The sequence below is a fragment of the Pseudomonas sp. FG13 genome, assembly GCF_057809755.1.
In genome coordinates this window covers 169,666-284,053 of sequence record NZ_JBMDKO010000002.1, presented here as the reverse complement: position 1 = coordinate 284,053, position 114,388 = coordinate 169,666, and the positions used below count along the sequence as shown (strand labels likewise).

Here is a 114,388-nt window from a genome sequence, read left to right as displayed (position 1 = left end):
TCCCACAGGAATCAACCGCGCTCGCCCAGCAACCACTGCAACTGAACTTCATGCTGGCCACGGTCGTCGGTCACGAACATCGTCCCCTCGCTGATCATCACATCCCACTTGATCACGCGAGGCATGTCCTGGGCCAGGGTTTCCAGCACGTCCTGGGGCACCGCGGCGATGTTGACGTTCTTCAGGCCTTTCACCGCCGGGATCACCTTGCCCTCCCAGACCCGCAGGCTGCCATAAGCCAATAGGCTGGTGCGTTCGGTACGACGCGAACACCAGGTCAGGCGATCGACGTCAGGCTGACCGACTTCAATCCAATGCAGCACGCGGTCATCCAAGCTTTTTTCCCACAGTGCCGGTTCATCGACGTCTGACAGACCGCGACCAAACGACAGCAGCTCGTTGTACCAGAGTGCGTAGGCCAACAGCCGCACGGTCATGCGCTCCTCGGTTTCCGAAGGATGGCGGGCAATGGTCTGCTTCACATTCTCGTAGACATTGCGGTCGAGGTCGGTGAGGTTCAGTTCAAACTTGTAGGTCGTGGACGGCTGGGCCATGAACGGGCTTCTTGATACGTGGAAAGGCGGCAAGTCTAACCGATGAAACGGCAAATCCACGAATTGCCGACCATCAACCTGCGGCGACTGGCGCTGGCCTATGATAAAACCCTCCATTCGTTCCGTTTTGTCCTACAGGATCTTTCATGTCGCTCACAGCCAAACCCCTTGCCGGGGTCAAAGTCATCGAACTCGGCACGTTGATCGCCGGGCCTTTTGCCTCGCGGATCTGTGCAGAATTCGGTGCCGAAGTGGTCAAGGTCGAGTCGCCTGACGGCGGCGATCCGCTGCGCAAGTGGCGCAAGTTGTATGAAGGCACTTCCCTGTGGTGGTTCGTCCAGGCGCGTAACAAGAAATCCCTGACCTTGAACCTGAAACACCCCGACGGTCTGGCGATTCTGAAGCAGCTGATTGGCGAGGCCGACATCCTGATCGAGAACTTTCGTCCCGGCGTACTGGAAAAACTCGGCCTGGGCTGGGATGTGCTGCACGCGCTGAACCCGAAACTGGTGATGGTGCGTCTCTCCGGTTTCGGTCAGACCGGACCGATGAAAGATCAGCCCGGGTTTGGCGCAGTGGGCGAATCCATGGGCGGCCTGCGCTACATCACCGGGTTCGAAGACCGCCCACCGGTGCGCACCGGGATTTCCATCGGTGACTCCATTGCCGCCCTCTGGGGCGTGATCGGCGCGCTGATGGCCCTGCGTCACCGCGAGGTCAACGGCGGCAGCGGACAAGTGGTGGACGTGGCGTTGTACGAGGCGATATTCGCCATGATGGAAAGCATGGTGCCGGAGTTCGACGTGTTCGGTTTCATCCGCGAGCGCACCGGCAATATCATGCCTGGCATCACCCCCTCGTCGATCCACACCAGCGCCGATGGCAAGCATGTGCAGATTGGTGCCAATGGCGACGCGATCTTCAAGCGTTTCATGCAGATCATCGGCCGTGACGACCTGGCCAATGACCCGCAACTGGCCAGCAATGACGGCCGTGACAGCCGCCGTGACGAGTTGTACGGCGTCATCGATCGCTGGGTCAATTCACTGCCGCTCGATACCGTTATCGAACAGTTGAACCAGGCCGAAGTACCGGCCAGCCGGATCTTCAGCGCCGAAGACATGTTCAGCGACCCACAATTCCTGGCCCGTGAAATGTTCCTGCAAGCCAAACTGCCGGACGGCAAGGCGTTCAAGATGCCAGGCATCGTGCCAAAACTGTCCGACACGCCGGGCAGCGCCGAATGGGTCGGGCCAACGCTTGGAGAACACAATGCCCAGGTGCTTGGCGAGCTTGGCTACGATGCGCAGCAAATCGCTCGCCTGCGCAAGGAGGGGGCGATTTAAAAGGTTCGAACGTGAAACCGTCCGTCGAGGTATTTCCACGCTGGGCAGGTAAACGGCAGGCAAAAAGAAACCCCGAGAAGTGGGGAGACGACTCGGGGTTAAACGTGACCATTCGAGGTCCGTGCAACAAGCGACAAGCACCGGAGCACAATGCTTGATCTTGTTGGTAAAAGGTCTGACTCACCAGGTGGTAGGAAGGTTCCCACAACCTGCCATTCAATTCGCGGCGGTCATGACCTTGTCACGCGCCACATTACGCAGTGCCGCGATCACACAGGGCTCCAGGCGCCCCTCGGCGATCAATACATCCCGATGCAGACCATCGACCACATCCGTCAGTTGACGCTTATCGGTCAACTGCGCCTGATTGAACACCCGCTCAACCATGATGGCTCCAGAAGCATTCTTCAGCGTCACAAGGCATTCGCCAGTGGCGCCGGAGGGGGTCAGCGTGACCTGATACGGGCTCAAAGCCTCACCCAGCAATAGGCTGATACTTTCCATTCGATCACCCTTCAATAGTCCGAAAACAACTGCATGTGCACATTAAGTGACCGTGGGCCGCAGCAGAAAGTTCGTCAGCGTACCGAACCGGCGTCCCCCGAACCTGTTCAACCGAGCATGCGCGTTCAATATGACAGAGAAACAACAGCCTTCGCGGGCAGCCGCGTTTGTCATGCGCCTGCATCAGGCCAGGAGCCTTTGCGAGCGCCGCCAACGCCGCCCCGCGTCGCTCCAGCCCCCCAAGAGACCTCGCAACTGTCCATCGGCACCGTAGAACGGCACCGACCAATGGTAGATATCCCGTAATCCACTGTTGAACATCACCTGGCGGTCGCTGAAGCGGGACTGCCCTGTTCGCAACTGCTCCATCATCTCCCCATGCAGCAACTCGGCCGTGGTCGCCGGAAACGTGGGAGAGTCGGTCAAGCGTGTGCCGCGCAGCTTTTCGAAGCGGGTCGCGAACTGTTCTTCATAGCTCTTGTTGCACATGAGCAGACGCCCTTCCAGATCTCGGATGAAAATCGGATCGGGAATGGCGTCCATCAAGGCTTTCTGGAGCATCAACTGGTCGTTGAGGACCGCTTCGGCCTTGTGGCGTTGATCGATCTGTATCTGCAGGCGTCGGCTCCACAGCAGCGACAGAAGGCCGGATACCCCGAGCACGACGACACACCAGTAACCCCATTGGGACACTCGCAGCCAAAGCGAGGGCGCCTTGCTGGGAACGACACCCGCCATCCACTTGGAACGCAGGGCACGCATTTCCTCGGCCGGAAACGCTTCCAGTGCCTTGTTCAGGATACTCAGCAGCGGCAGTAGATCCTGACGTACAGCCAGATAGTCCGGTTCCCACTTGCCATCAAGATTTTTTCCTACCTTCAACTGTCCCGCCGGATAGAGATGCACTCCGGTTTCGTTTTCGATGGTGGCATGGGCTTCCCCACTTTCCACCAGCGCCCTCGCCTCCGCGTAGGTCTTGACCGTGCGCAGCTCGACGGTGGGGTGATCACGGCGTATCTCCGTCTCCAACGCATGCCGTGCCGGCAGCGCCAGGACCTTCCCCTTCAGCTGTTCCAGCGAATGGAGCGCCGGCTCCCCGTCGCGACCGACGAATACCCAGCCGGAACCGCCAAATGCGTGACTGAAGTTGAGGAAATCCCGGCGTTCGTCGTTCATCGCCATGGTGGTCGTCATGTCGGCCTCGCCCCGCTCCAGCATCGCCAGCAATTGGTCGGGAGAGAACGACTCCCGGTGCACGAACTCGAGGCCCGTCATGCGTGCAATGCGCAGGAGAATATCGTTGTTCAGCCCGTTCCACTGCCCACGTTCATTCTTGAACAGGTACAACGGAAATTGCATCGAGGCCACGACGACCCTGGGGTGCTCCTGGATCCACTGCAACTCCTGAGCGTCCAGTACCAGCCGCTCGCCGGATTGGAACGGTGGCGCTTCAAAGGCTGCCAGTTGTGCCGCCCCGCCCCATTGCATCCAGCACATCAAGGCCAGCCCTGTCATCCAGCTCAGCGCTGGTTTGCATTTGATAAAAAACAACATCTGCATTTCCTTCGAGATGACTCGCCCGTCCCTCCAAGGGGCGAAAACCCGATCATTTTGGCATGCAGAAACAAGAAAGCCCGTCAGGAGACGGGCTTCAAAATGTGACAGGTTTCAGCGATCAGAGGGGCTTGCCGCGGTTGCCATGCTGACTGACAAAGGCCTGTACGGCTTTCAGGTCATTAGGCAGCACTGTGCAGCGCTCTTCTCTCTCAAACAAATCCGAAAGATGTGCAGGTAGTTCAAGCGCTTTTCCTACACCAGCTTTCTCCACCGCTTCCGGGAACTTGACCGGGTGAGCGGTCCCCAGAATCACCATGGGGATGTCCAGGCTGCGGCGGCACTCACGGGCAGCCCTCACGCCGATGGCGGTGTGCGGGTCGAGCAACTCGCCGCTCTGTCCGAACACCTCGGCAATGGTTTCGCAGGTTTGCGCGTCGTCCACCGCCAGGGAGTCGAACAGCTTGCGGGCTTCGGTCCAGCGCTCGGCCTCGACGCTGAAACCACCACCCTGGCGGAAACTGTCCATCAGGCCGGCAATCGCCGCGCCGTTGCGACCATGCAGGTCGAACAACAGGCGCTCGAAGTTCGACGACACCATGATGTCCATGGAAGGCGACAGTGTGGCGTGGAGGGTTTCCTTGACGTACTGGTTGCCGCTCATGAAGCGGTGCAGGATGTCGTTGCGGTTGGTGGCGACGATCAGTTGATTGATCGGCAGGCCCATGTTGCGCGCCAGGTAGCCGGCAAAGATGTCACCGAAGTTGCCGGTGGGCACCGAGAACGACACCGAACGGGCCGGACCGCCCAATTGCAGGGCTGCGTGGAAGTAATAGACGATCTGGGCCATGATCCGCGCCCAGTTGATCGAGTTCACTGCCACCAGCCGCGTGCCCTTGAGGAAGCCCTGGTCGGCGAAACTGGCCTTGACCATTTCCTGGCAGTCATCGAAGTTGCCTTCGATGGCGATGTTGTGGATGTTATCACCGAAGATCGTCGTCATTTGCCGGCGCTGCACTTCCGAGACACGGTTGTGCGGATGCAGGATGAAGATGTCGACATTCTCACAGTGCTTGCAGCCTTCGATGGCGGCCGAACCGGTGTCGCCGGAGGTTGCACCGACAATGACCACGCGCTCGCCACGCTTTTGCAGCACGTAGTCCAGCAGACGACCGAGCAATTGCAGGGCGAAGTCCTTGAATGCCAGGGTCGGGCCGTGGAACAGCTCCATCACCCATTCGTTACCGTTGAGCTGACGCAGCGGGGCAATGGCGTTGTGGGAAAAGACGCCATAGGTCTCTTCCAGGATCTTCTTGAAGTCGGCGTCCGGGATGCTGCCGGTGACGAACGGACGCATGACCCGGAAGGCCAGCTCGTGATACGGCAGGCCGGCCCAGGAGGCAATTTCTTCCTGGGTGAAACGCGGCAGGTTTTCCGGCACATAGAGGCCGCCGTCCGTGGCCAGGCCGGCCAGCAGGACATCTTCGAAATTCAGGGCCGGTGCCTGGCCGCGGGTGCTGATATAGCGCATAAGGGCAAACCTTCGGTTTGAGCTTCGAGCTTCAAGCTACAAGCTACGAGTGAAAGCCGATCCGCTTTCAACCCGTAGCTTGTGGCTTGCCGCTTGCAGCTGAATTAATTCAGATGTTCGACGCGGATACGGACCACAGGGCCTACCACGTCCTGGAGCGCTTCCAGCGCTGCAATCGCGTCGTTGATACGCTGCTCGACCACGCGGTGGGTCAGCAGAATCATCGGCACCAGGCCGTCGTGTTCCTCGACTTCCTTCTGCATGATCGACTCGATGTTGATGCCGCGCTCCGACAGGATGCTTGCCACCTGGGCCAGTACACCTGGGTGGTCCTTGGCCTGGATGCGCAAGTAGTAGGCACTTTCGCACGCTTCGATCGGAAGAATCGGATGAGCCGACAGCGAGTCCGGCTGGAACGCCAGGTGCGGCACACGGTTTTCCGGGTCGGAAGTCATGGCACGCACCACGTCCACCAGGTCGGCCACGACCGACGAGGCGGTCGGTTCCATGCCGGCGCCAGCGCCGTAGAACAGGGTCGAGCCAGAGGCGTCACCGTTGACCATCACGGCGTTCATCACACCGTTGACGTTGGCGATCAGGCGATCGGCCGGGATCAGGGTCGGATGCACACGCAGCTCGATACCACTGGCGGTGCTGCGGGCAACCCCCAGGTGCTTGATGCGGTAGCCCAGGGCTTCGGCGTAGTTCACGTCAGCGGTGGTCAGTTGGGTGATGCCTTCGGTGTAGGCCTTGTCGAACTGCAGCGGGATACCAAAGGCGATGGACGCCAGGATCGTCAGCTTGTGCGCCGCATCGATGCCTTCCACGTCGAACGTCGGGTCGGCCTCGGCGTAACCCAGGGCCTGGGCTTCGGTGAGCACGTCCTCGAAGGTCCGGCCCTTCTCGCGCATTTCGGTGAGGATGAAGTTACCGGTGCCGTTGATGATACCGGCGACCCAGTTGATGCGGTTGGCCGACAGGCCTTCACGGATGGCCTTGATCACCGGGATGCCACCGGCCACGGCGGCTTCGAACGCCACGATCACACCCTTTTCACGGGCCTTGGCGAAAATTTCGTTACCGTGCACGGCGATCAGTGCCTTGTTGGCGGTGACCACGTGCTTGCCGTTCTCGATGGCCTTGAGCACCAGCTCACGGGCCACGGTGTAGCCGCCCATCAGCTCGATGACGATATCGACCTCAGGGTTGGCTGCCACGGCGAATACATCGTTGGTAATCGAAATACCGGTCGTCTGGAACTGAGGCTTTGGCGTACGCATGGCAATTTGTGCCACTTCGATTCCACGCCCGGCACGGCGGGCAATCTCCTCGGCGTTACGCTGAAGTACGTTGAAGGTGCCGCCACCGACGGTACCTAACCCACAGATGCCTACTTTGACCGGATTCACTCTTGACTCCCCATGAAACGGCCGACACAAGGTCGGCCGTGAAATACAGCCGCGCAGCAACGCGGCTCTGCGTTTAACGGCCCGACGAAGGTTTTCGTCGAGCCATGCTCTTCATCAGCACATGGCCCATGATTATTTCGCGCCGAGGGCCAGTTTGGCGACTTGCGGCGCCGGCTGGTAGCCCGGAATTACCTGACCATCCGCCAAAACAATTGCCGGCGTACCGTTCACGCCTATTGACTGACCCAGGGCAAACTGCTTGGAAACCGGGTTATCGCACTTGGCGGCCTTGATTTCCTTGCCATCGACCATCTTGTCCATGGCCGCTTTCTTGTCCTTGGAGCACCACACGGCCTGCAATTGCTCATCGCCCGGCGAGCCCAGGCCCTGGCGCGGGAACGCGACGTAGCGCACTTCGATGCCGCGCTTGTTCAGCTCCGGCACTTCGGCGTGCAGCTTGTGGCAGTACGGACACGTGGTGTCGGTGAACACCGTGATGTGGGACTTGGTCTCGCCCACCGCCGGGTAGACCACGGTCTCGGCAACGGGAATACCATTGATCAGCTTGGAAACGCCCTGGCGCTCGGTCAGCTCGGTGAGGTTGACCGGCTTGCCGTCCTTGAGCTCGAACAGGTTGCCCTGGACGATGTACTGACCGTCGGCGCTGGCATAGAGCACGCGGCTGCCCTTGAGCTTGACTTCATACAGGCCGGCCATCGGGCTGGCGGAGATGGCTTCGATCGGTACTTCGAGCTGAAGGTTTTCCAGGCTCTTGCGAATAGCCTTGTCCGCCGCGTCGTCGGCGATGGCAAAGGTGCTGGCCAACGCAATGGCAGCGGCGGTGAACATCTGGATCAAACGCATGGGAACTCCTGAGGCGAACAAATGGGACGGAGAACGCCAACCCGCAGATCCGGTTCCGGCCGCCCACTGTGCAAACCGGCCAAGCCTACCACATAAGGCCGGCGGGGCCGAATGCCGTTGATGCAAGGCATTGGCAGTGCATTTTTGTGGGAGCGGGCTTGTGGGAGCAAGGCTTGCCCGCGATGAACGATAACGCTGTTCATCCGATGCACTGCGGTGTGGCCATCGCGGGCAAGCCTTGCTCCCACAGCGGATCTCGGCGGACCATCGAGGCGGTGAAAACCCCATAACGCTGTGGGGCGGTGCATCTCCCCCTCAACCCCGCGGATGATGCCTGGCGTGCAGTTCCTGCAACCGCGCCCGGGCGACATGGGTGTAGATCTGGGTGGTGGACAGGTCGCTGTGACCCAGCAGCATCTGCACCACCCGCAGGTCGGCGCCGTGGTTGAGCAGGTGCGTGGCAAAGGCGTGGCGCAAGGTGTGGGGCGATAGGGATTTGCCGATCCCGGCGACCTTGGCCTGGTGCTTGATGCGGTGCCAGAACGTCTGGCGAGTCATCTGATCGCCGTTACGGCTCGGGAACAATACGTCGCTGGGGCGCCCACCCAGCAGTTCATGGCGACCGTCACGCAGGTAGCGCTCGACCCAGACGATTGCCTCCTCGCCCATCGGCACCAGACGTTCCTTGCTGCCCTTGCCCATCACCCGCAAGACCCCCTGGCGCAGGTTGACCTGCTCCAGCGTCAGGCTGATCAACTCGGTGACGCGCAAGCCGCAGGCGTACAGGACCTCCAGCATGGCCCGGTCACGCTGGCCGATGGCTTCGCTGAGGTCCGGCGCCGCCAACAGCGCCTCCACATCGGCTTCGGACAGGGATTTGGGCAGCGGGCGCCCCAACTGGGGCATCTCCACCCGCAAGGTCGGATCCACCGCGATCAGTTTTTCCCGCAGTAAATAACGATAGAACCCACGCACCCCGGAGAGAAATCGTGCGGTTGAGCGCGGTTTGTAGTTCTGCTCCAGGCGCCACGCCAGGTGATCGAGGATCAGCTCCCGTCCGGCATTGGCCAGTTCCAGGTTCTTCTCCTGCAACCAACCGTTGAACAGCGCCAGGTCGCTGCGATAAGCGTCACGGGTATTGTCGGAAAGCCCCTTCTCCAGCCACAGGGCGTCGAGAAACTGGTCTATCAGCGGATGATCGATGGCTGGCATAAACACTCTTGGCGGATGCGCATGCACGCTGCATCCATACGATAAAGAAAGTACGCAGGGTGCTCAAAGAGCAAATCGCAGGCAACAAAAAAGCAGCCCTCAGGCTGCTTTTTTTTGCATCGGAAGCTGGACTCAGGCCAGTTTTTCCTTGATGCGAGCTGCTTTACCGGACAGGTCACGCAGGTAGTACAGCTTGGCTTTACGCACGTCACCGCGACGCTTCACAGCCATGCTGTCGATTTGCGGGCTGTAGGTCTGGAAAGTACGCTCTACGCCAACACCGTTGGAGATTTTACGAACGGTGAAAGCACTGTTCACGCCACGGTTACGCTTGGCGATAACGACGCCTTCGAACGCTTGCAGACGGGAACGGTCACCTTCCTTCACTTTCACCTGAACGACAATGGTGTCGCCCGGGGCAAAGGTAGGGATTTCTTTGGTCATCTGCTCTGCTTCGAGTGCAAGGATGATTTTGTTAGTCATGCTGTGCTCCTAAGGCAAGTCTCGGACTTACCATCGATACGTTGTTAACTATCGTCCCGCTCGCGGATGTATTCCTCGAGCAGCTTCTTCTCTTCTCCAGAAAGCGAGCGGCTTTCCAGAAGATCGGCGCGTCGTTCCCAGGTCCGACCAAGGGACTGCTGTAAACGCCAACGCCGGATGTGCGCGTGGTTGCCACTTAGCAACACGTCGGGAACACGCTGATCCGCATACACCTCCGGTCGGGTGTAGTGCGGGCAATCCAGCAGACCATCCGTAAAGGAATCTTCCTCAGCGGAATCCGCATGCCCTAAAGCTCCAGGCAGCAGTCGTGTAACCGCGTCGATCAGGACCATCGCCGGCAGCTCGCCGCCAGACAGTACATAGTCGCCAACCGACCACTCTTCATCGACATGAGCTTCAATGAAACGCTCGTCAATGCCTTCATAACGACCGGCAATCAGGATCAATGCATCCGAATTCGCCAGTTCGCGTACCGCCGACTGAGTCAGCTGGCGGCCTTGGGGCGACAGGTAGATCACCTTCGCACCCTCCCCGGCTGCCGCCCTGGCCTGAACCAGCGCATCTTCCAGGGGTTTGATCTTCATCACCATGCCCGGACCACCGCCAAACGGGCGATCGTCCACAGTGTGATGCCGATCCGTGGTGTAGTCCCGCGGATTCCAACAGGTCAGTTGCAACAACCCCTGTTTCACCGCGCGGCTGGTTATGCCGTACTCGCTGATGGCGGAAAACATCTCGGGAAACAATGTGATGACTTCAACGCGCAAATTGGCCACGTTCAGAAATCCGCATCCCATTCCACCTTCATCTCGCCTGCCTCCAGGTCAACGGCCAACACACACTGCTCCGTATAGGGCAACAAGCGTTCGCGATCATCCAGGCTGCCGACGCAAGGCTTTACCACCATGACATCGTTCGAACCGGTCTCGAGCAGGTGATCGATTTTCCCGAGCAATTGCCCAAGGTGGTCGATGACCTTCAGACCCACCAGCTGGTACCAGTAGTACTCGCCGTCGGTCAGTTCAGGGAACAGGTTGCGCGGCACGCAGATCTCATAACCGGCCAGAAGACGCGCTTCTTCACGATCATCGAGACCCTTGAGCTTTGCGACCAGGAACTTGTCGTTCCCGCGTCCGCTGACCAGCTCAACCTGTTTCACGCTGCCTTCGCGCTTGAGCGTCCAGGCTTTGTAGTCCAACAGGTTCTTGATCGGATCAGTAAAGGAATACACCTTCACTTCGCCGCGAACGCCATGTACAGAATAGATTTTGCCGACAACGATCAGATCATCAGCATCTTTTGGCGTCGCGTTCATATTGCTCAGGCCGCAGCCTTAGCCGATTCCTTCAACAACTGAGCAACGCGCTCAGAAGGTTGTGCACCAACGCTCAGCCAGTAGGCAACGCGCTCTTGGTTCACGGACAGACGAACTTCCTGACCACGGGCGATAGGGTTGAAGAAACCAACCTGCTCTTTGTGGGAACCGTCACGCGGGTTGCGGCTGTCGGTTACGGTCAGGTGGTAAAACGGGCGCTTTTTGGAGCCGCCAAGGGCAAGACGGATTGTTAGCATGTGAACATCGTTCCTGTAGTCGGTGCTGCAAATCTAAATGCACAGCGGGCATGGGTGCCCGAAAGGCCGCATATTCTAAGGAATATCCAGACTTTTGCAAATGACTTTTTCCGGCGAGTGCCGGGCTGCCATTCAGATCTGCGACGATCAGCGCCCGCGAATGACGGGTTGGCTGGGGATCCCACGTCCCCGTGGGTTGCACCGGCATGACTGCCGGTGCCTGGATTCTTACATCTTGGGCATGCCGCCGCCGGGCAACATACCGCCCATGCCGCGCATCATCTTGGCCATCCCACCCTTGGTGGAGAACTTCTTCATCATCTTCTGCATCTGCTTGTGCTGCTTGATCAAGCGACCGATGTCCTGCACCTGGGTGCCGGAACCCATGGCGATACGGCGCTTGCGCGAACCGCTGATCAGGTCAGGGTCGCGGCGCTCGGCCGGGGTCATGGAGTTGATGATGGCTTCCATCTGCTTGAACTGCTTTTCAGCCGCGCCCTGGGCGTTGCCCATCTGCGCCAGGTTCACGCCGCCGATGTTCGGCAGCTTGTCCATGAGCCCGCCGAGGCCGCCCATGTTCTTCATTTGTTGCAGCTGATCGCGGAAGTCTTCGAGGTCGAAGCCCTTGCCCTTCTTTAATTTCTTCGCAAGCTTGTCGGCTTTTTCCTTGTCGAGGGTCTGCTCGGCCTGCTCGATCAGACTGAGCACGTCGCCCATGCCCAGGATGCGCGATGCGATGCGCTCAGGGTGGAACGGCTCGAGCGCTTCGCTCTTCTCGCCCATACCGATGAACTTGATCGGCTTGCCGGTGATGGCCCGTACCGACAGCGCGGCACCGCCACGGGCGTCACCGTCGACCTTGGTCAGGATCACGCCGGTCAGTGGCAGCGCATCGCCAAAGGCCTTGGCGGTGTTGGCCGCGTCCTGGCCGGTCATGGCATCGACCACGAACAGGGTTTCCACCGGGTTGACCGCGGCATGCAGCGCCTTGATCTCGCCCATCATCTCTTCATCGATGTGCAGGCGACCGGCGGTGTCGACGATGACCACGTCGATGAACTTGAGCTTCGCTTCCTTGATGGCCGCCTGGGCGATGTCCACCGGCTTCTGGCTCAGGTCGGACGGGAAGAACGTCACGCCGATGTCGTTGGCCAGGGTTTCCAGCTGCTTGATCGCCGCCGGACGGTAGACGTCCGCGGACACCACCATCACCGACTTCTTCTTGCGCTCCTTGAGCAGGCGCGCCAGCTTGCCGGCGGTGGTGGTCTTGCCCGCGCCCTGCAGACCGGCCATCAGCACCACCGCGGGCGGCACGGCGCTCAGGTTCAGGTCTTCGTTGGCGGCGCCCATCAGGCTTTCGAGTTCGGCCTGGACGATCTTCACGAACGCCTGGCCCGGCGTCAGGCTGCGCGACACTTCGGTGCCGACGGCGCGTTCCTTGACCGAATTGACGAAGTCCTTGACCACCGGCAGGGCGACGTCGGCTTCGAGCAACGCCATGCGCACTTCGCGCAGGGTGTCTTTGATGTTGTCCTCGGTCAGCTTCGCCTTGCCGGTGACATGGCGCAGCGTCTGCGAGAGACGGTCGGTTAGGTTTTCAAACATGCGCGATCCTTTCAGGCCCGTATGAGGCCGGGATAATGGCGGCCCAGACCGTGAAAAATGTGCTCGGCGAGCCTGCGGCGTGGGCAGGTCGCGGATTATAGCGAAGAAGCGTGCCGCGTACACCTCGCGGCGGTCTTTCGTGCAGGATGGGTTCTATGCCAAACTCAGCGCCTTTCGGGCTTGCCTAACAGGATTTATGCTCCCCTTGTCACCCAGCTTGCTTGCCTCCCTCGCCGCCGCTTGCCTTTATGCCGCTGCGACCCTCTATCAAGGCACCCGCCTGGCCACCGGTGCCAAGGCGAACAAACGCCTGCTGGTCACGCTCGGCGTGCTGGCGGTGCTTGGCCACGCGGCCAGCCTTTATACCCACCTGATGACACCGATTGGCCTGGGCCTGGATTTTTTCAACGCCGCCAGCCTGATCGCCGTCGCGGTGATCGCCCTGACACTGCTGGCCTGCTCGCGCATCCCGGTGGAAAACCTGCTGGTGCTGCTCTTCCCGCTGGGGCTGGCAACGGTGCTCCTGGCGCAGTTCGCGCCGTCGGGCACGGTGCAGGTTATCGACGAAGAGCCGGGTATCCTCGCCCACATCCTGTTGTCGGTCCTCGCCTATGGCCTGTTCACCATCGCAGTATTCCAGGCCTTGCTGCTGCTGGTGCAGGACCATCAGCTCAAGAACAAGCACCCGTCCGGACTGATCCGCAACTTCCCGCCGCTGCAGACCATGGAGAGCCTGCTGTTCGGTTTCCTCTGGGCCGGCTGGGCCCTGCTGTCGATGTCGCTGATCTCCGGCTGGCTGTTCGTCGAGAACCTGTTCGCCCAGCACCTGGTGCACAAGACCCTGCTGGCCTGCCTGGCATGGGTGGTGTTCAGCGTGCTGCTGTGGGGCCGCAACCGTCTCGGCTGGCGCGGCCATAAAGCCATTCGCTGGACCCTGGCCGGTTTCTGCCTGCTGATGCTGGCCTACTTCGGCAGCAAACTGGTCCGTGAATACATCCTGCATATCTGACGGACGGCGCTGATGGATAGGTTGCCCGCGGGGCCGCTGCTCGCTGTACTGGTCGTGCTGATCCTCTGGGCGGCCTTGTTTACCGCCATCGAAGCCGCCCGGCACCACCTGCTGGCCCAGCGCAAGGCTTCGCGCGCCGGCGACAAGCCGCTGGCGAAGCTGGACTTCCCCCTGACCAGCCTGATTCTGTGCAATACGCTGTGTCGCGCCCTGGCACTGGTGATCGGCACCTTGCTGGCGATCTTCACCTGGCTGGAAAACGGCCCCTGGATCGCCTGGCTCGCCATCAGCGCGGCGCTCCTGGTGTTCGCCGACTACCTGCCACGCACCCTGGCCACCCGTTACCCGGACGCGATACTGGCGCTGGGCAACACTCTGCTTGGCGTACCATTGAAGCTGATTTACCCCTTGGCCTGGCTGTTGAACAACCTGAGTGAGTTGCTGCTGCGACCCTTTGCACGCAAGACCAGTGCAGTTCAGCAAAGCGACGACGAAATGCCCGCACCGGCACGCGTCGAGCATGAACATGAGCAGAACACCGGGCGTGCGCATCCGATCTCCGGCATCCATGCCCTCGACAACATCACCGTCAACGACATCCTGGTCCCCCGCAGCGAAGTCGACGGCATCAACCTCGACGACCCCATCGGCGAGATCATCGAGCAGTTGCTCCTGAATCGCCGGACCCGCCTGCCAGTGTTCCACAGCGACATCAACCAGGTCGAAGCGGTGCTCAATACCCGCCAGATCCGCCATCTGCTGGCGGACGCAAGCCTGACCCAGGAAGCGCTGCTGGCCGCCTGCCACGAACCTTACTTCGTGCCTGAAAGCACGCCGCTACAACTGCAACTGCTGAATTTCCACAAGCAGCAGCGGCGCCTGGGCATGGTGGTGGACGAATACGGCGAAGTGCTGGGTATCGTTACCCTGGAAGACATCCTCGAAGAAATCGTCGGCGAGTTCGAAAGCGAGCACAGCCTCGACAACCCTCACGTGCATCCACAGCCGGACGGGCGCCTGATGATCGATGGCGCGGCGTCGATTCGCGAACTGAACAAGACCTTGGGCTGGCACCTGCCCTGCGACGGACCCAAGACCCTTAACGGGCTGGTGACCGAAGCGCTGGAAACCATTCCCGAAAGCCCGGTCTGCCTGAAAATCGGCCGTTATCGCCTGGAAATCATCGAAACCGTGGACAACCGCGTCAGCCAGGTGCTGGTGTGGCATAACAGTTCGGTGCCGACAGCTACCTAGCGTACGCAACACTTGTGGGAGCAAGGCTTGCCCGCGAAGGCCCCACCGCAGTGCAACAGTTAGAACCGCGTTATCGTTCATCGCGGGCAAGCCTTGCTCCCACAGTTCGATCCCATAGTGCCCTTGCACCAGCACGGAGCAGCAAAATAGTCGTCTTCAACCATAATAATTCGCTCCAACGGAGCACATGACTGTCAGGGATAACTGCATGACCACCATGACCTGCAACGACGCCGTGCCTGCCCAGCCGACGAACTCCACCACCCGCGTGGCGACCGCGAGTTTCATCGGCACCGCCATCGAGTTCTATGACTTTTACGTCTACGCCACGGCTGCGGCCCTGGTAATCGGACCGGTGTTCTTCCCACAGACGTCAGGCACGGCACAGATGCTGTCGTCGTTCCTGACGTTCGGCATCGCCTTTCTCGCCCGTCCGCTGGGTTCAGCGCTGTTCGGCCACTTTGGCGACCGGATCGGCCGCAAGTCCACGCTGGTGGCGTCGCTGCTGCTGATGGGCGTGTGCACCACCCTCATCGGCGTGCTGCCAGGCTATGCCAGCATTGGCGCCTGGGCACCGTTCCTGTTGTGCCTGCTGCGCTTCGGCCAGGGATTGGGACTGGGAGGTGAGTGGGGTGGCGCCGCGCTGCTCGCCACCGAGAACGCCCCCAAGGGCAAGCGCGCCTGGTTCGGCATGTTTCCCCAACTAGGCCCATCCATTGGCTTCCTGGCGGCCAACGGGCTGTTCCTGAGCCTGGCGATGACCCTGGATGACGAGCAGTTCCGCTCGTGGGGCTGGCGAATTCCGTTCCTGCTCAGCGCCGTGCTGGTGATCGTCGGCCTCTATGTGCGGCTCAAGCTCCATGAAACCCCGGTCTTCGCCAACGCCGTGGCCCGTCAGGAACGGGTGAAAGTGCCGCTGGTCGAGCTGTTCAGCCAGTATTGGGCGCCGACATTGCTGGGCGCAGTGGCGATGGTGGTGTGTTATGCGCTGTTCTACATCTCCACGGTGTTCTCCCTGAGCTACGGCGTCGCCACCCTCGGCTACAGCCGCGAAACCTTCCTTGCCCTGCTGTGTTTTGCCGTGCTGTTCATGGCCGCCGCCACACCGTTGTCCGCCTGGGCCAGCGACCGCTTCGGGCGCAAGCCGGTGCTGGTCACCGGTGGTCTGCTGGCGATTGCCTCGGGCTTTCTCATGGAGCCGTTGCTGACCCAGGGGTCGACTGCGGGCGTGGCACTGTTCCTGTGCATCGAGCTGTTCCTGATGGGCGTGACCTTCGCCCCCATGGGTGCCTTGCTGCCGGAGTTGTTTCCGACCCACGTGCGTTACACCGGCGCCTCGGCGGCCTATAACCTGGGCGGTATCGTCGGCGCCTCGGCCGCCCCGTTCTTTGCCCAGAAACTGGTGGCCATGGGCGGCTTGAGCTATGTCGGCGGCTACGTATCGGCTGCCGCTGTACTCAGCGTGATTGCGGTGCTGTGCTTGAAGGAAACCCGCCATAACGATTTGAATCGGGTTGCCTGAAGCCAACGGACATACGTTCCACTGTGGCGGGGGAGCTTGCGCCCTCGCCACAGCACCTGTCACGACGCTGAACAACACGCCATGAAATAGCCGCTAACAATCGCCTACCATTGAAACCGCCCCCCACCTGCCCCATCTAAGCTCCATACTCCATTGCGCAGGTGCCCCATGAGCGACCAGCACTCTACAGAAGCCACGAACGAATACGCTGACCCCGAACATATCGAGCACACCGCCTCCGGCACCGGCCTGGCCCTGCCCGGCCAGAACCTGCCGGACAAGGTCTATATCATCCCCATCCACAATCGCCCGTTCTTCCCGGCCCAGGTGCTGCCGGTTATCGTCAATGAAGAACCCTGGGCCGAAACCCTGGAACTGGTGGCCAAGTCCGAACATCATTCCCTGGCGCTGTTCTTCATGGATACGCCCCAGGAAGACCCGCGCCATTTCGATACGTCGGCGCTGCCGCTGTACGGCACGCTGGTCAAGGTGCACCACGCCAGTCGCGAAGCGGGCAAGTTGCAGTTCGTCGCCCAGGGGCTGACCCGCGTGCGTATCCGCACCTGGCTCAAGCACCACCGCCCACCGTACCTGGTGGAAGTCGAATACCCGCACCAGCCCAGCGAGCCGACCGACGAGGTCAAGGCCTATGGCATGGCGCTGATCAATGCGATCAAGGAACTGCTGCCGCTCAACCCGCTGTACAGCGAAGAACTGAAGAACTACCTCAACCGCTTCAGCCCCAACGATCCGTCGCCGCTGACGGACTTTGCCGCCGCACTCACCTCCGCCACCGGCAATGAACTGCAGGAAGTGCTCGATTGCGTGCCCATGCTCAAGCGCATGGAAAAAGTGCTGCCGATGCTGCGCAAGGAAGTGGAAGTCGCGCGGCTGCAAAAAGAGATCTCGGCGGAGGTCAACAGCAAGATCGGCGAACATCAGCGCCAGTTCTTCCTCAAGGAACAGCTCAAGGTCATCCAGCAGGAACTGGGTTTGACCAAGGATGATCGCAGCGCCGACCTCGAGCAGTTCGAGCAGCGGCTGGAAGGCAAGGTGCTGCCGGCCCAGGCCCAGAAGCGCATCGAAGAGGAAATGAACAAGCTCTCGATCCTGGAAACCGGTTCGCCGGAATACGCCGTCACCCGCAATTACCTCGATTGGGCGACCTCGGTGCCGTGGGGCGTATACGGCCAGGACAAGCTCGACCTCAAGCACGCGCGCAAGGTGCTCGACCAGCACCACGCCGGCCTGGACGACATCAAGGACCGTATCCTCGAATTCCTCGCCGTGGGTGCCTACAAAGGCGAGATCAGCGGCTCCATCGTGCTGCTCGTGGGCCCACCGGGCGTGGGCAAGACCAGCGTGGGCAAGTCCATTGCCGAATCCCTCGGCCGGCCGTTCTACCGTTTCAGCGTGGGCGGCATGCGCGACGAAGCCGAGATCAAGGGGCATCGGCGCACCTACATCGGCGCCCAGCCGGGCAAACTGGTGCAGGCGCTCAAAGACGTCGAAGTGATGAACCCGGTGATCATGCTCGACGAGATCGACAAGATGGGCCAGAGCTACCAGGGCGACCCGGCCTCGGCCTTGCTGGAAACCCTCGACCCGGAGCAGAACGTCGAGTTTCTCGATCACTACCTGGACATGCGCCTGGACCTGTCCAAAGTGCTCTTCGTGTGCACCGCCAACACCCTGGATTCGATCCCCGGCCCGCTGCTGGACCGGATGGAAGTGATTCGCCTGTCGGGCTACATCACCGAAGAAAAGGTCGCCATCGCCAAGCGCCACCTGTGGCCCAAGCAACTGGCCAAGGCCGGGGTGTCCAAAGGCAGCCTGAGCATCAGCGACAGTGCCTTGAAGGCCCTGATCGACGGCTACGCCCGCGAAGCCGGGGTACGGCAGTTGGAGAAGCAACTGGGCAAACTGGTGCGCAAGGCGGTGATGAAGCTGATCGACGAGCCAAACGCCGTGATCAAGCTCGGGCCGAAAGACCTTGAGGCGTCCCTGGGCAAACCGGTGTTCCGCAACGAGCAGGTACTGTCCGGCATCGGCGTGATTACCGGCCTGGCCTGGACCAGCATGGGCGGCGCCACCCTGCCGATCGAAGCGACGCGCATCCACACCCACAATCGCGGCTTCAAGCTCACCGGGCAACTGGGCGACGTGATGAAGGAGTCGGCGGAAATCGCCCACAGCTATGTCAGTTCGCATCTGCAGCAATTCGGCGGCGATCCGAAGTTTTTCGACGAAGCCTTCGTCCACCTGCACGTGCCGGAAGGCGCCACGCCCAAGGACGGCCCGAGCGCCGGGGTGACCATGGCCAGCGCCCTGCTGTCCCTGGCCCGCAACCAGCCACCGAAGAAAGGTGTCGCCATGACTGGCGAGCTGACCCTCACCGGGCATGTACTGCCGATTGGCGGGGTGCGTGAAAAGGTCATCGCAGCGCGCCGGCAGAAAATCCTCGAGTTGATCCTGCCGGAAGCCAACCGGGGCAACTTCGAAGAACTGCCGGACTATCTGAAGGAAGGCGTCACGGTGCACTTTGCCAAGCGCTTTGCGGATGTGGCGAAGGTGTTGTTCTGAGGGTTATGTCTGCCCTGGCCCCATCGCGGGCAAGCCTTGCTCCCACAGGGGATGGGTGTTGTTCACAGAAATTGTGATCCACACCCTGCTCTGTGGGAGCAAGGCTTGCCCGCGATGATGTCACCAGCAACAACCTATGCCCACCTGACACACCCCGTAGCATCTCGGTTATGCTCCCCATTCGTCGTGAATGCCGGAGCCCCCATGTCCCTCACCCGCCTGCTTATCCCCGTCAGCCTCGCCCTGCTGAGCGCTTGCGCCACGCAACCGAAAAACAACGTGACCGTGGAGAAACTCAGCGAATGCCCGGTGCGGCTCAACAACGGGCAGAACATGATCCTCAGCTTGCCCAGCAACCCCACCACCGGGTACCGCTGGGCCATCCAGGATTCAGCGGGCGGCGTGTTGAAAACGCTGGGGCCCGAGGTCTACCGCAATCCGGAAGATGCCGGCATCGTCGGCGCCGCTGGTGTGTCGACCTGGCGCTTCCAGGCATTCGCCACCGGTACCGGGCGGTTGCGCCTGACTTATCAACAGCCCTGGGCCCCCGAAGTACCGCCCGTGGAAACCTTCGACTGTGCCATTGCGGTGAAGTGAGAACGGCCCGGCCGCCCTCGTGCTGATGGGCGCGCCTGGCTTCACGATGCAGCGCCGCGTCTTGTTCAAAAAACGTATTTCAGCCCGATGGTGGTCATGACGCTGGAGCTTTCGATGCCTGCGGAGTCAGTGTAGCTATCGCGGTAGTTATCGGAACGATTCTTGACGGTAAGGCTGCCTTTTTTATTCCGTGTGCGACTCCACGCGCTCTCCACGAAAACATTCGTGTTGGCGGTCATGTCATAGCCCAACTTTCCTCCCAACGAATAATACTGTTGATGCTTTGTTTTGCCGACAAACGTCTTATCAGCCAGGTAGTGCTCATCAATGTCAGTGGCAGAAGCCCAGCGACTGTACTTGAACACCCCCTCCATATCGAAACGCTTGTATCGATAGCTGCCGACCAATCCAACATACGGAGTTTTAAAGTGCTGTTTGTAGCCAATGATCGTTACGTCCGCTGGGAACTCGCCAGTGTATGCACCGCTGTTGTAACTAAAGGATCCCCCCTTGGAGGTAAAGCTGAAGCGGCGTTCCTGGTACCCAGCCATCAGGCCCAGGCGATAGGCAGGTTCGTTCAATAGCCACCCCTTGAGATTGAGATCGAATTCGTTGGCATACCTCAGGGTCGTGTCGGGGTGAACGCTACGGTCTGTCCATTGGCTCTGGGAGGCATCGACCCAGTCATCGTCATTCATATAACCGTCCGTGCTGGTGATGGTCGTCCAGCCCGACGCCCCTAGTGACATCCAAGGCAGCACGTTCCAATCGAGAGAGCCTTTGATGACCGCAGCATTGTTGTACTTCCAGTCGAGCTGGCTGATCCTCCTCCCGCCCTCCTCGGGCGCGTAGACCCGCTCGTGGGTCTGACCACTCAGAACGCCTGCATTGATGCCAAGCGTAACTTTCTCATTTACGTACAAATCCCTCGTGCTATCAGCAGCGACTGGAAGCGCAACCGTCGCGACTGTTGCAAATATAAAAAAATGAATTCGCCCAGCTGCTTTCGCCCCTTGTAAAAACATCTACAACTTCCCTGATGAGTTAATTTAGTTCCGCCGCCTCTTGCAATTGCATGCACATCGACAGTCGCTTTTGAAGTTGCGCTTTTTATATCAACGCAACTTTATTCAGCAAGAAACGAATCGAAAACACCGCTAAACAAAATGTGCCTGGAAGTTGCACGCTATTCATCTCGACCGGACTGTCGCAGGCCCCCGTGGAGCCAATGAGCATGAGGGCGGGTCCGGGCGTCGATCAAAGATCACGCTTTAGCGCATTAATTGGCTAAAATGCCCGCCTTTTCACCCTGCCGCTGGAACCGCCGTGAGCAACGACCCTGATCGCCTATTCGCCCAACCCCTGGCCCAAGTGCCTGACTTCGCCTTCAACGAGGACGTGGTGCGGGTGTTCCCGGACATGATCAAGCGTTCGGTGCCAGGCTACCCGACCATTGTCGAAAACCTCGGCGTGCTTGCCGCGCAATTTGCCCAGCCGGGCAGCGTGCTCTATGACCTGGGTTCCTCCCTGGGCGCTGTGACCCAGGCCCTGCGCCGCCATGTGCGCACCGACGGTTGCCGGGTGATCGCTGTGGATAACTCGGCGGCCATGGTCGAGCGCTGCCGCGAATACCTCAACGGCCAGGACTCGATGTTCCAGGAGCTGCTGCCGGTGGAGGTGATCGAGGGCGACATCCTGGCCCTGGAGTTCCAGCCGGCCTCGGTGGTGGCGCTGAACTTCACCCTGCAGTTCATCGCACCGGATCAGCGCACGGCCTTGTTGAGCCGCATTCGCCAATCCCTGCTGCCCGGTGGCGCGCTGATCCTGTCGGAAAAGCTGCGCTTCAACGATGCGCAGGAGCACGCATTGCTCACCGACCTGCACGTGGCGTTCAAACGCGCCAACGGCTACAGCGAGCTGGAGATTGCCCAGAAACGCAGCGCCATCGAAAACGTCATGAAGCCCGACAGCCTCGAAGAACACCGCGAACGCCTGTTGGCGGCCGGGTTCTCGAAAGTCGTGCCGTGGTTCCAATGTCTTAACTTCGCCTCGTTGATAGCCTTGCCATGATTGATCTGTCCCCCCTCGCCCGCCGCTTGGCCGGCACGCCCCTGGCCGATTGGGCCGCGACGCTGCAGATGCAACTCGACACCAAAATGGAAAAGGGCCATGGCGACCTGGAACGCTGGCAAAGCGCCCTCGACGCCTTGCCGGTGTTGCAGCCGAGCGAAATCGACCTGTTGAACGGGCTGACCCTCGATACCGATTGCAGCGATGAAACCCGCGCGCAGATGCGCACCGCACTGATGGGCCTGTCGCCATGGCGCAAGGGGCCGTTCGACCTGTTTGGCGTGCACGTGGACACCGAATGGCGCTCGGACTGGAAGTGGTCGCGTGTGGCGCCGCACCTGGATCTCAAGGGCAAGCGCATTCTCGATGTGGGTTGCGGCAACGGTTACTACATGTGGCGGATGCTTGGTACCGGGGCCGACACGGTAATCGGCGTCGACCCCAACTGGCTGTTCTTCTGCCAGTTCCAGGCGGTGCAACGCTACCTTTCCCAACCCAATGCCTGGCACCTGCCATTCCCGTTCGAAGACCTGCCGCCGGACCTGGAAGGCTTCGATACGGTTTTTTCCATGGGCGTGTTCTATCACCGCCGCTCCCCCATCGAACACCTGCTGGCCCTCAAGGACTGCCTGGTCAAGGGTGGTGAGCTGGTGCTGGAAACGTTGGTGATCGAGGGCGACGAGCACCAGGTGCTGGTGCCCGAGGACCGCTACGCGCAGATGCGCAACGTCTGGTTCCTGCCTTCGGTGCCGGCCCTGGAACGCTGGCTGCGCCGCGCTGGTTTCAGCGATGTGCGCTGCGTGGACGTGAGCCTGACCACCGTGGAAGAACAACGCAGCACGGAGTGGATGAAGTATCAGTCGCTGAGCGATTTTCTCGACCCCGACGACCACAGCAAGACCATCGAGGGCTTGCCGGCGCCGATGCGGGCGGTGATTGTGGCGCGTAAATAAATAGATCAAACAACCCCCATCCCTGTGGGAGCGAGCCTGCTCGCGATAGCGGTGAATCAGTCAAAGGTGTGTTAACTGACGCTCCGCTATCGCGAGCAGGCTCGCTCCCACAAAGGCGGGGGGTGTTCAATCCTGGGATTTGGCCCTGCGCGCCTTGAAGAACTCGCTCAACACCGTGCTGCATTCCTCCGCCAATACCCCGCCCTCGAACATTACCCGATGGTTCAGGAACGCCTGGCTGAAAAACTGCCCCTGGCTCTGCACGATGCCGGCCTTGGGCTCCAGGGCGCCGTAGACGACCCGGGCGACGCGGGAGTGGACGATCAGGCCGGCGCACATGCTGCACGGTTCGAGCGTCACATAGAGGGTGCTGCCAGGCAGGCGATAATTGCTCACGGCCTGGGCGGCGGCGCGGATGGCGACCATTTCCGCGTGGGCACTGGGGTCGTGGCCGCTGATCGGGCAGTTGAAGCCGCGCCCGATGATCTCGCCGTCCTGCACCAGCACCGCGCCCACCGGCACCTCGCCCAGGGCCGCCCCTTGCGCGGCCAGCGCCAGGGCTTCGCGCATGAAGTCCTGGTCACGACTGCGGTCGATGATCCGGGCAGGACGAATCTGGCGCATCACGCCACCTCAATGGCGGCCATCAGGCCGGTTTCCATGTGGTCGATCACATGGCAGTGGAACATCCACACACCCGGGTTATCCGCCACCAGCGCCACCTGTGCCCGCTCGTTCTTGCCCAGCAGGTAGGTGTCGGTGAAATACGGAATGACCTTGTGCCGGTTGGACGCGATCACCTTGAAGCTCATGCCGTGCAAGTGGATCGGATGTTGGTATTGGGTCATGTTCTTCAATTCGAAAATGTAGCTCTTGCCCTTTTTCAGCGTGGCAATCGGCCGGTCAGCACAGGTCTTGTCGGTGATATCCCAGGCCTTGCCGTTGATCTGCCACAAGCTAGGCGGTTTGCCGTTGTCGACATTGACCGACACCGAACCGACCCACTCGAAATTGAAGTTGAGTTTCTCGGCATTGGCCAGGTCCGGCTCGGACACCGGGTTGGCCGGCAATGCTGGTGGCCATGGGGTCGGCGCGTCATCGTTGGGCACCGAGCGCAGGGTGCCCAGGCGCACCGGGCCGTTGCGCAGCGACAACTCTTCCCCGGCCGGCGGGGCCTTGATCGCCAGGCAGATGCGCATGCCCGGGCCAAGCCAGTACTCCTTGCCCAGCGGGCGCGGTTCGATGGGATTACCGTCCAGGGCATAGATCTGCGCTTCGACACCGGGAATGTTGATCCGGTAAGTCAGCGTGTTGTCGAGGTTGAGCAGGCGCACCCGGGTGATCTGCCCGGCCGGCAGGTCGATCACCGCCTCCGGCACGCCGTTGATGGTCGCCAGTCGCCCGGCCGTCCCGCCACGGGCCGCCTCGCGAGGGATGCTGAACGCTACAAACTCACCCTGCTCATCCACGTGCCAGCTCTTCAGGCTCAGGGTCTTTTCGTATTTGAAACCGGTGGGCTCGCGCTCTTCAATGATCAGCGGCCCTACCAATCCACGCCCCAGCTCTTCGCTGCTGTTGACGTGGGGGTGGTACCAATAGCTGCCGGCGTCCGGCACGCGAAATTTGTAATCGAAGTATTCACCCGGCAGCACCGGCAGTTGCGAGACGTATGGCACGCCATCCATCTCCAGCGGCAGGCGGATCCCATGCCAGTGAATGGTGGTGGCAACCGGCAGGTGGTTGATGAAACGCACCCGCAACCACTCGCCCTGTCGCACCCGCAACTCGGTACCCGGCGCTGATGGCCCAAAGGCCCAGGCCTGGGTCTTGTGCCCGGCCACCAGCTCGACGTCCAGAGGCGCCGCAATCAATTCATAGTCATGGCCAGCCTCGGCATCCGCCCGCTTGCCCAACCAATACCGCGATGCGCCTCCCGCGCCAACGCCCACAACAACAAGACCGGCCAGGCCACCGAGTATTTGGCGACGGGTAAACGACATGAATGCAACCACCTATTGAATCCGCGGCGAACCGACAGGTCCGCAAAAGGCGAATACGATACACCTGCAATTGAGAAAGATTAAGTGAAGGATTGTCGCGTCGGCCCCGCCAGATGGGATGAAGACGCCTCACGGCGCCCTCATCCCAGGTTGTCAGCCAACCAAAGCTTCCAAGTCCTTGAACACCAATCCTGGTAAGCGTCGGCCTTCTTTCGCAACGTTGACCTGCAAGGCTGCTTGGGCCACGTCCAACACATTCCGGGTAAGCGAATAGTTGCCCTTGCTCTGCAGCCAGGTCAGAACGTCCGCCAAGTGCCAGATAGACGCGCTGCCCTCGTGCACGGGCGTCGGGAAGCTGCTCGGGTGGGCTAACATCAACTTGCGCATGTTCTGCCGAGACACGCCGACGATCTCGGCTACGTCGGTTAGCCCAACCAGATCAGGAGCAACCTCAATCAGCCTGGCCGATGGCACCGCACGGCGCACGTCGCTCAAAGCGCTGAGCACAGCCTTAATCGCATCAGGAGCATCGCGTGTGAATTCGAGAGCCAACCGTCCCGGCTGTCCTATGCCTACCAGGGCATCGTCGCAGCCCGCTACCCCCAGCCGCTCCACCAGTTCATCCGAGGTACGGTCATCGTCAGCAAGCTGATATTTCAGGGTAAAGGTATATTCCATTGTCTTACTCCTCAGCATCGTCATCAGCCTCGCAACGATTGCGATGGGTAGTGCAATTGTCCACGACGCGTCGTAATGCTCGCGCATGATTGCCAGGGTTTCTCGGCGTGCTTCATATCGATGTGATACAGAACTCACCGCAACGACACTCCTCGTCGTTATACGGACAATAAGCCCGCCCCCAGGCGTGACCACCACCGACCTCTATGCGCCCCCCAACGCTTCGGCATGCTTCAGCGTTTCTTCGACTTCCTTTTTCGGATGCGAGGGACGAATCATCAGTGCTCTCCAGTATTCGCATGACCTGCCTGGTTGTCAAATGACAACCAGATCATTCCCTTGGATGATAGGCATTCCCGGCGCACCGATGAGGGCCGAATCGTAGCGAAAGGTGACGGTACCGGACGGCTTCGCTGTCAGGTGCAGAAGAGCGCTGAGAAAAAACAGTACGGCCACTAAAAAGCCCTGGAGAGGTTATCCACAGGGCTTTTCAGGTACACCGCAACACAAGGATCACCCCGCCAGTAAACGCGCCTTCTCGCCACGGGGTGTGAAGAACGCCAGCGCCGCCGCGACCACGAACAGCGCAGGCACATCGCCGAGCAAGTGGCCGTAATGGCTCATGCCGTCCATCCCGACACCAAAGGACTGCACGGCCATGATCGCGCCATGCACGACGCTCGACCAGACCGTGAACCAGATCAGGCTCAGGTGCTTCAGCGGATCCCGTGAAGCTCTCAGCAGGAACACGCCGAGGGTCGCGTAGAGGCCGACGATCATCAGCGGATAGTCGGAATGACCGCTGTGCCATGTCCAACCGGACGGCCATAGCAACATCAGCGGCCCGATCGCAAACACGGAGATCAGGCCTACCACGATCAAAACCATGCGCAGGGCGGCGAGTCTTTGGGTGTCGTTCATGACGGGCTCCTTATGGCGGCGGGACCGTCGCCAAAACTGGACGTGCGTCAGTATAGATCTCGCCTCGGCTACGTGCCCGAGCCTACCGCCAGCCGTCTTGGCGGCTCAGGATGGCAAACCGGTGATCAGGTGTACCACGCCGTTGTCCAGCGACAACACCCCAGCCACCCCGGCGGCCTTCAACCCCGACCGGTCTATCCGGGCAACATCCCGCAACTCCACTCGCAGTCGCGTCAATGCCACGGCCTGATGGCGCTTGAGATTATCCGCGCCGCCCAATGCGGCGACGATAGCCGGTGCGACGCCATCAACCGATGCCGCCGGCTTGGGCTCATCCGGCACCAGGTCCGGGGTCAGGGCTTTCCAGAATGTTCGCTGCAGTTTGTCAAACATGTTCAATGCTCCATGACCAGTGTGGCCGGGTCGGCCGTGGATGAATGCATACGCAGGATACCGCGTACCTGTTCGGCGCTTTCCCGACCCAGGGCCTGTTGGGCAAGCCTGCGGCATTCGCCCAGGTCCCATTCACGCACGCACGCCTTTATTGTTGGGATCAACGGCACACTGACCGAGAGCTCATCCACACCAAGCCCCAGCAAAACCGGTACCGCCAGGGGTTCCGATGCCAGCGCGCCACACACCCCGACCCATTTGCCCTGGGCATGCGCGGCATCGACGGTACGAGCGATCAGCCGCAGCACCGAGGGATGCAGGCTGTCGGCCTGGCTGGCCAGGCGTGGATGGTCTCGGTCCATGGCCATGGTGTACTGGGTCAGGTCGTTGGTGCCGATGGAAAAGAAATCCACTTCGGGGGCAAACAGATCAGCCATCAGGGCCGCCGCCGGGACCTCGATCATGATCCCCAGCTTCGGCTGCTCTTTCAGGCCCAGGCTGCCAACCTCTTCCTCCAGTATCCGCCGCGCCAGACGCAACTCCGACAATTGGGTGACCATGGGCAGCATGATGTGCAGGCGCGCCATTCCGGAGCAGGCGAGTATCGCCCGGAACTGCTCGCGCAACAGTTGTGGCCGGTCCAAGCACAAGCGAATCCCGCGCATGCCCAGAAACGGATTGGCCTCGCGCTCCATCGGTACATAGGCCAACGGCTTGTCCCCACCCACGTCCAGGGTGCGCACTACCAGGTTGCGCTCCGGGCCCAGCGCTCGGGCGACGGCGATGTACAGCGTTGCTTGTTCGTCATGCCCCGGTGGTTGCGAGCGATCCAGGTAAAGCAGTTCGGAGCGAAGCAGCCCCACCCCTTCACCTCCCAGGGTCATGGCCTGCTCCACGTCCCGTAGCGAACCGACATTGGCGCTGATCTCGACGCGGTGACCGTCGAGGGTTCGGGCCGGCAGGGCCGATTGTTCGAGGTCTCGCTGGCGGCGCTGACGCTGCTCGTCACGCTGGGCGCGGAATTGTTCGATCCGGGCCTGATCAGGATTCAAATGCAATTCGCCGCCGTCGGCATCCAGCAACACCTGGGTGCCATTGGCGATGTCCAGCACCTGTCCATGCAGGCCACACAACGACGGCAAGCCCAGCGCTCGGGCAAGGATTGCCACATGGCTGGTCGCACCGCCATCGACCGTGACAAAACCGGCTATTCGCGAGGTATCCAGGCTGGCGGTCTGGGAGGGTGTCAGTTGCTCAGCCACCAGGATCGCACGCTCGGGCAATGTCCAGTCGCGTTCTTGCACCCCCAGGATCAACTTGAGCACCCGTTGCCCGACATCGGCGAGGTCCATTGCCCGTTCGACCAGCAACGCGCTACCCAATTGCTGGAACAGTGCAGCGGTGGCTTCTGTAGCCGCGTTCCAGGCGAATGCCGCACTCTTGCCTTCGAGGACAAGGGCCTGGGCGTGCTCCAGCAGGGTGGGGTCCTCCAGCAACGCTTCATGAGCTCGAAAAATCTGCGCCTGGACACTGCCCGCCGCTTCGCTTTGCAAAGTCCTCAACGCTTCAGCCGCCTGGCCCAGCGCCTGGTCCAGAGCCGCTTGTTCAGCCTGAATCCCGAGGCCCGCCTCGTCGATGTCCAGCACCTGCGAGGCAACTTGAACCACCTCGCCAAACGCCAGGCCGGGCGAAGCGCAGACACCTCGCAGCCGGCCCGACATCGACGGTTCGGAGACGTGGGACGACACCAGCGCCAATGGCACGCCAACCGTTTCGCCGCACCCCGAAAGCAACAGGTGTTCCAAGGCTTCGATGGCTTGCCTGGCCTGGGGGCCGGCGGCACTGATCTGCACGCTGTCGCCCTTGGCCGTCTGCAGCGCCATGATCGCCACCACGGACTTGGCATTGGCGCCGGCCTGCTGCCGATGCAGGCAGATGTCTGCGTCGAATCCCTTGGCCGCCTCGGCGAACACCGCGGCAGGGCGAGCATGCAAGCCACATTCGTTGGGCACGATCAATGGCCTGGAAAACAGCGCCGAGCCCTGTTGTGCATCCTCGGCAGGCCTTGATTCGTCCAGGCTGACTTGCAGCAGCGGGTCGCCACTCTCGACGCAGGCAGCCTGGTCTGCCAACACGCTGAAAGACTCGCCGCTGACCACCAGCACCAACGTCAACAGGCTCCGTGCATGCAGGGCGATGTAGTCGGCATCAAAATCGATCAGGGGCTGCCCCGCCTCGACGCGTTGACCCGCCTCCACCCGGGGAGTAAAGCCCTTGCCCGCCAGGTTCACCGTGTCCAGGCCAATGTGCATCAGCACCTCAACGCCGTGGTCCCCAGTGATACTCAGCGCATGGCCGCTGCCCTGGAGCGTGCCGACGACACCAGCCAACGGTGCGCAGAGGGTCTGGGAAGTCGGGTCGATGCAGATCCCATCTCCCACTATACGGCTGGAGAAGACCGGATCCGGCACATTGTCCAAAGGCATCAGGACCCCGGATAACGGCGCGAGCAATTGCAAGGGTTGCGTTGTGTTCATGACTTCACCTGCTGCTGTCTATTCTTGTTGGCATCGCGGCTATGAAGGGCCCGCCGACACGCACTACACGGGTCACTTCCACCAGTATTCGATCTGCACGCCCACGTTGGAGCCATGTCGCGCGCTGTCAAATGCGCCGGTGTCGGACAATGCCGACCCCGCCGCCAGTTGGTTGGCTGCACGCTGGGCCGCTTCGTTCCAGCTGGCGTAGGTGTAATAAAGCCGTATCTCCGGTCGGGCCCAGAATTCCGGCCCCTTGGGCGACCAGGTGGGTGCAAAGGTAAACTTGCTCAGCTTGCGCGTGCCGTCACTCGCCTGCACTTGGTCGTGGCCCAGTTCAGCCACCAGCTTGAACTGGTCGGTGATGGCGTAGGCCGGGCGAACCCCCAGCGACACCCAGTCCTGGTCGCCGCCATCGCGGCGGATATCCTTCTGATAAACCGCCTGCACCTGCCCGCCGAAACGCGGCGTGACCTGCCAATCGAAGAATTCAACCAGACGATAACTCTTGTTGCTGTCGTCCAGGCCCGTATCGCCGGTATACCCCAGCCCGGTGCCGGGCCCCTCGCCATATTGCAAAGCCAGTTTATTCTTGCCACCCACAAAGGCCTGCTGCACATGCTGGGCGGTCAGGGCCCAGCCACGATGGGCATCACGACGGTCCGCCTGATCGATGAAGCTCAAGCCCAGTTCCAACTCACCACCGGGGTTGGTCCTGAAACCGGCCACGTTGAAATCATGTCGACTGACCGGGTCTTTCTGATACAGGTTGTCCTTGCGCGAGAAGGCGTAGCTGTATTTCAGGCCGCCAATGAGTACGTCCTCGATCCCGCCCCCGGTGGCACTCTGGTTCCAGTAGTAGAAATCGGAAATATGAATGTCGTTACGCTTGTAGTAACGCCGACCGGCCCATAGCGACCCGCCGTTCAGGCTGGGCATGTTCGACCACTGGGCATACATCTGCGGCATCCGCGCGGCGCCGTTGTCACCCTGGAAAGTCGGCGTGCGATCGTAACGGTTGTACAGCGACGCCATGCCATCCACGCTCAACACCGAACCATCATCGAGGGTGAAAAGGTCCTGGCGCAGCTCCAACTCGCCATATTGTTCGCATTCGTTGCCTAATCGGTACTTGCTCTGCGCTCCTGGCAACTGGAAACAGGATTGCGATCGACCATTGGTTGCACTGCCGACGCCGCTGCGCAAGTAACCGGAAAACTCCAGCGCCTGGGTTGGAAATGGCAATGCCAGGCAGATGCAGGACACCGCGAGGCCTCGATTTATTGTTGTTCTCATATGCCGCTCCTTGTTTTTTATTGTTTTTTGCTGCGCTTTCCCCTTTCCCTGCCAACGAATGGGCGATAAAGAGCCGCACGGTGCGTCGAACGCAACGTGGTCGCTGTCAGGCGATGCCTGGGTCGGAAAGGGTTTTGATTCAATCGCTCAGGTGCAGTACGAACGACTCGTAGGGTCGCAGGCGCAACCGTCGATCACGGTGCTCTCGGTCGTAATTACCGATCACCCATCGTTGCTTCATGTCGGAGGTGATGATCCCATCGGGCAACTCAACCTCGCAGTCACCGCCGTGGAAATGACTGATGATCAGCAGACGTTCCCCCTGCCCCTCGCGCAGGTAGGCCCACACGAAGGGGTGGTCGGGCAACAACAGGCGGTAGACGCCCTCCTGGATCAAGGCTTCGCTACGGCGCAGGGTGATCAGCTGTCGATAAAAATGCAGTATTGATGTCGGGTCTTGCAGTTGGTGTTCAACGTTGATGAAGGCAGCATTGGCCGGCACGCCGATCCAGGGCTCGGCCTGGCTGAAACCCGCGTTCGGTCCGGCCGTCCATTGCATTGGTGTACGCCCGTTGTCCCGCGACTTCTGCATGATCGCCGCCATGGCCTCGGCTTCGGGCACCCCGGCGTTACGCTGGAGACGAAAGATATTCAAGGTCTCGACGTCGCGGTACTGGTCGATGTGATCAAAGCCCGGATTGGTCATCCCCAGCTCTTCGCCCTGATACACGAAGGGCGTGCCTTGGAGGAAGTGCAACGCGGTGGCCAGCATTTTCGCCGAAGCCACCCGGTGCTCGCCGTCATTTCCGAAGCGAGAGACCACCCGCGGCTGGTCGTGATTACACCAGAACAACGCGTTCCAACCGCCACCGGCCTGCATGCCGGTCTGCCAGTCGGACAAGATGCGTTTGAGCTGGAAGAAATCGAAGTCGGCTCGCACCCATTTCTGCAGGTTCGGATAATCCACCTTCAGATGGTGGAAATTGAAGGTCATCGACAACTCGCGCGAATCCGGACACGAATAACGAATGCAGTGTTCGAGAGTGGTGGACGACATCTCGCCCACGTTGATCAGGTCGAAACCTTCAAAGACCTCCCGGTGCATTTGCTGCAGATAACGATGTACGTTCGGGCCGTCGGTATAGAAACGCCGGCCATCGGTGTGGTCATCAGGAAAATCCGCCGGCTTGGAGATCAGGTTGATGACGTCGAGGCGAAAGCCCCCCACGCCCTTGTCCCGCCAGAAGCGCATCATCTTGAACACTTCGGCACGCACCTGAGGGTTATCCCAGTTCAGGTCGGCCTGGGTGTGATCGAACAGGTGCAGGTAATACTGGCCGGTCTGCGCCTCGTATTCCCAGGCCGAGCCGCCGAACTTGGATTCCCAGCTGTTCGGTTGGTCGCGCCAGATGTAGAAATCGCGGTACGGGTTGTCGAGGCTGCTGCGGGCGGCCTGGAACCAGGGATGCTCGATGGACGTGTGATTGACCACGATATCAAGCATCAACTTGATACCGCGTCTGCCGGCCTCGGCGATCAACAGCTCACAGTCAGCCATCGTGCCGTAGCTGGGGTCGATGGCGTAGTAGTCGCTGATGTCATAACCGTTATCGCGCTGTGGCGAACGCAGGAACGGCGTCAGCCACAGGTAATCCACCCCGAGCCAGTGCAGATAATCGAGCTTGTCCACGATCCCCAGTAAATCACCGGTCGCCTGACCGCCGTGGCTGTAGAAACTCTTCGGATAAATCTGGTAGATCACGGAGCGTTGCCAGTCTTGCATGACGCGATTCCTTCAGTGAGGGCCCATGGCCCATCGTGGACAGTCCGGGTGTCAGGCGACGCGATAGCCGGGGCGGACGATCTTCATGCTCAACCCGCAGGTCAGCGCAAAGGGCACGGTCATGGCGATGACCATGCCGATCACGAACATCGGTATGTAGTCGGGAACGATCGAAATGAAACCCGGCAAGCCACCCACACCAATGGCCGAAGCCTTGATCTTGTTCAGCGACAGGAAGATGCAGCCCAGGGCCGAGCCGACCAGGGCACAGTAGAAAGGAAACTTGTAGCGAAGGTTGACGCCGAACATCGCCGGTTCAGTGATACCGAAGTAGGCGGAAATGGCCGAAGTGGAAGCCATGCTCTTGTCCCGGGCATTGCGGGTCATGTAGAACACTGCCAGCGCCGCGCTACCCTGGGCCAGGTTGGACATGACGATCATCGGCCAGATGAAGGTGCCGCCCTGTGTCGAGATCAATTGCAGATCCACCGCCAGGAACATGTGGTGCATGCCGGTCACCACCAGCGGTGCATATAACAGGCCGAAGATCGCCCCACCGATCACCGGCGCGAGATCGAACAATGCCACCATGCCTTCTGTAATCAGGATGCCCAGGTGCCGGGTGACCGGTCCAATGATCGCCAGCGCCAGTACACCTGTGACGACGATGGTGGTAATCGGCACGACCAGCAGTTGGATAGCGTTGGGCACCCTGGCACGCAACCAACGCTCAATCACGCTCATGACAAAGGCGGCCAACAGGATCGGCAGGATCTGTCCCTGGTAACCGACTTTTTCGATCCGGAACCAACCGAAGATATCGAAGTACGGCAAGCTCTGGCCATCCAGCCCCGCCACGGCCTTGCCGTAGTTCCAGGCATTGAGCAGGTCCGGGTGAACGAGCATCAGCCCGAGCACGATGCCCAGGATCTCACTGCCGCCAAAACGCTTGGCCGCCGACCAGCCCACCAGTGCCGGAAGAAAGACAAAGGAAGTGTTGGCCATCAGGTTGATCAGGCTCCAGACACCGTCCAGGTTCGGATACGCGTCGAGCAGTGTCTGGTCGGCAATGAACATGCCCTTGGCGCCCAGCAGGTTGTTGACGCCCATCAGCAGGCCGGCGATCACCAGCGCGGGCAGGATCGGCATGAACACGTCGGAAAGCACCCGCACCAGGCGCTGCATGCCGTTGCCTTTCTGTGCGCCCTGGCGCTTGACGTCGGCGATGGTCGCGGCGGCCAGGCCTGTCAGCTCGCGCAAGGCGGCGTAGACCTTTTCCACCTCGCCCGGCCCGATGACCACCTGGAACAAGCCGCCGGTGAAAAACGAACCCTTGACCAGGTCGACCTGGTTCAATGTTGCGCTGTCCACCTGTGATGCATCCTTGAGGGATAGCCGCAGGCGCGTCACGCAATGGGCTGCCTGCTCGATATTGCCGACGCCGCCGAGGCTTTGCAGCAGCTCGCTGGCGATTCTGGGGTAATCGTGGCTCATGCTTTTTTCTTCCGCGTCGTTGTTGTTATTGAGAGTCGACAGCACATGGAAGGAAAAAATACTCGTCTGTACGAGTTAAATCAACAACTCGTACAGACGAGTTGTGTTTTTTTATTTAAGCACTCCACTATCATCGCGAAACGCCCTACGCTCCTTGCTGCAAAAAACCACAGTGAATTGGACAAGCCCCCCACTTCACCCTTAAGGTTCCGCCCCCGGTGTACCGCGCGTTACAGAGCCATTTCCATGAGTAAATACAACCGGATCTACAGCGACCTGCTCGCCAGCATCACCACCGAACGCTTGGAGCGTGGCGCCCGCCTGCCTTCCGAAACCGAATTGATGGACAGCTACCAAGCCAGTCGGGGCACCGTGCGCAAGGCGATCGAACAGCTTCAGGAGCGCGGTTTCGCCCAGAAGATCCATGGCAAGGGCACCTTTGTACTGTCCACCTCCCCTATCGAATTCCAGCTCGGCGGCATTGTCAGCTTCCAGGAGACGTACCCGCGCCTGGGCGATGACGTCCGCACTGAAGTGGTCGAGTTCAGCCAACTGCCGCTTGAAGGTGCGTTGCTCGAACACATCAAGGCCCCCGCTGGCAGCCAGGTGACGCGCATCAAGCGCGTGCGAAGAATCGACGGCAAACGGGTGATCCTGGACATCAACCATTTCGTCAGCGACGTGATCCCCGACCTGACCCGCGAGATCGCCGAGCGATCGATCTATGCCCACATCGAACAGACCCTGCAACTGCAGATCGCCTATGCCCAGCGCACCATCGAAGCCGTCCGGTGCAGCAACGACGACCAGCAACACCTCGACCTCGACGGCCAAAGCCATGTCATCGTGGTCAGCAACCAGACCTTTCTTCAGGACGGCCGGCAGTTCGAATACACCGAATCACGGCATACCCTCGACAAGTTCTATTTCTCGGATGTCGCGCGGCGCTGAGGAAACCAGGCGGCTCCCTCCCTGCTTGATGGCGCACTTGCGAAGCGCTCTGACGACAGAGTTGGATGAGTCACACGAGGTCACGCGGCGCTCGTGTACGCCAAGAGGCACTCCACGAGCGCATCGAACGTCACCTTGCAACGCGGGCTTTCGCGCAACCCCTCGTGCATGGTGACCCACGTAGGCAATCGCAGCGCGAAGTGCCGCGAAAGTACGCGCACTAGCATCGCGTCCCGCTGGCCCAAGGCGACTTGGCATATCCCAATACCGCCGCCGGCGCGGATCAGCGCCAGTTGAGCCAGATCGCTATCGGTGCGCATCGAGAAGGCCTCCCGTCTCCATGCGGGGAACTGCTTAGTTGCGGCGCGGAGAAAAGGCGTTTCCTGATCAAACCCAATCAACGCATGCTTGATCAGATCCGCGGGTGCGGAAGGTGTACCGTGCTGTGCCAGGTAGTCGCTGCGCGCATACATTCCTAATTCGACATGGCCAACGCTCCGAGCAATGAGCAGATCCTGCTTGGGCAACGACATGCGGACCGCAATGTCCGCCTCCCGTTGCAGCAGATCTTGTACGCGATTGGTGGGCACGACCTCGATCTTCAAACCAGGATGCGCTTGGCGAAGCCGCGCGATCGCAGGCGGCAGCACCTCCACCCCGATCACCTCGCTGGCTGACACCCGCACCGTGCCCGTCGCTCTTTCGCCCTGCTGGCTGGTGGCCGCGCGTTGAAGGGCCGCCGCGTTGCTCTGCATCGCTTCGGCATAGCCGCGCAAAGCCAACGCGGCCTCGGTGGGCAACAACCCGGTCTGCGAACGGGTGAACAGGGCCTGATGGAATGTCGCCTCCAAAGCAGAGATATGACGCCCCGCCGTAGGCTGCGTGATGCCGAGCGCGCGTGCGGCCCCTGAGAGCGACCCCTCCGTCAACACAGCAAGAAACGTTCGATACAGTTCCCAGCCAAGGTCATTAGCCATACAAAAATGCATATCCGATAGCTTACGTTAGGTAATTTATTTCTACTTAAACCACGCCCAGAATTCAACCCACTCACCCACCTGACGGAGAATGGACATGGCAAATATCGACAATCCTCTAAGCAAAAAAATCTTGGTGCTAGGCGCAACAGGCGGGATCGGCGGTGAAGTGGCACGACAACTGCGCGACGCTGGCTGGCAGGTCCAGGCTCTCCATCGCGGGTTGGCCTCACCCCAAGAGCAGCGTGATGGCATCACCTGGCTTCGTGGAGACGCGATGCAGCGCGATGATGTGATGCATGCCGCGCGCGAGTGCAGCGTTATCGTCCACGCGGTCAACCCTCCCGGCTACCGCAACTGGGGCGAGTTGGTGCTACCTATGATCGAAAACACCATCGCGGCGGCGAAGGCGGAAGGCGCCACAGTGGTGCTGCCAGGCACTGTTTATAACTACGGTCCCGATGCATTCCCGGTACTGAGCGAGGATGCCCCGCAACGCCCACTCACACGCAAGGGCGCCATCCGGGTCGAATTGGAACAGCGGCTACAAGCCGCCAGCGAGCGAGGTGTACGGGTAATTGTGGTGCGAGCTGGGGATTTCTTCGGCCCAAGCGCAGGCAACAGCTGGTTCTCGCAAGGCGTCGTCAAACCAGGACAATGCGTGAAGATCATCCAACTTCCGGGCGATCCGGGCGTGGGCCACCAGTGGTCGTATCTGCCCGACGTGGCCCGCACGATGGTCGAACTGCTCGGACGCCGCGACTCGCTGCCGCCCTTCGCCAGTTTCCATATGGCCGGGCATTGGGATGCAGATGGCACACAGATGGCTGCTGCTATCTGCCGCGTTGCGAAACGGCACGGTGGTCCACCAAAGCTGCGAGCCTTCCCATGGTGGCTCACACGATTGGCTTCGCCCTTTGTGCCTACCCTGCGTGAACTGCTGGAAATGCGCTACCTGTGGCGTCAACCCGTGCGCATGGACAACGCTCGCTTGAAGGCTGTCCTAGGCAGTGAGCCGCATACGCCGCTGGATGAAGCCGTCGAAGCAACTTTGGCAGGGCTGGGCTGCATCGTGCGGCAGCGTCCCACGCCAGCCATTGATGCGGCAATCGTAGCGGAAGGTGACGGTACCGACAGGGCGACACCGTCACTTCTACCGCCAACCTGTCCCGCCGGCCAGCGATAATCACCGATAACTGCCGTGACGTATTTTTTCTAAATCAACACGTTACGGCAGTTCTTCGATAGCTGGCGATACCCCTCGAAAGACCTGATATCACTCCCACTCAATCGTCGCCGGCGGCTTGCTCGACACGTCATACGTCACGCGGGAGATGCCGTCGATTTCGTTGATGATGCGGCCGGAAACGGTTTCCAGCAGCTCGTACGGCAGGTGCGCCCAGCGAGCGGTCATGAAGTCGATGGTTTCCACCGCACGCAGGGCCACGACCCAGGCGTAGCGACGGCCATCGCCGACCACGCCGACGGATTTCACCGGTTGGAACACCACGAACGCCTGGCTGACCTTGTGGTACCAGTCGGCCTTGCGCAGTTCTTCGATGAAGATGTGGTCGGCGCGACGCAACAGGTCGGCGTATTCCTTCTTCACTTCACCGAGGATTCGCACGCCCAGGCCCGGACCCGGGAATGGGTGGCGGTAGACCATGTCGTAAGGCAGGCCCAGCTCCAGGCCGAGGCGACGGACCTCGTCCTTGAACAGCTCGCGCAGCGGCTCGACCAGCTTGAGGTTCATTTCTTCCGGCAGGCCACCGACGTTGTGGTGGGACTTGATCACGTGGGCCTTGCCGCTCTTGGCGCCGGCCGACTCGATCACGTCGGGATAGATGGTGCCCTGGGCCAGGTACTTGATGTTGTCGAGCTTGCAGGATTCGGCATCGAACACGTCGATGAAGGTACGACCGATGATCTTGCGCTTCTTCTCCGGGTCGGACTCACCGGCCAGGTTGGTCAGGAATTGCTCTTCGGCGTTGGCGCGGATCACCTTGACGCCCATGTTCTCGGCGAACATGGCCATCACTTGCTCGCCTTCGTGCAGGCGCAGCAGGCCGTTGTCGACGAAGACGCAGGTCAGTTGATCACCGATGGCCTTGTGCAGCAGCGCGGCGACTACCGAGGAGTCGACGCCGCCGGACAAGCCCAGCAGCACGTTGTCGGTACCGACCTGGGCGCGCACCTGGGCGATGGCGTCTTCAGCGATTTTCGACGGTGTCCACAGGGCTTCGCACTCGCAGATGTCGAGGATGAAGCGCGACAGGATGCGGCCGCCCTGCTTGGTGTGGGTCACTTCCGGGTGGAACTGCACGCCGTAGTAACGACGCTCGTCGCTGAACATGCCGGCAATCGGGCAACTCGGCGTGCTGGCGAGGATGTGGAAGTCTTCCGGCATCTTGGTGACCTTGTCACCGTGGCTCATCCACACGTCCAGACCGAACAGGCCATCGGCGTCGACATGGTCTTCGATGCCATCCAGCAGGCGGCTCTTGCCGACCACGTCAACACGGGCATAACCGAACTCACGCAGGTCGGAGCCTTCCACCTTGCCGCCGAGCTGCTCGGCCATGGTCTGCATGCCGTAGCAGATGCCGAAGACCGGCACGCCCAGGTCGAACACCGCTTGCGGGCAGCGCGGGCTGTTGGCTTCGTGCACGGACTCGGGACCGCCGGCGAGGATGACGCCTTTGGGAGCGAACTCGCGAATCGCTTCGTCATCCATGTCGAACGGGTGCAACTCGCAGTACACGCCGATTTCACGCACGCGGCGGGCAATCAGTTGGGTGTACTGGGAACCGAAGTCGAGGATCAGGATGCGGTGAGCGTGAATGTCGAGGGCCATGACTCATTCTCATGTAGTGAATCAGAAACAACTCGGGGCTGAATGAACAGCCCCGGTGATTAACGTTTTGCTGGAAGCCTTAACCTACGCGGTAGTTCGGCGCTTCCTTGGTGATCTGTACGTCGTGGACATGGGACTCGGCCATGCCGGCGCCGGTGATGCGCACGAACTCCGGCTTGGTGCGCATCTCTTCGATGTTGGCACTGCCGGTGTAGCCCATCGAAGAACGCAGGCCACCCATCAGTTGATGGATGATCGCGGTCAGGGTGCCTTTGTACGGCACACGACCTTCGATGCCTTCCGGTACCAGCTTCTCGGCACCCGCGGAGGAGTCCTGGAAGTAGCGGTCGGAAGAGCCCTGGGCCTGGGACATGGCGCCCAGCGAACCCATGCCGCGATAAGCCTTGTAGCTACGGCCCTGGAACAGTTCGATCTCGCCCGGCGCTTCTTCGGTACCGGCGAACATCGAGCCCATCATCACGGCAGAGGCACCGGCCACGATGGCCTTGGACAGGTCACCGGAGAAACGGATGCCGCCGTCGGCGATCAACGGTACGCCAGTGCCTTCAAGGGCGGCTGCGACGTTGGCGATGGCACTGATCTGCGGCACGCCGACACCGGCGACGATCCGGGTGGTGCAGATCGAGCCAGGGCCGATACCGACCTTGACCGCGTCGGCGCCAGCTTCGGCCAGGGCCTTGGCGGCAGCGCCGGTGGCGATGTTGCCGCCAATCACCTGCACTTCAGGGAAGTTCTGCTTGACCCAACGAACGCGGTCGATCACACCCTTGGAATGGCCGTGGGCGGTGTCGACCACCACCACGTCGACGCCGGCATTGACCAGCGCGGCGACGCGATCACCGGTGTCCTTGCCGGTACCGACCGCGGCACCGACGCGCAGACGACCCTGGTCGTCCTTGCTGGCCAGCGGGTAGGCCTTGGCTTTTTCGATGTCGTTGACGGTCATCATGCCCTTGAGGGCGAATTTGTCGTCGACGATCAGCACGCGCTCGATGCGGTGCTTGTGCAGCAACTCGCGAACTTCGTCCTTGCTGGTGCCTTCCTTGACCGTGACCAGGCGCTCTTTAGGCGTCATCACTTGGCGGACGGTGGCATCCAGGCGGTTCTCGAAACGCACGTCGCGGGAGGTGACGATGCCGACCAGGTCGCCATCGTGCAGCACCGGAACGCCGGAGATGTTGTGCATGCGGGTCAGATCGAACAGATCGCGCACCGTGGCATCGGCCTCGATGGTGATCGGGTCCTTGACCACGCCAGCCTCGAACCGCTTGACCTTGCGCACTTCGGCGGCCTGCTGTTCGATGGTCATGTTCTTGTGGATGATACCGATACCGCCTTCCTGGGCCATGGCAATGGCCAGACGGGCTTCGGTCACGGTGTCCATGGCAGCGGAAACCAACGGGATATTCAGTTCGATGCCACGGGTAAGACGGGTTTTGAGGCTGACTTCGTTAGGCAGCACCTCGGAATAACCAGGCACTAGGAGAATGTCGTCGAAGGTCAGAGCTTCTTGGCTGATACGCAGCATCGCGGGGGCTCCCGAGCGGGAAAATGGAAGCGCGCCATTATACTCATGCACACCGTCTGGCTCAATGTAAAACTCTGTCTATTATTGGCGGGGTGATTGACGGGGCTGATCGCCCCACTGCGGCGGTACACCGCCCCCCTGTGGCGAGGGGATTTATCCCCGCTGGACTGCGCAGCAGTCCCAAGGTGGTCGACTCATATGCCTGATGTACCGCACAGCCTGGGTTTAGGGCCGCTTCGCGCCCCAGCGGGGATAAATCCCCTCGCCACAAAAGCAGTCTCCAGTGTGCCTACCTACAACTCCACCTGCACCCAACTCACCGGCTGATCCAGCCAATCGGCGAATTCGTCGAGGAAGTCCTGCTTGAACCCCGCCTCCAGCCAGTTGTTGAAGATGAACCCCAGGTTGGAGAAGCCGCAGGGCTGCAGGAACAGAAAGCCGTTGATGTCATCTTCATGCCCGCACTCGGGGCAGGTGAAGTTGTCGGTGCGTTCGGGCATCCAGTCCTCCAGGCTTTCGAACAGCGCCTCGCCGATTTCCCGCCGGCACTCGGCGCAGCCCGCTTCCTCGAGAAAGCCCTTGGCCGGGGTGTAGATGCAGCGCTTGGTGATGATCTCCAGGCCGTTGATCGGCTCGTCGAACGGCAAGGCATCGGGGCGCAGGACCACGGTGCGGGCGCCTGGAGCGATGGCATGGGCCATGCGATTGCCGGTGCGCCCACAGGTGGTCAGTTGTTCTTCGACAATGTTCTTGCGCACCAGCCAGCGCACGATCGCCCGAGCCCTGGGCTCATGGACCGGCAAGGTGGAGATTTTCGGGACGATGATGCTTTGGGAGTTCATGACAAGGCCTGGGGGTTCTCTGTAGGCGCAAAGCTTGCTCGCGATGCGGACACTTCAGTCCATCAGATGATGGGGGCGATTCCATCGCGAGCAAGCTTTGCTCCTACGAGTGTTATCAAAGGCCGGCAGCTTAATCCCTGGCCACACCAGGTCAAGCGCTCAGGTAGCGCCCGATCAGCGCGAGGCCGCTGGCAAGCACCAGCCAGGTCACCAGGCGCACGAACGTCTCGCGCGACATCCTCATCGTCAGGCGACGACCTGTCCACAGCCCCAGCGCCATGGCCGGCAACAAACACAGCGCCAGTACCAACAAGGGTAGTTCGGCATACACGCCCGCGACAGCGAACAGGCTCAAGCGCACCACGGTGCTGCAACTGATCAGGGCGCTTTGGGTGGCCCGGGCCGGTTCCTTGGGCAAGCGGCTATTCAAATAGATCGCATATAAAAAGCCGCCACTGCCGAACAAGGCCCCGAACATCCCGCCTACCGTGCCCATCGGGATCGCCCATAGCGCCGACAGCTGCGTGGGTCGGGTCTTTATCCACAGGCTGTAGATCGCGTAGGCGCTGATGAACAGCCCCATCAACAGCAACAGCAGGTCCGACTTGAGGTTGAGCAGGAAAATCACGCCCAGGGTGCAACCAACCGCCATGCACGGCAACAACCGCAGCAACTCCGGCCGGGCAACATCCTTGCGCGACGGCAGCAGGTTGCCGAACGCCGCGACAAAATCCAGCAACACCAGCAGCGGCACGATTTTCGACAATGGCATGAACAGCAGCAGGATAGGTGCGGCCACCAGCGCCGTTCCGAACCCGGCAATGCCGAACACGATATAAGCCAAGGCGATGGCAAGGCCGATCACCAGCCATTCCGTGGGTGCGAATGCCCATTGGCCCAACCACGAGAAAAGGTTCATCCGGTACTTCCTTGCTTACGGAGCGGCGACTTTAGCCAGAGGTCGCAGGCTTATCCAGCACTGCTATCCGCGAGCAGGTTCGCTCCCACATTTGGATTCATATGCTGTGTACGACGCAGAACCTTTGTGGGAGCGAGCCTGCTCGCGATGAAGGCAACCCGGTCTAATTGTTTCCACGCATGGAGATTAAGCGGCAAATGCCCTTATCATGCCGCCCATGATTAAAGATCCCTTTGCCCGCCTGGGCCTGGACCGCGAGGTCCTGACTGTCAGTCAGCTCAACGGCCGCGCGCGGGTGTTGCTGGAGGACGTGTTCAGCAACATCTGGGTCGAGGGCGAAATCTCCAACCTCGCCCGCCCCGCCTCCGGCCACGTGTATTTCACCCTCAAGGACAGCGGCGCCCAGGTACGCTGCGCGCTGTTCCGGCAGAACGCCGCGCGGGTGCGCCAGGCCTTGAAGGATGGGTTGGCGGTCAAGGTGCGTGGCAAGGTTTCGCTGTTCGAAGGCCGTGGCGATTACCAGCTGATTCTCGACACCGTGGAGCCGGCTGGCGACGGTGCCCTGCGCCTGGCCTTCGATGCCCTGAAGGAAAAGCTCAGCGCCGAAGGCCTGTTCAGCGCCGAGCGCAAGGTGCCCCTGCCCGCTCATCCACAACGCATCGGCATCATCAGTTCGCCCACCGGCGCGGTGATCCGCGACATCATCAGCGTGTTCCGTCGCCGTGCGCCGCAGATCGCCCTGACGCTGATCCCCACCGCCGTGCAGGGCCGCGAAGCCACCGCGCAGATCGTCCGCGCCCTGAAACTGGCGGACGCCCGGGGCTTCGATGCGCTGATCCTGGCCCGGGGCGGCGGTTCGCTGGAAGACTTGTGGTGCTTCAACGAAGAAGCCGTGGCCCGGGCCGTGGACGCCTGCCTGACGCCGATCGTCAGCGCCGTCGGCCATGAAACCGACGTGTCCATCAGCGATTTCGTCGCCGACGTGCGCGCCCCGACGCCGTCCGCCGCTGCCGAACTGCTGGCGCCGGACGCCGGCGATCTGGTGCGCCGGGTCGAGAGCCTGCATCGGCGGCTGGTGATGCGCATGCGCGACCGCTTGATGCGCGATCAACTGCGTCTCGAAGGCCTGACCCGGCGCCTGCGCCACCCCGGCGAACGCCTGCGCCAGCAAGCCCAGCGCCTCGACGACCTGGACATGCGCCTGCGCCGGGCCTTCGAACGCAGCCTCAATACCCGCCGCGAACGCCTGATCCGCCTGGAAACCCGCCTGGCCGGCCAGCATCCTGGCCGTCACCTGGCGCTGCTGCGCCAGCGCCTGGACAGCCTGGCCGAACGCCTGCCCCGGGCCATGCGCGAAGGCTTGAAGGCGCGACGCGTGCAATTGCACAACCAGATGCAGACGCTGCACATCGTCAGTCCCCTGGCGACCCTCGGTCGGGGCTACAGCATCTTGCTGGACGAACGCGGCCATGCGATCCGCAGTGCCGGACAGACCCAGACCGGCCAGCGCCTGACGGCCCGGCTCGGCGAAGGCGAATTGCTGGTGCGGGTCGAAGACAATCACCTGACGCCGGTCACCCTCTCTTTACTGGATTGATCCATGCCGCGATTTCTAACGCCCCTGCTTTTGCTGTGCCTGACCTTCAACGCCCACGCCGACAGTTACATCACCCGCCTGCTGAACAAACCGGTGCCTGGGGGCGTGGCCGTGGTCGACCTGGGCAACGCGGCCCAGGCGCCGAAAGCCAGCTATCAAGGCAAGCCGGTGCTGGTGGTCAAGGAACAGAACAACTGGCTGGCGATTGTCGGTATCCCGCTGACCGTCCAGCCGGGCACCCAGCAGATCAACAGCGGCGGCGGCACCCAGCCGTTCGTGGTCGGCTATAAAAAGTACCCCGAGCAGCACATCACCCTGAAGAACAAGCGCCAGGTCAACCCGAACCCGGCAGACCTCAAGCGCATCGACGCCGAGCTGGCCGTGCAGTTGAAGGCCTACCGTAGCTTCAGCCCGAACATCCCCAGCAACCTGCTGTTGGACAAGCCGGTCAACGGCCCGCTGTCGAGCCGGTTTGGCGTGCGTCGCTTCTTCAACGGCGAAGAGCGCAACCCCCATGCCGGCCTGGACTTCGCCGTGCCCGCCGGCACGCCGATCAAGACGCCGGCGGCCGGCAAGGTGATCCTTACCGGCAACTACTTCTTCAATGGCAACACCGTGTTCGTCGACCACGGCCAGGGCTTCATCAGCATGTTCTGCCATATGTCGAAGATCGATGTGAAGGTCGGCCAGCAATTGGCCCGAGGCGCGGTGGTGGGAAAGGTTGGCTCTACAGGTCGAGCGACCGGACCGCACATGCACTGGAACATCAGCCTGAACGATGCGCGGGTGGATCCGGCGATTTTTATCGGAGCGTTCGAGCCCTGAGTTTTTTTGTGGTGAGCCTACTGGCCTCATCGCGAGCAAGCTCGGCTCCCACAGCTACTGCGCCATTTCGAAAGCGCCGAATATCCTGTGGGAGCCGAGCTTGCTCGCGATGAGGCCGGCACATGCACCGCTGCTGCAGAGATTGCCAAGCCACAAACATCAACGCAATAAACCGACAATCTCCCCAAAATACCGCAATAAAATCTCGAAAACCTTCAACAAAGCAGAACTTCTCTCAATTTTCTCCGACTGCTTGCGATCCTCCCCCCACCCGGTTAGGGTTGAAGGCATGAAAACCTCTCACACCCTCATCCAGCTTCGCCAGCACCGCAGCCTGTGCCTCGTCAGCGCACGACTGCCAGGCTGAATCGCGGCACCCCGTCCAGGCTGTAGAGCCACCCCGTTCGAACCACCGGCAGGCCGCCTTTTTCCGGCCACGACACTAAGGATTCCGCCCATGAGCATGCTCAAAGACCCGTCTTCCAAATACCGCGCCTTCCCGACCATCAACCTGCCGGATCGCACCTGGCCGTCGAAGACCATCACCGCCGCGCCGATCTGGTGCAGCTCCGACCTGCGCGATGGCAACCAGTCGCTGATCGAGCCGATGGACGCGGTCAAGAAACTGCGCTTCTGGAAAACCCTGGTCGCCGTGGGCGTCAAGGAAATCGAAGCGTCGTTCCCGGCGGCCTCGCAAACTGACTTCGACTTTGTGCGCACCCTCATCGAAGAAGGCCACATCCCGGAAGACACCACCATCCAGGTGCTGACCCAGGCCCGTGAAGACCTGATCGCCCGGACCTTCGAATCCCTGCGCGGCGCGAAGAAAGCCATCGTCCACCTGTACAACGCCACCTGCCCGTCGTTCCGCCGCATCGTGTTCAACCAGGACAAGGAAGGCGTGAAGGAAATCGCGGTGAACGCGGCCAAGCTGTTCGTCAAGTACGCCGCCCAACAGCCGGAAACCCAGTGGCAGTTCGAATACTCGCCAGAAACCTTCAGTGCCACCGAGCTGGAATTCGCCAAGGAAGTCTGCGACGCCGTCATCGAAGTCTGGAACCCGACACCAGAGCGCAAGGTGATCCTCAACCTGCCCGCCACTGTGGAAGTCGCGACCCCGAACGTCTACGCCGACCAGATCGAGTGGTTCCACCGCAACATCACCCGTCGTGACAGCGTGCTCATCAGCCTGCACACCCACAACGACCGTGGCACCGGCGTGGCCGCCACCGAACTGGGCCTGATGGCCGGCGCCGACCGTGTCGAAGGCTGCCTGTTCGGCAACGGCGAGCGCACCGGCAACGTCGACCTGGTGACCGTGGCGCTGAACCTCTACACCCAGGGCATCAACCCTGAACTGGATTTCTCCGACATCGACGGCGTGCGCAAAGTGGTCGAAGAGTGCAACCAGATTGCGGTGCACCCACGTCACCCCTACGTCGGCGACCTGGTTCACACTGCGTTCTCCGGCTCGCACCAGGACGCCATCCGCAAGGGCTTCGCCCAGCAGAAATCCGACACGCTGTGGGAAGTGCCGTACCTGCCGATCGACCCGGCCGACATCGGCCGCAGCTACGAGGCGGTGATTCGTGTCAACAGCCAGTCGGGCAAGGGCGGTATCGCCTATCTGCTGGAACAGGAATACGGCATCAGCCTGCCGCGCCGCATGCAGATCGAGTTCAGCCAGGTGGTTCAGCGCGAGACCGACCGCCTCGGCCTCGAAATGACCGCCCAGCAGATCCACAGCTTGCTGCAACGCGAATACCTGCAAGCCAACACCCCGTACGCGCTGGTCAGCCATCGTCTGCAGGAAGAGAACGGCAATAGTGCTGTGGAAGTGGAAGTCGCCAGCAAGGGCCAGGGCGAAACCAACCTGCACTGGCGCGGCAAGGGCAACGGCGCGCTGGAGGCCCTGGTGGCCGGCCTGCCGATTCCCGTGGAGATCATGGACTACAACGAACACGCCATCGGCGCTGGCACCAATGCCAAGGCGGCGGCGTACATCGAGCTGCGGGTCAATGGTGAACGTGCGGTGCACGGCGTGGGCATCGATGAAAACATCACCACCGCCAGCTTCAAGGCCCTGTTCAGCGCACTGAACCGCTCGCTGAGCCAACCTGAGGCCAAGGCAGCCTGATTCGCGGCTGAAATGCAAAAAGGCCCCGGGGTGTGAACCCTGGGGCCTCGTTCCCACGCGGAGCGTGGGCACGCATCAACGGACGCTCTGCGTTCGGCTCTTGAGACGCGGAGCGTCCCCGGCTGCATTCCCACGCGGAGCGTGGGAACGATCAAACAACCAAAAACTCAGGCATGGGTATCGACAGAACCGGCCATCGCCTGCAGCAACGCTGCCCGCAAGGTCTGCAAGGCGGCCTGGGTGCCCATGATCTGGGTCTGGATGGCCATGGCCTGCTGGGTCTTCTGCTCTTCGTTGGCCTGACTCTTCTCCACGCGGGCCAGTTCGGCCTGCTGCTGGGCCAACAGCTTTTCGGCCTGCTCGATCTGCTTTTTCAACTGCTCGACGACATCGACGCCGCTGCTGGCAGGCGCACCGGCGATATTGGCGCCGCTGGTATCGATTTTCAGTGACTTTTCCTTCTCGTCGCCGGCATCAGTCGATGCCGACGAAGTGGCCGTCGTTTCCTCGGCCGCCCCACCGATCCGGGCCTTTGGGGCCGAGAGTGGGTAAGGATTTACGGTAGTTGCGCTGATCGTGGTCATGGGGACTCCTCCTTGGCTGACCCGTTATCGGCACGCAACAGCGCTTCTTAAGGGCTGAATCGTTTCAATCAGATGAATTCGAAACGGTCGGCATCCAGGTTCGCCGGAAACCGCGTGCGATACGCCACCAGGTCCGCCGCATTCAAACTCACCATGAACACACCATCGGCCTCCCCTGCGCTGAGCAAGGTTTCGCCCTGGAAGTCCAGCACCTGACTGTCGCCGGTATAGGCGAAGCCCTTGCCGTCGGTGCCGATGCGGTTCACCGCCGCCACGTAGCACAGGTTCTCGATGGCCCGGGCCGGCAGCAGGCGGTTCCAGTGCTGGCGCCGGGCCCCCGGCCAGTTGGCGGTGTACAGCAACAGGTCGGTGTCGTCGGCGTCGCGGCTCCAGGCCGGGAAACGCAAGTCGTAGCAAATCAGCGGACGGACCCGCCAGCCCTTGAGCTCGAACAGCACCTGGCGCTCGCCCGGCGTGTAGTGATTGTGTTCGCCGGCCATGCGGAACAGATGGCGCTTGTCGTAGTGCAGCACCTCGCCGTCTGGTCGCACCCAGAGCAGGCGATTGCGATGGCTGCCGTCAGCGGCCTGGACAATCACGCTGCCGGTGATCACCGCGTCCAGTCTTGCCGCCTGGGTCCGCATCCAGACGCTGGTAGGCCCGTATTCCGGCTCCGCCAGGGTTTGCGATTCCATGGAAAACCCGGTGGTGAACATTTCCGGCAGGATGACCAGGTCTGCCCCCCGCGCCTGCTCCAGCAGGCTTTCGAAATGTTCCAGGTTGGCCTGGCGGTCATGCCAGGTCAGGGTGGTCTGGACCAGGGCGATGTTGAGGTTCGGCAACGCACTCAGATCACGCATAGTTTTTCCGCCGCTTCACGCAGCGTCTCCTCGCGTTTGGCAAAGCACAGGCGCACCAGGCGCTGGCCTTCGGGTGGGTCCTGATAGAACACCGACACCGGAATCGTCGCCACGCCGTGCTCACGGGTCATCCAGACTGCCATGTCGACATCGTTCAGGTCCGGACGGATGTGCGAGTAATCCACCAACTGGAAATAGGTGCCGGTCACGCGCTTGAAGCTGAACCGCGACGGGGCCAGCAGATCGCAGAACAGGTCGCGCTTGGCCTGGTAGAAATCCGGCAGTTCTTCCACGTGCTCGGGATGCGCGGCCATGTAGTCGGCCAAGGCGTATTGCAGCGGTGTCACGCCACAGAAGCTGACGTACTGATGCACCTTGCGCAGCTCCGCCGTCAGGGCCGGTGGCGCCACGACGTAGCCGGTTTTCCAGCCGGTCACGTGGTAGGTCTTGCCGAATGAGCTGACCACGAAGGCGCGGCGGTACAGTTCCTCGTGGGCGAGGACGCTGGCATGGGGCACACCGTCGAACACCAGGTGTTCATAGACTTCATCGCTGATCAGGTAGATGTCGCGATCACGGATCAACGCCGCCAGTTGATCCAGCTCGGCACGACTGATCAGGGCGCCGCTGGGATTGTGGGGGGTATTCAGAATGATCATCCGCGTACGCGGGCTCAGGGCTTCGCCGAGCTTCTGGAAATCGATGGCAAAGTCATCCAGGCCCAGCTGGACGTGCACGCAACGACCACCGGCCAATTGGACCGAGGGTTCGTAGCTGTCATAGCAGGGGTCGAATACGATTACTTCATCGCCGCTTTGGACCACCGCCGCGATGGCGCAGAAAATTGCCTGGGTCGCACCGGGGGTCACGGTGACTTCCTGGTCGGCATCGACGCTGGCGCCATAACTACGGGCGATCTTCGCCGCGATCTGCTGACGCAAGGCCGGTAGCCCGGTCATGGGTGAATACTGGTTATGACCTTGGGCGATATGCCGGCCAACCGCATCGCGCAGGGCCTGCGGACCATCGAAATCGGGAAACCCCTGGGACAGGTTGAGCGCGCCGGTCTGCGCGGCGAGCTGGGACATCTGGGTGAAAATGGTGATGCCGACATTCGGCAGCTTGCTGGTGATCATCAGGGGTTCTCTGCGTCTGCGCCCGGCTCTGGCACGGCGCGGGAGAGGTCGAGGATAGCCCAATCGCCGGGCATGAAAAAGGGTGCCGCGGTGGGCACCCTTTTTCATGCTGACGACTTCCCCCTGTGGGAGCGAGCCTGCTCGCGATAGCGGTGGATCAGCTTGCATCAAGGTTGCTGTCCCGACGCTTCGCGAGCAGGCTCGCTCCCACAGGTGATCGGCGCTGACTTTCGCTCAGCGCTTGTCGCGACGCTTCTTGTCGGCCTTCTTGTGGTGCGACATCAAGCGGCGCTTCTTGTTGACCTGACGGTCGGTGAGCGTGTTCTTGTTGCCTTCGTACGGGTTCTCACCGCCCTTGAACTCGATGCGGATCGGCGTACCGACCAGCTTCAGGACACGGCGATAGGTGTTTTCCAGGTAACGGACGTACGACTTGGGCACCTTCTCGATCTGGTTGCCGTGGATCACGATGATCGGCGGGTTGGCGCCGCCCAAGTGAGCGTAACGCAGCTTGATCCGGCGGTTGTTGACCATCGGTGGCGCGTGTTCGCCAACCGCGTCTTCCAGGATCTGGGTCAGGCGGTTGGTCGGCCAGCGGGTCACTGCCGACTTGAACGAGTTCTGCACCGACGCGTAGAGGTTACCTACGCCCGTACCGTGCAGGGCCGAGATGAAGTGGATGTCGGCGAAGTCGACGAAGAACAGGCGACGCTGCAATTCGACCTTCACGAAATCGCGCTCGCTCGGCGTCATGCCGTCCCACTTGTTGATCGCGATGACCAGCGCGCGACCGGCTTCCAGGGCGAAGCCCAACAGGTTCAGGTCGTGATCGACCACGCCTTCGCGTGCATCCATCACGAAGATGACCACGTTGGCGTCCTTGATGGCCTGCAACGTCTTGACCACGGAGAACTTCTCGACTTCTTCGTGGATCTTGCCGCGCTTGCGCACACCGGCGGTGTCGATCAGCGTGTACTTCTCTTCGTTGCGCTCGAACGGGATGTAGATACTGTCGCGAGTGGTGCCAGGCTGGTCGTACACGATGACCCGGTCCTCGCCAAGCATACGGTTGACCAGCGTCGACTTGCCCACGTTCGGACGGCCGATGATCGCGATCTTGATCCCGTCTTTTTCGCTCGGGCCCGGAATGCGCTTGGCTTCCTCGCCTTCGGCGACGATCTCTTCTTCGCCCTCTTCGGGCTCATCGTCATCTTTCGGGAAGTCAGCCAGGGCGACTTCCAGCAACTGGCTGATACCGCGACCGTGGGCACCGGCAATCGGAATCGCCTGGCCCATGCCCAACGGCGCGAACTCGGCGCGAGCCATGTCCGGGTCGATGTTGTCGACCTTGTTGGCGACCACATGGGAGCGCTTGTTACGCTTGCGCAAATGCTCGGCGATCATCTGGTCGGCGGCGGTAAAACCGGCCTTGGCGTCTACCAGGAACAGCACCACATCCGCTTCTTCGATGGCGAGCAGCGACTGCTCGGCCATTTTTTCGTCCATGCCGTGTTCGTCGCCGGAGATGCCGCCGGTGTCGATCAGAATGTAGGTACGCCCTTGCCACTTGGCCTCACCGTATTGGCGATCACGGGTCAGACCGGACAAGTCGCCGACGATGGCGTCGCGAGTCCTGGTCAGGCGATTGAACAAGGTGGACTTGCCGACGTTCGGTCGGCCCACCAGGGCGATTACGGGAACCATGCGGCTCTCCACTTCGTTATTTCAGAAAATACAAAAGCCGCTGCGAGGCAGCGGCTGGTGCTCAGGTGAAGCCGCTTGGGGATTAAACCCCAAGCATAGTCTTACTTGATGGTCAGGGCTTCCAGTTTGCCGCTGTTGCCATACACATAAATCATGTTGCCTGCCACCAGCGGACGGGCACGCAGGCCGTCGCTGTCGATACGCTCGCGGCCGACGAAACGACCGTCCACCTGGCTCAGCAGGTGCAGGTAACCTTCCAGGTCACCGACTGCAACGTAGCTGGAGAACACTTCCGGGGCCGACAATTGACGACGGGCCAAGGAGTCGTTGCTCCACAGTGCGGTAGTGGAACGCTCGTCGACGCCTTCAACCGTACCCGAGGACAGGCTGACATAGACGCTGCCGAAACCCTGGGCGACACCGGCGTAGCTGGACGCATCGCGCTGCCACAGCGGGCGACCGCTTTCCAGGTCCAGTGCCGCAACGCGACCCTGGTAGCTGGCGACGTAGATCGTACCGCCGGACAGCAGCAAGCCGCCGTCGATATCGACCACGCGCTCCAGTTCCGAACGACCTTGTGGGACGGCAACACGTTGCTCCCACGCCGGCACGCCGTTGGAGATGTCCAGGGCAACCACCTTACCGGTCGACAACCCGGCCACCGCGAGACGGTTGGTGACGATCGGTGCGCTGGTGCCACGCAAGGTCAGGACCGCCGGGGTGCTGTCGTACAACCAGCGCTGGTTGCCGGTGGCAGCATCCAGGCCGATCAGACGGTCATCCTGGGTCTGGACCACGACCACGTCACCGTTGGAGGCAGGCGGTGCGAGTACTTCGCTGCTCACGCGAGCGCGCCATTTCTCTTCACCGCTGCTGGCGTCCAAGGCGACGATCTCGCCCTTGAGCGTGCCGATCATGACCAGCCCGTAACCTACGCCGACGGCGCCGGAAACCGGCAGTTCGAGATCTTTTTTCCATTTGACGTCGCCGTTCAGGCGATCCATCGCCATCACCACGCCCGTGACGTCACCGGCATAGATGGTGTCGCCGTCGATGGCCGGCACCAGCATGTTGTAGGTTTCGCCCTGGCCGTCGCCAATGGAGCGGCTCCATTGCTTCTGCAGCACGACTTCTTCTTTGAAGTCGGTCAGTTCGGCCGGCGGCAGTTCTTTCTTGCTGTTGCTGCTGCAACCCGCGGCCAGAATGGCCAGAGCCAGCAATGCTGCATGTTTCCAACGGATCACGTCACGCATCCCCTTTGGCCAGGTCGTCCAGCTTGATTTGCAGGCCACCGACTGCGGCTTCATCCGACAGCGCGGCCTTGGCTTTTTGGTAGGCCGCATAGGCCTCATCAGCACGACCCAGCTGTACCAGCAAGTCGCCCTTGAGTTCTTCGCGGGTCGCCAGGAACGCCTTGTCGGCATCGCCGTCGAGCAGCTTCAATGCATCTTCGGTCTTGTTCTGCGCCGCCAGTACCTGGGCCAGGCGCTGACGCGCCACTTCGCCCAGGGTCGGGTTGGCAGGCTTGTCGATGATGCCTTTCAGCTCGATGGCAGCGTCGTCCAGCTTGCCGCTGTCTACCGCGACCTTGGCCACGAACAGGCGACCGTACTGCGCGTAGGCGGTGCCGCCGTATTCACTGTTGAGCTTGCCGGCCAGGTCCGCCACGCGGGCAGCGTCAGGCTTGCCGTCCGGGGTCAGGGTGGTTTCCAGCAATTGCTGATAGAGCATCGAGGCGCCTTGCGACTGGTTGCTCTGGTATTTCTGGAACGCCTGCCAGCCGAATACGATGACCAGCGCCAACAGGCCGCCAGTGACCAGCGGCTTGCCGTTGCGACTCCACCAGTCCTTCAAATCCGCCAGCTGTTCATCTTCGGTACTCGACACCCCAATACTCCTTAATCGCTAAATCGGCTGTTTGACAGCTTCAACCCTGCACGACGCAGGTGGCCAGGTGTGCGGCAAGCGCATCCCAGGCAATACTTTGTTGTTCGCCCTGGCCACGCAGGGGTTTGAAACCTACCACTTGTTGGGCCATTTCGTCGTCACCCAGGATCAGTGCATACAACGCACCGCTCTTGTCGGCCTTCTTGAACTGGCTCTTGAAGCTGCCGGCGCCGGCATTGATCTGCAGGCGCAGACCAGGCAACTGGTCGCGGACCCGCTCGCTCAGGGACAAGGCCGCCAGTTCGGCTGCTTCACCGAAGGCACACAGGTAGACGTCGACCTGCCGGGAAAGCGCTTCCGGCACCTTGTCCAATGCCTCGAGCATCAGCACCAGGCGCTCGATGCCCATGGCAAAGCCCACGCCTGGCGTCGGCTTGCCGCCCATCTGTTCCACCAGGCCGTCGTAACGGCCACCGGCACACACGGTGCCCTGGGCGCCAAGCTTGTCGGTGACCCATTCGAAAACGGTCTTGCTGTAGTAATCCAGGCCACGGACCAACTTGGGGTTGATCACGTAAGGAATGCCCACGGCGTCCAGGCGCGCCTTCAACCCTTCGAAGTGCGCACGGGATTCGTCGTCGAGGTAGTCGGCCATTTTCGGCGCATCGACCAGGATCGCTTGGGTGTCGGCATTCTTGGTGTCGAGCACACGCAGCGGATTGGTCTTCAGACGGCGCTGGCTGTCTTCGTCGAGCTTGTCCAGGTGCGCGGAAAGAAACTCCACCAGCGCTTCACGATAGCGGCCACGGGACTCGCTGGTGCCCAGACTGTTGAGCTCAAGCTTGACCGCGTCACGAAGACCCAGCTCGCCCCACAGGCGCCAGGTCATGACGATCAGCTCGGCGTCGATGTCCGGGCCGTCGAGGTTGAACACTTCCAGACCGATCTGGTGGAACTGGCGATAGCGGCCTTTCTGCGGACGCTCGTGACGGAACATCGGGCCGATGTACCAGAGTTTCTGCACTTGGCCGCCGCCGGTGATGCCGTGTTCGAGCACCGCACGCACACAGGCCGCCGTGCCTTCGGGGCGCAGGGTCAGGGAGTCGCCGTTGCGATCCTCGAAGGTGTACATCTCTTTTTCGACGATGTCGGTCACTTCGCCGATGGAGCGCTTGAACAGCTCGGTGAACTCGACGATGGGCATGCGGATCTGCCGATAACCGTAGTTATCCAGCAAACGTGCGACGGTGCCCTCGAAATAGCGCCACAGGGGCGTCTGTTCGGGCAGGATGTCGTTCATGCCACGGATGGCTTGCAGAGACTTGCTCACAATAAATCCTTAAAATTCGTTTGCTCAGCCGCGTGCGATGACCGCTGCGTCGGCTTCGACCTTTTCGGCCGCTTTCTCGCGGATCAGCCGTTCCAGCTCATCCACCAGATTGTCATTCGTCAACTTCTGCGACGGCTTGCCGTCGATGTAAATCAGGTTCGGCGTACCGCCGGTGAGACCGATATGGGCCTCCTTGGCTTCGCCCGGCCCGTTGACCACGCAACCGATCACCGCGACATCCAGCGGCACCAGCAGGTCTTCGAGACGCCCTTCCAGCTCGTTCATGGTCTTGACCACATCGAAGTTCTGCCGCGAGCAGCTCGGGCAGGCGATGAAGTTGATGCCACGGGAACGCAGGTGCAGGGATTTGAGAATGTCGTAGCCGACCTTCACTTCCTCGACCGGATCGGCCGCCAACGAGATGCGGATGGTATCGCCAATCCCTTCGGCGAGCAGCATACCGAGGCCGACGGCGGATTTCACCGTGCCCGAACGCAACCCACCGGCTTCAGTGATGCCCAAGTGCAGCGGCTGGACGATTTCCTTGGCCAGCAGGCGGTAGGCTTCGACGGCCATGAACACGTCGGAGGCCTTCACGCTGACCTTGAAGTCCTGGAAATTCAGGCGTTCGAGGTGCTCGACATGACGCAGCGCCGACTCCACCAGGGCCGCCGGCGTGGGTTCGCCGTATTTCTTCTGCAGGTCTTTTTCCAGGGAACCGGCGTTCACACCGATGCGGATCGGAATGCCACGGTCCCGAGCGGCATCCACCACGGCGCGCACGCGGTCTTCGCGACCGATATTGCCCGGGTTGATGCGCAGGCAGTCGACACCCAGCTCGGCCACGCGCAGGGCAATGCGGTAGTCGAAGTGAATGTCCGCCACCAGAGGCACCTTGACCAGTTGCTTGATCTTGCCGAACGCCTCGGCGGCGTCCATGTCCGGCACCGACACCCGCACGATGTCGACGCCGGCGGCTTCCAGGCGATTGATCTGCGCAACGGTGGCAGCCACGTCGTTGGTGTCGCTGTTGGTCATGCTCTGCACAGCGATAGGCGCATCGCCGCCCACGGGCACGTTACCGACCCAGATCTTGCGGGATTCGCGACGTTTGATTGGAGATTCGCCGTGCATGACTTATTGACCCAACTTCAGGCGAGCAGTCTCGCCACTGGTGAACGGAGCCACATCGACCGGCTGGCCGTTGTAGCTGACCTGCGCGCCACGGGCATAGCCCAGGCGCACGGCAAACGGCGGCTTGCCGTTGATGGACGTGGTATCGCCCTTGCGCTTGAGGCCGCTGAACAGCACCTTGCCGTTGCCGTCGGTGACCTGGGTCCAGCAATCCGCGGTGAATTGAATCTGCACCTGGCCTTCACCTGCGGCCGGCGCCACAGGGGCAACCGGTGTTGCTGCCGGCGCAGGAGCGACTGGAGCTGCTGGGGCTGCTGGAGCCGCCACGGTCGGCGCTGGAGTGCTCGGGGCAACCGGTGCGCCGGCAGTGGGCGTATGCGTGTTTGGCACGGCCGGGGCCACAGTTGGGGCAGCAGGCGTATTCGGCTCAGCGCCGGCTTCGGCGTCGGCACCGTCCTGGCCTTGTGGCAACGCCAGGTTGCTTTCGCCTTCTGCCTGGCCTTCGAGCACCGCCTGGTCTTCCGGCTCGTCCAATGGATGGATCCGCGTGGTGCCGTCGGCGCCCTCCACTTCTACATGCTCCGGAGCCAGGGCGACCGATTCCTTGCTACGCAGCGAGGTTTGATCCTGCCACCAGACGAAACCGCCCCCAATCACCGCGATCAGCAACAACAGGCTGACGATTCGCAAAATGGTGTGGGAAACACGCACCGGCTCCTCGATGCGGCCCAGGCTGTGCACATTGCTGCCCTGGGCGTCGGAACCGGTGTACTGATCGAATTGCTGGACCAGCACGGTCTGGTCCATGTCGAGTAATTTGGCGTAGGCGCGGATGTAGCCCCGGGCAAAGGTATGCCCTGGCAATTTGTCGAACGCGCCCGCTTCCAGGTTGCTCAGGGAAGCCACGGTGAGATTGAGCTTGAGGGCCACTTGGGCCAGCGACCAACCATTGCTTTCGCGGGCTTGACGCAGGGTCTCACCGGGGTTCACGCGAGTCGCTGCTACCACTTCAGGATGCGCCGCTTTCATCATTGCTCCGACAGGTATTGCTGATATTCCGGCGTACCGGGATAGAGTCTTTTTAGTTGCAGGCCATAACTGGCGGCCTTGTCACGATCTTCGAATACATGTGCCAGCCGAACGCCGAGCAATAGACTACGTGCATTTTGCTCGCTCAGCAGACTAAAACGTTCGTAATAGTCCCGCGCGGGCACATATTGCCTGTCCTCGTAGGACAACTCAGCCATTTCCAGCAAGGCTCGCGGTTGCTGGCGGTTGAGCCGCAACGCCTTTTCCAGTTGCTGGCGGGCCAGGTCACGCTGGCCGAGTTTCGCGGCGGTCATGCCAAGGTTCTCGAAAACCCGCGAACGCTCAGGGTAAAGGGTATCGGCGGCGGCCTGCTCGAAGCGCTCGTAGGCCTCCTTGTAACGTTGTTGCTCGTAAAGGAAGCTGCCGTAGTTGTTCAGGATCCGTGCATCCTGCGGCCGACTGGACAGCGCCTTGCGAAAATGCTCGTCGGCCAGTTCCGGTTCCAGCTCGGCCTGGAACACCAGGGCCAGGGCCGCGTTAGCATCGGCGTCGGAGCTGTCCAGCTCCAGGGCCTTCTTGAGCGGCACCTTGGCCCGTTCGGTCATGCCCTGCTGCAGATAGCCAATGCCCAGTTGCACATAGGCCACACGCGCTTCGTCACGCCCCTTGCTGGTCTTCATCGGGTTGTAGTCGCCCGACAGAACACAACCGGCGCACAGACCGGTGAACAGCAACAGCAGCGCGAAGCGCAGGGACATAGAGTTCCTCTCTTAGTGACCGTTCGCAGCGTTCTGTACATCGTCGGTGGCGTTCAACTCGCGCACGGCAATGTAGCGTTCGCTACGACGGGTGCGGTCCAGCACCTGTCCGACCAATTGACCACAGGCGGCATCGATGTCTTCGCCGCGGGTGGTGCGCACGGTCACGTTGAAACCCGCGTGATGAAGCTGATCCTGGAAGCGACGGATCGCGTTGTTGCTCGGACGCTCGTAACCGGAGTGCGGGAACGGGTTGAACGGGATCAGGTTGATCTTGCACGGGATGTTCTTGAGCAGTTCGATCATCTCGACCGCATGCTCGACCTTGTCGTTCACATCCTTGAGCAGGGTGTACTCGATGGTCAGCACGCGTTTTTCGCCCAAAGCCGACATGTAGCGCTGGCACGACTCCAGCAGCATCTTAAGCGGATACTTCTTGTTGATCGGCACCAATTGGTTACGCAATGCGTCATTGGGTGCGTGCAGCGACAACGCCAGGGAGACGTCGATGTGCTTGGCCAGCTCATCGATCATCGGCACCACGCCGGACGTGGACAGGGTCACGCGGCGCTTGGAAATGCCGTAGCCCAGGTCGTCCATCATCAGGTGCATGGCGGACACGACGTTGTCGAAGTTCAGCAGCGGCTCACCCATGCCCATCATCACCACGTTGGTGATGGCACGGTCGACGGTCGCCGGGACGCTGCCAAAGGATTTGTTGGCAATCCACACCTGGCCGATCACTTCGGCGGCGGTGAGGTTGCTGTTGAAGCCTTGCTTGCCGGTGGAGCAGAAACTGCAATCCAGGGCACAGCCTGCCTGGGACGAAACGCACAAGGTGCCGCGCTTGCCCTGGGGAATGTAAACGGTCTCGACGCAGCTGCCGGACGCCACGCGCACCACCCACTTGCGGGTGCCGTCGCTGGAAATGTCCTCGCTGACCACCTCGGGGCCGCGAATCTCGGCAACGGCCTTGAGTTTTTCACGCAAGGCCTTGCCGACATTCGTCATGGCGTCGAAATCGTCGACGCCAAAGTGGTGAATCCACTTCATTACCTGACCGGCACGGAAACGCTTCTCCCCGATTGAGTCGAAGAATTTCTCCATTTCCGGCTGGGTCAAGCCCAACAGGTTAATCTTGCCGATCGATGCAGTCATGGTCTCACCCTCACTCACAAGCTTTACTTAGCGAGCGGTTACTTCAGTAGCGGCGAAAAAGTAGGCGATTTCGCGAGCAGCAGCGGCTTCGGAGTCCGAACCGTGGACGGCGTTGGCGTCGATGGACTCGGCGAAGTCAGCACGGATGGTACCGGCAGCGGCTTCTTTAGGGTTGGTAGCGCCCATCAGCTCACGGTTGCGAGCGATGGCGTTTTCGCCTTCCAGAACCTGAACGACAACCGGGCCGGAAGTCATGAACGCAACCAGTTCACCGAAGAAACCGCGCTCGCTGTGCTCAGCGTAGAAGCCTTCGGCTTCGGCCTTGGACAGTTGCTTCATTTTCGAAGCGACGACGCGCAGGCCTGCGTCTTCGAAGCGGGTCACGATCTTGCCGATCACGTTTTTAGCAACGGCGTCAGGCTTGATGATGGAGAAAGTACGTTGAACAGCCATGGGTGTAACTCCAGAAACGGTAATGTGCGAAAAATTAAACCCGCGAATTATACGCGGGTTCATGGGTATTGCCTAACCTGCCAGGCCGATCAGTCGATTTCTTCGATCCAGAGCGCCTGGACCGCTTCCAACACCTTCTCGCCACAACGGCCAGAGGTACTGTCGAAGTCGTCAAGCTCCATGATCCAGTGCTGCAGATCGACGAAGTTGACCGTCATCGGGTCTACATCCGGCTTGGCTTCGGCCAACTCTTCAGCGATGCGTCGTACATCATTCCAACCATAGCTCATGACAGTCTCACCATCAGTGCGGCGCTTCAGCCGCATGGTTAAGCGAATATTTCGGGATCTCGACGGTCAGGTCTTCCGTACCGACGATGGCCTGGCAACCCAGGCGCGATTGCGCTTCCAGGCCCCAGGCCCGGTCGAGGAAATCTTCTTCCAGTTCGTCCGCTTCTTCCAGCGAATCGAACCCTTCACGGATGATGCAATGACAAGTGGTGCAGGCACAGACACCGCCGCAGGCACTTTCCATCTCGATATGGTGTTCATGGGCGAGCTCGAGGATGGAAATCCCAGGCTCAGCCTCCACAACCATGCCCTCGGGGCAGAACTTCTCGTGGGGTAAAAAAATCACCTGCGGCATCTATTACTCCTCGATCTCATTCAGGTTACGCCCCGCCAGGGCGGCTTTGACCGTCGAATCCAGGCGGCGGGCGGCAAAGGCATCGGTGACTTGCGACAGACGCTTGGTCTGCTGCTCGATGGCATAGCCATCGGTGCCCTTGATCAATTCGGACAATTCCTGCATCTGCAATTCGATAACCATGCGCTCTTCGGCGTCCAGCAGACGCTCACCGTCGGCCTCAAGGGCGCCTTGCACGGCTTCGATCAGACGCTGGGCGTCGACCTGCTGCTCGCGCAGCACGCGGGCCACCTTGTCGTCACCGGCGTACTGGAAGGAATCCTTGAGCATCCGCGCGATTTCGCCGTCGGTCAGGCCGTAGGAAGGCTTGACCTGAATGCTGGCCTCGACGCCCGAACCCAGCTCGCGGGCGGAGACATTGAGCAAGCCGTCGGCGTCGACCTGGAAGGTCACGCGGATCTTCGCCGCGCCGGCGACCATGGCCGGGATGCCGCGCAATTCGAAGCGCGCCAGGGAACGGCAGTCGCTGATGAGTTCCCGCTCGCCTTGCAGCACGTGGATCATCATGGCCGACTGGCCGTCTTTATAGGTGGTGAAATCCTGGGCGCGAGCGACGGGGATGGTGGTGTTGCGCGGAATCACCTTCTCCATCAGGCCGCCCATGGTTTCCAGGCCCAGGGACAGCGGGATCACGTCGAGCAACAGCAGTTCGCCGCCGTCGCGCTTGTTGCCGGCCAGGGTATCGGCCTGGATCGCGGCGCCGATGGCGACCACCTGGTCCGGGTCGATTTCAGTCAGCGGTTGACGACCAAAGGCCTCGGCAACGGCTTCGCGAACCCGCGGCACGCGAGTCGAGCCGCCGACCATGACCACAGCCTTGACGTCTTCGAGCTCGACGCCGGAATCGCGCACAGCGCGGCGGCAGGCCTTGAGGCTGCGGGCGACCATGGGTTCGATCAGCGCATTGAAGGCTTCGCGGTTCAAGGAGGCTTTCCAGTCGCCGTAGACGACCTCGACACTCATCGCGTCGGTCAGGGCTTCCTTGGCGGCGCAGGCGGTTTGCAGCAGGTGACGTTGCGCACCCGGATCAAGATCAGCGGACAGGCCCGCTTGCTCGATGATCCAGCCGGCGATGGCGTGGTCGAAGTCATCGCCGCCCAGGGCGCTGTCGCCGCCGGTGGCCAGGACTTCGAAAACACCGCCGGTCAGGCGCAGAATCGAGATATCAAAGGTACCGCCGCCCAGGTCGTAGATGGCGACCAGGCCTTCGGCATGCTGGTCCAGGCCATACGCCACCGCAGCGGCGGTCGGCTCGTTGAGCAGGCGCAGCACGTTCAGGCCGGCCAGTTTGGCCGCATCCTTGGTGGCTTGACGCTGGGCGTCGTCGAAGTAGGCCGGGACGGTGATGACCGCACCCACCAGTTCACCGCCCAACGCGGCTTCGGCGCGCTGACGCAGGACCTTGAGGATGTCGGCCGACACTTCCACCGGGCTTTTCGGGCCCTGCACGGTTTCGATGAACGGCATGTGGGACTCGCCGCCGACGAAGCGGTACGGCAGTTGATCGCCCAATTGCTTGACGTCGGACAGGCCTCGCCCCATCAGGCGCTTGACCGAGACGATGGTGTTCAGCGGATCGGTCGCGGCGGCCAGCTTGGCCGACTCGCCCACTTCGACGCGATCGGCGTGGTAGCGGACGGCGGACGGCAGGATCACCCGCCCCTGCTCATCGGCCAGCGGCTCGGAAAGACCGCTGCGCAACGCAGCGACCAGGGAATTGGTGGTACCCAAGTCGATTCCCACAGCCAGGCGACGCTGGTGCGGTTGAGGACTTTGGCCGGGTTCGGCGATCTGCAGTAGGGCCATCGTAATCAGGACTTATCTGTAATCAGGCGTGCGACCGGAGCGGCACTGGGTTAATCGTCGAGGCGCTCTTCTAGCTGGCGCACTTCGTAGGTGAGCTTGTCGAGGAACTGCATGCGCCGCATCAGGCGTTCGGCCTGTTCGCGTTGCGCGGCATCGTTCCAGCAGGCTGCGAAGCTTTCGTTCAGGGTTTGCTGGGCGTCCTTCAAGCGGCGCTTGAACGTGGCGACACCCGCCAGGTCGGCACTGTCCTGCAGGTCTTCGAGCTCTTCGCGCCACTGCATCTGCTGCAGAAGAAACTCGGGATCGTGCACCGTGACTTCCAGGGGCAGTTCATGACCGCTGATGGCAAGCAGGTATCGCGCGCGCTTGGCCGGACTCTTGAGCGTCTGGTAGGCCTCGTTGAGGTTCGCGGACTGCTCGAGCGCCCGCCGCTGCTCGGCCTCGGAGGCGTCCGCGAAGCGGTCCGGATGGACGCCTCGGGCCAGCTCGAGATAACGCGCCGACAGTTCATCGAGATCCAGGCTGAAACCCGGCTGCATCTGGAACAAAGCAAAATGACAAGGAGTACCCACGAGCCGCCTCAGATGTTGAAGCTTTCGCCGCAGCCACATTCACCGCGCACGTTGGGGTTGTTGAACTTGAAGCCTTCGTTCAACCCTTCCTTGACGAAATCCAGCTCAGTGCCGTCCAGGTACGTCAGGCTCTTCGGGTCGATGATCACTTTCTGACCATGACTTTCGAACACCTGATCGTCTTCGCCGACTTCATCGACGAACTCCAGTACATAGGCAAGGCCGGAACAACCCGTGGTGCGAACACCCAGGCGGATGCCCTCGCCCTTGCCGCGCCCCGCGAGGGAGCGCTGTATGTGCCTGGCGGCTGCTTCTGTCATCTGGATAGCCATGAAAACTCCTTACCTGTCGCGGTTCAGATCAAGCCTTTCTTCTGCTTGTAGTCGCGAACGGCGGCCTTGATGGCGTCTTCAGCGAGTACCGAGCAGTGGATTTTCACTGGCGGCAGGGCCAGTTCTTCGGCCAGCTGGGTGTTCTTGATGGTTTCGGCTTCATCAAGGGTCTTGCCCTTCATCCACTCGGTGGCCAGGGAGCTGGACGCAATGGCCGAACCACAGCCGTAGGTCTTGAACTTGGCATCTTCGATGATGCCTTGCTCGTTGACCTTGATCTGCAGACGCATCACGTCGCCACACGCCGGGGCGCCGACCATGCCGGTGCCGACATCAGGATCCTGCGCGTCCATCTTGCCGACGTTGCGCGGGTTCTCGTAGTGGTCGATGACCTTTTCGCTATATGCCATTTGCTTCAATCCTCATCAGTGGAGCCGCTCTGGTGGCGACTTCTCAGTGCGCCGCCCATTCGATTTTCGAAATGTCGACGCCGTCTTTGTACATGTCCCACAGCGGCGAAAGTGCGCGCAGCTTGGTGACGGCCTCGCAGACTTTCTGCGCGGCGTAATCGATTTCTTCTTCGGTGGTGAAGCGGCCGAAGGTGAAGCGGATCGAACTGTGGGCCAGTTCGTCGTTGCGGCCCAGGGCGCGCAATACATACGAAGGCTCGAGGGACGCCGAGGTGCACGCCGAACCGGACGACACGGCCAGATCCTTGAGCGCCATGATCAGCGACTCGCCTTCAACGTAGTTGAAGCTCAGGTTCAGGTTGTGCGGTACGCGGGCGGTCATGCTGCCGTTGACGTAGAGCTCTTCCAGGTGCTCGACCTGCTTGAAGAAGCGGTCGCTCAGGGCCTTGATGCGCACGTTCTCGGCAGCCATGTCTTCCTTGGCCACGCGGAAGGCTTCGCCCATGCCAACGATCTGGTGGGTCGCCAGGGTGCCGGAACGCATGCCACGCTCGTGACCGCCGCCGTGCATGGTCGCTTCGAGGCGAACACGCGGCTTGCGGCTCACGTACAGCGCGCCGATGCCTTTAGGGCCGTAGGTCTTGTGGGCGGAGAACGACATCAGGTCGACTTTGAGCTTCGACAGATCGATGTCGACCTTGCCGGTGGACTGGGCCGCGTCGACGTGGAACAGGACGCCCCGGGAACGGGTCAGTTCGCCGATGGCTTCGATGTCGTTGACGGTGCCGATTTCGTTGTTCACGTGCATGATCGAAACCAGGATGGTGTCGTCGCGCAGCGCGGCTTCGACCATGGCCGGGGTGATCAGGCCGTCTTCGCCAGGCTCGATGTAGGTGACTTCGAAACCTTCACGCTCCAGTTGGCGCGTGGTGTCCAGGACAGCCTTGTGCTCGATCTTGGAGGTGATCAGGTGCTTGCCCTTGGTGTGATAGAAGTGCGCGACACCCTTGATTGCCAGGTTGTCGGACTCGGTGGCACCGGAGGTCCAGACGATTTCACGCGGGTCGGCGTTGACCAGGTCAGCGACCTGGCGACGGGCGTTCTCGACCGACTCCTCGGCCTTCCAGCCGAACACGTGGGAGCGGGAGGCCGGGTTACCGAAGTTTCCGTCGACCAGCAGGCATTCACTCATTTTCTGCGCGACACGTGGGTCAACCGGGGTGGTCGCAGAGTAATCAAGGTAAATCGGCAATTTCATGGACTCTCTCCTAAATCAGGCTGGCTGGCGTTCCGCTTGCTCTGCGGCAGTCATTCGACGGCGGACGCTTCAATCTTGTCCAGGTGCGGCGCCTTGCCATTGCAACGGCGCTGGTCCTGACGCTGGGCTACTTCCTGCACCTCACGACGAGTGACAAGGTCAGCCAAGCTGATACCGCTCAGAAATTCGTGGATCTGCAGGCTCAAGTCGCACCACAGATGATGGGTCAGGCAAGTATCACCGCCATGGCAGTCGCCCAACCCCTGACATTTGGTCGCATCGACCGATTCGTTCACCGCATCGATCACCTGGGCGACCTGGATGCCTTGCATGTCCCGCGACAGCTGATAGCCGCCACCGGGACCACGCACGCTGGACACCAGGTTGCTGCGACGCAGCTTGGCGAACAGTTGTTCAAGGTAAGACAGGGAAATGCCCTGGCGCTCGGAGATATCGGCCAGGGACACCGGCCCGTGCTGCGCATGCAATGCCAGATCCAGCATTGCGGTCACGGCGTATCGGCCTTTTGTAGTCAGTCGCATGGACAATTACCACGGAGTTCGGAATGGGGCGAGTATGCAATTCCCGAGTAATTAAGTCAACTATAAGACCTAGTGGGGTACTCGGGTTTACCCGCGAAAGAGCGCGCGCATGATAGCAAAGGGTGATCGCCGGGGACCAGCGATACCGCGTTATCGTTCATCGCGGGCAAGCCTTGCTCCCACAGACGTCTCCACTGGGTCTGTGGGGGCAAGGCTTGCCCGCGATGCAGACGCCTCGGTCAGCCGACCTGGCTCTGATCCTTGTCCTTCACACACGCGAAATCTTCCTCGCGCAGTTCAGGCAGCTCCTTGGCACAGTAATTACTGCCCAGGTCCTTCAGGGCGCCGCACATCCCCTCCAGGCGTCCGTCGACGGCCTGCAGGTGATCGAGCAATTGGTTGATGGCGCGGGCGACCGGGTCGGGCATGTCCTCGCCGACACCGTAGGCGTCAAAGCCGATCTTCTCGGCCATGGCCTTGCGCCGGGCGTCCTGCTCGTCATCGGATTTGACGATGATCCGCCCAGGAATGCCCACCACGGTCGCGCCAGGCGGCACGGCCTTGGTGACCACGGCGTTGGAGCCGACCTTCGCCCCTGCCCCCACGGTGAACGGACCGAGTACCTTGGCGCCCGCGCCGACCACCACGCCATCGCCCAGGGTCGGGTGGCGCTTGCCCTTGTTCCAGCTGGTGCCGCCCAGGGTCACGCCCTGGTACAGGGTCACGTCATCGCCAATCTCGGCGGTTTCGCCAATGACGATGCCCATGCCGTGGTCGATGAAGAATCGACGACCGACCTTGGCGCCCGGATGGATCTCGATCCCGGTCAGCCAGCGCCCGAAGTTGGACACCAGCCGCGCCAGCCACTTCCAGCCCATGTTCCACAAGGCGCCGGACAGGCGATGGAGCCAGATCGCGTGCATTCCCGGGTAGCAGGTCAGCACTTCAAAGGCGTTGCGCGCCGCCGGGTCACGATGGAAAACGCTTTGGATATCTTCACGCAAACGATCGAACATTTTAATCCTTCCGCTTAATCAGCTCGCCACGGGCCGCTTTCTGGGTTTCCGTGAGGATGCCGCGCAATATATTCATCTCCGCCCGGCTGACCGAGCTTCGTCCGTACAACCGACGCAGGCGCGCCATCAAGTGCCGAGGCTTGTCCGGGTCGAGGAACTCGACGTCCACCAGGGTCTGCTCCAGGTGTTCATAGAATCGCTCCAGTTCGTCCATGGTCGCCAGTGTCTCACTGCGCGGCGACGTCGCCTCATATTTTTCGACCTTGCTCGGCTTGCCTTCGGCTGCCAGCCAGGCCATGCGCACTTCATAGCTCAACACCTGCACCGCCGCCCCGAGGTTCAGGGAACTGAATTCGGGGTCGGAAGGGATATGCACGTGAAAGTGACATCGATGCAGCTCGTCGTTGGTGAGGCCGGAGTCTTCACGGCCGAACACCAGTGCTATTTCGGTACCCTGCGCGGCTTCCTCGACCACTTTCGTCCCGCACTCGCGGGGATCGAGCATGGGCCAGGGGATACGGCGGTCGCGGGCGCTGGTGCCGAGCACCAGGTTGCAGCCCACCAGGGCGTCTTCCAGGGTGGCGACGACCTGCGCACCGGCCAGGATGTCACCGGCGCCGGAGGCTCGGGCGTCGGCTTCGTGATGAGGAAACAAGCGAGGCTCGACCAGCACCAGCCGCGACAGGCCCATGTTCTTCATGGCCCGCGCAGCTCCGCCGATATTGCCCGGATGGCTGGTATTGACCAGGACGACACGAATGTTCTGCAACAAGGGAGGCGCTCTCGAACACGATAAAGGGAGCAAATCTTACATAAGCACCTACCGTTAAGCTATGAAAGCGAACGCCAACCTTCTCCTGAGAAAACTTTCTGATAGAATGCGCGGCTTTCTTTAACAACCTTAGGTGACACATCCATGCAGCCCATGCTGAATATCGCGCTGCGCGCCGCCCGCAGCGCCAGTGAACTGATCTTCCGCTCCATCGAGCGCCTGGATACCATCAAGGTCGATGAAAAAGACGCCAAGGACTATGTGTCCGAGGTTGATCGTGCCGCCGAACAGAAAATCGTCGATGCCCTGCGCAAGGCTTACCCGAACCACTCGATCATGGGTGAAGAGACCGGTATGCACGCCGGCACCGGCATCGAGGGTGAAGAGTACCTGTGGATCATCGATCCGCTGGACGGCACCACCAACTTCCTGCGCGGCATTCCTCACTTCGCCGTCAGCATCGCCTGCAAATACCGTGGCCGCCTGGAACACGCCGTCGTGCTGGATCCGGTTCGCCAGGAAGAATTCACTGCCAGCCGTGGCCGTGGCGCCCAACTGAACGGTCGTCGCCTGCGGGTGAGCGGTCGCACCAGCCTGGACGGCGCCCTGCTGGGTACCGGCTTCCCGTTCCGTGATGACCAGATGGACAACCTGGACAACTACCTGGGCATGTTTCGTGCCCTGGTCGGCCAGACCGCTGGCATCCGCCGCGCCGGCGCCGCGAGCCTGGACCTGGCTTATGTAGCGGCAGGCCGTTTTGATGCATTCTGGGAATCGGGCCTGTCCGAATGGGACATGGCAGCGGGCGCCCTGTTGATCCAGGAAGCGGGCGGCCTGGTGAGCGACTTTACCGGCGGCCACGACTTCCTTGAAAAAGGCCACATCGTTGCCGGCAACACCAAGTGCTTCAAGGCTGTTCTGACAGCCATCCAGCCACACCTGCCACACTCGCTGAAGCGCTAAGCGCCCCAGCTACAGAAAAGCACCCTTCGGGGTGCTTTTTTTATGCCTGAATTTCGGTAATTGATCGTTCCCACGCTCCGCGTGGGAATGCCGCCAGGGACGCTCCGCGTTCCGCTTCTCGAAGGTGACGCAGAGCGTCACGGGATGCATTCCCACGCGGAGCGTGGGAACGATCTACAGCCCAGAATTCAGGCGCAAAAAAAAAGCACCCCGAAGGGTGCTTTTTTCATAGCGGTTGGATCACTGGGCTGGTTGGTTCTGGCCCAGGATCAGTTGGCCTTCCTTGTTCACCGGGATCTGGTTGCCCGGGTCGCGGTCCATGCGGACTTTGCCTTCCTTGCCGTCGAGCATGTAGCGCACGTCGTAGCCAACCACCTTGTCGCTGATGTCATTGACGGTATTGCAGCGGGTTTGAGTGGTGGTGTAGGTGTCACGCTCCTGCATGCCTTCCTGAATCTTGTTACCGGCATAACCGCCGCCGGCCGCACCCGCCACGGTGGCGATTTTCTTGCCGGTGCCGCCGCCGATCTGGTTACCCAACAGGCCGCCCGCCACGGCGCCCAACACAGTACCGGCGATCTGATGTTGATCCTGGACCGGCTTCTGCCGGGTCACGGTGACGTCCTTGCAGACTTCACGCGGGGTTTTGATCTGAGTCTTGACCGGCTCCACCGCCAGTACTTGTGCATACTCAGGACCACTTTTCACCAAGCTGTAGGTCGCGACCGCACCACCGGCAGTAACACCGACAGCACCCAATACCGCACCAACCAGCATCGATTTGTTCACTTGAACCTCCTGGCCATCACCAGCGGAATAATCCGCGCTTCTCCCAGCCTTGGAGCATAAAAAAAGGCGCGAGTTCAACTCGCGCCTTTTCAGCGGTGACGGACGGAGCGACGAGCCTTACGGGCGATCGTCCACTTCCGTTTCGGTGGCCGCCGGAGGAATCAGATCCTCGGTGCTCAGGTTCAGCCAGATCAGCACCACGTTGGCGATGTAGATCGACGAGTAGGTACCCGCCAAGACACCGACAAACAGCGCAATGGAGAAACCGAACAGGTTGTCACCACCAAAGAACAGCAGCGCGGCAATCGCCAGCAAGGTGGAGATCGACGTCGCCATGGTCCGCAGCAGGGTCTGGGTGGTCGAGATGTTGATGTTCTCGATCAACGAGGCCTTGCGCAGCACGCGGAAGTTCTCACGCACCCGGTCGAACACCACGATGGTGTCGTTGAGCGAGTAACCGATGATCGCCAGCACTGCCGCCAGCACCGTCAGGTCGAAGGTGATCTGGAAGAACGACAGGATACCCACGGTCACGGCCACGTCGTGGATCAGCGAGACAATGGCGCCCACCGCGAACTTCCACTGAAAGCGGAAGGCCAGGTAGATCAGGATGCCGCCCAGCGCCATCAGCATGCCGAGGCCGCCCTGGTCGCGCAGTTCTTCACCCACTTGCGGGCCCACGAACTCGACGCGCTTGACCTTCGCCGGGTTGTCGCCACCGGCCTTCTGCAAGGCATCGGCAACCTGGTGACCCAGTTGCGGGTCTTCACCCGGCATGCGCACCAGCAGGTCGGTGGTTGCGCCGAAGCTCTGCACGATGGCTTCGTGGTAACCGGACGTTGCCAGTTGCTCACGCACCTTGGTCACGTCGGCCGGACGCTCGTAGGTCAGCTCGATGAGCGTACCGCCGGTGAAGTCCAGGCCGTAGTTCAGGCCCTTGGTAGCCCAGCTGAACAACGCCAGCGCAGTGAGGAACAATGTGACGCCGAACGCAACGTTGCGAACGCCCATGAAGTTGATTGTACGTAACATGGCAGCCCCTTAAATCCACAACTTCTTGAAGTCACGACCGCCAAAGATCAGGTTGACCATTGCGCGGGTCACCATGATGGCTGTGAACATCGAGGTAAAGATCCCGAGGGACATGGTCACTGCGAAGCCCTTGACCGGGCCGGTGCCCATGGCGAAGAGAATCCCGCCGACCAGCAACGTGGTCAGGTTGGCGTCGAGGATCGCGGTGAATGCCCGGCCGAAGCCTTCGTTGATTGCCCGCTGGATCGACATGCCCGCGGCGATCTCTTCACGTATCCGCGAGAAGATCAGCACGTTGGCGTCCACCGCCATACCCATGGTCAACACGATACCGGCGATACCCGGCAGGGTCAGCGTGGCGCCCAGCAGCGACATCAGGGCCAGCAGCATCACCATGTTCACCGCCAGCGCGACGGTGGCGATGATGCCGAAGAAGCGGTAGATGGCGATGATGAACAGCGACACGAACAGCATGCCCCACAGCGATGCATCGATACCCTTGGTGATGTTGTCCGCACCCAGGCTCGGGCCGATGGTGCGTTCTTCAGCGAAGTACATCGGTGCGGCCAGGCCACCGGCGCGCAGCAGCAGGGCCAGCTCGGAGGATTCACCCTGGCCGTTCAGGCCGGTGATGCGGAACTGGCTGCCCAGTGGCGACTGGATGGTCGCCAGGCTGATGATCTTCTTCTCTTCCTTGAACGCCTGCACCGCGACGTCTTTCTCGACGCCGTCGACCACTTGCTTGGTATAGGTGGTGACCGGCTTCTGCTCGATGAAGATCACCGCCATGCTACGACCGACGTTGCTGCGCGTGGCGCGGCTCATCAGTTCGCCGCCGTGGCCGTCGAGGTGGATGTTCACCTGTGGACGACCGTGCTCGTCGAAGCTCGCCTTGGCGTCGGTGACTTGGTCACCGGTGATGATCAGGCCGCGCTCGATCTGCGCCGCAGGGCGGTTGCCCTCACGGAACTCGAAGCTCTCGGAAGTGGCCTTGGACGCACCCGGCTCAGCCGCGAGGCGGAACTCCAGGTTGGCGGTCTTGCCGAGGATACGCTTGGCTTCGGCGGTGTCCTGCACACCCGGCAGCTCGACCACGATGCGGTTGGCGCCCTGGCGCTGCACGATCGGTTCAGCCACACCCAGCTCGTTGACCCGGTTACGCACGGTGGTCAAGTTCTGCTTGATGGAGTATTCGCGGATTTCCGCCAGCTTGGCCGGGGTCATCGCCAGACGCAGCACCGCCTGACCATTGAGGTCAGCCGGCACAATGTCGAAATCGTTGAAGGTCTTGCGGATCAGCGCACGGGCCTGTTCGCGGGTATCTTCATCGCTGAAGCCCAACTGAATGGCGCCGTTGAAGTCTGGCAGGCTGCGATAGCGCACGCGCTCTTTACGCAACAGGCTCTTGACGTCGCCTTCGTAGACTTTCATCCGCGCGTCGAGGGCTTTTTCCATGTCCACTTCCAGCAGGAAGTGCACACCGCCGGACAAGTCCAGGCCCAGCTTCATCGGATGCGCGCCGAGTTTGCGCAGCCATTGCGGGGTGGTCTGGGCCAGGTTCAAGGCCACGACGTATTCGTCGCCCAATGCCTTGCGCACGACGTCCTTGGCCGGCAGCTGGTCTTCAGCCTTGGCCAGGCGCAACAGGCCGCCCTTGCCGTTATCGGCAACAGACGCAGCCTTGACTTCGATACCGGAGGTCTTGAGGGCCGCGCTCGCACGGTCCAGATCCGCCTGGGTGACCTGCAAGGCAGTGCTTGCGCCACTGACCTGAATGGCCGGGTCATCCGGGTAGAGGTTGGGAGCGGAATAAATCAGACCGACCGCCAGCACCGCCAGGATCAGTACATATTTCCACAGAGGGTATTTGTTCAGCATCACGCCGCCCGCTTATGACGCGGGGCGCCTTGCGCGCCCCGTCGATTGAAGAGATGTTTGAAACCTTAGATCGCTTTCAGCGTGCCTTTTGGCAGCGTGGCCGCGATAGCGCCCTTCTGGAACTTCATTTCAACGGTGTCGGACACTTCCAGCACCACGAAATCGTCGGCCACTTTGGTGATCTTGCCGGCGATACCGCCAGTGGTCACCACTTCGTCGCCCTTCTGCAGGCTACCAAGCAGGTTCTTCTGCTCTTTGGCGCGCTTGGCCTGTGGACGCCAGATCATCAGGTAGAAGATGACCAGGAAGCCGACCAGGAAAATCCACTCGAAACCGCCACCCATAGGCGCGGCTGCGGGAGCAGCGGCATCAGCCATGGCGTTAGAGATAAAAAAGCTCATTTAGCACTCCAGTTGCAAGTATTGAATCTTAGGATCGGAAAACTCAGTCCAAGGGCGGCACAGGCAACCCGCGCTTGGCATAGAAGGCCTCGACGAAGGCGGCCAATGTACCCTGTTGAATAGCCTCGCGCAAACCAGCCATAAGCACCTGGTAATGGCGCAAATTGTGGATCGTATTCAGCATGCTACCGAGCATTTCGCCGCACTTGTCCAAATGGTGCAGATAAGCGCGGGAGAAGTTCTTGCACGTGTAGCAGTCGCAGGTCGGATCCAGCGGCGAATCATCATGGCGATGAAACGCGTTACGGATCTTCAGCACGCCCGTGTCGATGAACAGATGCCCATTGCGGGCATTACGGGTTGGCATCACGCAATCGAACATGTCCACCCCGCGGCGCACACCCTCAACCAGATCTTCCGGTTTGCCAACGCCCATAAGGTAACGAGGTTTGTCAGCGGGCATCTGACCCGGCAGGTAATCCAGCACTTTGATCATTTCGTGCTTGGGTTCACCCACCGACAGGCCGCCGATGGCAAGGCCGTCGAAACCGATCTTGTCGAGGCCTTCGAGGGAGCGCATGCGCAGGTCCTGGTGCATGCCGCCCTGGACGATACCGAACAGCGCCGCCGTGTTGTCGCCATGGGCGTTCTTGGAGCGCTGGGCCCAGCGCAACGACAGCTCCATGGACACCCGCGCGACGTCTTCATCGGCCGGGTACGGGGTGCATTCGTCGAAGATCATCACGATGTCCGAGCCCAGGTCACGCTGGACCTGCATCGACTCTTCCGGGCCCATGAACACCTTGGAACCATCCACCGGCGAGGCGAAGGTCACGCCCTCCTCCTTGATCTTGCGCATGGCGCCCAGGCTGAACACCTGGAAACCGCCGGAGTCGGTCAGGATCGGGCCTTTCCACTGCATGAAATCGTGCAAGTCGCCGTGGGCCTTGATCACTTCCATGCCCGGACGCAGCCACAGGTGGAAGGTGTTGCCCAGGATGATCTCCGCGCCGATGGCCTCGATGTCCCGTGGCAGCATGCCCTTGACCGTGCCGTAGGTGCCCACCGGCATGAACGCCGGGGTTTCCACCGTACCGCGGGGGAAGGTCAGGCGACCGCGACGTGCCTTGCCATCGGTGGCCAGCAACTCGAAGGACATGCGACAGGTGCGACTCATACTGTTTCCTCGGGCCCGCGTGGCGCGGGGTTACGGGTGATGAACATCGCATCACCGTAGCTGAAAAAGCGGTAACCATGCTCGACGGCGGCCTTGTAGGCGGCCATGGCTTCGGGATAACCAGCGAACGCCGAAACCAGCATCAACAGCGTGGATTCGGGCAAATGGAAATTGGTGACCAGGGCATCGACCACATGAAACGGCCGGCCCGGGTAGATGAAGATATCGGTGTCGCCGCTGAACGGCTTGAGCACGCCATCGCGGGCAGCGCTTTCCAGGGACCGCACGCTGGTGGTCCCCACCGCCACCACCCGCCCGCCGCGAGCGCGACAGGCCGCCACGGCATCGACCACTGCCTGGCTCACTTCCAGCCATTCGCTGTGCATGTGGTGGTCTTCGATACGCTCCACCCGCACCGGCTGGAACGTACCAGCGCCGACGTGCAGCGTCACGAACGTGGTCTCGACGCCCTTGGCGGCAATCGCCTCCAGCAACGGCTGATCGAAATGCAGCCCCGCCGTCGGCGCCGCCACCGCCCCCAGGCGCTCGGCGTACACGGTCTGATAACGCTCGCGGTCCGAACCTTCGTCCGGGCGATCTATATAAGGAGGCAACGGCATGTGCCCGACACGGTCGAGCAGCGGCAACACCTCTTCGGCAAACGCCAGCTCGAACAACGCATCATGCCGCGCCACCATCACCGCCTCGCCGCCACCGTCGATGAGGATCGACGACCCCGGCTTGGGCGACTTGCTGGAGCGCACATGGGCCAACACACGGTGGCTGTCCAGCACCCGCTCCACCAGAATCTCCAGCTTGCCGCCGGAGGCCTTCTGGCCAAACAACCGCGCCGGGATCACCCGGGTATTGTTGAACACCATCAAGTCGCCTGGGCGCAAATGCTCAAGCAAATCAGTGAATTGACGGTGAGCCATGGCACCGCTGACCCCGTCCAGGGTCAGCAGTCGACTGGCACGACGCTCGGCCAGAGGGTGGCGAGCGATCAGCGAATCCGGGAGTTCGAAGGTAAAGTCAGCAACACGCATGATGGGGTTCGTCTAGCAGGGCCGGAAAGTCTAGCGGAAATATCGAAAATTGACCATGAAACGTGATTGACCAACGGTAGGCACCTCTCTATACTTCGCCGCCATTGAGCCCTGATGGCGGAATTGGTAGACGCGGCGGATTCAAAATCCGTTTTCGAAAGGAGTGGGAGTTCGAGTCTCCCTCGGGGCACCATCTTAAAGAAAGACCTTGAAATTCAAGGTCTTTTTTTTCGTCTGCAGGAAAGTGGACTTGCCGTGATCCAACGCATCACCCAATCCATTGTGGCGAGGGGATTCATCCCCGCTGGGCCGCAAAGCGGCCCCAACCACCAAACCTCTGGCAAGGAAGAATCTGTGGCCAGTAGGAACCTGTGGCGAGGGAGCTTGCTCCCGCTTGAGCGCAAAGCGCTCACAAAAATGTCATTGCGGCGCCCAAAGATTGACCCCGTCGCGGCTCTCGGCACCTAAACCGTTAACTCCACCCTCACTCCCGGCTACAAAGGATTTCACCCCATGGAATTGCTGCTGGAAACCGTCGCCCTCTATTGCCTCAAACTGGTTTACGAGGCTGAGGACCATAGTCCGATTCTCCGGGATGATCCGCTGATGGCGGATTATGAGCGGGAAGTGTTCGGGTTGATGGTGCGCAAGGGGGATATCCAGGGGATTCGGGGCAAGGTGGAGCATTGCCTCGGGTTGGCACTGCAAGCGGTTGGTGGTGCTAACACTGTCCTAGGCCACGAACTGAATCGGTTGGCGGCAGACTTCAGTGCTGCGCAGACGATTGAGCAGTTTGATCATCCGCTCACGACGCTCAAGGGTTATCTGAAAGATATTCAGTGAACTAGATGCTGAACGGGCCTGAACAACACCGATCGTTCCCACGCTCCGCGTGGTAATGCATCCAGCGACGCTCCGCGTTGCAGCCTCTACAGATGCTCTCTCACAGGTAAATCATGGACGACATCATCACAACGATAGGCGGTTGGTTGACCGAAACCCACGAGGCGAAACGGCGAATGATGAGCAACCTGGAAACGCTCTTCTGGATTGCCACTGCCATTGTCGGAGCGGTCGCCGCGAAAGAATACACAGCGAAACGTAAAGCGATGATGATGCGAGCAGAGCAAGCTTTGCCGGAGCGGGACCTTATTGCTATGTCGTTCAGCGAAGAGAATGGTCGACCGGTGAAATGCACTGGGGTCCTGCGACGGCTTGAGAATGGGTACACCGTCAGTGTGACTCGCGAGGTTGGCGGGGAGTTTACCGAGGTGTCCAGTGAGACAATACCGTCCCTGGAGGGTGTTGAGCTTTACCTTAGAAATCGTACTTCATTTGTCCTGTCGGATTTCAGATAGGTCGAACAAACGGCTCGATGAGTCCCGAATGGCAATATTGGTGCTTGCGCCCCATCAAAAAAATGAATTTTTTCCGCCCACGGCCAAATAAATAAAATCTGCCTCCCTCCTCTTTGCTCGTCAAACCTCTTTAAACCCCTCCATCAACAGCTCGACAAATTTATCTCTCGCACTATAAACCTCAACATTCTTATTCCACATGAAATAATTTTGCACAGGAAACAGATCATCAAATACATATCCACTGATACTTCCGACGCTTTTAAACTGTTCAAACATCCCCCTCGGAACTAACGAAGCTCCTGCACCGGAGCTGACACAGCCAAGAATGGTGCCATAACTGGCTATATTGGTTATGGAGCTCGATACCTCATGCGTCCTCAGCCAATTCTCCAGTGCTCCCCTGTAAGGGCATCCCTCTGGCCACATGAATATATCCATACCGCTTAAATCCTGCGGCTCACTTATCCGCCCTGCTGTTGCAGAAGCAATCAATACAAGCTCCTCCTTGTAAATTTCTGCGCTTACAATATCCGGATGCTCAGGTTTGACCGCAATGATTGCTCCATCCAGTTTATGGCCAACCACATCGCTTAATAACTGTGACCAATCGCCAGTACTGAACTGCATTTGCACCAGAGGATAGAGTCGATGATATTTTGCCAACAACCTGGGCAATCTACCTGTTGCGGATGACTCAATAGCGCCAATCTTCAAACTGCCCGATGGTGCTGCCGCAGAATCAAGAGCTCTTTGTGACTCCTGACATAGAGACAATATTTTATTTGTGTAATCAAGAAACAATCTACCCGACGGACTGATGACCAGCCCCCTTCCCTTCCTGATAAATAATGAGACACCCAGCTCTCTTTCTAAAAGCTTGATTCGATTTGTGATGTTTGACGGAACGCAGTGCAACAATTCAGCAGCGCGAACAATACTGCCCTCATCTGCCACCGCCTTGAACATAGTTAGCTGAGAAAACTCCATACCATTACTCACTGAAAGTGAATGATTTGCCGAGTATAAGTCACTTGTCGTGAGCACTCCAACCCGTTAATTTCAAGCCTCTGACTGGATGGAAAAACTTAACCGGGCATTCAAACAGCGGGAGTAGACCTGGATGGATTTTAACCAAGCCATGATCGCGCTAGGTTTTTTTGCCTTCTGCGGCGGCTTGATAGATGCGGCGGTAGGCGGTGGCGGGCTTGTACAAGTGCCGGCACTTTTACATGCCCTGCCCCAACAGAGCCTGGCCACTGTTTTCGGCACCAATAAACTGGCTGTTCTGGCGGGTAATGCGAGTTCCATACTCAGCTATTTAAAGCGAATAACCGTCGTGTGGAGGCTGATGCTCCCCACCATGTGCTCGGCATTTGTCTTCGCTTTCCTTGGGGCCGCTGTAGTATCTGATGCGCCTAAGAAACTGGTGGAGGTTGTTGTTTTTTTCGTCCTGATAGTCATGGCTATTTATACTTTCAAGGAGAAAAAATTAGGGCTAGTGAGTTCCAATAAACCTTGCGGAACAAAGGAGATCGCATCGGGGATTTTCTTTGGCGGTTTGATAGGGTTTTATGATGGTGTCTTTGGCCCAGGCAGCGGCAGTCTTTTGCTTTTTATTTTTGTCAAATTTTTTGGCTTCGATTTTCTAAATGCATCAGCATCAGCAAAGCTGGTTAACTTGGGTACATTTAGCGCAGCGCTTATGTTTTTTGTTCCATCCGGTAATGTGTTATGGGCTATTGGAGGCGTGGTTGCACTTTGTAATATGGCGGGTTCTCTAGCCGGTGTTTTTTTGGCACTGCGTTATGGGAGTGGCTTTATAAGAATTTTCTTCCTGATGCTCCTTATTTTCTTAATAGGTCGAATGGGGCTAGGTATTTTTATAGACAATCAATAGTAAAAAGGGCCTTGCGCTAGCAAAGCCCCTTAATGAGATGGGTAGCACCTTTTCCAGCGAACCTATCTCACCTCAACAATATCCAACGCCCGATTCGCCAATAGCTCACTCAGCTCGATCACTTGCTGAATCCCCAAGGCCACATGTCGCCGCGACCCATCTAGGTCAAACGCCAAATCACTGATCATGGCATTGGCCGAAGCCAGATTCTCACTAAGGCTGGCAAGCAGGCATTCAGAATCAACATCAGAAGCAATGCGGAAAATGGTGTTGGGATTGTCGGACGTTTCTTTCTCGGGCTTGGGGTTCAGATAGAAATCCAACGCTCGGGTGGCTGCGTCGTCGATTTTCTTGTTGCGCGCTGACTGGGCGCGGGAGACGTGTTCGTCTGTTACTGGGGGGTTCGGTGTAATTTTGACCATGACCTTAGCTCTCTTGGTTGAGGCTACGACCCGCTCGCGACTAAACGATTGGGAGGCAGCTGTACGCAGGTTAGTCGACCGACGAGCTAAGAAATCGGCGCGCCCGAGGGCGCCCTGCGCACAGCCACCATCGAGTGCAGGGATGGGGATACCTGACTGACGGACGCTTGAGCGACTTAGCTACGACGGGCGACTAAACCCGATCACTGATGAGCAGTGACAGGTCCAAACTACCGACGCAACCCCAGGCGCACAAGCCGGCGGATTCTGGCGTAGTTGTAGGCAAAGGCGCAAGGCGATGTGAGCTCTAGGGCGCGACCTGACGGCGGGTGGTCACGATGAATGGCCTGCCGTCAAGGGCTCTTTGTTCCAGAACAATCCTGTTCTTCTCCACCTCCTTGATGCGCGCCTGCCCCGATGCCCCTGCCGGGTAGATATCACTGAGGTTGGGCATGCTAGAGCCGACAAACTGCGCCACCGTCAAAGGCGAGATCTCTTTGCCGTCCACCCTATACGTCTTGGGCAACGTCTTCATTTGCTCCAATGTGAACGAAAGGTACTCGCTATCCGCATTCCAGCTACCCGCGCCGTTAACGCTGTACTCGAACCGATAGGGTTTCGAAGGCTCTGTTCCAACCAGCGCGATCACGCCGTTCAGATTGTAATGGTTGTTGGCGAAGTACTCGGTCATGCCCTTGAACTCGAACTGAACACCGCCATCGAGATAGCTGAACTCCTCGGTCCAACGTCCAATGAAATGGCTTTTGTAGTAGTCAGCCCTCATGTCGTCCAACCAGGTTGAGATGGCGGGGAACCCCGCCATCAAGCCAACAATTGCTACAAGAGCAGCCCAGCTTTTTACCGAGTACTGCTTAAGTGTCGAGACAGTGGTCATTAATAGCTCCTAATCCATGAGGAGGCGTGCAGCACTCCGGTTCGTCTGTGCAGTTACTGCTTCAGGTCTTCTATCAGCTTGCCGACTGCCAGATCAGATACGCGGGAAAACGCTGCACGCAGTGCTTCGGGATCGGTGGCGTACTGCTCAGGGGTGTAGGCGAGGGTGTTGCTTTCGTTGAAGGGCGAGATGGTATTGAAGTTGCGCCAAACCGATGTGCCGCTACGTTTCATGGAGCCGTTGACGCCGATAACCGGGTAAAGCACGGAGCTGTAGTTTTTCAGACTCAGTCCCCACTGCGAGACCATGATTTCAACGTCGGCATCCGCTTTCTCGCCTTCCGCCACGAGGGTGAACATACCTTCTTGCTTAATGCGCTTCTCGAAGCTTTCACGCACCAGTTTTCCCAGATCGATACCGTGGGCCTGCATGTTGTTCAGAATCGCTTGAGAGATATCTGCCGTCGCGCCATCGGCCGTCTTGGTGCCCATGACCGAACCAGCGCCCGTCAATGCGCTCGTGCCAGCGCTCGATGCGCCAGCCGCCATGCCAGTCGCTGCGCCTGCCCCGGCACCCAGGCCTGCCCCCCAAGCCTGGGTCATGCTCGTGTACTTGAAGTTTTCCACCGCAAAGTACACAGGAAGGATTTTGATGGTTTTGATCTGGTGGCGGTCTTCAACACTCAAAGACTTGGTGACACACCCGGAAAGCAGGCTGACCGAGAGCAACGCGAGAAACAGATTTTTCATTGATAGGAATACCGATGGCATGAATGACGTGTCGCCTGAGCGAAGGGACCTTTGAGTTCCAAAACGTCTCTCTGACCGCTCCGGTTTTCTCTCAGGATAAAAAGGGGTTCGGGTAGCCATGACCGACAACCGTTCTAGTAGAAGCGGTCTTCCTGCTTCATGCCATAAATGCGCCCGAACGTTCTGAAGGAGATCCACAGGAACAACAGCGTCAGCAATACCCCGCCCGCCATAACGATAAAGCTGGCGCGGTTGGTGTGCAGCTCGGTGGCGATGCTGCTGATTTGGGGTAACCAGTGAGAGTAAAGCAGTGAAATTTCTTCACCTACTTTGTACTGGTAATGTTCGCTGTAGCGCTGGTCAAAGTATTCGTCTTCATGAACCTGTTGATCACTGTCGACATACCGGTAATGAATGATGACGCCGTTGGGATTCATCGGGATGCCTTCCAGATGCGTCACCGTGCCTTTCGCTTCGACAGGGGTCCACCGAATGGCGCCATAAATGGTCCCTGAGTGTTTTGCCAGTGAGGCTAGAAACAACAGCAAGATGCAAGCAATGGTCAGCAGGACGATGCGGTTATAGAGATGATCTTTTTCAGCTTCACATGGGTAAAACATGCTCCGGTCCCTCGGGGATAAATTCTTGCGCATCCTATCGGCGTTCGATCCAACAAATTGAATTTCTCCAGTGATTTTCCCTTGCTCCTGGAGCATCTGTCGGGCTTTACAGGGCTGCTGCACAGCCCAGCGGGAGCAAGCGCCCTCGCCACCGGTTGATGGTTGTCCTTACCTGAGCTGCATGACGATCAGTTGCCTCTACGCGTTCTCATCTTTTTCGGCCGCCTCATCGCTATGCACCACCACCAACAACTGCGCCTGAACATCCCCCACCGAACGCAACCGATGGGGCTTCTGCGCATTGAAATGCAAGGCGTCGCCGCGATTCAGCAGCACGCGCTCGTTCATGAAATCCACTTCCACCTGCCCCTCATGCACGAATAGAAACTCCTCCCCCGTGTGTTCCTTGAACGCGTGGTGCGCGGTGAATTCAGTCGCGGGGTAAAGGATGAAGGGCAACAGGCTGCGCTCGGAGACCTGATGGGCCAGGACCGCGTATTCGGAGCTGCCGCTGCTCGACGCCAGCGAGCGCCGGTCTTCACTGCGCACCAGGCTGTAGCTGTCGAGGGAGACGTTCTCCTCTGAGAACAATTCTTCGACGTTCACGTTCAGCGCCTTGGCGAGCTTGAGCGCGGTGGCGATGGAGGGCGTGCTCAGCCCGCGTTCCACCTTGGACAGGTAGCTCTTGGTCATCCCGGTTTTTTCGGCCAGGACGTCCAGTGTCATGCCGAGTTTTTTCCTGAGCAATTTCAAGCGAATGGACATAGGTAACCAACATTTCCTGGGAAACGGACAATCAAAGGTTGCAAATGACACTTTGTGTCATATAGTATTTTTTGTGTCATTAGCACCTTCCCTTTACAGCTTCCATGACGCGGATCAAGAACGGTCAAAGAACGAATCAGGAGAACGGATATGAGCAAGACACTGGCGACACCCAAGGACCAGTTGGTCCAGCACGCTGTTAACCAGATGCAAAAATCACTGCCGGATAATACGTGGACTGTACGACAAAAGCTGGCCCTGACCTGCCGCATCCTGTTCGAAAACGGTCACGACTCGGGCCTGGCCGGGCAGATCACTGCGCGCGGGCCGCAGCCGGGCACCTACTACACCCAGCAATTGGGCCTGGGCTTCGATGAAATCACCGCCGGCAATCTGCTGCTGATCAATGAAGACCTAGAGGTGCTGGAGGGCCACGGCATTCCCAACCCGGCCAACCGCTTTCATACCTGGGTCTACCGCGCCCGGCCGGATGTGAATTGCATCATCCACACCCACCCGACCCACATCGCCGCGCTGTCGATGCTGGAGGTGCCTTTGCAGATTTCCCACATGGACCTCTGCCCGCTCTACGAGGACTGCGCGTTCCTGGAGGGCTGGCCGGGTGTGCCGGTGGGCAATGAGGAAGGCGAATTGATCGCCGGCGCCCTGGGCGACAAGCGCGCCATCCTGCTTTCCCACCACGGCCAGTTATCCACCGGCGCCACGGTGGAGGAAGCCTGCAACATCGCCCAACTGATCGAACGCGCCGCGAAGCTGCAACTGCTGGCCATGGCCGCCGGCGAGGTGAAACCGATCCTGCCTCACCTGGGCCGCGAAGCCCACGACTGGATCGCCCGCCCCAAGCGTCATGCAGCCGCCTTCAACTACTACGCCCGGCAAAACCTGCGTCAACACGCCGATTGCCTGAACTGAACCCCTTAGGAGCCACGCCATGTCTACCCCCAATATCCACGGCATCATCGGTTACACCATCACGCCCTTCTCCGCCGACGGCCAAGGCTTGGACCTGGACGCACTGGGCCAGTCCATCGACCGCCTGATCGACAGCGGCGTTCACGCCATCGCGCCTTTGGGCAGCACCGGCGAGGGCGCTTACCTGAGCGATGCGGAGTGGGATCAGGTCAGCGAGTTCAGCATTGCCCGCGTCGCCGGCCGGGTGCCGACGGTGGTCAGCGTGTCGGACCTGACCACCGCCAAGGCGGTACGCCGCGCACGTTTTGCCCAAGCGAAGGGCGCCGATGCCGTGATGGTGTTGCCGGCCTCTTACTGGAAACTGAGCGAGGCGGAAATCCTGGCCCACTACCAGGCCATCGGCGCCAGCATCGACCTGCCTATCATGCTGTACAACAACCCAGCCACCAGCGGCATCGACATGTCTGTGGAGCTGATCTTGCGGATTTTCAACGCGGTGGCGAACGTCACCATGGTCAAGGAGAGCACCGGCGACATCCAGCGCATGCACAAGCTGCAGCTGTTGGGCGAGGGCCAGGTGCCGTTCTACAACGGTTGCAACCCACTGGCCCTGGAAGCCTTCGCGGCCGGCGCCAAAGGCTGGTGCACCGCAGCGCCGAACCTGATCCCACAGCTCAACCTCGACCTGTATGACGCCGTGCTGGCCAACGACCTGAGCCGGGCCCGGGCGCTGTTCTATCGTCAACTGCCGCTGCTGGACTTCATCCTCAAGGGCGGCTTGCCGGCCACCATCAAGGCCGGTCTATGCAGCCTGGGCCTGGAGGTGGGCGATCCACGCTTGCCAGTGTTCCCACTCGACGAGGCGCGCATTAGCCAACTGCAGACGATGTTGAATCAATTGCGCTGAATCACGCTGGGCCCTTGCGACCGACAGGTGGGCCATCCTGTTCGGTCGCTGTTGTCCTAATGGGTGAGCACCGCCATGACCATCGAGGCAATGAGATGAACACCTATCAACCCTTGAACTGCGACCTGCATGACTACCTGGAGATTGCCTGCCTGTACGGCTACACGCTGGACATCGAACTGACTGACGACCAACGCCTGACCGCCCGCGCGATCACCACGCGTACCGCTCGCACGCGGGAGGAGTTTCTCGACGTTGAAACCGCGGAGGGTCGTCGGGAGATTCGTCTCGATCATTTGTTGGCGATTACGCCGCGGGATGAGCACGCCCAGTTTGGCCGGGTTGTGCTGGCGGTGGGTGGCTAAGCATCAAGCTTGTTAAGCGCCACCAGATGCAAGGTTGGTTTGGGGCCGCTGCGCAGCCCCAGCGGGGCGGTGCGACGATTCGCTAAATCCCCTCGCCACAGCTTGAGGAGACTTATTGGGTACCGGGTTGTAGCAGGCTGCCAAGTGCTGTCTCCTGATGCTGCTGTGTTTACACCATTACTCCACATACCTCACATCAAACGACCCTCTGACAATTTGACCTTCCGTATCGGCGAAAGAATAGACCCCTCTGAAAAACCTGAAGAATCTGCCGAACTCTATAGTGATCGTCCCGGTACTGACCGAATGATGCTTCCCCTCCTCGTCGATGAAGATCCACCGTATAGAGGGGCCATCGAAATCACCAGGATATTGAAACGTTTGTGTGTCGCCACCCGCTTGAGCGGCCGGGAAACCGATAAAAATCGCGGCGTCGTCCTTTTTTCCTCGCTTCCACGCTTTCAGCCCTCCTTGCAGAAATCCGCCACTGGCGTTGTTGCCATCGCTATTGAACAACGTCGCATTGACCTCTGTAAAAGTTACCGAAGATGGCGTATTGACGATAATCGTTCCTACCATGCGGGCATCTGATTTTTTATTGTCGGTTTTCATGTTTGAACCCTCAGTGCTGTGACTCAAGGCGCCAATAAGACAGCGCAAAGGGATATAAGCATCAGATATACCCATCGACTACTGTCAGAAGTAACAGCTAACAAGATCGTTTTAATGAGTTGGTTGCGAGTGATCTGCAAAAAACGCAATAACCGTGGGAGCAAAGCTTGCTCGCGATGGCGGTAGTCAATCGGCAATAACGGCCTGCCGCCATCGCGAGCAAGCTTTGCTCCCACAGGTTTTGCAGCGTTTGATCCTGCTGTTTCTTTTGGCCGCCCGGCAAAAATCTTTCGCTTTATCCCCTCCCGCAAAGCTCCCATCCGCTCCAGCAAAGTCGCCGCGCCCTCTCCCCCTCGATAATGCCCGCTTCGCTTGCAGTCCCCTTACCCGCCAACACCGTGTAAACCCCATGAACCTACGTGCCTTCATCCGTTGTTATTGCCTCAAGTCCAGGTTCGCCATGAGTGCGCTGATCCGGCTGCACCGGGCGCTTGCTTTCATGGCCGGTTATCTGGCGCGGTTGGGTTTCGACTCCGAGCGGTGGCCGGTGCCTCGGGATGAGGATGCCGCGGACAGGCAGGCCAATGCCATTTGCCCGGAGCTGGCCGCGACTGTGTTCAGCCATGCGCGGGAAGGGGCGATGCTGGTCGACCCCTTCGGGCGGGTCATCGGTGTGAACGAGGCGTTCACGCGCCTGACCGGTTATGGGGAGGACGAGGTCAGGGGCCGGGACTTGAATTCCCATCGCATGGTGCGGCGGCTCGCGGCGTTCTATGCGCCGATGAAGAACGCGTTGGATTTCCACGGGCACTGGTCCGGGGAAATCCAAAGCAGCCACAAGGACGGCCGGGAGATGACGTCGCGCGTCAGCATCAGTGCCGTGCATGACCGCCACGGCAATGTTCAACATTACGTGGTGCTGCTCAGCGACATGACTCAGATGAAGCAACGCCTGCAGTTGCTGGAACGGGACGCCCGGTATGACGCGCTCACGCAATTGCCCAATCGATTGCTGCTGGCCGAACGGATGCGCCAGGCGTTGGGCAAGGCGCGGATCCATCAGCAGAAGGTGGCGATTGCGTTTATCGACCTCGACGGTTTCAAGTCGCTGAACGACAGTTACGGGCATGACTGGGGCGATCGGGTATTGCAGATCGTCGCGGCGCGGATCAACGCGACGCTGCGTGCGAGCGACACGCTGGCGCGACTCGGCGGTGATGAGTTCATCGCCGGATTGGTGGAGCTAGAGGAGGTGCAAGACAGCGAGCCGTTGCTCAAGCGCATGCTGCAAGCGGCCAGCGCGCCCATCCTGATCGGCGCCCAGACGGTGGAGATTTCCGCCAGTATCGGCGTGGCGTTTTTCCCCGAGCACGGTCAGGAGATCGACGCGCTGATCAGCAAGGCGGACCAGGCGATGTACCTGTCGAAAAAGGCCGGCGGCAACCGCCTGGCGTTTTGTCCGACCCGCTTCATTTCCCTCAATAACGGAGCCTGACGGTGGTGCCGACGGTTCTTTCGCTGCCGGTCATCACCCCGTAGTCACCGGCGCCGAGCAGCGAATAGACGGCGGTGACGTAGTGACGGTCGAACAGGTTGCGCACCCAGCCTTCCACTTCCCACCCGCGGTCCTGGCTGCGCAGCCCCAGGCGCAGATTGGTGAGGCCGTAGCTGGGCTGGTAGCTGCCTTCGCCGCCTTCGAGAGTGCCGGAGTATCCGGTCCGGAAGCTGTAGTCGACACCGCTGTAGGCTTCCAATCCATAAGGCAGCGGATGGGTATGCTCCAGGCCGCTGGTGAGACTCCATTCCGGCGCGTTGTAGAGCCGGTCGCCGCTGAGGTCGCAGGTCCACTGGCCCGAGGCCGGCGGGCACGGTGCGTTGGGAAAGCTGCGATAGCGCGCGTCGCTCCAGGCCAGACCCAGGCGTCCGGTAAGCCGGGGGGCCAACTGCCAGGCCGAGTCCAGTTCGATGCCACGCAGGCGCACCTTGCCGACGTTGATCAGGTTGTCCCGCAGCGGTGGCGCGAACACCGATGTCGACGGGCTGTAGGTGAGCGCCTGGTAATTGTCGACGTCGGTCTGGTAGACGGCGAGGTCGAGCAGCGCGCGCTCATCCCAGAACCGCGTCTTCATGCCCAGCTCCAACGACGTGGCGCGCTCCGGCTCGAAGGTGGGCGCGGCGAACGGGCCGACCACGTCGAAGTTGATGCCGCCAGCCTTGTAGCCGCGGGACCAACTGACGTAGCCCATCACGGCATCGCTGAAGCGGTAGCTGGCGCTGAGCAGGCCGGAGACGTTGTCTTCTTCAATCGAGTCCTGGCGGTAATAATCCCCCCCGAGGGCGATGTCCCGCAGCAATTGGCCGCCCGCCTGGAACGTCGGTGGCAGGCCGGCCAGCGAGGCGAGGTTGCTGACGTCGCGGGAGATCCAACCGTCCTTGCGCTCCTGGCTGTAGCGCAGGCCACCGGTCAGTTCGAGGGGGTCGACGGGGCGCCAGGACACCTGACCGAACACAGCTCGGCTGTCGCCCTTCTGCTCGCCGTCGTAACGTTGCCGGGCGCCGTCCAGCAGTTGGGGCGGCACCTGCCGCGGATCGGTGATGGTGATGCCGTAGAGCTTCTGCAATTGCTCCAGTTGGTCGCCGACGAACCAGGACGCGGCGTCCTTGCCGAATTCGACATCGATATCACGGTCAAGCTGCTGGTGCAGGTAATAGAGCCCGACGACATAGTCGATGGACGAGCCGGCCGTGCCGGACAGGCGCCATTCCTGGCTGAACTGCCGGTGCCCCAGCTCGGTCTCGGACTGAGCCACCGACAGCGCGGTACTGTCGCCGTCGCGGGTGGCGCGGTAGTCCCAGTCACGGTAGGCGGTGATGCTGGTCAAGCGCATCGCCTCGTCCAGGTCCCAGTTCAATTCCAGGGACACACCGTTCTGCTGGGTCTGCGGGTGCCCCGGTGCGTCGATACGCACTTCACGTTGGTAAGGGTCCGGCTCTGCCAGCGGATAGCCGACGAACTGGGCCCGCTTGCGCGTCTGCTGGCTGTAGTGGTTGACCAGAAGCACGTTGCCGGCCTCGTTTTGCCGGGCATGGTCTGCGATCAGGCGCGCACTGAAGTCCGCGTTCGGGGTCCAGAGCAATTGCCCACGCAAGCCTTGGCTGTCGGCGTCACCAAGGCGGGCGCCGTCTTGCAGGTTTTCCACTTGTCCATCGACCGAGCGTTCGAAGACGTTCAGTCGCCCGGCCAGTACATCGTCGTGCAGCGCCCCGGAAACCGTCCCGCGATATTCACGCAGACCGTGCTCGCCGTAGCTGGCCTCCAGGTTGGCCTCGGGCTGGAACGTCGGCTGACGGGTGATGATGTTCAGCGCGCCCGCGGTGGTGTTCTTGCCGAACAAGGTGCCCTGGGGCCCGCGCAGCACTTCGATGCGCTCGATGTCCATCAACTCGGTGAAGGCCATGCCCTGGCGCGCCTGGTAGACGCCATCGACGTAAGTGCCGACGCTGCCTTCCAGGCCATCGTTGTAGGCGGTCGCGCCGAAACCGCGCAGGCCGAAGCCGGCATAGCGGGCGTCATGCCCGGACACCACCAGCCCGGGCACGCGCTGCTGGATGTCTTGCAGCGTGTGCAGGCCGGCTTCGTCCAGTTGCTCGCCGTAGAGGACGTTGATCGGGATCGGCACCTGTTGCGGGTCTTCCTCGCGGCGGCGAGCGGTCACCTTGGTTTCCTCAAGGACCAGGGGAGCGGGTGATACGCCAGGCGTGGTCGGCAATGGCGTTTGTTCGGCATAGGCCGCCGTGCAGGGCAATGCCGTCAGGCTGCCGAGCAAGAGTAGCCGGTAACGCCGACCGAGCACGCTATTGCTCCCGAGCCATCGGGCGACGCACGCTGTCCGAGTCCGTCAGTGCCTTGACCCACGCCAGCAATTCACGGCTGTCGGCGGGCTTGAGCAGAACCGCATCGAAGGTCAGGTCCTGGGGATAGTCCTCCGGCCTGCGAGGCGGAACCGCCGAATAGAGCAACACCGGGCAATCGTGCCGGTGCTCGCGCACCCGTCGCAGCAACGCCCAGCCGTCCATGCCGGGCATCATCTGATCGCTGATCAGCAGGTCGACCGGCTGCTGCGCGAGGCAGGCCAGGGCATCCTCACCGCTCGTCGCAAGGCTCACGTCAAACCCGTAGCCCGCCAGCAGGTCATACAGCCATTCGCCGTTCTGCTCGACATCGTCCACCAGCAGGACATGCTGGCCCTGGCCATCGAACGGCTCGGCATGGCTATCGACGATGCCGCTTTCCAGCTCGTGTTCCGCGGCGCAGTGCAATTGCAGGCGAAAACTGAAGCGGCTGCCGCCTTGCTCACCGGACTGGAGTTCCAGCCGGCTGCCCATGCGCTCCAGCAGTTGCGTGACGATGGACAAGCCCAGCCCGCTGCCTTCGTAGCGTTGCGCATTGCGGCCACGATGGAACGGTTGCAGCAGTTGTTCGAACTCTTGCGGATCGATACCGATGCCGCTGTCGATCACGCTGAAACGCAGCGCCACGGTGTCAGCTGTCGCCCCTGGCGAAGCGCTCACTTCGAAACGGACCTGGCCGTTGCGGGTGAACTTCGCCGCGTTGGCCAAGAGGTTCATGAGGACCTGCCGCAGCCGTTTGAAATCGGCCTCCACCAGCGCCGGCAGGTCCTGCGCCAGAACGGCTTCAAAGGTGTTGCCCTGCCGCGCGGCGAGGAAGCCCGCCTCCTCTTCGATTTCCCTCAGGAACCCATACAAATAGCCGGGCGCGAGGGTCAGTTGCATCTGCTCCAGTTCCCCACGGGAGAACTCGAGCATCTCGTCGATCAGCTCCAGTTGCTGGCGGGCGTTACGCTCGATATTGGCCGGGTATTCGTGGTTCGGCCCCGCGTGCAGCAGGCGTGAATAATCGATGATGCGCACCAGCGGCGAGCGCAGGTCGTGGCTGATGCGGGCCATCAACGCACTGCGTGCCGCCAGCGATTCGCGCAACTGTGCAGTGCGCAGCGCCACGGTGCTTTCCAGGCGCTCGTGCTCGGCCTGGCGCTGTTGTTCGAGGGTGGACAGGGCGTGTTTTTCCCGATACCGGCTGCGGCTGACTTCCATGATCAACGTGCACACCAGCAACGCCACGCCGGGCAGGGTCGACGACAGGCTGTGTTTGCTTTGCGGCGACTGCCAGGGCAACTGTTCCTGCGGAAAGAAAATCCGCATCAACAACTGCGAAAGCAGTAGCCCCGGCACCAGCCACGCCATCCAGTGGTAAGTGAGCCGTCGGCGCCACGCCATGAACAACGTGGCCAGGAGCACGCCGTAGAAACTCAGGAGCGACACCTGGATCATCTGCGCACCTTGGACCGGATCGACCTTCAACCACCAGACCCGGCCAACGGCACAGCCCAGCAGCGGCACCCAATAGCTCCAGCCAATGATCCGGGGCAGCCGGGCCACCTGTAGCAATACACGCATGTAGGCGAGAAACAGGACGAACGAGATCACGCTGACGCACGCCAGCAGCTCGCGCGTCCAGCCGAGCGCCGCGGGCCAGTAGATCAGGTAGCCGTTCACGATGCAGGTCAGCAGGATATAGCTCAGTACCGCGCCTGCATTCACGTTCAGCAATCGGGAGCGCAGGATCCAGCCGACGATCAGCCCGAACGGGACGACCAGCAGGACAATACCCAGGGTCAGTCCGTCACTCAGGTAAATCTGTTGTTGGCTGCGCAGCAACGCCGGCTCGGACCACAGCTGCGGCTCCAGCAGCATCTGGAAACTGCCGGTCACCCGGATGAACAGCGTGGTGCCCTGCCCCGCCGCCAGCGCGACCGGGAACGCCGGTTGACGCGCCGCCGGTTGGGGCCATTCGGCCAGGGGATGGGCGCTACCGGCATGGGCCTCGCGCCAGTGTCCGTCGACAGATTGATAGACGCGGATGTCTTCCAGCCGCGGCGCCCCGATCACCAGCAGGCGCGAACAGGCCCTGGCGCTTACATTGGTGAGTTGCAGTTTCAACCAGAATGCCGAGCGGCTGTAGCCTTGCGCCGGCCAGCCAGGGGTCGCGGTGTTGAATCGCCCGTCGGGCAGTTGCGCGACTTCCTCCAGGCTCAACCTGGCCTGGGGGTCTTCGACAAACTGCATCGCGGGCATCACATCCAGCTGTTCAGCCTGGCAGATATCCACAGGCGCCGCGCGCAGCAGGCCGGCGGACAACAACGTCATCGCCAGCAACAAAAATTGCAGGCCCCGCATCAGGCGCGCCCGGCCGACTCGGTATCGGCTATACCCAGGGTTTGCTGGCGAAACTGACTGGGCGTCATGCCGATGCGTTGACGGAAGGCCGTGGTGAAGTTGCAGGCATTGCGAAAGCCCACCAGCTCGGCGACGTCTTGCACGCTCACGGCACTTTCGGTCAGCAATTGTTGGCCACGACGCAGCCGCGCATCGCGAATGTAAGCGAACACAGTCAGCCCCAGATGCTCGCGAAATATCCGGGAAAGACGTTTTTCATGGGTGCCGACTTTTTGCGCCAATTGCACCAGGGAGGGCATGTCGTCGAGGTGCTGTTCAATCCATCGCATCGCGGCGCGCAGCACGATCTCGTCGCCCTCGGGCTCGGGGTCCGCCGGGCTGGCTTGATGGGACGGCGGCGCGCGCCAGGTCAATTGCAGGTGGATCTTGATGCGCGCCAGCACTTCTTCGGGGGCGCAGGATTTGGGGATGTAATCGACCGCGCCCACGGTCAGCCCTTCCAGGCGCTCCAAGGTGCTGTTGGCCGAAGACAAGAAGAGAATGGGCGTCTGCCGGGTCGACGGAGCCTCGCGCAACAGCCGGCACAGGCTGAAGCCGTCCATGTGCGGCATGTGCACATCCAGCACGATCAAGTCGGGACGCAATGCCAGGGCCCGTTGATAGCCCTGCTGGGCATCGCTGGCCAGGGATATGCGCCAGGGCTGTGCGTTCAGCAGAATGAGCGTGGCACGGAGGTCCTCCGGAACATCGTCGATCAACAGAATATGCGGCAGCGCGTCACCAGACACCGTCGCCCGCCCAGACACAGCCGCCCGCCTTTCGTCTCGTCCGTCGTCCATTCGCTACGTTCTCTTATCGCGCTTTTGCCAACGTCATTGCCGAAAGGCAAAGGTATCGCAAAGACAATCGAGGGATACGGTAAAAATCGTTATACCAATAGCGGCAGGTGCAGCGAAGACTTGAAGAGGCTGGGTCGTCCGTGGCTTTCTCCCCGTTAGACGCCGGTGCTGAAGCGGTCTTGCGGCGAGGCTAAGGATCAAACGACGCAAAACCTGTGGGAGCAAAGCTTCCTCGCGATGACGACAAACCAGTCAACACTGCTGCTGACTGACTTACCGCAATCGCGAGCAAGCTTTGCTCCCACAGGTTTGTGGCTTAACTGATTGGCATTAGGCTGAGGGGGGGGGTGGGGCTGCGGTGCAGCCCAGCGGGGATGAATCCCCTCGCCACAGAGCGGCCCGGTCGTTATGCAGTGTTTACAGCATTGTGCTTTGCAAACCCACCATGCTCCCGATACCACGCCACCGTATCCGCAACGGTCACCTCCAGATCCCGAAAGCGCAGCCCCAGCGCCTGCTCGCTCTTGCGAGGGTCGAAACAGGTGCGATGCTCCTCGCGTATCACCAGCCGCAACGTCGCCAAGCTCAACAAGATCGGCTTGCCAGTCAGCCGGGCATAGATCTCCTGCACCGTCGCGAAGGCATATAACAAGGGCAGCGGCAGTTGCCGCGAAGGGGTTTTGACGCCCGCGATCCGTCCCAGCACGGGCACCAACTGCCCCATGGTCATGTGCCGGCCCGCTGCTAGGTAGCGCTCGCCTCGCTGTCCCAGCTTGGCGGCGGCAATCAGTGCCCAGGCCACGTCGCGGGCATCGACCACGGCAAAACTGCCGGGGATCAGCCCGGGCAACTTGCCGTTCACGACGTCCTTGACCAGTTGTCCCGAGGACGTCGGGCCCATGTCGCCAGGGCCCCACATCCAGCCGGGCAGGACCATGCAGGCGTGCATGTCGGGATGGGCGTCCAGGAAGGTCAACACGACACGGTCGGCGAGGATCTTGCTGCGGTAGTAATCGTCCGCATCGGCCTCGGCCCGCAGGCAGGTTTCATCGATGGACGCGCCGGGTTCACCGTCGAGCACAGCGATGGAAGAGGTGTGGATAAATCGGCGTATGCCCGCGCGGTACGCCTGATGAAGCAGGTCTCGGGTGCCGCCGACGTTGATCGCTTCAAGCGCCGCCCAGTGGCTGCCGCCCTTGTAGTTATCGCGAAAGAATGCCGCCGTGTGGAACACCGTATCGCAGCCTTGCAGCGAAGCGGCGAAGGCGTTGACATCGGCCATGTCGCCGACAATCAGCTCCACACCGGGCAGGTCACTGAATTGCTGTTCGCCTTTGCTTCTGGAGCGGACCAGGGCTTTGACGGCGTAGCCACGCGCAACCAGTTCCCGTACCAGGTTGTTGCCCAGCAGGCCGGTGGCGCCGGTCACAAATACGTTGCGCATGACTCAAGCCTCGCCCTGTTCGGCGGACGGCAGCAGCACCGCGCTGTCGAAGAACACTTCTTCATGGGTGGCCAGCCCATCCTTGAAGATGAAGTGCGCCGCAAAGTGCACAGTGATGTGCCGACCATGGGGCGGTATCACCCGCTCCGGCAGCACCAGGGGGGCAGTGAAGGTGCCGGACAGTACGGCAACCAGCGCCAGTCGATCCTCGGCGACCATGAAGGGGCTGAAAGTGATTTCGGCGTCGGGCAGCGCTTCGAACAACGCGAGTTCCCGTTTGCGCATGGCCTCGCGACCAATCTGAATGCCCGTGCCATCGAGGTAGATGAAATCCTCGCTCACCAATGCAAGCATCGCCTCCACATCACGGCAATTGAAGGCTCTTGAGGCGCGTTCCGCGTAGTCGTTGGGGCCGGCGGTCATACAGTCCACTCCGTGGGTTTCGAAGGGCCGTAGATATACCGTTGGCGCCGTTTTTGAAAAACAGCGACTGCTGCATAATGGTTTTGCACATATGCAAACCAGGGAAGACAGGACGCATGGCATCGCAGGCGAATTGGGACGATCTTCGATTGCTGCTGGCCGTCTCGCGGCGGGGCAGTTTTCTTCAGGCGGGGCAGTTGTTGGGAATCGCGGCGTCTACAGTGTCCCGTCGCCTGACGCAGTTGGAAAGCGCCTTGGGCGAACCCCTTGTCGAGCGGGGCGTCGAAGGCTGTTGGCTGACCTCGCGAGGCCAGTCGCTGGTGGAAGTCGCCCTGGCCGCGGAAACCGGCTTGCGCCGACAAACCGTTACGAGCCCGCCCGGGCGGCAGGCTGAGCTCAGTGGCAGCGTGCAGGTCAGTGCCGGGGAGGGTTTCTCTTCCTCCGTGCTGGAGGCCGCGAGCCGCTTCACCGCCCTGCACCCCAATTGTTCGGTGGAATTGCTGGTCACCGCCGAATTCCACAAGATCGTCCGCGGCGTGGCAGACATTGCGGTGCGCACCGCCCATCTGGGTGAGCCGTCACTGATTTACAAGCACATCGGCCGAGTCGCTTACGGCGTCTTCGCCGATGCGGCCTATCTGAAGCGCTCTCCAGCGCTCACCCCAGCCACGGCGGCGCATATCGCCTTGCTTCCCCCGCTGGACATGTTGCAGCAACTGCGCGCGGCAAAAGCCGGCGGCCTGGAGCATGCGCCGATCAGCGTGAATTCGTTCACCGCACAACTCGAGGCAGTGCGGCGAGGCATGGGGGTGGCGGTATTGCCTCGGGTATTGGCGCAGGATCTGATCGAGGTGTTTCCTGAGCTGCCTATTCCAGACCTGGAAATCTATCTGGTGAGCCGGCCCCAGGCGTTGAAGCAGGCCCATATCAAATGTTTTTTCGAGATGATGGAGCAGGTGTTGCTGGAAAGTGTGTCCGGGGGTTAGGGCTTGGAAAGCCGCGTACTCACCTGGACAACTGCCGCTTCCAGGCTTCATGAATGAGCTCCGGCCTGGCGGTAAAACGCGACATGTGGCGTATGCCAACCACCGGCACTCGAACGCCAGCAATGGTCGCAGTGAAGCCGAATGTTGCGGTATGCGAGCCGGTACAGATGTGGTCGATGACCTCGCCTTGACCAAATGCCGCATAAAGAATGCTGGCAGCAGAAGGCGCCCGGAGTGAGTTGCTGTAGGCAATGATCAACTCAGGGCGACTCAGCTTCATGGTCGCCTCGGCAAAAAACCGCATGGATCGCTCGGCAAGCACCTGATGACTGCCAAGCGCCGATGCCCTGGCCGCTCTGCCGATTGAAGCGGCGTCCTTGGAGCACAGCAGCAAGGCGTTGGTGTAGAGGGTTTCGGCCTTGGTGAAGCCCAGTTTGTCCGGCAGTGTGTTGAGCTGGTTCGCCAGGCGAGTGCTGCCCCATTTGCCCTCTACGCCAAGCCCCACATTACAGACCTCGGGCTGTTGGAAGTCTCCTTCGATGGCGGAAACGTTGGTGAAGTCCTTGTCGGCTTCAGAGCCGTTGAACCCCATCACGATCAGCCTTTTCTGTTCCGGCGGTGCTGCCAGTACGTTGAACGCGCAGTCATATGGGCGTGAGGCAAGAGGGCCCAGTTCGGTTTCGTTCAAGGCATTCAGGATCAGGTTCAGGGTTGCTTGGGGCATGTGGGGTGTCCATCAATTGCCACCGTGTCGTGGCTCGGGGGCGGGCGTTGTCTGTTGTGATTGCCAGCTTACAACTACCTCTGCTTCGATGTATCAGTGATCACCCCGCGCACGCGGATAGGCGCGGTGTTGATTGCGGGCGGATTGGTCGTCATCGCCAAAAGGCCGTGACTGTGGCCGATTCTGCATCTGCTTATCGCCAAACGTTACGAAGGTCGGTTAGACAAGCGAAGCGGCACGTCTATATTCACAGGGCCATCGCTCCCACTGGAGCCGAAATCCCGAGTGGTGGGTCCTGCTGAAAGGTAAAGACCTGCACAACCGGTTCATCTCATGCCCGACGGAAATGAGCTCGGGCAAAGGACTTCCCATGGCCCTGGTCGATCCCAGAAATAACGAATACGACGTTTGCAAACTCCAGAGCGCGAGCATCATTGGCCATGTAACCTCCGATACTGCGCGAATTTGGATTCGTGCGTATCGACCGGGGACATGGAGCCTGGTCTGGTCGACCAAACCCATTGACGGGGATCTGGTCAAGTTGGACGGAAAACCCTTGGTGGTTTTTTTAAAATCATTCGACTGTGCGTATGAATCGCACTCGTTCAGTTGGGATGATGACTTGACCCATACGTTTGATCTTAAAGGTCTGGATCAAAATACTGTCTATTACTACTACCTGATGACCGACGAGACAGACGGCACGGAAGCCTTTCGCAAAACTGAAATCGGCTGTCACAAGTCCCTTACATTCAGGACCATGGCTGACGCAATGCAGGACTTCAGCTTTGGGTTCTATAGCTGCCACGACCCATTCAACGCCAACGGAAGTTATGGTGCGTGGCCGCTCTTTCTTGAGCGAATGAACACGTCGGACGCCAGGTTTTCAATAGGTGGAGGCGATCAGGTTTACGTGGACTGTCAGGATAGCAAACACTTTCCAGACATCTGGGAATGGTTGGTCGACAACAAGGACGATCTGATAGCCGAGTGTTCCACGGGCAAGAGGCTTGATACCAGGAAACTCGACGCGTATCTGTTGAATTTGTACCGCTGGTATTATCGGGTGTACTGGAAATTCCCTCACCTGCAGGAAGTGTTTGCGAGATATCCGCAGTACATGATCTGGGATGATCATGAAATCATGGATGGCTGGGGCTCCCGTACCGATGAAGAACGAATTGCAATCATCTCGAGGATTTTCAAATCCGACGACAACGCGACTGACAGAAAACTGGTCGCGTCCATGTGGACAGCGGCGCGGACTGCCTACTTTGAGTATGCGCATAGCCACAATCCAGACACCGGCATTTCCAAAGACTCATTAAAGACGCCGGAATCATGTATTTGGGATTACAGCTTCGAAAAGGGTGGGGTTCCTTTCTACATGCTTGATCTTCGCGGGCATCACGACGTCGAGAGTCCCGAACATAAGAATTTTATTCTCGGAACACAGCAGGTCGAAAGATTCAAAACGTGGCTGACAAGCAACGAGCACACCTCCTCACCGGTATTATTTGTGGTCAGCTCAGTGCCCGTCGTCCACTGGAAATCGGTTCTATTGACGGTGGGGTCATGGTTTGACTCAGCCAAAGATGACTGTATGGATGAGTGGGACCACAGCACCAATCACACAGAGCGAAACCTGCTGCTTGATGCGGCTTTTCAGGCTTTGGATAAAGGCGGGAAGACCCTTGTATTCATCAGCGGTGATGTCCACTGCGCGGCGGCTTTTCGCCTGAGCCACGATGACTACCGTAGAGCCAGCGTTTACCAGATCACCTCAAGCGCTATTTCGCGCATGCCCGCCGGCCAGCTTGCCGGGGGTGGAATTGCAAGCTCAGGAAGGATCAGCGGCCATGCCTCCATTTACTTTGAGCATCTGTTCGGCCATTCGGAAGATAAGAACTTTGCAATCTTCCATGTAACGGGTGGGGCCTCAGCCTCCGTTGACCTATGCTGGCCTGGCGGCGCCCAGGGAGAGGCAGTGGTGAAGACACTCCGGCTTCGCTGAGATCGACACGAACTGGGCAACGCCGATCAGTGGCTCGATAGCGCTGACCCAGTTCAAACACACAACACCCCACGAAACCCTCTCGCCGCGTAATACGACTGCACGCCGTTGTGGTACACGAACACCCTGCCATAACGCCGGTCACCGAATATCGCCCCATCCAGCGAGCGAACGTCAGCGGGTGTTGCCAGCCAGCTGGACGTTTTCAGGTCAAATGCCTCCAACGCCTGCAACTCGCGGTACTGATCCTCCGTCATCAGGGCGATGCCCATCTCTTCGGCCAGCTCAAGCGCACTGCCCCGAGGTTTGTTTTCCTTGCGAGCATCGAGGGCGGCGCGGTCGTAGCAGAGGCTTCTACGGCCGGCCGGGGTTTCCTTGGCGCAATCGCAGAAGGTCACGCGGCCGGTGTGCTTGTCGTGGCCGATCACGTCCGGCTCGCCTCCGGTGGTTTCCATGGCCTGGAGGGTTTCAAGCGCGGCGGGGTTGCTTGCGAGCCGGGCCCGGACGTCAGGCCATTGAAGGTCCGGGTGGCGATGAGGGTTTTGTTCGAAACGAGATTCCAGGGTGTGCAGGAGGTTTTCCTGTTCTGCTTTTTTCATGGCGTTGGCGTCCTAGAACAGAGTGCCGGTGAACACTTGGGCGTTATGGAACTTCGAGTGCCCAGCCGCCGCATTCGTATATTGCTCGACCAGGTCATAGGCCCCCAAGTCGACCATTTCGATGTTATTGGGTGCCGTGACGGATTTGGTCATGGGCTGGATGACCAGGCCTTTCACCACGGGGGGACCCGGGTTGATCAAGGCGTCGAGGATTTTCCTGACCATGGTGGTCTTGGCGAACACGTCCGTGGTCGAGGTGCTGGCGAGTTTGCCGTTGGTGCCCAGCAGACCGACAAGGCAGTAGAAGACCCAGCAGGGCGACATTTGCCAGCCATACTTGGCTTCGTTGAGCGACGCATCCACGCTGCCTTTGCACTCAACGATGATGTACTCCTCCACCACGCCGCTGATCAGGTTGCGCTTGACCCATATCTGGTCGATTCCATTGGTGCGGCCTGAAGAGGCTTTGCCGATCTTCATCTGGTATTCGTTGCCGAGGACGGTAATCAGCAGTTTGGCGGCAGCATATTCACCACGGGTTTCGCTGGCGAAATGGATGGCGTTGGAGTTCTCCAGGTTCTGGAAGTGGTTCTGGATTCTGTTCCCTGATTTTCTGTCATTGACCGAGAACTTGTGAGAAATCCCACCATGGGTTTGCAGCCAGTTATATAGCTTCGCCTGCGCGGCGGGGTCCGAGCTGAGCAGGTTCCAGTAGTTGAGCGCAATCGGATCGGGCACGGGTTGACACAAGACGGCTCGGCGTTCGATGACCTGTTGGGCGGCATAGGTTGTGACAGGGTTGGTTGTCCCGAATACCTGTTCGACGTCCGGGTGGAAGTAGCTACCTTTGGTGAATTGCTTGTCCCGCGCGACGGCCTCCTTGATCTTCACGGCATCCAGGGTGTCCAGCAAGACCAGTTGATCAGCCCGGTCAGGATTGCCGTAATCCGAAGTGAGGCCATGCCTGTTGGTGATTTGATTGACGACATGCCGCCATTCCTTTCCGGTGGTATCCACCTGGGTGATGCCCAGGCTGCCGATGGGCGTGAAGGGATAGCTGCCGGTCGTCAGGGTCAGTGGCTTGGAGTCGAATGCAGTGTCGGGGGTGAAGAACAAATTGGTTTTCTTACCATCGCGCTTTTCCTTGGGAGCCAGTTCCATGATTTTTACATTCAACGGATCCGTCAGGCTGGTGTAGTCATTAAGCTGATTCACTGGAGTCCCTCCCGATGTATCCGGCGCGGATATTTCACTCTAGACAGGGGAATTCGGGACGTCCAGCTAGGGGAATTGGCTGTGCGGCAACTGTCGGTATCGGGATGACTGACAGGCCGTCATCGCGAGCAGGCTCGCTCCCACAGGTCCGGCGTCGTACATAAATACCGCCTACACCCCCCCATGTGGGAGCGAGCCTGCTCGCGATGGCGTCGACACATTCAACATCCGTGTCCAGGCCTTTTTACAGCCGATAACCCACCGGCATCTCATGCCGCGTCGCCGTCTTTTCTTCGTGATAATGCGGCCGCCCCGCCGGCGATCTCATCAAGGCCGAGTTCGCCAATACCGTCTCCGTCAGCAGGCAGTCCTCTCCCCCAAACCAGCAAGCCAGGGCCGAGTTCCTATTGCCATGCATGTCCACCACCACCGGCCAGTTCTCCAGCCCACCGGCGTCGCTGGGTGGGATGTCGGGATAGTGTTTAGGGGGCAGGACCAGCGCGTCGCCAGGGCGCAGCCACAGGTCGGCCAGGTAGATCTCCCGTGCCGCAGGACGCCAGCGGGCGACGCTGATGACCAGTGGCAGACGTCCGTAGCGAGAGAAGAAGGCATGGGGAAAGTTGTGGTATTCGAGGTCGGTGGGGTTGTAGGTCAGCAGTTCACGCATGCGCTCCGGCCCCAGATACGGGGATTGATGGCCCGCCCATTTGCCATAAGTGTATTGGCCCAGGATCAACTGGTCGTACTCGAAGCGCAGGCATTCGCCATTGGCAAGCAGGGTCATGCCGAAGGCTTGTGCCGTTTCCTTCGTGGCCCAGATGGGCTCGTAGCGTACTTCCTTGACGCGGAAATCGAATTGCTTGATCCGATAGGAACCGCAGCTCGTCGGCACTTCACGGTCCCACCAGGTGATGCCGGAATAGCGGGCGCCCAGCAGCAGGTCGGGGTTTTCAGGTGTCAGGGAGATCAGCTTGCCGCGCACGTAGGCGCTGGGCTGGGCCAGGCCATGGTCATTGAACAGATAAGGAAAGGTTCGCGGATCGAGCGCTGCTTCCACGCCCTCGTCGATAAAGGGAACACTGTTGAAGACTTGCATCGTCAGGGACCACTCACGCAAGAAAGCACGGGAGACCCGGCCGTATAGGCCGGGTCTGTCTGTTGGTTATCAACTATACGGACGATGCGCCTCGCGGAACCAGTCCATGCCGTGGGGCAGGCGCCATGGCCGGACAGCGGCGCGTTTTTCGATCTGGGTCAGGCACATGGCGTTCATCCAGTAGTGCACCAGCAACAGATGGAACACGTCGTCGCCACGCCGATCCCAGATCACGTCGTCTTGCTGGCGCCCTGCTTCGATGGGTTTGAGCCGGCAGTCATTTTGGTCATGCATGCCTTGCAGACAGGTACCCGTCTCGTAGTTGATCAGCAGCACCGGGTGGTTGATTTCCGGATAAGGTTTTTCCAGCTCGGGCATGTACCAGTATTGCCCCAGGTTGTGCCTGTCCGGGGTTTGCATGGCGATCCGGGTCTTGTTCTGCGGGTCGGTGGCCAGGGCCGGTTTGGAGTCGGTGTTGTTGCGCACGATGTACAGCAACGTACACGGGTCTTCCTGGGTCTTTTCCGTCTGCACCACTTTGACCCTGCCGAACGAGTCATGACACAGCCGCGCCGAGACTTTCACCGTCGGGTTGAGGTCTTTGCCCGCCTGGCCGAAGCCGGCGATGAGCCCGTCGACGCCCGGCGTTTCCAGGTCATTGCCCGCCAGCACATAAGTGAGGCCGGCCAATGGGTTTGGCACCATGTACCTGGTCAGGGCCTCCCAACGCTGGAGCGCCTTTTCACTGGCGCCGTTCAACAGCAGCGCCTCACGCATGCGACGACCGGGGTAGTAACGCTTGTCGCGAGGCCAGCGCTCAGTGGCCATCAATAGCTTGTGCCCGCTTTTTTGTTTCACCAGCGAGGCCAGCGCATCCCAGAACTGTTCAAAGTCTTCGCTGGAGGCATCCGCTGCCGGTGGTGTGTGAAAGGTTTCGCTGGTTTCCTTGCTCTTGTTGTCGACGAACACTAGCCGCAGGGCTGGGCCGGCTGTCGCCGCGACAGATGCCTTGAGCCGATTGGAGCGGCCGAGAACAATCGTCGACTCCTGCCAATCCGCTTTGATTTCCGCCTTGTAGCTGGTGTACCACCGGTAGGCCTGCTCCACTGCCGTGCGAGTTGCACCAGTGTTGATGAAGTAATAGACCGGCGAGAGGTTCAATTCCACAATCGCGGGATCGTTGGCCAGCGACTCGCGCCATTTGCTGAAATCCGCGTTGCAGTTATTGGGGTCCATCGAGTTGAAGTTGATCGAATGGGTGCCCCCCCGGGTGGTCAGGTTGGCCTTGCGATGGGCCAGATGTTTCTTGACCGTTTCCGAAATCGAGGTCGAGGCGCTGCCGCTGACGAAAGCGCCGTACTCGGCCTTGACCATCGCATCGAGGGTGTTGGTCTGGCTGAGATAGCTCTTGAGCGCAGTCATCGCGTAGTTCAGCGAGCCGCCGACGGTGACCTCACTGACGATATCGACGCCGAAAGCGAGGAAGAAGTCGAAGAACGGCTGCGGATTGTCCTCGTCGAAAGCCGACGGCAGTGCCTTGACTCGTTCCTTGAAGACGTCGGTGGCGTTGGCGGGGTCGACCGCAAGCGTCAGTTTCCACAGCCGTGCCGTGTGGCTGTAGAGAGCAGCCTCACGCTCCTCGAAGGTTTTGATCTCGCTGCCGAACGTGACTTTGAAACCCGCGGAAAAGGCACCGTACTTACCGGCCGCCTCGACGCTCGATTGAGTATGGCTTTCATAATCGTCGCGGGAAGAAAACGTCTCGACCGTGGAGTTGTCCTGGGAGACCGCTGTGCTCATGGTGACGTGCTTGCCCACGTTGTAGGACGTGTCTTTGTAGGGCACGGTCCGTTTACCCGACTCGGTATCTCCGACCTTTTGACATTCCTTCCTATCGCCGGCCCAGTCGAGCCGATTCAGGCCGCGTCCCAGTAACTGCGAGCCGCCGATATCACGCGGATCATTTGCGCTGCCTTGGAGTCCTTCGTTCATCGCCTTTCTCCCATCGCTCACGTTGTATCAACTGATGCCAATTGACGGGATTCAGTATCAGGAGGCCGCTGCCGAGCCGACAGTCCAGAGCGGTGTCAGTCCGGTATCAGTTTGGTATCAGGCAAAATGCCATCTTTTCATTAACGTCGCGGATGGAGAGGAGTAGACTCGGGCGTCTGCCGTTGACTTCCCCTGGCGATCAACATGGACTCCAGACACCGCGTGCACCCTGCTCCACCCAAGCGCGAAGCTTCGGTGTCCGATGGCCGTGTACTGCTGGACGCCGGGCTGTTGAAAGGGCTGCGCAAACAACATGGCCTGAGCCAGGAGACCCTGGCCGAAGCCTGCCTGAACCGGCACCTGTGCGTGTCCATCGCCTCCATCAAACGCGCCGAAACCGGCAAACCGGTGCTCTACCGCACGGCCCGTCACCTGGCGACGGCCTTCGATGTCGACGTGAGTGCGTTGTTGGGCGCTGCTGTGTCGACGATGCTGGTGGAGATCGAGCAATCGGTCACCGAGTTGCATGAGAAGGCCCTGGCACAACAGACGCTGAAACAAGCCGACGACGCGGTCATCCGCTACGTGCTGGAACTGTCTTTTGCCATCGAGGGGGTGCCCGAGGTATTGGCGGACGACATCGAACGCCTGGTCCGGCAGTTCGGCGGCGCAGCCCCCGTCATCACCCAGGATGTCGTCATCGCGCGGTTCGGCTCACCTCAAGCCTATCGCAGCGACAGCGAACGTGGCCTGCTGTGCGCACTGGCGCTGAGCCGGGAGCAATTCGTAAAGCCGGGGCACGCCTTGTTGCTGCGGCTGGTGCGCCTGGGCAGCGAAACGACAATGCCGGAGGGCGATGCAATCCTGCTGGCGCAACAGCCGTTGTCGGATCGACACGGTCACGCACCGGTGTATGTCGCGCAGAACTTGCTGGAACAACTCGCTTCGCGCTTCGAGTTTTCCTCCACCGACGAGGCCTTTGCCGCCTATCGAAAGTGTCGGCGCCTGCGCAGCCTCGACGAAAACGCGCCCCGACCGTTGGTGGGACGGGCCGTTGAATTGCTGCAGTTCAAGGGCGTGATCGAGGCCACCCACGAGTGCCAGGACGGCCATGTGGTCTATGTGCGCGGCATGGCGGGCATCGGCAAGACACGGCTGGTCAGCGAGTATTTCGACATCGCCCGGCAAAGCGGTTTCGCTTGTCATCGTGCCGATGTGCTGGACTTCGGCATGGACAACAGCCTCTGGCCGTTGGGGCAGTTGGTGGGCAGCTTGCTGGGTGTCGCTGGCGCTACGTCGATCAATGCTTCGCAGTTGGAGGCCGGGTTATCCCGCCTGAAAGTGGCGCCCGAACATTGGATGTTCCTCCAGGTCCTGACGGCTGTTTCATCCGCCGAGCCGCCCGCGTTGTATGCAGCGATGAGCAGCCCGGCTCGCACACAGGGGCTGCTGCTCGCCTTGCTCGAGGTGCTGCGGCGAATGGCGGTGCAGCAGCCCTTGCTGATTGGCCTGGAGGACCTGCACTGGGGCGACGCTCCATTGTTTACGCTGCTGGGCAAACTGCTCGATGCCACGGACGACGCGCCCATCGTCTGGCTGCTGACGTCCCGCCCCGAAGGCGACCCGCTGGAAAACGCAATCCGAGCGCACGCGAACACGCCCATGAGCGTGCTCGACATCGCGCCGATCCGCGCACGGGAGGCCTCCGCCCTGGCCGCTCAGTTCATTGATGTCGACCCGCATTACCGCGCCGATTGCGTCATCCGCGCCCAAGGCAACCCGTTGTACCTGACGCAGTTGCTGGCGAGCCAGGAAGGTACTTTTCCCGACAGCCTGCGACACCTGATCCAGACCCGTTTCGACAAGCTGGCCTCGCACCAGCGTCGCGCCCTGCACTACGCTGCGGTGCTGGGCAATCGCTTCGAACTGACGCTCTGGCGCGAGGCACTTGGACAACCTGACTATCTGCCGACGGCGGACATGCGCCAAGGGCTGCTACGCGAAGTCGAGCCGGGAAACTACCTGTTCGTCCATGACCTGGTCATGCATTGCCTTTACGACGCGATCCCCGACGTGCTGCGTGAACAGTTGCATCGGACGGTAGCGAAGCTCTACCGCGAGCGCGACCGGGTGCTCCATGCCCAGCATCTGCTGCGAGCCAAAGACCCGGCAGCGTTCGATGCGCTGCTGGCGGCCATGGACGAAAAGCGCCTCGCCTGCCAGTACGACAGCGTGCTCGCGCTGGCACATCAATGTGCGGTGTTCGGCGAGCGCACCCACGGCAGTTTTTCCCTTGCGTTGTTGTGCGGCCAAGCCTGTTCAGGCCTTGGCCAGACGGCGCAAGCGCGGGAGCATTTCCAGCGGGCGCTGGCATTGGCGGAAAAGCCGCAGGACCGGATCGAGTCGGCGCTGGGCCTGGCGGCAGTCCTCAATACCCTCGAGTGCCTGGACGAAGAAGAACGCCTGATCGAAGACATGCTACCCGTCGCCCAGGCCCTGCGCGCCCACACGGCACTGGCCCGGCTGCATCAGTTGCACGGCAATATCTACTTTCCGCGCGGTGACTATGTCGAGTGTCGCCGCTTGCACGAAGAGGCGCTCTCCTTTGCGAGGATCGGCGGGGATCTGGAAACCGAGGCCAAGGCCCTGAGCGGGATCGGCGACTCCTACTACGCCCAAGGGCACATGCAGACCGCCTACGAAGTCTTCGACCAATGCGTGCGCCTGTGCGAGCGCCATGGGTTGGTGGACGTGGAAGCGGGCAATCGCAGCGCCCGCGGCTCGGCGCAGTTCTACCTGGGCCAGCCGCACCTGGCGTTGCGCGACGCCACGGAGGCCATCGAATGCAGCCGCAGGATCGGCAACCATCGGGCGGAAGTGTTCTCGCGCCTGACCGCCTCCTGGGTGCTGGCGGCAAGTGCTCAGCAGGCGTCGGCAGAGCAGCAACTGACCTGTGCCCTTGAACTGGCGCGCAACCTGGGCGCCAGCCGTTTCGAAGCGATCCTGCTGGAAGGGCTGGCACGGGTGGCCTTGTACCAGGGAGAACGCGAGCTGGCGCAGACGTTGATCATGGACGCAGCAAGCCTAGTTGAACGCTTTGACTTGCACCGCTACATCGGACCCTGGATCTACGGCAGCCTGGCGATGATGGTCGACGATCCGCAGCTCAGCGAACAGGCGCTATTGAAGGGCGAAACTCAACTCACCCAAGCGTGCCTCGCCCACAATACCCTGCGCTTTCGCGTAGCTGCCGCTGAAACCTGTCTGCTGGCGGGGAACATCGAACAGGCAATCCGGCATGGACAGCAGATGGCGGTACTGCCCGAGTCCGCTTCATGCGCGTGGGTCAGTCATCATGTGCGGCTGATCGACGTGGCAGGCCAGTGGTTGCGGGGCGATCAAACGAAGGAGGAGCCGTTGAAAGGGCTCCAACGCGAGGCGCAGCAGATGGGATTCGCGGCAACGATGCCGCGATTGCGGCAGCTGTTGGACGCTCAGTGACGCAATGCGTGGTCCGTGGCAGCCGACACACCGTCGTCGGCTGACATACCGCCATCGCGAGCAGGCTCGCTCCCACAGGGATTCGTGGTGAACACAAATCTCTCGCCTACACAGAACCATTGTGGGAGCGAGCCTGCTCGCGATGGCGTTGGGTCAGCTTGCATCAATGTCGGACGGACCGCCGCCATCGCGAGCAAGCTTGACTCCCACAGGATTGGCGTTGCTTGGCCTAAAACCGGCTGACATTTCATCCCAGCCCGGACATATACCGCAAAAGTCCTTTCATTGCCGGCCATGAACGCCCACACCAGAATACCCCGTCCTACATAATGGCAAGGATTGCAATGCGCTTGATAAGAAGTGCGGACAAGGGCATCGAACAGACCGAGCCCCCGCACTCCGCGGCTCGGATGGTGAATGACGCGTTGATGCGCGGCAGGCACACCATCGATGGGCTGGACCAGATTGGAAGCCTGGCCCGGATCGCCAGCGACAGCGAGATTGTAGAGGCGATCAGCAAAGGTGACCTGCTGTTGATCAAGCCACCTACAACCGGCTCGGGGGGCGGCTGGATGCCCCGCTCATCGCCAGTACCTGAACCGATCCATATAGTCCAGGATCATTGGCCGCCCCCCAAACCACGCGAAGACCAGGTGTTCGCCAAATCCTGCATCGCTGAAAACTGGTGCCAAACGAACGCCGGGACGACCATCGAATCGGCCTCCAACTTCGGGCGGATAATGGTGGCGGGAGCAATGCTTCTACCGTCCTCCAGTACCGCCATTGCCTCGGCGCTCGGTGCCGATCTGGCGCTGGGACGCCTGGCCGGTGGCGGCATCCTGCAGCAACGCCTCAACTGGCTGGTACGCGGCGCGGGCGGACCGGCCAGCGTGTTCGTCCTGGGGATGCTACCGGTCAAGATGGGAGACGGCACACTTCATACCGACGAGCAGTTGCGCAACATGAGCCACGCGCCTACACGGGTGCGCTTTCAGTTTCGCCGGGACCCAGACGGCGTGTTGCAGGTTTACGGTATCCATAGCGGTGCCGCGGGCGACGATTCGGTTCGCACGGTGCAGGTGACATGGAACGCCGATAAAACCGCGATGGAGGCCAAGCTGAATGGCATCACCCTGTTATGGACACCTCAGCACGGGCCCCTCGGATCGATTCCGCCGCTGATCTATCCCGGTGACATGGGTAGGCGGCTGGGCATCATTCTCGTGCATCCCATACCAGCGGATGTCGACAGTCAGATAGAGGGGCTGCCGGGGGAGGACATTACCACCGACGACTGTATTCTGGTTTTTCCGGCGGATACGGGGTTGAAGTCGCTGTATGTGGTGTTTTCAAAACCCGCTCCGGGTGACCATAAATATTACCCTCCCCCCAAAGTACTGAGTGCGTTCCCAGACGCCAGGATTGCCCCTCGAAAAACGCTCATAAAAGGCGGAGGGGGTCTTCGGAAACGATGGAGGACGAAAGACGGGACTATTTTTGAATGGGACAGCCAGCACGGAGCCGTTGAAAAATATAACAAGCGAGGGAAGCACCTAGGGGAATTCAACCCCGAAACAGGTGAGCAAACCAAAGATGCGGACGACAGCCGCGAGGTAGAACCTTGAAGTACATCATTGAAGCGTTCGATAAGGAATCTGACTTCCTGGCATTCGAAATCGAATTGCCTGAGGGTTGCGATTCGCAGCTTGCACAAATCATGGGCTGGTCAGCAGCACAGCGTGGTGATGAGGGCTACAACCTTAACGCCAACCAGGCAGCGGCCATTGAAGCATTGGTCGGCAGGCAGTTTTACGACGCAGACCATCTCTTCCAGCTTACCTGCAACATTGACTGAAAAATTGGTATGCGGTACTGAAGTACGGCACCAGACCTGTGGGAGCGAGCCTGCTCGCGATGGCGTTGGGTCAGCTTGCATCAATGTCGGACGGACCGCCGCCATCGCGAGCAAGCTCGGCTCCCACAGGTTACGTGTTTGCTCGGGCATCTTTGCTTCCGCTCCGTCGGCATCTCATCTGGTATCGCCTTTCTCCCGTGATAACCCAGCCGCCAAGGCCTATGCTGACCCAATCCCCGCGACAGGCCGCTCGTGATGATCCAATGCAAACGCGCCTACGAAGCGCCCGCCCTCGACGATGGCCAGCGCGTGCTGGTCGACCGCCTGTGGCCGCGCAACTGCCGCAAGGACGCGTTGAGCATCGACGCATGGCTCCAGGACGTCGCTCCATCCCCTGAGCTGCGCAAGGCATTCAAGGGCGGTGAGATCTCCTTCGATCAATTCAAAACGGCTTATCGCCAGGAACTGGGCGCGCAACCGCAGCATTGGTGGAAGCTGGTCGATATCGCCTGCAATGGCACCCTCACCCTGGTCTACGCAGCCCGATCGCCCCTCGAAAACAATGCCGTGGTGCTGGCCGAATGGTTGGAGGATGAGGTGGAAAAACGGGCGCAAATGAGTTCGCCTGCGTGTTACCTGCCTGAGTTTCCGGGCCACTGAACCCGAGGCGACGCCGAAGGTTTTTCCACACTACCGGCCCCCCGAACTCACCACGCAAAGCCTTGCGACATCTCTATCTTCAGCTATAGCTAAGTCTTTACTGTGCGTTTGAGTGAGGCAGGGATGTCAGTCACCGAGAAGATGACGGTGATGCAATTGACCATGCTGACCGCCGTGAACATGCTCGGCTCAGGCATTGTGTTGTTGCCCACCAAACTCGCCGAGGTCGGGGGCATTTCTATCCTCTCCTGGCTGGTCACGGCCACCGGTTCATTGGCGCTGGCCTATTCGTTCGCCCGCTGCGGAATGCTCAGTCGCAAGACCGGTGGCATGGGGGGCTACGCCGAATATACCTTCGGCAAGGGCGGCAACTACATCACCAACTACACCTATGGCCTGTCGCTGCTGATCGCCAACGTGGCGATCAGCATTACCGCCGTAGGCTACACCCAGGAACTTCTGCAGGTCCGACTGGATGCCCTGCAAGTGGGGCTGGCGACCATCGCGCTGTTGTGGATCACCACACTCGCCAATTTCGGCGGTGCGCGGATCACCGGCCGGATAGGTTCGGTCACCGTGTGGGGGGTCATCGCGCCGGTGGCGCTTGTCTCGACCATCGGCTGGTTCTGGTTCGACAGCAGTGTCTACGCTGCCGGCTGGAACCCGCATGACAAGAGCTGGTACGACGCGGCGGGGGCTTCCGTGGCGATCACTTTGTGGGCCTTTCTCGGCCTGGAGTCGGCGTGTGCCAATACCGACGCTGTGGAGAATCCCGAGAAGAACGTACCCATTGCGGTGCTGGGCGGCACGCTGGGGGCAGCGGCGCTCTACATTGTCTCCACCAACGTGATTGCCGGGATCGTCGACAACCCCGAACTGGCCGCATCCACGGCGCCGTTCGGGCTGGTTTTCGCCAAGATGTTCACCCCGTTCGTGGGCGATATCGTGATGGGATTGATGGTGCTGGCCTGCATCGGTTCGTTGCTGGGATGGCAGTTCACCATTGCCCAGGTCTACAAAAGCTCGGCGGATACCGGGTATTTCCTGCCGATCTTCGCCAAGACCAACAAAGCCGGCACGCCGATTGTCGGCATGCTGGTGCTGCTTGCCGCGCAAACGGCACTGGGCCTGCTCACCATCAGCCCTGACCTGAGCAAGCAGTTCAACATTCTCGTCAACCTCGCGGTGGTCACCAACCTGGTGCCCTACATCCTTTCGATGGCCGCGTTGATGACCCTGCAAAAAGTGTCCAACGTCCCTGCCGGCAAGGCCTTGGTCACCAACATCATTGCCTGGGTAGCGGCGGCCTACAGTTATCTCGCGCTCTACAGCTCGGGCGAACAGGCGTTGATGCTCGGTGGCGTGGCGACCCTTTTCGGCTGCACGTTGTTCGGCTTCATCAACACCCGCCTCATTCGCCTCGAAGCGCTCAATAACAGTGCGCCGACGCAAACCGTCAGCGCACAACATCCAGAGGCGAGCCAGTACCTGTGAACCACTTGAATAAAGCCACTTCGGGGGCCTGCCATGACGGAAAACAAGCACACTCTGGGGATGCTCACCCTGCTGGTCAGCAGCCCGCCGGATAAACGCACAGTCTTCGGTCGTGCCCTGCTTCAGCTGATCAGCGACGTGGAGCAACGGGCCATCAGCCTGCTGGTGTCGGAATCCCTGAGCGACGCCACGTCGATCCTGAATTCGGACCCGGCGATTCAATGTGTCCTGCTCAGTTGGGAAATGGACGACAGCGAGGACCATGACGAGTGCATCAAGCTGCTGACCAATCTGCGTGAACGCAACACCCGGGTACCGGTCTTCCTGATCAGCGATCGCAGCAGCGCCTCCAGTATTCCCCTGGTGGTCATGCAATACGCCGACGACTTCATCTGGCTGCCGGAGGACACCAGCCGTTTCCTCAGCGGGCGAGTCCTGGCGGCCATCGAGCGGTATCGCAAAGCCTCCCTGCCACCGATGTTCGGTGCTCTGGTCAGGTTTGCCAGTTCCTACGAATACTCCTGGCACACTCCCGGACATGCAGGCGGCACAGCGTTTCTCAAGAGCACCGCAGGTCGGGCGTTCTACGAGTTCTTCGGGGAGAACCTGTTGCGTGCGGACCTGTCCATTTCGGTCGGGGAGCTGGGCTCGCTGCTGGATCACAGTGGTCCCATCGGCCAGGGTGAGCGCTATGCGTCCAAGGTGTTCGGCGCCCATCGCACGTACTACGTGACCAACGGTTCCTCGATGTCCAACCGCGTGATCCTCATGGCCAGCGTCACCCGCAACCAGATCGCCCTCTGCGACCGCAATTGCCACAAGTCGGCCGAGCATGCGATGACCCTGTCGGGCGCGCTGCCCACCTACCTGGTCCCCACCCGCAACCGCTACGGCATCATCGGCCCGATCCTGCCGCAGACCCTGAGCGCCGAAGGGGTTAAAGCGGCCATTGCGAATAACCCGCTGGTCAAGAAGGGCGTCGATCCGACACCGGTGCACGCGATCATCACCAACTCCACTTACGACGGCTTGACCTATAACGTCACCCGCGTAGAAGAACTGCTCGGACAAAGCGTCGACCGCCTGCATTTCGACGAAGCCTGGTACGGCTATGCACGTTTCAACCCGCTGTACCGCGACCGCTTCGCCATGCATGGCGACCCCGACGATCACGACGATTCGAAGCCAACCGTGTTCGCCACCCAGTCGACACACAAGCTGATTGCTGCCTTGTCCCAGGCCTCGATGATTCATGTGCGCAATGGCCGCAACCCGATCGAACACGGGCGGTTCAACGAGTCGTTCATGATGCACGCCTCGACCTCGCCCAACTACGCGATCATGGCCTCCTGCGACGTCAGTTCGGCCATGATGGAAGCACCGAGCGGGCAGATTCTGACCAGCGAATCCATCGAGGAAGCCGTCGCGTTTCGCCAGGTTCTGTCGCGCATGCACAACGAAATGTCGAGCAAGCACGAATGGTTCTTCACCTGCTGGCAACCGCCGTCGGTGCGCGTTGGCGCCAGCCAGATGCCGTTCCATGCAGTCGATCCGGCGCTGCTCAAGACGGACCCGAGCTGCTGGGTGTTGCATCCGAACGAGGTCTGGCATGGCTTCGGCGATATCGAAGAAGGCTATTGCATGCTCGACCCTATCAAGGTCTCAGTGTTGAGCCCCGGCATGGGGGATGATGGAAACCTGCTCGACTTCGGCATCCCGGCCTGCGTCCTGACGGCCTACCTGGAGCACCAGGGCATCGTGGTCGAGAAGACCACCGACTTCACCATCCTGTTTCTCTTCTCCATCGGCATCACCAAAGGGAAATGGGGCACCCTGGTCAACGCCCTGCTCGACTTCAAGCGCGACTATGACGAAAACACCGAGCTGGAGCTGTGCCTGCCGGACCTGCTGACCGCCAACCAGCAGCGCTACGCCGGCATGGGCCTCAAGGACCTGGCCGATGAAATCTTCGCCGCGATGAAAAAGACCAAGACCACCTCCACTATGGCCCAGGCGTTCGGCACGTTGCCCAAGGCCGTGTTCAGCCCGGTGCAAGCCTACGAAAAACTGGTGCGCAACGACGTCGAGCAAGTGACCCTGGAGGACGCAGCCGGACGCATCGCCGCCACCGGCATCGTGCCGTACCCACCCGGCATCCCCTTGTTGATGCCGGGGGAAAACACCGGCCCCGCGGATGGACCGTTGCTGGCTTATCTGAAAGCACTGGAGAGCTTCGATAGGTCCTTCCCCGGCTTCACCCATGACACCCATGGGATCGAAGTGGAGAACGGCGTCTATCGTTTACTGGTATTGACGTCCGGTGGGACGGATTTCGAGTGAGGGTAGGCGCCGATTACTGGCGCCCTCTCTCCCAGCGGGTCCTGAGGTCAGGCCAGGAGATGCCGGGAGATCACCTTCGAGATCTCGACGATCCCTGTCTTGCCGGTGAACTCGAACTTCACCTTGCCCAGGGATGAGAAGTAGATCTCCAGCTCGGAATCCAGATCGAAAGTGCCGGACGTTTCGACCGAGTAAGCCACGATGTTCTTGTATGGCAGGGAGGTGAAATCCTTCTTGCTGCCGGTGATGCCCTGTACGTTCACCGCGATGATGCGCTTGTTGGTGAAGACCACCCCATCGCGCATGGATTTGTAAGCGTCGATGACCTGCTCGCCGTCCAGCAGCAGGGCCGTGACACGCTCGGCATATTCGTCGTTCTGCTTGAGTTTGAAGAAGCCTTTGTTGTTGAAGTCGATCATCCGTAAATCCTTCGAGTTGAAAAGTATTCCAGGTCACCCGGCCAGTGGAGGCTGGCGGATGGGATTCTGAGGCTGTTGAAGCGAATCTCACAAGGACTGAAAGAGGACTTCCACCGGCAGGCGGTTTTCTGCCTAGACTTGCAACTGTCCCAACGTGCGTTAGGGTTGAATGAGCCCGCACGATAAATACAAAAATAACGAGGTATCCCCACAATGTTCAAACCAATCTGGAAAGCACTCGTCTGTACCCTCGCCCTCAGTGCATTGAGCACGGCCATGGCGGCTGATCCGGTCATCATCAAGTTCTCTCACGTGGTGGCCGAACAAACGCCCAAGGGCCAGGGCGCGTTGCTGTTCAAGAAGCTGGTGGAAGAACGACTCCCGGGCAAAGTGAAGGTGGAGGTCTACCCTAACTCCTCGCTGTTCGGTGACGGTAAGGAGATGGAAGCCTTGCTGCTGGGCGATGTACAGATGATTGCGCCATCGCTGGCCAAGTTCGAGCAATACACCAAGAGCGTGCAGTTGTTCGACTTGCCGTTCCTGTTCGACGACATTTCTGCCGTGGACCGCTTCCAGTTGAGCCCTGATGGGCAGAAGCTGCTCAAGTCCATGGAAAGCAAGAACATCACCGGGCTGGCTTATTGGCACAACGGCATGAAGCAGCTGTCGGCCAACAAGCCGCTGCGTGAACCCAAGGATGCCCGTGGCCTGAAGTTCCGGGTACAGGCCTCGGCCGTACTGGAGGAACAGTTCAAGGCGGTGAACGCCAACCCGCGCAAGATGAGTTTTGCCGAGGTGTACCAAGGCCTGCAGACCGGCGTGGTCAATGGTGCGGAAAACCCGTACTCGAACATCTACAGCCAGAAAATGCATGAAGTTCAGAAGTACATCACCGAATCCAACCACGGTGTACTCGACTATATGCTGATCACCAACACCACGTTCTGGAACGGCCTGCAACCCGATGTCCGTGCCGAACTGGACAAGATCATCAAGGAAGTCACCACCCAGGTAAACAAGGAAGCCGAACAACTGAACCAGGACGCCAAGCAGAAAATCGTCGACGCCAAAACCACCGAAATCATCACGCTCACACCTGAACAGCGTGGCGAATGGCGCGACAAGATGAAACCGGTGTGGAAGAAGTTCGAAGGCGACATCGGTGCTGATCTGATCAAAGCGGCCGAAGCCTCCAATAAAGCTCAGTAATGGGTTGGCCGGTGCTGCCGCCCTGGCAGCGCCGGCTTGTCATCCCCCTGCAGGAGATGTCCTCCATGAACGCTTTTCGGCGCATCTGGGAACACTTCGAGGAAGGTTTCATTGCCTTCCTTCTGGCCGCCATGACGTTGATCACTTTCGTCTATGTGGTGCTCAACAACCTCTACAGCGTCTTCTACAGCATCGGCGACAACTGGTCTGCCGTCAGTGAACCGGCGTCCGCCATTGGCGACGGCATCATGAATATGGCCCAGGCCATGACCTGGAGCAGCTCGCTGACCAAGGCGCTGTTCGGCTGGCTGATCTTTTTCGGCTTGTCGTATGGCGTGCGTACCGCCGGGCATATCGGCGTCGATGCGCTGGTGAAACTGGCCAGCAAGCCGGTGCAACGCTTTATCGGGGTGATCGCCTGCCTGTTCTGCCTGACCTACGCCGGACTGCTGGCGGTGGCAAGCTATGAATGGATCAATACGTTGATGATCGCGCAGATCGGCGCCGAGGATCTGGGTCAATTCGGCATCATGCAATGGCACATCGGGTTGATCGTACCGGTGGGTTTTGCCCTGGTGTTCATCCGCTTCGCGGAAATCCTCGTGCGCATCCTGAGAAATCGCCAGACAGGACTGGGCCTGGCCGATGAAGCGGCGGAGGCCATCAAACTGACCGAGCACGAGGAAGACAAGCCATGACCATTGCCTTCCTGTTCGTGGCACTGTTCGTGCTGATGTTCATTGGCGTGCCTATTGCCATCTCGTTGGGGTTGGCCGGCTCGCTGACCATTATTTTCTTCAGCCCGGACTCGGTACGCTCCCTGGCGATCAAGCTGTTCGAAACGTCCGAGCACTACACATTGCTGGCCATTCCATTCTTCCTGCTGGCCGGCGCGTTCATGACCACCGGCGGCGTGGCGCGACGGCTGATCGACTTCGCCAACGCCTGTGTCGGCCACATCCGAGGCGGCCTGGCGATTGCCGCGGTACTGGCATGCATGCTGTTTGCGGCACTGTCCGGCTCAAGCCCGGCAACGGTGGCGGCGGTCGGCTCCATCGCCATTGCCGGCATGGTGCGCTCGGGTTATCCACAGGCATTCGGTGCTGGCATCGTGTGTAACGCCGGGACACTGGGAATCCTGATTCCGCCCTCGATCGTGATGGTGGTGTATGCCGCCGCGACCGAAACCTCCGTGGGCAAACTGTTCATGGCCGGTGTGATTCCCGGGGTTCTGCTGGGCGTCGTGCTGATGATCGCGATCTACATCGTCGCCGTGAAAAAGAACCTGCCGGCCCTGCCCCGGGCAACGTTTCGCGAGTGGCTGTCTGCGGCACGCAAAGCGCTGTGGGGCCTGCTGTTGATGATCATCATCCTCGGCGGGATCTATTCGGGGATGTTCACTCCGACCGAAGCGGCTGCGGTGGCTGCGGTGTATTCAGCGTTCATCGCCTTGTTCGTCTACAAGGACCTCACGTTCCGTGAAACGCCGAAGGTGCTGCTGGAGTCGGCCAAGCTGAGCATCATGCTGATGTTCATCATCGCCAACGCCATGCTCTTCGCCCATGTGCTGACCACTGAGCAGCTTCCCCAGCAAATCACGGCATGGGTGATCGATGCCGGGCTCACGCCCGTGACGTTCCTGCTGGTGGTGAACATCGTGCTGCTGGTTGCCGGCGCGTTCATGGAGCCATCGGCAATCATCCTGATCCTGGCACCGATCCTGTTCCCCATCGCCATGCAATTGGGCATCGATCCGATCCACCTGGGCATCATCATGGTGGTGAACCTGGAGATTGGGTTGATTACACCGCCGGTGGGTCTGAACCTGTTCGTGACCTCGGCGGTGACCGGCATGTCCTTGCCTGCCACCATCCGCGCGGCCATGCCATGGTTGATGATCCTGCTGGCGTTCCTGGTGCTGATTACCTATGTGCCATGGATCTCGCTGGTGTTGCCGAACTGGTTGGGGATGAGTTGATTCAACCAGGCTCAGTGACCGAACTGCCGATCGACTGTGGGAGCAAGGCTTGCCCGCGATAAAGACGCCTCGGTTCCAAGATCAACGCGTTGACTTCATCGCCGGGGATCGGCACTTCATCGCCCTCGCGGCATTGATCCGCAAAAGCAGAACCCTGCAAAGGTTTGAGTCTCAGCCTTGCAGCGGCGCCCTTCAGGGCGTCGCTGTGACCTGTGGGTGCCGCAGCATTCCTGCGATGCTGTGGCTCGGTTAGATTCGGCGGTTGCGCCGGCGATTCCACAAGACCCCGACCACCGCCGCAATGATCACCACCCCGACGTTACCGAACAACCAGATTGCAAAGTTACGGCTCTGATCCGCCTCGCTTTCGTAGAACGGCCCAAAGTAGTTGCCGACCGCGATGAAAACCAGATTGAACGCCCCGACGGCCAGGGCAATGATCAGGAGGACAAACAACGTTCCCTTGATGACGTTCATATGACCCTCCAGAACCATATGTCCTTGGAGTCATGGAAATCCGAAAACGTACCTTCGATCGAAAAACCCATCTGTATACGCACGTAGCTCATCCAATCCGTCAGGCGTCGACCATTCCATAAGTCGATGTGGTCACCACTGCGACCGGCAGTGGTTTCATTTGCCCGACGCCAGAAGTCCTTGAAGAAAATAACGCCCTGCTGGCCTTTCA

The 114,388-nt window shown here is 60.5% G+C and carries 106 protein-coding genes, 1 tRNA gene and 2 pseudogenes (1 of these 109 cut by a window edge); 33 read left to right on the top strand and 76 right to left on the bottom strand.

Annotated elements, in window-relative coordinates; translation table 11 throughout:
• Positions 1–11: 11 nt before the first annotated feature.
• Positions 12–554, bottom strand: coding sequence for a YaeQ family protein (locus ACODTO_RS03850; protein WP_024778953.1), 543 nt, complete (start codon positions 552–554; stop codon positions 12–14).
• Between the two features lie 146 nt (positions 555–700).
• On the opposite strand from ACODTO_RS03850, the gene ACODTO_RS03845 reads away from it, so the two are divergent.
• Entirely contained in the window at positions 701–1,900 is a 1,200-nt protein-coding gene (locus ACODTO_RS03845; RefSeq protein WP_489105991.1) for a CaiB/BaiF CoA transferase family protein, read from the top strand.
• A 216-nt stretch (positions 1,901–2,116) separates the two neighbouring features.
• On the opposite strand, the gene ACODTO_RS03840 is transcribed toward ACODTO_RS03845, so the two are convergent.
• The 11 genes from ACODTO_RS03840 to ffh all read right to left on the bottom strand — a co-directional run bounded on the left by ACODTO_RS03840 (position 2,117) and on the right by ffh (position 12,655).
• Positions 2,117–2,404: a DUF3509 domain-containing protein gene (locus tag ACODTO_RS03840; protein WP_139646045.1), complete on the bottom strand. Its 288-nt coding sequence runs from the start codon at positions 2,402–2,404 to the stop codon at positions 2,117–2,119.
• A gap of 183 nt (positions 2,405–2,587) precedes the next feature.
• Positions 2,588–3,958 (bottom strand): transporter substrate-binding domain-containing protein, encoded by a 1,371-nt coding sequence (locus ACODTO_RS03835; protein WP_175385125.1) that lies wholly within the window; start codon positions 3,956–3,958, stop codon positions 2,588–2,590.
• A 121-nt stretch (positions 3,959–4,079) separates the two neighbouring features.
• Positions 4,080–5,489: a threonine synthase gene (gene thrC / locus ACODTO_RS03830; protein WP_041024825.1), complete on the bottom strand. Its 1,410-nt coding sequence runs from the start codon at positions 5,487–5,489 to the stop codon at positions 4,080–4,082.
• Positions 5,490–5,593: 104 nt separating this feature from the next.
• Positions 5,594–6,898: a homoserine dehydrogenase gene (locus tag ACODTO_RS03825; RefSeq protein WP_041024826.1), complete on the bottom strand. Its 1,305-nt coding sequence runs from the start codon at positions 6,896–6,898 to the stop codon at positions 5,594–5,596.
• A gap of 132 nt (positions 6,899–7,030) precedes the next feature.
• Positions 7,031–7,762: a bifunctional protein-disulfide isomerase/oxidoreductase DsbC gene (gene dsbC, locus ACODTO_RS03820; protein WP_139646040.1), complete on the bottom strand. Its 732-nt coding sequence runs from the start codon at positions 7,760–7,762 to the stop codon at positions 7,031–7,033.
• A 315-nt stretch (positions 7,763–8,077) separates the two neighbouring features.
• Positions 8,078–8,974 carry a site-specific tyrosine recombinase XerD gene (xerD, locus tag ACODTO_RS03815; protein WP_139646036.1) on the bottom strand — a complete coding sequence of 299 codons (897 nt, stop codon included), beginning with the start codon at positions 8,972–8,974 and terminating at the stop codon, positions 8,078–8,080.
• Positions 8,975–9,106: 132 nt separating this feature from the next.
• The gene (rplS, locus tag ACODTO_RS03810) at positions 9,107–9,457 is read right to left on the bottom strand and encodes a 50S ribosomal protein L19 (protein ID WP_003175895.1); all 351 of its coding nucleotides are present in this window, start codon (positions 9,455–9,457) and stop codon (positions 9,107–9,109) included.
• 44 nt (positions 9,458–9,501) lie between these two features.
• Entirely contained in the window at positions 9,502–10,275 is a 774-nt protein-coding gene (gene trmD / locus ACODTO_RS03805; RefSeq protein ID WP_175385127.1) for a tRNA (guanosine(37)-N1)-methyltransferase TrmD, read from the bottom strand.
• Positions 10,257–10,793: a ribosome maturation factor RimM gene (gene rimM, locus ACODTO_RS03800; RefSeq protein WP_047702127.1), complete on the bottom strand. Its 537-nt coding sequence runs from the start codon at positions 10,791–10,793 to the stop codon at positions 10,257–10,259. Before rimM ends, trmD begins: the two co-directional genes overlap by 19 nt.
• 5 nt (positions 10,794–10,798) lie before the next feature.
• On the bottom strand, positions 10,799–11,050 hold the full coding sequence (gene rpsP / locus ACODTO_RS03795) for a 30S ribosomal protein S16 (protein ID WP_007927680.1): 252 nt from the start codon (positions 11,048–11,050) through the stop codon (positions 10,799–10,801).
• A gap of 228 nt (positions 11,051–11,278) precedes the next feature.
• Positions 11,279–12,655 (bottom strand): signal recognition particle protein, encoded by a 1,377-nt coding sequence (gene ffh, locus ACODTO_RS03790; RefSeq protein ID WP_024778942.1) that lies wholly within the window; start codon positions 12,653–12,655, stop codon positions 11,279–11,281.
• A gap of 196 nt (positions 12,656–12,851) precedes the next feature.
• On the opposite strand from ffh, the gene ACODTO_RS03785 reads away from it, so the two are divergent.
• From ACODTO_RS03785 to ACODTO_RS03765, 5 genes are all read left to right on the top strand, one after another.
• Entirely contained in the window at positions 12,852–13,664 is an 813-nt protein-coding gene (locus tag ACODTO_RS03785) for a cytochrome C assembly family protein (protein WP_139646032.1), read from the top strand.
• 12 nt (positions 13,665–13,676) lie between these two features.
• On the top strand, positions 13,677–14,918 hold the full coding sequence (locus ACODTO_RS03780) for a CNNM domain-containing protein (RefSeq protein ID WP_139646030.1): 1,242 nt from the start codon (positions 13,677–13,679) through the stop codon (positions 14,916–14,918).
• A 208-nt stretch (positions 14,919–15,126) separates the two neighbouring features.
• Positions 15,127–16,440: an MFS transporter gene (locus tag ACODTO_RS03775; RefSeq protein WP_489105990.1), complete on the top strand. Its 1,314-nt coding sequence runs from the start codon at positions 15,127–15,129 to the stop codon at positions 16,438–16,440.
• A 168-nt stretch (positions 16,441–16,608) separates the two neighbouring features.
• Complete coding sequence (gene lon, locus ACODTO_RS03770) at positions 16,609–19,023, top strand: endopeptidase La (protein WP_139646027.1); 2,415 nt, start codon at positions 16,609–16,611, stop codon at positions 19,021–19,023.
• Positions 19,024–19,227: 204 nt separating this feature from the next.
• On the top strand, positions 19,228–19,620 hold the full coding sequence (locus ACODTO_RS03765; protein WP_139646025.1) for a protease inhibitor I42 family protein: 393 nt from the start codon (positions 19,228–19,230) through the stop codon (positions 19,618–19,620).
• 65 nt (positions 19,621–19,685) lie between these two features.
• Here ACODTO_RS03765 and ACODTO_RS03760 read toward each other — a convergent pair whose 3' ends face one another.
• The gene (locus ACODTO_RS03760) at positions 19,686–20,645 is read right to left on the bottom strand and encodes an omptin family outer membrane protease (RefSeq protein ID WP_489105989.1); all 960 of its coding nucleotides are present in this window, start codon (positions 20,643–20,645) and stop codon (positions 19,686–19,688) included.
• Between the two features lie 301 nt (positions 20,646–20,946).
• Between ACODTO_RS03760 and cmoA the strand changes: the two genes are divergently transcribed.
• Entirely contained in the window at positions 20,947–21,690 is a 744-nt protein-coding gene (cmoA, locus tag ACODTO_RS03755) for a carboxy-S-adenosyl-L-methionine synthase CmoA (RefSeq protein ID WP_024778935.1), read from the top strand.
• Entirely contained in the window at positions 21,687–22,643 is a 957-nt protein-coding gene (cmoB, locus tag ACODTO_RS03750) for a tRNA 5-methoxyuridine(34)/uridine 5-oxyacetic acid(34) synthase CmoB (protein ID WP_489105988.1), read from the top strand. Before cmoA ends, cmoB begins: the two co-directional genes overlap by 4 nt.
• Positions 22,644–22,769: 126 nt before the next feature.
• Here cmoB and tadA read toward each other — a convergent pair whose 3' ends face one another.
• From tadA to treP, 10 genes and pseudogenes are all read right to left on the bottom strand, one after another.
• Complete coding sequence (gene tadA / locus ACODTO_RS03745) at positions 22,770–23,267, bottom strand: tRNA adenosine(34) deaminase TadA (protein WP_139646019.1); 498 nt, start codon at positions 23,265–23,267, stop codon at positions 22,770–22,772.
• On the bottom strand, positions 23,267–24,643 hold the full coding sequence (locus tag ACODTO_RS03740) for a multicopper oxidase family protein (RefSeq protein ID WP_464710487.1): 1,377 nt from the start codon (positions 24,641–24,643) through the stop codon (positions 23,267–23,269). Before ACODTO_RS03740 ends, tadA begins: the two co-directional genes overlap by 1 nt.
• Before the next feature lie 153 nt (positions 24,644–24,796).
• Positions 24,797–25,321: a helix-turn-helix transcriptional regulator gene (locus tag ACODTO_RS03735; RefSeq protein WP_175385131.1), complete on the bottom strand. Its 525-nt coding sequence runs from the start codon at positions 25,319–25,321 to the stop codon at positions 24,797–24,799.
• A gap of 4 nt (positions 25,322–25,325) precedes the next feature.
• A pseudogene (locus ACODTO_RS03730) lies at positions 25,326–25,600 on the bottom strand (hypothetical protein).
• A gap of 234 nt (positions 25,601–25,834) precedes the next feature.
• Positions 25,835–26,242 carry a DUF6632 domain-containing protein gene (locus ACODTO_RS03725; protein WP_139646011.1) on the bottom strand — a complete coding sequence of 136 codons (408 nt, stop codon included), beginning with the start codon at positions 26,240–26,242 and terminating at the stop codon, positions 25,835–25,837.
• Positions 26,243–26,347: 105 nt separating this feature from the next.
• Positions 26,348–26,635, bottom strand: coding sequence for a PTS sugar transporter subunit IIB (locus ACODTO_RS03720; RefSeq protein ID WP_489105987.1), 288 nt, complete (start codon positions 26,633–26,635; stop codon positions 26,348–26,350).
• Between the two features lie 2 nt (positions 26,636–26,637).
• The gene (gene ptsP, locus ACODTO_RS03715) at positions 26,638–29,172 is read right to left on the bottom strand and encodes a phosphoenolpyruvate--protein phosphotransferase (RefSeq protein WP_489105986.1); all 2,535 of its coding nucleotides are present in this window, start codon (positions 29,170–29,172) and stop codon (positions 26,638–26,640) included.
• A gap of 72 nt (positions 29,173–29,244) precedes the next feature.
• The gene (locus tag ACODTO_RS03710; protein WP_175385134.1) at positions 29,245–30,468 is read right to left on the bottom strand and encodes a maltoporin; all 1,224 of its coding nucleotides are present in this window, start codon (positions 30,466–30,468) and stop codon (positions 29,245–29,247) included.
• 139 nt (positions 30,469–30,607) lie between these two features.
• Positions 30,608–32,251: an alpha,alpha-phosphotrehalase gene (gene treC, locus ACODTO_RS03705; RefSeq protein WP_489105985.1), complete on the bottom strand. Its 1,644-nt coding sequence runs from the start codon at positions 32,249–32,251 to the stop codon at positions 30,608–30,610.
• A gap of 51 nt (positions 32,252–32,302) precedes the next feature.
• Positions 32,303–33,745, bottom strand: a complete 1,443-nt coding sequence (gene treP / locus ACODTO_RS03700; RefSeq protein ID WP_139646002.1) for a PTS system trehalose-specific EIIBC component — start codon at positions 33,743–33,745, stop codon at positions 32,303–32,305.
• A gap of 246 nt (positions 33,746–33,991) precedes the next feature.
• On the opposite strand from treP, the gene treR reads away from it, so the two are divergent.
• A complete protein-coding gene (gene treR / locus ACODTO_RS03695; RefSeq protein WP_139646000.1) occupies positions 33,992–34,696 on the top strand; it encodes a trehalose operon repressor in 705 nt (234 codons plus the stop codon).
• Positions 34,697–34,776: 80 nt separating this feature from the next.
• On the opposite strand, the gene ACODTO_RS03690 is transcribed toward treR, so the two are convergent.
• Complete coding sequence (locus ACODTO_RS03690; RefSeq protein WP_489105984.1) at positions 34,777–35,673, bottom strand: LysR family transcriptional regulator; 897 nt, start codon at positions 35,671–35,673, stop codon at positions 34,777–34,779.
• Positions 35,674–35,770: 97 nt separating this feature from the next.
• Here ACODTO_RS03690 and ACODTO_RS03685 point away from each other — a divergent pair, with 97 nt between their 5' ends.
• On the top strand, positions 35,771–36,859 hold the full coding sequence (locus tag ACODTO_RS03685) for an SDR family oxidoreductase (protein WP_489105983.1): 1,089 nt from the start codon (positions 35,771–35,773) through the stop codon (positions 36,857–36,859).
• A gap of 90 nt (positions 36,860–36,949) precedes the next feature.
• On the opposite strand, the gene guaA is transcribed toward ACODTO_RS03685, so the two are convergent.
• From guaA to ACODTO_RS03665, 4 genes are all read right to left on the bottom strand, one after another.
• The gene (guaA, locus tag ACODTO_RS03680; RefSeq protein WP_041020635.1) at positions 36,950–38,527 is read right to left on the bottom strand and encodes a glutamine-hydrolyzing GMP synthase; all 1,578 of its coding nucleotides are present in this window, start codon (positions 38,525–38,527) and stop codon (positions 36,950–36,952) included.
• A 79-nt stretch (positions 38,528–38,606) separates the two neighbouring features.
• Positions 38,607–40,076 carry an IMP dehydrogenase gene (guaB, locus tag ACODTO_RS03675; protein WP_139645996.1) on the bottom strand — a complete coding sequence of 490 codons (1,470 nt, stop codon included), beginning with the start codon at positions 40,074–40,076 and terminating at the stop codon, positions 38,607–38,609.
• Between the two features lie 293 nt (positions 40,077–40,369).
• Positions 40,370–40,918 (bottom strand): sugar ABC transporter ATPase, encoded by a 549-nt coding sequence (locus ACODTO_RS03670; protein WP_139645994.1) that lies wholly within the window; start codon positions 40,916–40,918, stop codon positions 40,370–40,372.
• Between the two features lie 151 nt (positions 40,919–41,069).
• Positions 41,070–41,837 carry a sulfite exporter TauE/SafE family protein gene (locus ACODTO_RS03665; protein ID WP_139645993.1) on the bottom strand — a complete coding sequence of 256 codons (768 nt, stop codon included), beginning with the start codon at positions 41,835–41,837 and terminating at the stop codon, positions 41,070–41,072.
• A gap of 217 nt (positions 41,838–42,054) precedes the next feature.
• Here ACODTO_RS03665 and xseA point away from each other — a divergent pair, with 217 nt between their 5' ends.
• The 3 genes from xseA (at position 42,055) to leuA (ending at position 46,396) form a co-directional block, all read left to right on the top strand.
• The gene (xseA, locus tag ACODTO_RS03660; RefSeq protein WP_489105997.1) at positions 42,055–43,434 is read left to right on the top strand and encodes an exodeoxyribonuclease VII large subunit; all 1,380 of its coding nucleotides are present in this window, start codon (positions 42,055–42,057) and stop codon (positions 43,432–43,434) included.
• Positions 43,435–43,437: 3 nt separating this feature from the next.
• A complete protein-coding gene (locus ACODTO_RS03655; protein WP_489105982.1) occupies positions 43,438–44,259 on the top strand; it encodes a peptidoglycan DD-metalloendopeptidase family protein in 822 nt (273 codons plus the stop codon).
• A gap of 457 nt (positions 44,260–44,716) precedes the next feature.
• Positions 44,717–46,396, top strand: a complete 1,680-nt coding sequence (gene leuA, locus ACODTO_RS03650; protein ID WP_489105981.1) for a 2-isopropylmalate synthase — start codon at positions 44,717–44,719, stop codon at positions 46,394–46,396.
• Positions 46,397–46,563: 167 nt separating this feature from the next.
• On the opposite strand, the gene ACODTO_RS03645 is transcribed toward leuA, so the two are convergent.
• The 22 genes from ACODTO_RS03645 to trmJ all read right to left on the bottom strand — a co-directional run bounded on the left by ACODTO_RS03645 (position 46,564) and on the right by trmJ (position 65,842).
• Positions 46,564–46,980 carry a hypothetical protein gene (locus tag ACODTO_RS03645; protein WP_175385139.1) on the bottom strand — a complete coding sequence of 139 codons (417 nt, stop codon included), beginning with the start codon at positions 46,978–46,980 and terminating at the stop codon, positions 46,564–46,566.
• A gap of 68 nt (positions 46,981–47,048) precedes the next feature.
• Entirely contained in the window at positions 47,049–47,840 is a 792-nt protein-coding gene (locus tag ACODTO_RS03640; protein WP_489105980.1) for an amidohydrolase, read from the bottom strand.
• A complete protein-coding gene (locus tag ACODTO_RS03635; protein WP_489105979.1) occupies positions 47,828–48,976 on the bottom strand; it encodes a pyridoxal phosphate-dependent aminotransferase in 1,149 nt (382 codons plus the stop codon). Before ACODTO_RS03635 ends, ACODTO_RS03640 begins: the two co-directional genes overlap by 13 nt.
• A 234-nt stretch (positions 48,977–49,210) precedes the next feature.
• Positions 49,211–50,680, bottom strand: a complete 1,470-nt coding sequence (der, locus tag ACODTO_RS03630) for a ribosome biogenesis GTPase Der (protein WP_041023381.1) — start codon at positions 50,678–50,680, stop codon at positions 49,211–49,213.
• Positions 50,681–50,781: 101 nt separating this feature from the next.
• Positions 50,782–51,933 (bottom strand): outer membrane protein assembly factor BamB, encoded by a 1,152-nt coding sequence (gene bamB / locus ACODTO_RS03625; protein WP_041023382.1) that lies wholly within the window; start codon positions 51,931–51,933, stop codon positions 50,782–50,784.
• Positions 51,926–52,567, bottom strand: a complete 642-nt coding sequence (locus tag ACODTO_RS03620) for a YfgM family protein (protein WP_041023383.1) — start codon at positions 52,565–52,567, stop codon at positions 51,926–51,928. The genes bamB and ACODTO_RS03620 overlap by 8 nt, the downstream gene beginning before the upstream one ends.
• A 40-nt stretch (positions 52,568–52,607) precedes the next feature.
• Positions 52,608–53,897, bottom strand: a complete 1,290-nt coding sequence (gene hisS / locus ACODTO_RS03615; RefSeq protein WP_139645981.1) for a histidine--tRNA ligase — start codon at positions 53,895–53,897, stop codon at positions 52,608–52,610.
• Positions 53,898–53,921: 24 nt separating this feature from the next.
• Positions 53,922–55,031 (bottom strand): flavodoxin-dependent (E)-4-hydroxy-3-methylbut-2-enyl-diphosphate synthase, encoded by a 1,110-nt coding sequence (gene ispG, locus ACODTO_RS03610; protein WP_020795607.1) that lies wholly within the window; start codon positions 55,029–55,031, stop codon positions 53,922–53,924.
• A gap of 3 nt (positions 55,032–55,034) precedes the next feature.
• Complete coding sequence (locus ACODTO_RS03605; RefSeq protein WP_175385141.1) at positions 55,035–56,060, bottom strand: RodZ domain-containing protein; 1,026 nt, start codon at positions 56,058–56,060, stop codon at positions 55,035–55,037.
• On the bottom strand, positions 56,060–56,818 hold the full coding sequence (pilW, locus tag ACODTO_RS03600) for a type IV pilus biogenesis/stability protein PilW (protein WP_041023386.1): 759 nt from the start codon (positions 56,816–56,818) through the stop codon (positions 56,060–56,062). Before pilW ends, ACODTO_RS03605 begins: the two co-directional genes overlap by 1 nt.
• 12 nt (positions 56,819–56,830) lie before the next feature.
• Positions 56,831–57,976, bottom strand: a complete 1,146-nt coding sequence (gene rlmN, locus ACODTO_RS03595; RefSeq protein ID WP_041023387.1) for a dual-specificity RNA methyltransferase RlmN — start codon at positions 57,974–57,976, stop codon at positions 56,831–56,833.
• Positions 57,977–58,003: 27 nt separating this feature from the next.
• Positions 58,004–58,429: a nucleoside-diphosphate kinase gene (ndk, locus tag ACODTO_RS03590; RefSeq protein ID WP_003185145.1), complete on the bottom strand. Its 426-nt coding sequence runs from the start codon at positions 58,427–58,429 to the stop codon at positions 58,004–58,006.
• Positions 58,430–58,518: 89 nt separating this feature from the next.
• Entirely contained in the window at positions 58,519–58,719 is a 201-nt protein-coding gene (gene iscX / locus ACODTO_RS03585; RefSeq protein ID WP_024777049.1) for a Fe-S cluster assembly protein IscX, read from the bottom strand.
• Positions 58,720–58,732: 13 nt separating this feature from the next.
• Positions 58,733–59,074 (bottom strand): ISC system 2Fe-2S type ferredoxin, encoded by a 342-nt coding sequence (gene fdx / locus ACODTO_RS03580; RefSeq protein ID WP_008014719.1) that lies wholly within the window; start codon positions 59,072–59,074, stop codon positions 58,733–58,735.
• Between the two features lie 3 nt (positions 59,075–59,077).
• Positions 59,078–60,940 carry a Fe-S protein assembly chaperone HscA gene (hscA, locus tag ACODTO_RS03575; protein ID WP_139645975.1) on the bottom strand — a complete coding sequence of 621 codons (1,863 nt, stop codon included), beginning with the start codon at positions 60,938–60,940 and terminating at the stop codon, positions 59,078–59,080.
• Between the two features lie 50 nt (positions 60,941–60,990).
• Positions 60,991–61,512, bottom strand: a complete 522-nt coding sequence (gene hscB, locus ACODTO_RS03570; RefSeq protein WP_139645973.1) for a co-chaperone HscB — start codon at positions 61,510–61,512, stop codon at positions 60,991–60,993.
• An 8-nt stretch (positions 61,513–61,520) separates the two neighbouring features.
• Complete coding sequence (gene iscA, locus ACODTO_RS03565) at positions 61,521–61,844, bottom strand: iron-sulfur cluster assembly protein IscA (protein ID WP_024777046.1); 324 nt, start codon at positions 61,842–61,844, stop codon at positions 61,521–61,523.
• Positions 61,845–61,867: 23 nt separating this feature from the next.
• Complete coding sequence (iscU, locus tag ACODTO_RS03560; protein WP_003185157.1) at positions 61,868–62,254, bottom strand: Fe-S cluster assembly scaffold IscU; 387 nt, start codon at positions 62,252–62,254, stop codon at positions 61,868–61,870.
• A gap of 43 nt (positions 62,255–62,297) precedes the next feature.
• Positions 62,298–63,512, bottom strand: a complete 1,215-nt coding sequence (locus ACODTO_RS03555; protein ID WP_024777045.1) for an IscS subfamily cysteine desulfurase — start codon at positions 63,510–63,512, stop codon at positions 62,298–62,300.
• 50 nt (positions 63,513–63,562) lie between these two features.
• Positions 63,563–64,054, bottom strand: a complete 492-nt coding sequence (iscR, locus tag ACODTO_RS03550; RefSeq protein ID WP_024777044.1) for a Fe-S cluster assembly transcriptional regulator IscR — start codon at positions 64,052–64,054, stop codon at positions 63,563–63,565.
• A gap of 239 nt (positions 64,055–64,293) precedes the next feature.
• A complete protein-coding gene (gene cysE / locus ACODTO_RS03545; protein WP_139645972.1) occupies positions 64,294–65,070 on the bottom strand; it encodes a serine O-acetyltransferase in 777 nt (258 codons plus the stop codon).
• A 1-nt stretch (position 65,071) separates the two neighbouring features.
• A complete protein-coding gene (gene trmJ / locus ACODTO_RS03540) occupies positions 65,072–65,842 on the bottom strand; it encodes a tRNA (cytosine(32)/uridine(32)-2'-O)-methyltransferase TrmJ (RefSeq protein ID WP_489105978.1) in 771 nt (256 codons plus the stop codon).
• Positions 65,843–65,986: 144 nt separating this feature from the next.
• Between trmJ and suhB the strand changes: the two genes are divergently transcribed.
• Entirely contained in the window at positions 65,987–66,805 is an 819-nt protein-coding gene (gene suhB / locus ACODTO_RS03535) for a type III secretion system regulator SuhB (protein ID WP_041023393.1), read from the top strand.
• Positions 66,806–67,045: 240 nt separating this feature from the next.
• Here suhB and ACODTO_RS03530 read toward each other — a convergent pair whose 3' ends face one another.
• The 6 genes from ACODTO_RS03530 to queA all read right to left on the bottom strand — a co-directional run bounded on the left by ACODTO_RS03530 (position 67,046) and on the right by queA (position 73,128).
• Positions 67,046–67,594: a glycine zipper 2TM domain-containing protein gene (locus ACODTO_RS03530; RefSeq protein WP_041023394.1), complete on the bottom strand. Its 549-nt coding sequence runs from the start codon at positions 67,592–67,594 to the stop codon at positions 67,046–67,048.
• A gap of 117 nt (positions 67,595–67,711) precedes the next feature.
• Positions 67,712–68,626, bottom strand: a complete 915-nt coding sequence (gene secF, locus ACODTO_RS03525; protein ID WP_139645968.1) for a protein translocase subunit SecF — start codon at positions 68,624–68,626, stop codon at positions 67,712–67,714.
• A 9-nt stretch (positions 68,627–68,635) separates the two neighbouring features.
• On the bottom strand, positions 68,636–70,504 hold the full coding sequence (gene secD / locus ACODTO_RS03520) for a protein translocase subunit SecD (protein ID WP_139645966.1): 1,869 nt from the start codon (positions 70,502–70,504) through the stop codon (positions 68,636–68,638).
• A gap of 65 nt (positions 70,505–70,569) precedes the next feature.
• The gene (gene yajC / locus ACODTO_RS03515; RefSeq protein ID WP_024777037.1) at positions 70,570–70,905 is read right to left on the bottom strand and encodes a preprotein translocase subunit YajC; all 336 of its coding nucleotides are present in this window, start codon (positions 70,903–70,905) and stop codon (positions 70,570–70,572) included.
• A gap of 43 nt (positions 70,906–70,948) precedes the next feature.
• Positions 70,949–72,064 carry a tRNA guanosine(34) transglycosylase Tgt gene (tgt, locus tag ACODTO_RS03510; protein WP_162843649.1) on the bottom strand — a complete coding sequence of 372 codons (1,116 nt, stop codon included), beginning with the start codon at positions 72,062–72,064 and terminating at the stop codon, positions 70,949–70,951.
• A gap of 14 nt (positions 72,065–72,078) precedes the next feature.
• Entirely contained in the window at positions 72,079–73,128 is a 1,050-nt protein-coding gene (queA, locus tag ACODTO_RS03505; RefSeq protein WP_313925235.1) for a tRNA preQ1(34) S-adenosylmethionine ribosyltransferase-isomerase QueA, read from the bottom strand.
• 108 nt (positions 73,129–73,236) lie between these two features.
• On the opposite strand from queA, the gene ACODTO_RS03500 reads away from it, so the two are divergent.
• The 3 genes from ACODTO_RS03500 (at position 73,237) to ACODTO_RS03490 (ending at position 74,486) form a co-directional block, all read left to right on the top strand.
• Positions 73,237–73,321, top strand: a tRNA-Leu gene (locus ACODTO_RS03500).
• A gap of 320 nt (positions 73,322–73,641) precedes the next feature.
• Positions 73,642–73,971, top strand: coding sequence for a hypothetical protein (locus ACODTO_RS03495; protein WP_313930829.1), 330 nt, complete (start codon positions 73,642–73,644; stop codon positions 73,969–73,971).
• 113 nt (positions 73,972–74,084) lie between these two features.
• Positions 74,085–74,486 (top strand): hypothetical protein, encoded by a 402-nt coding sequence (locus ACODTO_RS03490; RefSeq protein ID WP_489105977.1) that lies wholly within the window; start codon positions 74,085–74,087, stop codon positions 74,484–74,486.
• 120 nt (positions 74,487–74,606) lie between these two features.
• Here ACODTO_RS03490 and ACODTO_RS03485 read toward each other — a convergent pair whose 3' ends face one another.
• Entirely contained in the window at positions 74,607–75,476 is an 870-nt protein-coding gene (locus ACODTO_RS03485; protein ID WP_489105976.1) for a LysR family transcriptional regulator, read from the bottom strand.
• 133 nt (positions 75,477–75,609) lie between these two features.
• Here ACODTO_RS03485 and ACODTO_RS03480 point away from each other — a divergent pair, with 133 nt between their 5' ends.
• Positions 75,610–76,386 (top strand): sulfite exporter TauE/SafE family protein, encoded by a 777-nt coding sequence (locus ACODTO_RS03480; protein WP_489105975.1) that lies wholly within the window; start codon positions 75,610–75,612, stop codon positions 76,384–76,386.
• A 62-nt stretch (positions 76,387–76,448) separates the two neighbouring features.
• On the opposite strand, the gene ACODTO_RS03475 is transcribed toward ACODTO_RS03480, so the two are convergent.
• From ACODTO_RS03475 to ACODTO_RS03455, 5 genes are all read right to left on the bottom strand, one after another.
• Positions 76,449–76,808, bottom strand: coding sequence for a DUF6124 family protein (locus tag ACODTO_RS03475; RefSeq protein ID WP_041023403.1), 360 nt, complete (start codon positions 76,806–76,808; stop codon positions 76,449–76,451).
• Positions 76,809–77,115: 307 nt separating this feature from the next.
• Positions 77,116–77,703, bottom strand: coding sequence for a hypothetical protein (locus ACODTO_RS03470; RefSeq protein WP_139645955.1), 588 nt, complete (start codon positions 77,701–77,703; stop codon positions 77,116–77,118).
• Between the two features lie 53 nt (positions 77,704–77,756).
• On the bottom strand, positions 77,757–78,452 hold the full coding sequence (locus ACODTO_RS03465; RefSeq protein ID WP_489105974.1) for a hypothetical protein: 696 nt from the start codon (positions 78,450–78,452) through the stop codon (positions 77,757–77,759).
• A gap of 134 nt (positions 78,453–78,586) precedes the next feature.
• Entirely contained in the window at positions 78,587–79,072 is a 486-nt protein-coding gene (locus tag ACODTO_RS03460) for a hypothetical protein (protein ID WP_489105973.1), read from the bottom strand.
• Between the two features lie 198 nt (positions 79,073–79,270).
• Entirely contained in the window at positions 79,271–79,837 is a 567-nt protein-coding gene (locus ACODTO_RS03455; protein WP_139645952.1) for a helix-turn-helix domain-containing protein, read from the bottom strand.
• Between the two features lie 150 nt (positions 79,838–79,987).
• Here ACODTO_RS03455 and ACODTO_RS03450 point away from each other — a divergent pair, with 150 nt between their 5' ends.
• From ACODTO_RS03450 to ACODTO_RS03440, 3 genes are all read left to right on the top strand, one after another.
• Positions 79,988–80,770 carry an aldolase gene (locus ACODTO_RS03450; RefSeq protein WP_024777027.1) on the top strand — a complete coding sequence of 261 codons (783 nt, stop codon included), beginning with the start codon at positions 79,988–79,990 and terminating at the stop codon, positions 80,768–80,770.
• A gap of 19 nt (positions 80,771–80,789) precedes the next feature.
• Positions 80,790–81,677: a dihydrodipicolinate synthase family protein gene (locus ACODTO_RS03445; RefSeq protein WP_024777026.1), complete on the top strand. Its 888-nt coding sequence runs from the start codon at positions 80,790–80,792 to the stop codon at positions 81,675–81,677.
• Positions 81,678–81,772: 95 nt separating this feature from the next.
• Positions 81,773–82,042, top strand: coding sequence for a Rho-binding antiterminator (locus tag ACODTO_RS03440; RefSeq protein ID WP_489105972.1), 270 nt, complete (start codon positions 81,773–81,775; stop codon positions 82,040–82,042).
• Between the two features lie 177 nt (positions 82,043–82,219).
• Here the strand turns inward: ACODTO_RS03440 and ACODTO_RS03435 are convergent, their stop codons facing one another.
• The gene (locus ACODTO_RS03435; RefSeq protein WP_139645946.1) at positions 82,220–82,654 is read right to left on the bottom strand and encodes a hypothetical protein; all 435 of its coding nucleotides are present in this window, start codon (positions 82,652–82,654) and stop codon (positions 82,220–82,222) included.
• A 409-nt stretch (positions 82,655–83,063) separates the two neighbouring features.
• Between ACODTO_RS03435 and ACODTO_RS03430 the strand changes: the two genes are divergently transcribed.
• Positions 83,064–84,149 carry a diguanylate cyclase domain-containing protein gene (locus ACODTO_RS03430; protein ID WP_489105971.1) on the top strand — a complete coding sequence of 362 codons (1,086 nt, stop codon included), beginning with the start codon at positions 83,064–83,066 and terminating at the stop codon, positions 84,147–84,149.
• On the opposite strand, the gene ACODTO_RS03425 is transcribed toward ACODTO_RS03430, so the two are convergent.
• The 5 genes from ACODTO_RS03425 to ACODTO_RS03405 all read right to left on the bottom strand — a co-directional run bounded on the left by ACODTO_RS03425 (position 84,133) and on the right by ACODTO_RS03405 (position 91,618).
• A complete protein-coding gene (locus tag ACODTO_RS03425; protein ID WP_489105970.1) occupies positions 84,133–86,508 on the bottom strand; it encodes a TonB-dependent receptor in 2,376 nt (791 codons plus the stop codon). The two genes, ACODTO_RS03430 and ACODTO_RS03425, sit on opposite strands and share 17 nt — an antisense overlap.
• Before the next feature lies 1 nt (position 86,509).
• Positions 86,510–88,912, bottom strand: a complete 2,403-nt coding sequence (locus ACODTO_RS03420; protein WP_489105969.1) for a hybrid sensor histidine kinase/response regulator — start codon at positions 88,910–88,912, stop codon at positions 86,510–86,512.
• Positions 88,912–89,751, bottom strand: coding sequence for a helix-turn-helix domain-containing protein (locus ACODTO_RS03415; RefSeq protein WP_489105968.1), 840 nt, complete (start codon positions 89,749–89,751; stop codon positions 88,912–88,914). Before ACODTO_RS03415 ends, ACODTO_RS03420 begins: the two co-directional genes overlap by 1 nt.
• Positions 89,752–90,157: 406 nt before the next feature.
• A complete protein-coding gene (locus ACODTO_RS03410) occupies positions 90,158–91,195 on the bottom strand; it encodes an SDR family oxidoreductase (protein ID WP_489105967.1) in 1,038 nt (345 codons plus the stop codon).
• Positions 91,196–91,198: 3 nt separating this feature from the next.
• Positions 91,199–91,618: an ester cyclase gene (locus tag ACODTO_RS03405; RefSeq protein ID WP_139645933.1), complete on the bottom strand. Its 420-nt coding sequence runs from the start codon at positions 91,616–91,618 to the stop codon at positions 91,199–91,201.
• A 116-nt stretch (positions 91,619–91,734) separates the two neighbouring features.
• Between ACODTO_RS03405 and ACODTO_RS03400 the strand changes: the two genes are divergently transcribed.
• Positions 91,735–92,604: a LysR family transcriptional regulator gene (locus tag ACODTO_RS03400; protein ID WP_489105966.1), complete on the top strand. Its 870-nt coding sequence runs from the start codon at positions 91,735–91,737 to the stop codon at positions 92,602–92,604.
• Positions 92,605–92,623: 19 nt separating this feature from the next.
• On the opposite strand, the gene ACODTO_RS03395 is transcribed toward ACODTO_RS03400, so the two are convergent.
• On the bottom strand, positions 92,624–93,328 hold the full coding sequence (locus ACODTO_RS03395) for a hypothetical protein (RefSeq protein WP_217510094.1): 705 nt from the start codon (positions 93,326–93,328) through the stop codon (positions 92,624–92,626).
• 370 nt (positions 93,329–93,698) lie between these two features.
• Here ACODTO_RS03395 and ACODTO_RS03390 point away from each other — a divergent pair, with 370 nt between their 5' ends.
• Positions 93,699–95,342 (top strand): alkaline phosphatase D family protein, encoded by a 1,644-nt coding sequence (locus tag ACODTO_RS03390; RefSeq protein ID WP_139645929.1) that lies wholly within the window; start codon positions 93,699–93,701, stop codon positions 95,340–95,342.
• A gap of 53 nt (positions 95,343–95,395) precedes the next feature.
• Here ACODTO_RS03390 and ACODTO_RS03385 read toward each other — a convergent pair whose 3' ends face one another.
• From ACODTO_RS03385 to ACODTO_RS03370, 4 genes are all read right to left on the bottom strand, one after another.
• Positions 95,396–95,941 (bottom strand): DUF4256 domain-containing protein, encoded by a 546-nt coding sequence (locus tag ACODTO_RS03385; protein ID WP_489105965.1) that lies wholly within the window; start codon positions 95,939–95,941, stop codon positions 95,396–95,398.
• Between the two features lie 12 nt (positions 95,942–95,953).
• On the bottom strand, positions 95,954–97,156 hold the full coding sequence (locus ACODTO_RS03380) for a hypothetical protein (RefSeq protein WP_489105964.1): 1,203 nt from the start codon (positions 97,154–97,156) through the stop codon (positions 95,954–95,956).
• A gap of 244 nt (positions 97,157–97,400) precedes the next feature.
• The gene (locus tag ACODTO_RS03375) at positions 97,401–98,252 is read right to left on the bottom strand and encodes a hypothetical protein (RefSeq protein WP_175385491.1); all 852 of its coding nucleotides are present in this window, start codon (positions 98,250–98,252) and stop codon (positions 97,401–97,403) included.
• Between the two features lie 69 nt (positions 98,253–98,321).
• Entirely contained in the window at positions 98,322–100,244 is a 1,923-nt protein-coding gene (locus ACODTO_RS03370) for an MAC/perforin domain-containing protein (protein ID WP_489105963.1), read from the bottom strand.
• A 204-nt stretch (positions 100,245–100,448) separates the two neighbouring features.
• On the opposite strand from ACODTO_RS03370, the gene ACODTO_RS03365 reads away from it, so the two are divergent.
• The 6 genes and pseudogenes from ACODTO_RS03365 (at position 100,449) to ACODTO_RS03340 (ending at position 110,094) form a co-directional block, all read left to right on the top strand.
• Positions 100,449–103,745, top strand: coding sequence for an ATP-binding protein (locus tag ACODTO_RS03365; RefSeq protein ID WP_489105962.1), 3,297 nt, complete (start codon positions 100,449–100,451; stop codon positions 103,743–103,745).
• A 344-nt stretch (positions 103,746–104,089) separates the two neighbouring features.
• Positions 104,090–105,370: a colicin E3/pyocin S6 family cytotoxin gene (locus tag ACODTO_RS03360; RefSeq protein WP_489105961.1), complete on the top strand. Its 1,281-nt coding sequence runs from the start codon at positions 104,090–104,092 to the stop codon at positions 105,368–105,370.
• Positions 105,367–105,600: a pyocin S6 family toxin immunity protein gene (locus ACODTO_RS03355; RefSeq protein WP_175385495.1), complete on the top strand. Its 234-nt coding sequence runs from the start codon at positions 105,367–105,369 to the stop codon at positions 105,598–105,600. The genes ACODTO_RS03360 and ACODTO_RS03355 overlap by 4 nt, the downstream gene beginning before the upstream one ends.
• A 255-nt stretch (positions 105,601–105,855) precedes the next feature.
• A complete protein-coding gene (locus tag ACODTO_RS03350; protein WP_139645917.1) occupies positions 105,856–106,260 on the top strand; it encodes a DUF488 domain-containing protein in 405 nt (134 codons plus the stop codon).
• Between the two features lie 123 nt (positions 106,261–106,383).
• Positions 106,384–107,774 (top strand): annotated as a pseudogene (gene potE, locus ACODTO_RS03345) (putrescine-ornithine antiporter); the annotation flags it as partial.
• A 13-nt stretch (positions 107,775–107,787) separates the two neighbouring features.
• A complete protein-coding gene (locus ACODTO_RS03340; RefSeq protein WP_489105960.1) occupies positions 107,788–110,094 on the top strand; it encodes an Orn/Lys/Arg family decarboxylase in 2,307 nt (768 codons plus the stop codon).
• Positions 110,095–110,141: 47 nt separating this feature from the next.
• On the opposite strand, the gene ACODTO_RS03335 is transcribed toward ACODTO_RS03340, so the two are convergent.
• Positions 110,142–110,513, bottom strand: coding sequence for a PH domain-containing protein (locus ACODTO_RS03335; RefSeq protein ID WP_039592153.1), 372 nt, complete (start codon positions 110,511–110,513; stop codon positions 110,142–110,144).
• 213 nt (positions 110,514–110,726) lie between these two features.
• Between ACODTO_RS03335 and dctP the strand changes: the two genes are divergently transcribed.
• The 3 genes from dctP to dctM all read left to right on the top strand — a co-directional run bounded on the left by dctP (position 110,727) and on the right by dctM (position 113,700).
• Positions 110,727–111,722: a C4-dicarboxylate TRAP substrate-binding protein DctP gene (dctP, locus tag ACODTO_RS03330; protein ID WP_047699677.1), complete on the top strand. Its 996-nt coding sequence runs from the start codon at positions 110,727–110,729 to the stop codon at positions 111,720–111,722.
• 65 nt (positions 111,723–111,787) lie between these two features.
• Positions 111,788–112,420: a TRAP transporter small permease gene (locus ACODTO_RS03325; protein WP_489105959.1), complete on the top strand. Its 633-nt coding sequence runs from the start codon at positions 111,788–111,790 to the stop codon at positions 112,418–112,420.
• A complete protein-coding gene (gene dctM, locus ACODTO_RS03320) occupies positions 112,417–113,700 on the top strand; it encodes a C4-dicarboxylate TRAP transporter large permease protein DctM (protein ID WP_047699676.1) in 1,284 nt (427 codons plus the stop codon). Before ACODTO_RS03325 ends, dctM begins: the two co-directional genes overlap by 4 nt.
• A 249-nt stretch (positions 113,701–113,949) precedes the next feature.
• Here the strand turns inward: dctM and ACODTO_RS03315 are convergent, their stop codons facing one another.
• Positions 113,950–114,177: a hypothetical protein gene (locus ACODTO_RS03315; protein ID WP_175361701.1), complete on the bottom strand. Its 228-nt coding sequence runs from the start codon at positions 114,175–114,177 to the stop codon at positions 113,950–113,952.
• On the bottom strand, positions 114,174–114,388 hold the end of the coding sequence (locus ACODTO_RS03310; RefSeq protein WP_047699671.1) for a type VI secretion system amidase effector protein Tae4. Its footprint extends 298 nt past the window's final position; the window shows 215 of its 513 coding nt (coding positions 299–513); its start codon lies off the right edge, out of view; it ends in the stop codon at positions 114,174–114,176. The genes ACODTO_RS03315 and ACODTO_RS03310 overlap by 4 nt, the downstream gene beginning before the upstream one ends.

Bases quoted from the DNA above. Each gene is read 5' to 3' on its own strand.
- ACODTO_RS03850 (WP_024778953.1), bottom strand. From the start codon at position 554: ATGGCCCAGCCGTCCACGACCTACAAGTTTGAACTGAACCTCACCGAC.
- ACODTO_RS03845 (WP_489105991.1), top strand. From the start codon at position 701: ATGTCGCTCACAGCCAAACCCCTTGCCGGGGTCAAAGTCATCGAACTC.
- ACODTO_RS03840 (WP_139646045.1), bottom strand. From the start codon at position 2,404: ATGGAAAGTATCAGCCTATTGCTGGGTGAGGCTTTGAGCCCGTATCAG.
- ACODTO_RS03835 (WP_175385125.1), bottom strand. From the start codon at position 3,958: ATGTTGTTTTTTATCAAATGCAAACCAGCGCTGAGCTGGATGACAGGG.
- thrC (WP_041024825.1), bottom strand. From the start codon at position 5,489: ATGCGCTATATCAGCACCCGCGGCCAGGCACCGGCCCTGAATTTCGAA.
- dsbC (WP_139646040.1), bottom strand. From the start codon at position 7,762: ATGCGTTTGATCCAGATGTTCACCGCCGCTGCCATTGCGTTGGCCAGC.
- xerD (WP_139646036.1), bottom strand. From the start codon at position 8,974: ATGCCAGCCATCGATCATCCGCTGATAGACCAGTTTCTCGACGCCCTG.
- rplS (WP_003175895.1), bottom strand. From the start codon at position 9,457: ATGACTAACAAAATCATCCTTGCACTCGAAGCAGAGCAGATGACCAAA.
- trmD (WP_175385127.1), bottom strand. From the start codon at position 10,275: ATGGGATGCGGATTTCTGAACGTGGCCAATTTGCGCGTTGAAGTCATC.
- rimM (WP_047702127.1), bottom strand. From the start codon at position 10,793: ATGAACGCGACGCCAAAAGATGCTGATGATCTGATCGTTGTCGGCAAA.
- rpsP (WP_007927680.1), bottom strand. From the start codon at position 11,050: ATGCTAACAATCCGTCTTGCCCTTGGCGGCTCCAAAAAGCGCCCGTTT.
- ffh (WP_024778942.1), bottom strand. From the start codon at position 12,655: ATGTTTGAAAACCTAACCGACCGTCTCTCGCAGACGCTGCGCCATGTC.
- ACODTO_RS03785 (WP_139646032.1), top strand. From the start codon at position 12,852: ATGCTCCCCTTGTCACCCAGCTTGCTTGCCTCCCTCGCCGCCGCTTGC.
- ACODTO_RS03780 (WP_139646030.1), top strand. From the start codon at position 13,677: ATGGATAGGTTGCCCGCGGGGCCGCTGCTCGCTGTACTGGTCGTGCTG.
- ACODTO_RS03775 (WP_489105990.1), top strand. From the start codon at position 15,127: ATGACCACCATGACCTGCAACGACGCCGTGCCTGCCCAGCCGACGAAC.
- lon (WP_139646027.1), top strand. From the start codon at position 16,609: ATGAGCGACCAGCACTCTACAGAAGCCACGAACGAATACGCTGACCCC.
- ACODTO_RS03765 (WP_139646025.1), top strand. From the start codon at position 19,228: ATGTCCCTCACCCGCCTGCTTATCCCCGTCAGCCTCGCCCTGCTGAGC.
- ACODTO_RS03760 (WP_489105989.1), bottom strand. From the start codon at position 20,645: ATGTTTTTACAAGGGGCGAAAGCAGCTGGGCGAATTCATTTTTTTATA.
- cmoB (WP_489105988.1), top strand. From the start codon at position 21,687: ATGATTGATCTGTCCCCCCTCGCCCGCCGCTTGGCCGGCACGCCCCTG.
- tadA (WP_139646019.1), bottom strand. From the start codon at position 23,267: ATGCGCCAGATTCGTCCTGCCCGGATCATCGACCGCAGTCGTGACCAG.
- ACODTO_RS03740 (WP_464710487.1), bottom strand. From the start codon at position 24,643: ATGTCGTTTACCCGTCGCCAAATACTCGGTGGCCTGGCCGGTCTTGTT.
- ACODTO_RS03735 (WP_175385131.1), bottom strand. From the start codon at position 25,321: ATGGAATATACCTTTACCCTGAAATATCAGCTTGCTGACGATGACCGT.
- ACODTO_RS03725 (WP_139646011.1), bottom strand. From the start codon at position 26,242: ATGAACGACACCCAAAGACTCGCCGCCCTGCGCATGGTTTTGATCGTG.
- ACODTO_RS03720 (WP_489105987.1), bottom strand. From the start codon at position 26,635: ATGTTTGACAAACTGCAGCGAACATTCTGGAAAGCCCTGACCCCGGAC.
- ptsP (WP_489105986.1), bottom strand. From the start codon at position 29,172: ATGAACACAACGCAACCCTTGCAATTGCTCGCGCCGTTATCCGGGGTC.
- ACODTO_RS03710 (WP_175385134.1), bottom strand. From the start codon at position 30,468: ATGAGAACAACAATAAATCGAGGCCTCGCGGTGTCCTGCATCTGCCTG.
- treC (WP_489105985.1), bottom strand. From the start codon at position 32,251: ATGCAAGACTGGCAACGCTCCGTGATCTACCAGATTTATCCGAAGAGT.
- treP (WP_139646002.1), bottom strand. From the start codon at position 33,745: ATGAGCCACGATTACCCCAGAATCGCCAGCGAGCTGCTGCAAAGCCTC.
- treR (WP_139646000.1), top strand. From the start codon at position 33,992: ATGAGTAAATACAACCGGATCTACAGCGACCTGCTCGCCAGCATCACC.
- ACODTO_RS03690 (WP_489105984.1), bottom strand. From the start codon at position 35,673: ATGGCTAATGACCTTGGCTGGGAACTGTATCGAACGTTTCTTGCTGTG.
- ACODTO_RS03685 (WP_489105983.1), top strand. From the start codon at position 35,771: ATGGCAAATATCGACAATCCTCTAAGCAAAAAAATCTTGGTGCTAGGC.
- guaA (WP_041020635.1), bottom strand. From the start codon at position 38,527: ATGGCCCTCGACATTCACGCTCACCGCATCCTGATCCTCGACTTCGGT.
- guaB (WP_139645996.1), bottom strand. From the start codon at position 40,076: ATGCTGCGTATCAGCCAAGAAGCTCTGACCTTCGACGACATTCTCCTA.
- ACODTO_RS03670 (WP_139645994.1), bottom strand. From the start codon at position 40,918: ATGAACTCCCAAAGCATCATCGTCCCGAAAATCTCCACCTTGCCGGTC.
- ACODTO_RS03665 (WP_139645993.1), bottom strand. From the start codon at position 41,837: ATGAACCTTTTCTCGTGGTTGGGCCAATGGGCATTCGCACCCACGGAA.
- xseA (WP_489105997.1), top strand. From the start codon at position 42,055: ATGATTAAAGATCCCTTTGCCCGCCTGGGCCTGGACCGCGAGGTCCTG.
- ACODTO_RS03655 (WP_489105982.1), top strand. From the start codon at position 43,438: ATGCCGCGATTTCTAACGCCCCTGCTTTTGCTGTGCCTGACCTTCAAC.
- leuA (WP_489105981.1), top strand. From the start codon at position 44,717: ATGAGCATGCTCAAAGACCCGTCTTCCAAATACCGCGCCTTCCCGACC.
- ACODTO_RS03645 (WP_175385139.1), bottom strand. From the start codon at position 46,980: ATGACCACGATCAGCGCAACTACCGTAAATCCTTACCCACTCTCGGCC.
- ACODTO_RS03640 (WP_489105980.1), bottom strand. From the start codon at position 47,840: ATGCGTGATCTGAGTGCGTTGCCGAACCTCAACATCGCCCTGGTCCAG.
- ACODTO_RS03635 (WP_489105979.1), bottom strand. From the start codon at position 48,976: ATGATCACCAGCAAGCTGCCGAATGTCGGCATCACCATTTTCACCCAG.
- der (WP_041023381.1), bottom strand. From the start codon at position 50,680: ATGGTTCCCGTAATCGCCCTGGTGGGCCGACCGAACGTCGGCAAGTCC.
- bamB (WP_041023382.1), bottom strand. From the start codon at position 51,933: ATGCGTGACGTGATCCGTTGGAAACATGCAGCATTGCTGGCTCTGGCC.
- ispG (WP_020795607.1), bottom strand. From the start codon at position 55,031: ATGCACGGCGAATCTCCAATCAAACGTCGCGAATCCCGCAAGATCTGG.
- ACODTO_RS03605 (WP_175385141.1), bottom strand. From the start codon at position 56,060: ATGAAAGCGGCGCATCCTGAAGTGGTAGCAGCGACTCGCGTGAACCCC.
- pilW (WP_041023386.1), bottom strand. From the start codon at position 56,818: ATGTCCCTGCGCTTCGCGCTGCTGTTGCTGTTCACCGGTCTGTGCGCC.
- rlmN (WP_041023387.1), bottom strand. From the start codon at position 57,976: ATGACTGCATCGATCGGCAAGATTAACCTGTTGGGCTTGACCCAGCCG.
- ndk (WP_003185145.1), bottom strand. From the start codon at position 58,429: ATGGCTGTTCAACGTACTTTCTCCATCATCAAGCCTGACGCCGTTGCT.
- iscX (WP_024777049.1), bottom strand. From the start codon at position 58,719: ATGAGCTATGGTTGGAATGATGTACGACGCATCGCTGAAGAGTTGGCC.
- fdx (WP_008014719.1), bottom strand. From the start codon at position 59,074: ATGCCGCAGGTGATTTTTTTACCCCACGAGAAGTTCTGCCCCGAGGGC.
- hscA (WP_139645975.1), bottom strand. From the start codon at position 60,940: ATGGCCCTACTGCAGATCGCCGAACCCGGCCAAAGTCCTCAACCGCAC.
- iscA (WP_024777046.1), bottom strand. From the start codon at position 61,844: ATGGCTATCCAGATGACAGAAGCAGCCGCCAGGCACATACAGCGCTCC.
- iscU (WP_003185157.1), bottom strand. From the start codon at position 62,254: ATGGCATATAGCGAAAAGGTCATCGACCACTACGAGAACCCGCGCAAC.
- ACODTO_RS03555 (WP_024777045.1), bottom strand. From the start codon at position 63,512: ATGAAATTGCCGATTTACCTTGATTACTCTGCGACCACCCCGGTTGAC.
- iscR (WP_024777044.1), bottom strand. From the start codon at position 64,054: ATGCGACTGACTACAAAAGGCCGATACGCCGTGACCGCAATGCTGGAT.
- cysE (WP_139645972.1), bottom strand. From the start codon at position 65,070: ATGTTCGATCGTTTGCGTGAAGATATCCAAAGCGTTTTCCATCGTGAC.
- suhB (WP_041023393.1), top strand. From the start codon at position 65,987: ATGCAGCCCATGCTGAATATCGCGCTGCGCGCCGCCCGCAGCGCCAGT.
- secF (WP_139645968.1), bottom strand. From the start codon at position 68,626: ATGTTACGTACAATCAACTTCATGGGCGTTCGCAACGTTGCGTTCGGC.
- secD (WP_139645966.1), bottom strand. From the start codon at position 70,504: ATGCTGAACAAATACCCTCTGTGGAAATATGTACTGATCCTGGCGGTG.
- yajC (WP_024777037.1), bottom strand. From the start codon at position 70,905: ATGAGCTTTTTTATCTCTAACGCCATGGCTGATGCCGCTGCTCCCGCA.
- tgt (WP_162843649.1), bottom strand. From the start codon at position 72,064: ATGTCCTTCGAGTTGCTGGCCACCGATGGCAAGGCACGTCGCGGTCGC.
- queA (WP_313925235.1), bottom strand. From the start codon at position 73,128: ATGCGTGTTGCTGACTTTACCTTCGAACTCCCGGATTCGCTGATCGCT.
- ACODTO_RS03495 (WP_313930829.1), top strand. From the start codon at position 73,642: ATGGAATTGCTGCTGGAAACCGTCGCCCTCTATTGCCTCAAACTGGTT.
- ACODTO_RS03490 (WP_489105977.1), top strand. From the start codon at position 74,085: ATGGACGACATCATCACAACGATAGGCGGTTGGTTGACCGAAACCCAC.
- ACODTO_RS03485 (WP_489105976.1), bottom strand. From the start codon at position 75,476: ATGGAGTTTTCTCAGCTAACTATGTTCAAGGCGGTGGCAGATGAGGGC.
- ACODTO_RS03480 (WP_489105975.1), top strand. From the start codon at position 75,610: ATGGATTTTAACCAAGCCATGATCGCGCTAGGTTTTTTTGCCTTCTGC.
- ACODTO_RS03475 (WP_041023403.1), bottom strand. From the start codon at position 76,808: ATGGTCAAAATTACACCGAACCCCCCAGTAACAGACGAACACGTCTCC.
- ACODTO_RS03470 (WP_139645955.1), bottom strand. From the start codon at position 77,703: ATGACCACTGTCTCGACACTTAAGCAGTACTCGGTAAAAAGCTGGGCT.
- ACODTO_RS03465 (WP_489105974.1), bottom strand. From the start codon at position 78,452: ATGAAAAATCTGTTTCTCGCGTTGCTCTCGGTCAGCCTGCTTTCCGGG.
- ACODTO_RS03460 (WP_489105973.1), bottom strand. From the start codon at position 79,072: ATGTTTTACCCATGTGAAGCTGAAAAAGATCATCTCTATAACCGCATC.
- ACODTO_RS03455 (WP_139645952.1), bottom strand. From the start codon at position 79,837: ATGTCCATTCGCTTGAAATTGCTCAGGAAAAAACTCGGCATGACACTG.
- ACODTO_RS03450 (WP_024777027.1), top strand. From the start codon at position 79,988: ATGAGCAAGACACTGGCGACACCCAAGGACCAGTTGGTCCAGCACGCT.
- ACODTO_RS03445 (WP_024777026.1), top strand. From the start codon at position 80,790: ATGTCTACCCCCAATATCCACGGCATCATCGGTTACACCATCACGCCC.
- ACODTO_RS03440 (WP_489105972.1), top strand. From the start codon at position 81,773: ATGAACACCTATCAACCCTTGAACTGCGACCTGCATGACTACCTGGAG.
- ACODTO_RS03435 (WP_139645946.1), bottom strand. From the start codon at position 82,654: ATGAAAACCGACAATAAAAAATCAGATGCCCGCATGGTAGGAACGATT.
- ACODTO_RS03430 (WP_489105971.1), top strand. From the start codon at position 83,064: ATGAACCTACGTGCCTTCATCCGTTGTTATTGCCTCAAGTCCAGGTTC.
- ACODTO_RS03420 (WP_489105969.1), bottom strand. From the start codon at position 88,912: ATGCGGGGCCTGCAATTTTTGTTGCTGGCGATGACGTTGTTGTCCGCC.
- ACODTO_RS03415 (WP_489105968.1), bottom strand. From the start codon at position 89,751: ATGGACGACGGACGAGACGAAAGGCGGGCGGCTGTGTCTGGGCGGGCG.
- ACODTO_RS03410 (WP_489105967.1), bottom strand. From the start codon at position 91,195: ATGCGCAACGTATTTGTGACCGGCGCCACCGGCCTGCTGGGCAACAAC.
- ACODTO_RS03405 (WP_139645933.1), bottom strand. From the start codon at position 91,618: ATGACCGCCGGCCCCAACGACTACGCGGAACGCGCCTCAAGAGCCTTC.
- ACODTO_RS03400 (WP_489105966.1), top strand. From the start codon at position 91,735: ATGGCATCGCAGGCGAATTGGGACGATCTTCGATTGCTGCTGGCCGTC.
- ACODTO_RS03395 (WP_217510094.1), bottom strand. From the start codon at position 93,328: ATGCCCCAAGCAACCCTGAACCTGATCCTGAATGCCTTGAACGAAACC.
- ACODTO_RS03390 (WP_139645929.1), top strand. From the start codon at position 93,699: ATGGCCCTGGTCGATCCCAGAAATAACGAATACGACGTTTGCAAACTC.
- ACODTO_RS03385 (WP_489105965.1), bottom strand. From the start codon at position 95,941: ATGAAAAAAGCAGAACAGGAAAACCTCCTGCACACCCTGGAATCTCGT.
- ACODTO_RS03375 (WP_175385491.1), bottom strand. From the start codon at position 98,252: ATGCAAGTCTTCAACAGTGTTCCCTTTATCGACGAGGGCGTGGAAGCA.
- ACODTO_RS03370 (WP_489105963.1), bottom strand. From the start codon at position 100,244: ATGAACGAAGGACTCCAAGGCAGCGCAAATGATCCGCGTGATATCGGC.
- ACODTO_RS03365 (WP_489105962.1), top strand. From the start codon at position 100,449: ATGGACTCCAGACACCGCGTGCACCCTGCTCCACCCAAGCGCGAAGCT.
- ACODTO_RS03360 (WP_489105961.1), top strand. From the start codon at position 104,090: ATGCGCTTGATAAGAAGTGCGGACAAGGGCATCGAACAGACCGAGCCC.
- ACODTO_RS03350 (WP_139645917.1), top strand. From the start codon at position 105,856: ATGATCCAATGCAAACGCGCCTACGAAGCGCCCGCCCTCGACGATGGC.
- ACODTO_RS03340 (WP_489105960.1), top strand. From the start codon at position 107,788: ATGACGGAAAACAAGCACACTCTGGGGATGCTCACCCTGCTGGTCAGC.
- ACODTO_RS03335 (WP_039592153.1), bottom strand. From the start codon at position 110,513: ATGATCGACTTCAACAACAAAGGCTTCTTCAAACTCAAGCAGAACGAC.
- dctP (WP_047699677.1), top strand. From the start codon at position 110,727: ATGTTCAAACCAATCTGGAAAGCACTCGTCTGTACCCTCGCCCTCAGT.
- ACODTO_RS03325 (WP_489105959.1), top strand. From the start codon at position 111,788: ATGAACGCTTTTCGGCGCATCTGGGAACACTTCGAGGAAGGTTTCATT.
- dctM (WP_047699676.1), top strand. From the start codon at position 112,417: ATGACCATTGCCTTCCTGTTCGTGGCACTGTTCGTGCTGATGTTCATT.
- ACODTO_RS03315 (WP_175361701.1), bottom strand. From the start codon at position 114,177: ATGAACGTCATCAAGGGAACGTTGTTTGTCCTCCTGATCATTGCCCTG.